Genomic DNA, 114396 nt, shown 5'->3' on the forward strand with positions numbered 1-114396 from the left:
AGTCCGACGTGCTGAAGGTCGATTTCGCCGCGCTGGCCGCGGAGCGAGGCCGCAAGCTGAAGGTCGTCGGCAACCTGCCGTACAACATCTCGTCGCCGATCCTGTTCCACCTGCTGGGCTTCGTGGACCATGTGGTCGACCAGACCTTCATGCTGCAGAAGGAAGTCGTCGACCGGATGGCCGCCAAGCCGGGCAACAAGGACTTCGGCCGGCTGAGCGTCATGCTGCAGTGGCGTTACGACGTCGAGGCGCTGTTCGACGTGCCGCCGGAGGCCTTCGATCCGCCGCCGCGGGTCGATTCGGCGATCGTGCGCATGGTGCCGCTGTCGGCGCCGGCGAAGCTCGACGAGGCGCTGCTGAGCGAGCTGGTCGCGTCGGCGTTCTCGCAGCGTCGCAAGCTGCTGCGGCATTCGCTCGGCAAGTGGCTGGAGGCCCGCGGCTTCCAGGGCGAGTTCGACCTGCAACGCCGCGCCGAGGAAGTCCCGGTGGCCGAGTTCGTCGCACTGGCACTTGCGGTCCAGGGCTGAGCCGTTCCCGCCTCAGGCGTGTCCTCGCGCGATGGGACCGGGCAAACAAAAGGCCTTCCGTCGCCGGAAGGCCTTCTGCGTCGAACCCGGAGGTCAGTCCTGCTTCAGATCCTCATGCGGCGCTGAGCCACATGGACGTATCGAAGGCACTGCACATCATCGGCATGTTCATGCCGAAGTTCGGATTCGGATTCGCCTTGGTGCTCTTGAGCACCGGCTTCACCTCGGGGGCCACTTCGGTCGCCCGCTCCCAGGAACCTTGTTCTTGAGAGCGGGCTACTGAAAAGAATAGAAACACCGGAATGAGACCTTCCGCTCGGCCCAGAAATCGGCCGCCTCGCGGAAGACGTCGAGCAACTGCTCGCGCGCCTCACGGTCGAATTTCGCATGGTCCGGCAACTGGTCCAGCACCACGACGAAACCCGGTTGCGTGCCCGACTTGTGGACCAGGTTGGTCATGCAGTCGTACAGCGCTTCCATGTTCTTGCCGAAGTGCGCCGGGAACAGGAAACTGCTGGCAATCAATTCCAGCACGTCCTGTTTGGTCTCCGCTGGAGACAGGTCGGCGTACAGGAAGTGTTGGCCGGCGTCCTGCGCGGCCTGCATCAAGTCCTCGACCCGGTAGGCTCTGATCGCCTGCACGATGTTGGGACGGACTGTCTGCAAAAGCATTGTCGCGTTCCTCCTAGATGGGGTTCCGAGTTCATGTCCAACCACGGCCCGTGGCCCCGGACAGAACCCGCTGGGGAGCCTGCGATCGTCGGTGGCGTGGGCTGGGTCAGAGAGGGTTAACCCTGAACTCTGAAACCGAGATGGTACAGAAACGGACTCGAATGCTCAAGCCGGGGGTGACCAGAATGCCCTAAAAAGCGGCAATGTCAGCGTGCGCACACATTCTCTATGAATCATGCGGCACATGGTTGCGATGCCGCAAAAACTCATTGGTGAGCCGCTACAAACTTTTTCTATAGGCCGGGTCGCAAGTCGGGTTTAAGGGCCTTCCAGCGCCCCTTTGGAGGGGGCTGGAAGGCCCGGGACCGAATATTCTTCGGTCCGGAAACGACCGGAGTTCAGCGGGCCGCGTTCGCGTCCGCGACGGTCAGGGCCGTCATGTTCACGATGCGGCGCACGGTGGCCGACGGCGTCAGCACGTGGACCGGCTTGGCCGCGCCCAGCAGCACCGGCCCGATCGCGATGCCGCCGCCGGCGGCCGTCTTCAGCAGGTTGTAGCTGATGTTGGCGGCGTCGATGTTGGGCATGACCAGCAGGTTGGCCTCGCCCGTCAGCGTACTGTTGGAGACCAGCTGATCGCGGTAGTGCGGGTCGAGCGCGGCGTCGCCGTGCATCTCGCCGTCGGCTTCCAGCCAGGGCGCCTGTTCCTTGATCAGGGCCAGCGCGTCACGCATCTTGACCGCCGACGGGCAGTTGCTCGAGCCGAAATTGCTGTGCGACAGCAGCGCCGCCTTCGGACGCAGGCCGAAGCGCATCATTTCCTCGGCCGCCATCTGCGTGATCTCGGCGATCTGCTCCGCGGTCGGGTCGTAGTTGACGTGGGTGTCGACCAGCATGACCTGGCGACCCGGCAGGATCAGGCCATTCATGCAGGCGAAGGTCTTCACGCCGGGGCGCTTGCCGATGACCTGGTCGATGTACTGCAGGTGCATCGCGGTGTTGCTCCACGTGCCGCAGAGCATCCCGTCGACTTCCCCTTGTGCAGCATCATGGCGCCGATCAGCGTCAGGCGGCGGCGCATCTCGATCTTGGCGAGCTGCTGGGTCACGCCCTTGCGCTCGGTCATCGCGAGGTAGGTCTGCCAGTAGTCGCGATAACGCTGGTCGAACTCGGTGTTCACCACCTCGTAGTCGCGGCCTTCCTGCAGGCGCAGGCCGAAGCGCTCGCAGCGCTGCGCGATGACTTCCGGACGGCCGATCAGCGTCGGGCGGGCGATGCCCTCGTCGATGACGATCTGCACCGCGCGCAGCACCCGTTCCTCTTCGCCTTCCGCGTAGGCCACGCGCTTGTGCTTGGCCTTCTTCGCGATCTGGAAGATCGGCTTCATCGTCGTGCCGGAGGCGTAGACGAAGCTCTGCAGCTTCTCCAGATACGCCGGCATGTCGGCGATCGGCCGCAGCGCGACGCCCGAGGCTTCCGCCGCCAACGCGACCGCCGGGGCGATCTTCATCATCAGGCGCGGATCGAAAGGCTTCGGGATCAGGTACTCCGGACCGAAGCTCAGGTTCGCGCCGGCATAGGCGGCGGCCACGACCTCGCTCTGCTCGGCCTGGGCGAGCTCGGCGATCGCGTGGACGGCGGCGATCTCCATCTCGTCATTGATCGTCGTGGCGCCGCAGTCCAGGGCGCCGCGGAAGATGTACGGGAAGCACAGGACGTTGTTGACCTGGTTCGGATAGTCCGTCCGGCCCGTGGCCATCAGCGCATCGCCGCGGATCGCGTGGACGTCCTCCGGCTGGATCTCCGGATTCGGGTTGGCCAGCGCGAAGATGATCGGCCGGGCCGCCATCGAGGCGACCATGTCCTGCTTGAGCACGCCGCCCGCCGACAGGCCCAGGAAGATGTCCGCGCCGGCGATCACGTCGCGCAGGCTGCGCTGCTCGGTGGGCTGGGCGTAGACGGCCTTGTCGGGGTCCATCAGCTCGGTGCGGCCTTCGTAGACCACGCCGGCCAGGTCGGTCACCCAGATGTTCTCGCGCGGCAGGCCCAGCTTGACCAGCAGGTTCAGGCAGGCGAGGGCGGCGGCACCGGCGCCCGAGGTCACCAGCTTCACCGACTTGATGTCCTTGCCGGCGACCTTCAGGCCGTTGAGCAGGCCGGCGGCGACCACGATGGCGGTGCCGTGCTGGTCGTCGTGGAAGACGGGGATCTTCATCCGCTTGCGCAGCTCGCGCTCGACGTAGAAGCAGTCCGGCGCCTTGATGTCCTCAAGGTTGATGCCGCCGAAGGTGGGCTCCAGCGCGGCGATCACGTCGACCAGCTTGTCCAGGTCGTGCTTCTCGTCGATCTCGAGGTCGAAGACGTCGATGCCGGCGAATTTCTTGAACAGGACGCCCTTGCCTTCCATCACCGGCTTGGAGGCCAGCGGGCCGATGTCGCCCAGGCCCAGCACGGCGGTGCCATTGGAGATCACCGCGACCAGGTTGCCGCGCGAGGTGTAGCGGAACGCGTTGGCGGGATCGGCAACGATCTCCTCGCACGCGGCGGCCACGCCCGGCGAGTACGCCAGGGCCAGGTCACGCTGGTTGATCAGCTGCTTGGTGGCCGCGATGGCGATCTTCCCGGGGTCGGGAACTCGTGATATTCGAGAGCGGCCTGGCGCAGCTGCGCACGTTTTTCTTCGGACGTCGACATGGGGGACTCTTCTGGTTGAAACCGGTCCGCCGTCGTGGGCCGGGTCGGCGATTGTAGGAGTCCGTCCCGACGGCGGCAGTGCGGACTATGCGTATGCTGCATGTCGGCAGGGCCGCAGGCACATACGCGAAACTGCGCATCGCCAGGGGCGTCCCGCGCGCCATACTGCCTGCCCCGCGCGCGCGGCAGACGCATGACGCGGCATGCCTGGGCGATCCTTTCAAGCGCCTTTCACGCCACCTTTACGTCACGTTCGCGCCCCGCGTCCCGACCCTCGCCCGACCTTCCGTTCGACCACCGCTTGCCTGCTCCCACCATCATGCGGCCCGCCGCCCCCTTTCCTCCGATGGCGCAGGGCGCCCGGCCCCGGCGCTGGCGTCGCGCCCTGCTGTGGGGGACGCTGGTCGGGCTGCTGCTGGTCGCGCAGTCGCTGCTGCTGTCGCTGACCTTGAGTCATGAGGCGGCCCGCGCGCAGGAGGCGTCCGACCTGGCCGCCGCCGAGGTCACCGCGCGCGCCAAGCAGTTGATCGGCCGCGACCTGCAGGGGCTGCAGGGCCTGATGTGGGCCGAGGACGACGACTGGCGCGGCAACGCCGCCGCACAACTGCGCCAGACCCGCGTGCTGCTGCGCATCGAGCTGCGCGATTCCGAGCGCCAGGTGCGCCGCGCCGTCGACACGCCGTACGCGCCGCCGCTGTTCTCTATCCTCGCGCGTGAGCAGCTCCAGATCGAGACCGAGCTCGCCTGCATCGCCGCGCTGCGGCAGGGGACACCGCTGTTCTCGCGCTCGTACTTCGTGCCGGGGCCGGGCGGCGACGGCATGGAGGTCGCCGACCTCTGCCTGCCGCGCGTGCGCGCCGGGGAGCCGCGCTCCTACGTCGTCGCGACGATGGGCCTGCGGCCGCTGCTGGAGGAGTCGGTCTCGCAAGACCAGGCGCGGCGCTTCGAGATGTCCTTCGTCGAAGGCGACGGCACCCGGCTGGCGCGGACCGGCCTGACGCGCGGCACCGGCTTCTACCTGTCGGAACGCCTGCTCGACCTGCCGGGCCTGAGCCTGCAGCTGCGCGTCGACAACGCCACCGGACGGCCGCAGCTGATCCCGAACCTGGCGACGGCGCTGGTGCTCGGCCTGTCGATGGCGCTGTTCGCGCTGGTCATCATCCTGGCGCGCGACACCCGCAAGCGCGCGCAGGCGGAACACGCGCTGGCGGAGTCGCTCGCGTTCCGGCAGGCAATGGAGAACTCGCTGATCACCGGGCTGCGCGCGCGCGACCTGGACGGCAACATCAGCTATGTGAATCCGGCCTTCTGCGCGATGGTCGGCTACCCGGCCGAGGAGGTCGTCGGCACCGGCCGGCCGCCGCATGCGCCGCCCTACTGGCCGCCGGAGTTCACCGACGAATACTGGCGCCGCCATCATGACCGCGAGGCGCGCTGGGAGGCCGGCCTGCCGCCGCGCGAGGGCTTCGAGACCGTCTTCGCGCGCAGTACCGGCGAGCGCTTCCCTGTGATGATCTACGAGGCGCCGCTGCTGAACGCCGAAGGCCAGCAGACCGGCTGGATGAGCGCGGTGCTGGACCTGAGCGCGCAGCGCAAGGTCGAGGAGCTGTCGCGGCAGCAGTCGGACCGGCTGCAGGCGACGGCGCGGCTGGCGACGGTGGGCGAGATGGCCTCGCTGCTGAGCCACGAGCTGAACCAGCCGCTGGCGGCGATCGCGAGTTATGCGACGGCATCGATCAACCTGATGGTGCGCGAGGCCGACGATCCGCAGACGCCGGCCATGGTGCGCCAGGCCGTGACCCGCATCGCCGAGCAGGCGGAGCGCGCCGGCCGCGTGATCAAGAGCGTGCACGACTTCGTCCGGCGTCGCGAGGCGGCGCGGGAGTGGGTCAACGTCGAGCAGTTGCTGGAGGCGGTGCTGCCGCTGATCCGGCTGCAGGCGCGCAAGAGCGGCGCACGCATCGAGATGGACCTGGCCAAGGGCCTGCCGCGCGTGCGCTGCGACCGGACCATGGTCGAGCAGGTGCTGCTGAACCTCACCCGCAATGCCATCCAGGCCATGGACGGCCCGACGCCGCTCGCCGATCGCGCGCTGGTCATCCAGGTGAAGCGGCTGCAGCCGCGCTGGCTGAGCTTCGCGGTGATCGACCACGGGCCGGGCATTCCGCCGGAAGTGGCGCGCCAGCTGTTCACCCCTTCTTCACGACCCGCACCGAGGGCATGGGCCTGGGCCTGAGCCTGTGCCGCACGGTCGTGGAGCAGCACGGCGGCGCCATGGATTTCGAAAGCCGCGTCGCGCCCGCGTCGCCGACCGGGACCGAGTTCCGGTTCAGCCTGCCGTGCGAGGATTCGCCTGGGTCTGCCCACAAGCCGGGCGCCGACCGGTTTCCCATCATTGGATCTGGAGAGTCGTCCGCATGAAGCCGCAGTCCCTGCCGATGGTCTACCTCGTCGACGACGAGGAAGTGGTGCGCGATGCGCTCGCCTGGCTGCTGCGGTCGCGGCGCCTGCTGTCCGAGGGCTTCGGCAGCGCCGAGGCCTTCGAATCGATGCTGGACGGCCTGCCGCGCAGCGGGCGCGACTGGCCGTCGGCGCCGAGCTGCCTGCTGCTCGACGTCCGGATGCCCGGCATGAGCGGGCTGGCGCTGTTCGAGCGGCTGATCGAGCGCGGCCTGCTCGAGACGCTGCCGGTGATCTTCCTGACCGGCCACGGCGACGTGCCGACGGCGGTGGCAGCGGTGAAGCAGGGCGCCTACGACTTCGTTGAGAAGCCGTTCTCGGACAACGCGCTGGTGGACCGCGTCGAGCATGCGCTGGCGCAGAGCGCCGAGGCGATCGCCGCGCGCGATGCGAAGTCGGCGCTGGGGCATCGCGTCGGCGACCTGACCGAGCGCGAGCGCGAGGTGATGCAGCTGGTCGTGCAGGGACTGCCCAACAAGCTGATCGCCGACCAGCTCAACATCAGCGTGCGCACGGTGGAAGTGCACCGTGCGCGTGTCTTCGAGAAGATGGACGTGAAGTCCGCGGTCGAGCTGTCCAACCTGCTGCGCGGCGACAATGCCGCCCATGGGTGATTCTTCTGAAGCATCCGGCGCGTCTGCCGGTGCATCCGCCGGTGCATCTGCCGGCAGTTCCGGCATGGCCGAGCGACGGGACGGACCTCCACTGGGCGAGTTCGACCTGATCGACCGCTTCTTCGGCCGCGCAGGGCGTGCCGGCCGGACCGAGGGCGGCGCGGTGACGCTGGGCATCGGCGACGACTGCGCGGTGCTGACGCCGTCGGCGGGCCACCAGTGGCTGGTGACGGCGGACATGCTGGTCGAAGGCCGGCACTTCCTGTCGACGGTCTCGCCGCGACGGCTCGGCCACAAGGCGCTGGCGGTGAACCTGAGCGACCTCGCGGCCTGCGGCGCGACGCCCCGGGCCTTCTTCCTGTCGCTGGCGCTGCCGCGCGTGGACGAGGCTTTCCTGGCGGGCTTCGCGCAGGGGCTGTTCGAACTCGCCGACGCGCATCACATCGTGCTGGCCGGCGGCGACACGACGGCGGGGCCGCTCAACATCAACATCACCGCCATGGGCGAGGCGCCTTCGGGCCAGGCCCTGTTGCGCTCGGGCGCGAAGCCTGGCGACGACGTCTGGGTCAGCGGCACGCTGGGCGATGCGCGGCTGGCGCTGGAGGTGTTCCGCGGCACGCTGTCGCTGAACGCGTCGCAGTTCGACGAAGCGCGGATGCGGATGGAACTGCCGGAGCCGCGCGTCGCGCTCGGCCGCGCGCTGCGTGGGATCGCCACGAGCGCCGTGGATGTGTCGGACGGCCTGGCCGGCGACATCGGCCATGTGCTGAAGCGTTCCAACGTCGGCGCGACCTTGCGGCTGGCGGATCTCCCCGCTCGGCGGTACTGGGCGCGATGCCGGAGGACCTCCAGCAGCTGTGTCTGCTGAGCGGCGGCGACGACTATGAACTCGCGTTCACCGCGCCCGCTGATGCGCGCGAGCGTGTGCTCGACGCGGGGCGGGCATCCGGCACGCCGGTGTACCGCGTCGGACGCATCGATGAACAACCCGGTCTGCGCGTCGTCGACGGCGCGGGTCGCCCGCTGCAGGGCTTGCTGCAGAGTTTCGATCACTTCAAATCATGAGCGCGGTGCGTCCGACTTTCGGCTTCATGGCGAGGCATCCCGCGCACTGGATCGCGATGGGTTTCGGCAGCGGGCTGGCGCCGAAGGCACCGGGGACGGTAGGCACCTTGTGGGGCTGGGCCGCGTTCGCGATCCTGAACCTGTGGCTGACACCGCTGCTGTGGGGCGTGGTGATCGCCGCGAGCATCCCGATCGGCTGGTGGGCCTCGACGGTCACCGCAAGAAACCTCAAGACCTGCGATCCCGGTTCGGTCGTGTGGGACGAGATCGTCGCGATCTGGATCGTGCTGTGGCTGATCATGCCGGCGGGCTTCTGGTGGCAACTGGCGGCGTTCGGCGTCTTCCGCTTCTTCGACGCGGCGAAGCCGGGCCCGGTGCGCTGGGCCGATGCACTGTTCAAGATCGAGCCCGGGCAACCGGTGACGGTGTGGCAAGGCTTCGGCATCCTGTTCGACGATCTCGTGGCGGCTGCATGTACGCTTGTGGTGTTGGCCGGCGCGAGGGCCTTGCTGCACTGAAGCGCTGAGGCGCTGAGGCGCTGAGGCGCCGGCGCCGATCGCATCCATCCACGGATCAGATCATCCAGATCCATCGACGAGGAGATCCCCATGCTGTTTCCCGACGAATCCGAACTGATCGAACGCATCGCCCTGGCCCTGATCCAGCGCAAGGAGCGCATGGGCACCGCGGAGTCCTGCACCGGCGGTCTGATCGCGGCGGCGTGCACGAGCCTGGCGGGCTCGAGCCAATGGTTTGAACGCGGCGTGGTGAGCTACACCAACCAGGCGAAGACGGAGCTCCTCGGCGTGCCGGCAGCGCTGATCACCCTGCACGGCGCGGTGAGCGGCGAGGTGGCCGAGCAGATGGCGCGCGGCCTGGTGGCGCATGCGCCGATCGACTGGGCGATCGCGGTGACCGGCGTGGCCGGGCCGGGCGGCGGCACTGAGAACAAGCCGGTCGGCACGGTGTGGCTCGCGCTGATGCACGGCCGCCAGCGCGTGCGCGTGTGGAAGGAGCACTTCACCGGCGACCGCCATGCGGTGCGCGCGCAGACGGTGCGCGCAGGCCTCGAGGCGCTGTGCGATGCGCTGGAAGACAGGGATTCCTGATCGTGGGGGACTATGCGCACCTGCGAACCACCGATGCCACCTCCAGGGCGGACCTGGAGTCGGACGATGACTCGGAGGGTTTCGCCTATCTGTTGATGAAGTACCACGTGCCGGTGCTCTGGGTCGCCTTGTTCGAAGAAGCGGACCTGCGCCTGGATGAAGTGATTGACGAGGTGCGGCCACCCGAGCGGCATTGGATCTTGCTGGCCGACAAGGCGCGCGCGCTTCAGACCTTGAGCAGGCGTACGGACCCTCTGCGTCAGATGCTGGGCGCCCGCATTGATCCGGTGTTGGCGCAGTTCACGCAGCATCTGGAACACGCGCGGGGCAGCCGCGTGATGCTGATGACGGACGAGTTTTCCGCCATGCTGGAACACGCCGAGTCGGTGTGGGACCAGGAATTGCGCTTCTGCATCCGCACCGTGAGTGGTGAAAGTCCTGCACCGGCGGCGGTGCAGGTGCCGCTGGCGCAAAGCGAGGACGACATCGCGACTGTCGGTGTGCGCACGTCGCCACATGTCGTGGGTCTGGCGCTCGCTTATGACCGGTGGACCGACTGGGGCAAGGACGATCCGTCGTTTGTGTATTGGATGGCGGGCGGTGGAGCGACGGAGGACGCGCCCTGGGAAGAATAGGCACGGGCGGATCTGGACCTCACAGCCCAGCCAGGATCGTGTTCGCCTGCGCGTCGTCGAGGTCGGGCGGCTGCCAGGCCCGGAGCCAGTCGGCGAACTTCTCCGCCGGCATCGGCCGCGACAGGAAGTAGCCCTGCCCCTGGTCGCAGCCCAGCGTCTGCAGCAGCGTCCATTGCTTGGCCGTCTCCAGCCCTTCCGCGACCACCGTCAGCCCCAGGTTGTGCGCGAGCTCGATCGTCGAGCGCACGATCTTCGCGTCGTCGATGTCGCGCTCCATGTTCATCACGAAGCTGCGGTCGATCTTCAGCTCGTCCACCGACAGCTGCTTCAGGTAGGCCAGCGACGAGTAGCCGGTGCCGAAGTCGTCGATCGACAGCTTGAAGCCCAGGGCGTGCAGCTGCTCCAGCGTCTGCAGCGCGCGTTGCGGGTCGTCCATGATCGCGGACTCGGTGATCTCCAGGCACAGCGCCGGCGGCGGCACGCCCGCGACCAGGTCCGCCACCTTGATCGGCAGGTCCTGGTCCATCAGGTCGCGCGTCGACAGGTTCACGCTGATCGGCAGCGCGAGGCCATCACGCTGCAGTCCCATCCACGCCTGCGCCGACGCATGCAGGACCCACGCGGTGATCTGGCGGATGAACCCCGTCTGCTCCGCGAAGGGGATGAACTCCATCGGCGGCACCAGGCCGCGCGTCGGATGTTGCCAACGCACCAACGCCTCCGCGCCGGAGATCTTCTGGCCGTGCAGGTCCACCTTCGGCTGCAGGAAGAGTCTCAGTTCGCCGGCATCGATCGCATGCCGCAACTCGCTCAGCAGCGACAGCGATTCCTGGCTCGCCGCATCCATGCTCGGTGCGTAGACCTCGCACCCGCTCTGGCCGCGCTTGGCCGCGTGCATCGCCAGCTCCGCGCGCGCCAGCAGCAGCAGCGGATCGCGCCCGTGCTGCGGGTACAGCGCCACGCCCATCCCCGCCGACAGGTCCACCGTCTGGTCGTCGATGCTCAAGGCACGTTCGAAGTCGCGCTGGATGCGCTTGCAGATCGCCTCGGCCCGCGTCGCGCCGGCGCCTTCGATCAGCAGCAGGAACTCGTCCCCGCCCACGCGCGCGATCAGGCTGACCTCGTCCTTCAGCAGGTGCTGCAGCCGATCGGCGACCGCGCGCAGCAGCCGGTCGCCGAACGGACGCCCCAGCACGTCGTTGACATGCTTGAAGCGGTCCAGGTTCAGCATCAGCAGCGAGAAGCGCACGTCGCTTTCCGCCATCCGTCTGGCCAGCGCCTGATGGAACTGCTCACGGTTCGGCAGGTCCGTCAGCGGGTCCCAGAACGCGAGCCGGTTCACCTCTTCCTCGCGGGCCCGGATGCCCTGGCGCATCGCCTCGAACGCCTCCGCCAGATCGCCGATCTCGTCGCGCGAGGGCCGCGTGACGGGCTGGGCATAGTCGCCTTGACCGAGCCGGTGCGCCGCGCTTGCCAAGGCCTTCACCGGCCCGCTGATGCGTCGCGCCGTCAACACCGCGCCGATCGCGAACAGCAGCACGCCGACGCCGCTCAGCCCCAGCAGCATCCATTGCAGCCGCCGGTAGGGCGCCAGCGCTTCATCGACCGAGCGCAACAGCAGCACCGCCACCGACTTGTCGGTGTCGCCGCCATGCGCCAGCGGCTGCAGGCGGGCCTGGAACAGCTCGTCGTCGAGGGGCAGGTGGAAGGTCCTCGCCTCGCGGTCTGCCGCGCCCAGTGCGGGCAGCGACTGGACGGCGCGGGCCGTCGCGGCCGGATCGAGCACCGACGCGAGCACCTGCCACTGCCCCGTCGCCGATTGCGCCAGCAGGATGCCCTGGATGCGCACGATGCGCTTGAGTTCCTGCAGCTGGTCGCTCTTCAGTTCGAAGCCGGTGAAGATCCAGCCGCCCAGCCCCGCCGCGCGCATCCGGGCGACCACGACCTGGTAGGCCCTGCCGTCCAGCAGCAGCAGCTGGCTCTGCGTGCGACCCTGCTGCTCGCGGCTCACGCCGCGCAGCAGCGGGGTCACCTTCGCCGCGATCGCGTCGGTCGCCGTCACCAGCTTGAACGAATCGTCCGCATACCCGATGAACGCGGCGTCGCCGCGCTCGCTCAGGTTGGTGAAGACGTCCTGCAGCATGGCGCGCAGTTCCTCGCCCTGGATGCCGGCCGACACGAGCTGGCGCAGCCCGTAGTCGGACTGCAGCAGGTCGGCCACCAGGCCGCGCTGCTGGTTGTCCTCGTCGATGAGCTGGACCAGGATGCGCTCGCCGGCCTCGAGTTCCTCGGTCACCTGCGCGCGGGCGTTGCGCCCGATGCCCTGGTCGATCAGCGCCAGATTGAGCAGCTGGACCACCAGCAGCAACGCCAAGAACAACGCGACGATGCGCCCTTCCAGCCGCCGCAGGTTGAGGAAGTCCGGCCAGCGCATCGCGCGTCAGTCCTTCAGCTCGACCTTCAGCACGCCGGTCGCGTTCGCCCCCACCGTCAGCGGCTGCGCGGTCGGTGCGGCATTGCCCAGGCGCGATGCCCACAGCCGCAGGCGGTGGTCGCCGGGCGGCAGGTTCAGCCTGACCTCGCCCTTGGCGTCCGTGATGCCGAAAGCCGGCGTGTCGACGACCACGATGTGCGCGCTCATCCGGTCGTGGATGTTGCAACCCAGTTGGGCCACGCCCGGCTTGTCGAAGACCACCGGCTCCGACGGCGTGCCCGAGTACAGCTTGAGCTCGAACTTCTTCGTCGGCGAGAACGAATAGACGTGGTGGCGGACGGTGTCGAAGTTGGGGAAGTTGACCGCGGTGCCGGTCTGCACCACCAGCAGCTGGGGTTGGAACTGGCGGTCGCGCTGGGCCATCTGGGCGACGACGCCCGTGGCCGGCCTGGCGGGCTGGCCCTTCAGCTCGACGGCGACGGCCGCATTGGGCACGGGCGCGCCGTCGGCGTCACGGACCTGGATCGTCCAGTCCGCCGCATGGGCCGCGGTCGCGCTCAGCAATACGCCCGACAGCATCGCGGCGGTCATCGACAAGGGGGCGGAACGGAAGGGGCTCATCGGCGACGCCAGGTGGACGACAAGCGTCAACCATAGCGGGTTTTCTGGGCCGGCGGGCGCAGGGCTTGCTCCAGCAGGAGGGCCAATCGCCCCAGCGCTTCCCAGGGGTCGGTGGGCCATTCCGGGTGGCGCAGGCCCTTGACGATGCCGTCGCAGATCTGCGCGGCGACGACCAGCCGCGTCAGCGCCGCCCCGTGCAGCTGCGGCACGATGCGCTCGAAGAGACGCTCCTTCGGGCCCCAGATGCGGGACTCCCGCAGGGCCATCGGCAGCGGCTTGCCCGCCGCCACCGCGTCGTGGACACGCTTCAGGCCGCGGATGTCCTCGGCCATCGTCCAGTGCACCAGCACGGCGGCCTCGCCCTCGGCCTTCAGGCCGTCGAGCATGCGCAGCACGCGACCCACCTTGCCGCTCAGCAGCGCCTCGCTGAGCTTGAAGACGTCGAAACGCGCCACGTCCAGCACGGCCGCCTCGATCTGCTGCAGGCTGAGCTCGCCGGCCGGGTGCAGCAGCGCGAGCTTCTGCAATTCCTGGTGCGCGGCGAGCAGGTTGCCTTCCACGCGGTCGGCAAAGAACTCCAGCGCGCGCTGGCCGTCCGGTCCGGCCGCCACCGGCTGCCCCTGCTGCTGCAGCCGCCGGGCGATCCAGGCAGGCAGCTCGCGACGCTCGACCGGGTCGACCTTCACCGACACGCCGGCGCTGTCCAGCGCCGTGAACCAGGCGCTGCCGAGCTGGGTCTTGTCCAGGCGGGGCAGGGTCACCAGCGTCAGCACGTCCGGGGGCAGGCCGTCGACGTACCGCTGCAGCGCGTCCGAGCCATCCTTGCCCGGCTTGCCGCCAGGAATGCGGATCTCGATCAGCTGCTTGTCGGCGAACAGGCTCATCGCCTGGGAGGCCGCGATCACGGACGCCCAGTCGAAGTGCGCGCCGCTGACGATGAAGACCTGGCGCTCGCTGTAGCCCTGCCTGCGCGCCTCGGCCCGCAGAACGTCGGCGGCCTCCTGCGCGAGCAGCGGCTCGTCGCCGTGCACGACGTACACCGGCTTGAGCCCCTTCGCCAGGTGGCCGGCGAGTGCTTCGCCCTTGATCTGCATGCGCGCGGTCCGTCCAGCGTCAGGTGGGCAGGTGCACCGCCGCCAGGCGGCGCAGCAGCAGGCCGACGGCCTCGACCTGCATGGCCTTCTGCAGCGAGTTCTCTTCCTGCTCCTTGGCCAGCGCCGCGCTTTCGCTGTAGTTCATGTCGCGCGTCAGGCGCAGCTCGGTGCGGGGCAGCAGGATGTCCCCGCCGGCCGTGCGCAGCGAGTAGTCCAGCGACAGCCGCAACTGCCATTCCGTGATCTGGCCCGCCGCGGTCGTCGCCACCGAGGTCTTGTCGCGGATCTCCCGCTCGGCGTCGATGATCACGTCGGCGCGGTTCGGGTCCTCGACCAGGCGCACGGTGCTGCGCTGCACCTGCCGGCGCAGTTCCTGCGCCAGCGGCGAATGCGGGACGAAGCCGGTCAGCGCCAGCGTCTTGAAGTGGTAGACCGGTTCCTTGCGCAGCTCGAAGCCGCAGCCCGTCAGCAGGCCGGCCGCGCCCACGGTACCCAGCGCGCCCAAGGACGCGAACGACGACAGCAGATCACGGCGCTTCATCATGCTCACACCACCACGTTGACGAGACGACCCGGCACGATGACGACCTTCTTGGGCGCCTTGCCTTCCGCGAACTTCTCGAAGTCGGGGCTGGCCAGCGCGATCGCCTCGATCGCCGCCTTGTCGGCCGAGGCCGCCACCTTGATCGCGCCGCGCAGCTTGCCGTTGACCTGCAGCATCAGTTCGATCTGGTCCTGGACCAGCGCCGATTCGTCGACCTGCGGCCAGGCGGCGTCCAGCAGTTCGCCCAGTTCGGCGGCGAAGCCGAGCTCGTTCCACAGCGCATGCGCGATGTGCGGGCAGGCCGGGTAGATCACGCGCAGCAGCACCGAGAAGCCCTCGCGCACCGCGGCCGACTGGCCCTCGGCCTTGAAGCCTTCCAGCGCGTTCAGCAGCTTCATCGCGCCCGAGACCACGGTGTTGTACTGCATGCGCTCGTAGTCGTACGAGACCTGCTTCAGCACCAGGTGGACCTCGCGGCGCAGCGCCTTGCCGTCGTCGCTCAGCGTGGCGAAATCGGCGCCGCCGGTCTGGATCGCGTCGGCGTGCTTCGTGCCGAAGCCCCACACGCGTTTCAGGAAGCGATGTGCGCCTTCGACGCCGGCGTCGTTCCACTCCAGCGTCTGCTCCGGCGGCGACGCGAACATCACGAACAGGCGGGCCGTGTCGGCGCCGTACTCGTCGATCAGGGCCTGCGGGTCGACGCCGTTGTTCTTCGACTTCGACATCGTCGTCATCTCGTACTCGAGCGGCTTGCCGTCGGCCTTCAACGTGCCGCCGGTCGGCACGCCGTGCTCGTTGCGGATGACGTCGACCTCGTGTTCCCAGTAGTAGTTCTTGCCGGCGTCTTCAGGCTTGCGGGAGAACGCCCCCTTCAGCACCATGCCCTGCGTCAGCAGGTTGGTGAAGGGCTCGCTGAACTTGATCAGCTTCAGGTCGCGCATGACCTTGGTCCAGAAGCGCGCGTACAGCAGGTGCAGGATCGCGTGCTCGATGCCGCCGATGTACTGGTCCATCGGCATCCAGTAGTCGGTGCCGGCGGCGACCATCTGCTCCGGATTGGTCGCGTCGCAATACCGCATGAAGTACCACGAGCTGTCCACGAAGGTGTCCATCGTGTCCGTCTCGCGCTTGGCCGCGGCACCGCACTTCGGGCAGCGGCAGTCCAGGAAGTCCGCGCGCTTGTTCAGCGGGTTGCCGCTGCCGTCCGGGATGCAGTCCTCGGGCAGCACGACGGGCAGGTCCTTCTCGGGGACCGGCACCGCGCCGCAGCTGTCGCAATGGATGATGGGGATCGGCGTGCCCCAGTAGCGCTGGCGGCTGACGCCCCAGTCGCGCAGGCGCCAGGTCGTCTTCTTCTCGCCCAGACCCTTGGTGCCGAGCAGCTCGGCCACCTTGTCCGCCGCCTGCTTGTGCGTCAGGCCGTCCAGCACGCCGGAGTTGATGCACAGGCCGCGCTGCTTGTCGCCATACCACTCGGCCCAGGCGTCGGTCGAGTAGGCCTCGTCGCCCACCGCCACGACCTGCTTGATCGCGATGCCGTACTTCTTCGCGAAGGCGAAGTCGCGTTCGTCATGCGCGGGCACGCCCATCACGGCGCCGTCGCCGTAGCTCATCAGCACATAGTTGCCGACCCAGACCTCGATCTGTTCGCCGGTCAGCGGGTGCGTCACGAAGAGGCCGGTCGACAGACCCTTCTTGTCCTGCGTGGCCAGCTCGGCCTCTGTCGTGCCGCCCTGCTGGCATTCCTCGATGAACGCGGCCAGCGCGGGGTTGGTCTTCGCGGCATGCGCGGCCAGCGGGTGCTCCGGCGCGACGGCGCAGAAGGTCACGCCCATGATGGTGTCGGCGCGCGTCGTGAAGACGTAGAGCAGGCCGCCCTGGATGGGCTGACCGTCCTCGCCGGCGATCGCGTGCGGGAAGGCGAAGCGCACGCCCTCGCTCTTGCCGATCCAGTTCTCCTGCATCAGGCGCACGCGCTCGGGCCAGCCCGACAGGTAGTTCTTGTCCGAAGGATCGGCCACGGCAGCGAGCAGTTCCTCGGCGTAGTCGGTGATCTTCAGGTAGTAGCCGGGGATCTCGCGCTTCTCGATCGTCGCGCCCGAGCGCCAGCCTTTGCCGTCGATGACCTGCTCGTTGGCCAGCACGGTCTGGTCGATCGGGTCCCAGTTCACGACCTGCGTGCGGCGCTCGGCGATGCCGGCTTCCAGCATCTTCAGGAACAGCCACTGGTTCCAGCGGTAGTAGTCCGGCTTGCAGGTGGCGATCTCGCGCGACCAGTCGATCGCCAGGCCCATGGCCTGCATCTGCGACTTCATGTAGGCGATGTTGTCGTAGGTCCACGCGGCCGGCGGCACCTTGTTCTTCATCGCCGCGTTCTCCGCGGGCAGGCCGAAGGCGTCCCAGCCCATCGGCATCAGCACGTTGTAGCCCTTCATGCGCAGCTGACGCGTCAACATGTCGTTGATCGTGTAGTTGCGGACATGGCCCATGTGCAGCTTGCCGCTCGGGTAGGGCAGCATGGAGCAGGCGTAGAACTTCGGCTTGGACGCGTCCTCGACGACGCGGTAGGCGTCGCGGGCGTTCCAGTGATCGCGGGCGGCCTGTTCGACCTCGGAGGGGGCGTATTTCTCGTTCATGGTGGCTCGGGCAACGTAGCCGTCGATTGTAGGAGGCCGCGCGCGGCCGCCCCATCCTCTGTGGGCGGGCCACCCTGCGGGGGAGCGATCAGCGCTTCGGGGGAGTCGCGGCGCCCCGGTCAGGCGCGGCGCCGTCGGCCTTCTCGCCGATTTCGCCGATTTCGCCGTTCTCGGCGACGAACGCGATCCGGTTCAGTCCGGCCTTCTGGGCCCAGCCGATCAACTGCGCGACCTTGCCATAGGGCACCGCGCGATCGGCGCTCAGGCGCAGTTCGGCATCGGGCTGACGCTGCGCCAGCTGGGTGAGCCGGTCGCGCATGACCTTGGCGTCGAGCTTGTCCTCGCCCAGCACGTACTCGCCTTCGGGCGTGATGGCCAGCGCGATGAAGCTGGCGCCGGGCGCGGGCGAGGCGGCGTCGCTCTTCGGGAGGTCCAGCTTGAGCGCGCTGCCCATCAGCGGCGCCGCGATGATGAAGATCACCAGCAGCACCAGCATGACGTCGATCAACGGCGTCATGTTGATCTCGCCCATCGGCTTGGGCGCTTCGCGGCGTTCGAGGCGGCCGAACTTCATCGCGTGCGGGTCCGGGGGCGGTCGGGCAGGGCGCTCAGGCGCCGCCGACGAGCTCGCGCAGGTCGTGCGCGAAGCCTTCGAGTTCAGCCTCGCAGGCGGCGACCCACTTGCCGAAGAGGTTGTAGGCCAGCACCGCCGGGATCGCCACGGCCAGGCCGGCGGCGGTCATGATCAGCGCCTCGCCGACCGGGCCGGCGACCTTGTCCAGGCTGAAGTTGCCGGTCGACGAGATGCTCAGCAGCGCGTGGTAGATGCCCCAGACCGTGCCGAACAGGCCGACGAAGGGGGCGGTGGCCCCGATCGTCGCCAGCACGACCTGGCCCCGGCTCAGGCCGTTCAGCACGGCATGCAGCGCGTCGCGCAGGCGGCGCGTCAGCTGCGAGGTCTTCTGTGCGGAGGCGGCCAGCGTGCCCGGCGCGCTGTCCTGCATCGCCGCGTCGATCAGCGGCAGCATCAAGGCGCCGCGATCGAGGGTCTTCAACTGGTCGCGTCCCTGGCCGACGTCGGGCGCCGCCCAGAACACCGGCAGCGCGCGGCCGAGGTCGGTCCGCGCCCGGGCCAATGTCCAGCTGCGCCAGAAGATCAGCACCCAGCTGCAGACCGACATGGCCAGCAGCAGCAGGGAAACGAAACGGGCGACACCGTCGCCCGCTTGCCAGAGGTGGATCAGTTCGGTCATCGCGTCGCGGGTCGGGCGCCGATCGGGGGCGGTCGCGGGCTCAGGCGATGCCGAGCACGTCGTTCATGTCGAACAGGCCGGTCCTGCGCTCGCCCAGGAAGCGTGCCGCGCGCAGGCTGCCCTGTGCGAAGGTGGCGCGGCTCGAGGCCTTGTGGCTGATCTCGATGCGTTCGCCGACACCCAGGTACATCACGGTGTGGTCGCCGATCACGTCGCCGCCGCGCACGGTCGCGAAGCCGATCGTCGACGGATCGCGTTCGCCGGTGACGCCTTCGCGGCCATAGACGGCGCAGGTCTTCAGGTCGCGGCCGAGCGCTTCGGCGACGACTTCGCCCATCTTCAGCGCGGTGCCGCTGGGCGCGTCGACCTTGTGGCGGTGGTGGGCCTCGACGATCTCGATGTCGTAGCCCTGCGCGAGCGCCTTGGACGCCTGCTGCAGCAGCTTGAGCACGACGTTCACGCCCACGCTCATGTTGGGCGCCATCATGACGGCGGCGCGCTGCGCGAACTCGCCGATCTTCGCCTTCTCGTCCGGGCTGAAGCCGGTGGTGCCGATGACGGTCCGCACGCCCAGCTCGGCGCACAGCGCGAGGTGCGCCATCGTGCCTTCGGGGCGGGTGAAGTCGATCAGCACGTCCGCCTTGGCCAGGCCGGCCTTGACGTCGCTGGAGATCGCCACGCCCGTGGCCTGACCCAGGAAGGCGCCGGCATCCTGGCCCAGCGCGGGGCTGCCGTCGCGATCGAGCGCGGCCGCCAGCTCGAGGTCGTCCGACGCCAGCACCGCCTCGACCAGCATGCGGCCCATGCGGCCGGACGCGCCGGTGATCGCGATCCGCAGACGGCTCATCGACGGGGCTCCAGCGGCGGGTAGTCGCGCGTCGCGCCGATCGGCTCCGGCGCCGAGGCCGCGGCGGTGCGCACCGGCGGCGGCAGCGCCTTGCGCTCCTCTTCCGTCAGATCGAGCTTGGGCTCCTTGCCGCGCAGCTTCAGCGTGTTGATCGACGCGATGAATTCCTTCTCGGTCGGCAGGTCGTCCGGCGCGTCGATCTTGGACAGCTGGTCGCCGTCGAAGGTCAGCAGGATGTGGCGGTTCTGCGGCGCGGCGCCCTGGCGCCGGATCGTGAACACGTAGTCCCAGCGGGCCTCGTGGAAGACGTCGGTCAGCAGCGGCGAGCCGAGCACGTCGCGCACCTGGGCGCGGGTCATGCCGGGCTTGATGGCGGCGATCTGCTCCTTGGTGACGACGTTGCCCTGGACGATCTCGACACGGTATGGCGTGACCAGGCCGAGCACCTTCTCGCCGCTGACGGAGAGCGCGTCGAACTTGGGCATCTGCGAGCAGCCGCCCAACGTCAGGAGACCCAGGGCCAGGCCGGCCACGGCGACGCCCGTGGCGTTCCGGCGTGCAATGCGGGGGATACGGAAATTCAATGACATGGCACGTCTCGGCCGAGGCGCTAGGACTATGATCGGCGGATTCTAGCGGCACGCACCCACGCTCTTCCGCAGGCGCCAACCCAATGAACCGGTCAGACGAAATCAAGAACAGCGGGCTCAAGGCCACCTTGCCCCGCATCAAGATCCTCGAGATCTTCCAGACGACCCAACAGCGGCACATGACCGCCGAGGACGTTTACAAAGCTTTGCTCGATGAGCGCGCGGACATCGGTCTCGCGACGGTCTATCGCGTGCTCACGCAGTTCGAGCAGGCGGGACTGCTGTCGCGCAACCACTTCGAGTCCGGCAAGGCCGTGTTCGAGCTCAACGAGGGGCATCACCACGATCACCTCGTGTGCCTGACCTGCGGCTTTGTCGAAGAGTTCTACGATCCGCAGATCGAGGAGCGGCAGCACGCCATCGCCCTGGATCGCGGCTTCCAGTTGCAGGAGCACTCGCTCGCGCTGTATGCGAACTGCGTGAAGAAGGACTGCCCGAACAAGGTGGCCCGCTGAACGGCGCCTGCCGCGACGGGACCGACGACAAGGGGCTCCGATGGAGCCCCTTCTTCATGGCGAATCGGCCGGTCGGTGGACCGGGGCCGATGCTCAGTTGGTGTCGTTGAGGCCCTGCTCGATCGCGCGTTGATGGCGCTCGACGAACTCGCGGTAGGTGTCGATGCCGCGCAGTTGCAGGATGGTGTTGCGCACCGCGGCCTCGACCAGCACGGCCAGGTTGCGGCCGGCGTCCACCGCGATCACGACCTTGCGCACCGGCATGCCCAGCACGTCTTCGTACAGGGGCTCGTAGGGCAGGCGTTCGAAGTCGCGCTCCATCGTCTCCTTGCGGACCAGGTGAACGATGAGCTTGAGCCGCATCTTCCGGCGCACCGCCGTCTCGCCGAAGATCGCCTTGATGTCCAGCAGCCCGATGCCGCGGACTTCCAGCAGGTTCATCAGGAGTTCCGGGCAACGGCCTTCGATCGCCGTCTGCGCGATGCGGAAGAAGTCGACCGCGTCGTCCGCCACCAGGCCATGGCCGCGGCTGATCAGCTCCAGGCCCAGTTCGCTCTTGCCCAGGCCGGACTCGCCGGTCAGCAGCACGCCCAGGCCGAGGATGTCCATGAACACGCCGTGCCGCGTCGTGCGGTTGGCGCAGACATGCGCCAGGTAGGCGCGCACCAGGTCGATGACGTGGCCGGCGCTCTCGGCGGTGGTGAACAGCGGGATCTCGGCGCGGTCGCACATGGCGACCAGCCGGTCCGGCGGCACCTGATCGTCGGCGACGATGATCACCGGCGGCTCCAGCGTGACGATGCGCGCGATACGGCGGTCCAGCACGTCGCCCGAGGCCTGGCTCAGGTAACCCACCTCGCGCCGGCCCACGATCTGGACGCGGTACGGATGGATGTAGTTCAGGTAGCCGACGAGGTCGGCGGCCGATTGCGCGTCGCGCAGCGCGGCTTCGTCGAAGCGGCGCTCAGGGTGCGCGTGGCCGGCGATCCACTCCCAACGCAAGGCCTCGCGGTGTTCCTCGAACAACCGGTCCGCGCTGATGGAGGTGGCTTTCAAGTTCGACGGGCCGTGGTCGTGGCGGTGAGGGTTCGGAAGGCTGCGTGGGCGCTCAGGCGACCGACTTCAGCGGCTCCCAGTCGGCGATCAGGCGATGCACGGTCGCGGCGTCGGACTCGGTCTTGAGGCGCTCGCGCAGTTCGCGGTCGGACAGCATCTCCGCGATCTCGGACAGGATCTCGAGATGTCTTTGCGTCGCCGCTTCCGGCACCAGCAGGAAGATCAGCAGCGTGACCGGCTCGTCGTCCGGCGCGTCGAAGCCGATCGGCTGCTGCACGCGCAGCACCGCGGCCAGCGGGTTCTTCAGGCCCTTGATCCGGCCATGCGGGATCGCGACACCGTGGCCGAGACCCGTCGAGCCCAGGCGTTCCCGGGCGAACAGGTTGTCCGTGACCGCGGCGCGGGAGATGGTGTGGTTGTTCTCGAAAAGCAGCCCCGCGTGTTCGAAGACCCGCTTTTTGCTGGAAGCGTCCACATCGACCAGCACGTTGCTGGCGGGAAGGATGGCGGCGAGACGGTTCATCGGGCATGTGCCAGTCACGACGACCGGCGGGCTGGGGGAGCAGCACTGCGCACCAGCGGGGCGCAGATTCGAAGGTTGAGGGACAGGATTATAGGAATCCCGCCACCAACAGGGGGTGTGACGGATGCGACGCTCCTGTGAAAACGTCGTCCGTGGTGTTGCATTGCAACAATTCTCGGCAAAAAGGCGGCCCGATGGGCCGCCTTGCGGGCGGAACCCCGGGAAATCCCCGAGGTCCGCGGGAGGTCTCGCCGCCGGCCTGGGCCGTGGCGGGAACCGGTCATCCGGCGTTCAAGTCCATGCGCTTGGCCGATTCGTGATGATGGTTCTGCACGCGGTCCTTGTGGCGGCAGACCTGCCGATCCAGCTTGTCCATCAGCTCGTCGATGGCCGCATAGAGATCCTCGTGCGAGTGCTCGCAGAAGATCTCCCGTCCCTTCACATGCAACGTGACTTCCGCGCGTTGGCGTCGATCCTTCTCCTTCTGCTTCTCCACGGTCAGCAGGACGTTGATGTCCACGACCTGGTCAAAGTGCCGGATCACCCGGCTCAACTTGTTCAGCACGTACTCGCGCAGAGCCTGTGTCACTTCGAGATGGTGGCCGCTGATGGTCAGGTTCATAAAGCCTCCTTTCACAAGGGCTTGGTCGGAAACGGGTCGGAGTCGGCGGCGGATGCCGCGGGAAAAAGAGCGGTTCAGGGTCTTGGGGTGGTCTGGGGGTAGGGGGCCTTGAGGCGGTGGAGAAATCGATGTGGGTGGAAGGCCACGCCGCCGACCGGGAGTCGGAAGCTTTCGGGGGCGGATGGCGGGATCAGGGGATGGCGTCGGAATGAACGGTCCGCGAGGGACCCGGAAGGCCGCGAGGGCCGATGGCATGCGGGTTCTGAGGCGACATCGATGAGGAAGACGAGCCCAGTCTGCACCCGATCCGGGGGCTGGGCAAGTGATCAAAAGCAAGGTTTGGGGGCGAATATTCCCGCCTTGCGGCATGCCGGGGTCCGTGCTCGAATGCTGGGTGTTGTGCGGCGGACGCTCCCGAGCGCTCTTCCTTGCCGCCCCCGAGGACGCGATGTGATAATTCCGCGTCCCGATTACTGGAGTTCCCCTTGGACAGCGACCACCCTCGGTGGCCATCCACTCCAGCGTCAATCCGCCGCAGCTTCTGAGCGTTCCGCGTCACCGCACCAACGCCGCCGCGACGCTTGTCCGGAGTGAGACGGGCCACCTTCGACCTGCATCCCGCGCGTGCCGCTTTCCGGCGCCGCCCGCTCCCTGACAAATCCTGCGCCGCGACGATCCCGAGGGTCCGTCAACGCGCACTCCGGCTTGCGCGTTCGCCAGAGCGCGTCACCGCCGACGAAGGACCTGCATGCTCAATGTTTTCACGCTGGACAACGGCCGCCTCAAGGGAGGCATGGTCCAGGAGGAGATCGCGACCGCCGCCGAACTGCTCGCGCGCACGGACGACGGCCGCGACCCGGTCTGGGTCGACCTGGAGTCGCCCACGCCGCAGGAGAAGGACTGGATCCGCGAGCGCTTCGGCCTGGTGATCCCCGAGGACATCGTCGACGAGGACCTCGAAGAGTCCGCCCGCTTCTACGAGGAAGACAACGGCGAGCTGCACATCCGCTCCGACTTCCTGATCGACGACATGGAAGCGCCGCGCAATGTGCGCGTGGCCTTCATCCTGTTCAACAACGTGCTGTTCTCGGTCCACAACGAGGACCTGCCGGTGTTCCGGCTGCTGCGCCTGCGCGCGCGCCGCATCCCCGCGCTGATCGAGGACGCCAAGGACGTGCTGCTCAAGCTCTACGACGCCGATGCGGAGTACTCCGCCGACGTGCTCGAGGGCATCTACGACAACCTCGAGAAGGTCAGCGCGCGCGTGCTGAAGAAGGACGTCAACGACACCGAGGCCGGTGCCGTGCTCGCGGCGATCGCCCGCGAGGAAGACCTGAACGGCCGCATCCGGCGCAACGTGATGGACACGCGCCGAGCGGTCAGCTTCATGATGCGCAGCCGCATGCTCAATGCGGAGCAGTTCGAGGAATCCCGGCAGATCCTGCGCGACATCGATTCGCTCGACTCGCACACGGCCTTCCTCTTCGACAAGATCAACTTCCTGATGGATGCCACGGTCGGCTTCATCAACATCAACCAGAACAAGATCATCAAGATCTTCTCGGTGGCGAGCGTCGCGCTGCTGCCGCCGACGTTGATCGCCAGCGTCTACGGCATGAACTTCGAGGGCATGCCGGAACTTCACTGGAAGTACGGCTACGTCTTCGCGATCGGGCTGATGATCGCGTCGGTCACCGCGCCGTTCATCTACTTCCGGCGCAAGGGCTGGCTCGCCTGACGTTGCCGCTCTCTCCGGTCTGCCCGGTCTGCTGGATGCACAAATACAAAGGGCCTCCGCGATGCGGAAGCCCTGGGTATAAAAGTAGCCTCAAGACGCCCCTGGCCAACGAGGGAGGGAGGGAGGAGGAGGAGAAAGGCCTCGGGATTGCAGCTTCACGAGGAAGCAGGTCTTGCGGCTGAAAGTGGATGCGTTGACTGTACTCCCATCGCTGCCGGGATCGGTGGAAACCCGGAATGTCCTCCCAGACTGCTGCGCCTTCCGGCCCGTTTAAGCGTCCTCAAAGGGAGCGCTGCTACCGGCTGTCGGCGTTGATGTCTGTCCTCAGCGATGTGTTGAACGAGTCGTCATGGTGCAGCGCATCGCGGTCGATGTCATCCCACCGATGAACGAATAGGTGAGCAACTGTCACCGCTGTCCCGCCTAGCCGGGACAGTTTTCAGGGTGATGACGACCCCTCGCCACAGGCGCACCGATTGCCCAATCCCGCGCCTTTTGATCAGCTTCTTCAAGCGGATTCGACGATCAGGATCAGGTTTTTCGATTCATCCTGGGGACGTGATGTTCACTGCGCTTGTGCGACCAGCTTTTCCACCGCCTGGGTGAACTGGGTGCTGTCCGGGCTCACGCCGGACGCGAAGCTCATGACCTGCTTGCCGTCGCGCGAGATCAGGTACTTGTGGAAGTTCCACTTCGGCGACTGGCCCGTGCGCTTGGCCAGGTCCGCGAACAGCGGGTTCAGGTCGGCCTTTCCGGCGGCGACGTTGCTCTTGCTGAACATCGGGAACTTCACGTTGAACGTGTTCTCGCAGAACTCGGCGATTTCCTTGTTGCTGCCGTACTCCTGGTTGCCGAAGTCACCAGACGGAAAACCGAGCACCACCAGGCCCTTGTCCGCATAGCGCGCCGAGAGCGCTTCCAGTGCCTTGTACTGCGGCGTGTAGCCGCAGAAGCTGGCCGTGTTGACCACCAGCACGACCTTGCCGGCGTACTGGCAGAGCGCCTGAGGCTTTTCATCCTGCAGACGGGGCATTTGACGATTGAGCAGTTCAGGGCAGGATGCGGTGGACGCGGCGGCGGTTTCCGCTGCGGGGGCGGCGTGAGCGGAGGTCGCGGCGAACGGTGCCACGAGCACCGCCAGCAGGAGCGCGGTTCGCCGGAGGAAGGGGCCGAAGGACGGGGTCATGTCGTTGTCTCCTGGGATCGGTAAATCCGGATGGCCGGAGGCCGCGGTGCTGCGGGAGAAGCGAACGCGGCATCAGGTTCATTGGAAGCGCGATTAGGCCAGATCGCCCCACGGGCCGATGGCGTAAGGGAATGTCATGGTGCGACCGGTAGAATCCGCCGCGCTTAACAGGACGCAGACAGATGCTTTATCCCGAACTCTTCAAGCAACTCGAGGCCGTGCGCTGGAACATGGACACGGATATCCCGTGGGACAAGTTCGACGCGTCCAAGCTGACTGACGACCAGGCGCGCACGATCAAGATGAACGCGATCACCGAGTGGTCCGCCCTGCCTGCGACCGAGATGTTCCTGCGCGACAACAAGGACGACAGCGACTTCTCGGCGTTCATGAGCGTCTGGTTCTTCGAGGAGCAGAAGCATTCGCTGGTGCTGATGGAATATCTGCGCCGCTTCCGTCCCGACATGGTGCCGACCGAAGCCGAGTTGCACGAGGTGCGTTTCGAGTTCGACCCGGCGCCGGCGCTGGAAACGTTGATGCTGCACTTCTGCGGCGAGATCCGCCTGAACCACTGGTACCGCCGCGCCGCCGAATGGCACACCGAGCCGGTCATCAAGGCGATCTACGAGACCCTGTCGCGTGACGAGGCCCGCCACGGTGGCGCCTACCTGCGCTACATGAAGCGCGCGATGACCAAGTTCGGCGACGAGGCGAAGGCCGCGTTCGCGAAGGTCGGCGTGCTGATGGCTTCCGCACGCCGCACGGCGCAGGCGCTGCACCCGACCAACCTGCATGTGAATGCCAAGCTGTTCCCGCGCGACACCATCCAGAGCCGCCTGCCCGATCCGGAATGGCTGGAGCGCTGGCTGGACAAGCAGATCCAGTTCGACACCGTGTGGGAGAACAAGGTGGTCGAGCGCATCCTGCACAACATGAGCCTGCTGATGGAGCGCAGCTTCGCCAGCGTCCAGGAGCTGAACCGCTTCCGCAAGGAACTGACGCAGCGCCTGGCCCAGGCGGCGCAGCAGGCGCAGGCCGGCGACGCCGCGCCGCAGGCGACCTGACCCCGCGCTCATCCCGATCGCACGACGATCGCAAGAAGGCCCGCTGATGCGGGCCTTTTCTTTTCCGTCCGCAGGAGGGCGCGGCACTCGCACATGGCCCCGGGACATGCGCGCGGAGCCGGAGACGGCCACAATGCGTCATTCCTCTTTCCTCTTGTTCCAAAGCCATCCGCCGAACGCTCATGAAGTATCTGCACACCATGGTCCGCGTGACCGACATCGAAGCCTCCATGAAGTTCTATCGCGACGCGCTGGGGCTGCTGGAAGTGCGCCGCAGCGAGCACGAGGCGGGTCGCTTCACGCTGGTCTACCTCGCCGCGCCCGGCGACGAGGATGCCCAGATCGAACTCACCTACAACTGGGATCCCGAGGCCTACACGGGCGGTCGCAACTTCGGCCATGTCGCCTATGCGGTCCCGGACATCTACGCGGCCTGCCAGCGCCTGATGGACGCCGGCGTGACGATCAACCGCCCGCCGCGTGATGGCCGCATGGCCTTCGTGCGTTCGCCCGACAACATCTCCGTCGAACTGCTGCAGGACGGCCCGGCGCTGCCGCCGGCCGAGCCGTGGATCTCGATGGCCAACACGGGCGCCTGGTAATGATTCGAGCGCTTGCCCCCCTGTTGCTGGCCGTGCCGCTGGCCTGTGCCGCGCAGGCGCAGGGCAAGCTGCTGCTGACCGGCGGTGTGAGCAGCATCGACGGCGCGGCCGGTGGCGGCCTGACCCCGTGGGCGCTGACCGGCAGCTATGCCACCAGCGGCCAGATCGGCGCCACGGCCTACTTCACGCGCCTGCCGGTGCAGGACTACAGCCTGTCCGGCTACGGCGCCTCCGTGGCCTTCGGCGAGCGTGCCGAGCTGTCTCTCGCGAAGCAGGACTTCAGCGCTGGCGGCACCGGCGCGGCGCTGGGGCTGCCGGGGCTCCGCCTGAAGCAGACGATCCTCGGCGCGAAGGTCCGGCTGGGCGGTGACGCCGTACTGGATGCCGACACCTGGATGCCGCAGATCGCGCTGGGGGTCGAGTACAAGCACCTCGACGCCGGCGGTCTTGCGCCGACGCTGGGCGCGCTCGGCGCCAAGCGCAACGGCGTGGATGTGTACCTGAGCGCCACCAAGCTGTTCCTTGCGCAAAGCACCTTGGTGAACTTGACGCTGCGCGCGACGCGGGCCAATCAGAACGGCCTGCTGGGCTTCGGCGGCACGGCCAGCAGTCGGTATTCGCTGATGCCTGAGATCTCGGTCGCGTACCTGATCAACAAGGAATGGGCGATCGGCGCGGAGTACCGGATGAAGCCCGACAAGCTCAACCCGTCCGTCCTCGGCGACGGGTTGCGTGAGGACGACTGGAAGGACGTGTTCGTCGCCTGGGCGCCGAACAAGCATGTCTCGCTGACGGCGGCGTATGTGGACCTGGGACGCGTGGTGCCCGGCATCCAGCCGCGCCGTCAGCGCGGGGTCTACGGGTCGATCCAGTTCGCGTACTGATCCCCGGCGCGGTGCTGGCGCCGTCACGACGAATCGACGAGGAGGCCTGGACGATGCGATCTGCTCGAAGGATCTGGACGGCCGGCGCGCTGGCGCTGCTGCTTGGCGTGGGTGTCCACCATGCCAACGCGGCGGACGACGCGCTCTACCGCTCGCTCGGCGGCGAGGAGGGCATCGCGCGCATCGTCGACGGCATGATCGATCGCGCCTATGCGGACGACCGGATCAAGAAGAAGTTCGACGGCGTCAATCCGAAAGCGCTGAAGGAATCGATCCGCAAGCAGTTCTGTCAGCTCAGCGGCGGCCCGTGTGCCTACGACGGCGAGACGATGGTGAAGTCCCATGCGCACCTGGCGCTGGACAAGGCCGACTTCAATGCGCTGGTCGAGGATCTGCAGTTCGCCATGGACGACCAGAAGGTGCCGTTCACGGTGCAGAACCGCTTGCTGGCGCTGCTGGCGCCGATGCATCGGGACATCATCACGCGGTGATGGGCGACGACCGTCGACGACGGATCGACAGAAAGCAGAAAGCCCGGCAGAGCCGGGCTTTCTTGAATCTGGTGGCCAAGGGCGGAATCGAACCACCGACACGCGGATTTTCAATCCGCTGCTCTACCAACTGAGCTACTTGGCCGTGAGACTGGGTCTCGCTCCGTTGTTCCAGGTCTTGCGTCCTGTGCCGAACAACGAAGACAGCGACTATAGCACTAAATTCCGCTGCCGCGCTTGTTTCTCGACAAATCGACGCCGAGTTGCTTGAGCTTTCGGTACAGGTGGGTGCGTTCCAGGCCGGTCTTCTCGGCAACGCGGGTCATCGAGCCGTTCTCCTTGGCCAGATGGAATTCGAAGTAGCTCTTCTCGAACGCATCGCGTGCCTCGCGCAGCGGACGGTCGAGTTCGAAGACCTGTTCCGATGCCAGGCCCTGGTGCGGCAGCGGCGTCACCGGGGCGAGGCCCGCCGTCTGGACGGGCAAGGTGCCCGTCGAGAGGGGCGGCAGCGTCTCGGGACGCGGGTAGCTGTTGCCGATCACCGTCCCGATCACCGGCGCCGCCGGTGGCGCCGGCCGCGGCGTGGTCTTCACCAGTGCCTGCTCGACCGCGCGCAGCAGCTTCTGCAAGGTGATCGGCTTCTCCAGGAAGGCCATCGCGCCGAACTTGGTCGCTTCGACCGCCGTGTCGATCGTGCCGTGGCCGCTCATCATGATGACCGGCATCGTCAGCTGCCCGGTGCTGCCCCACTCCTTGAGCAGCGTGATGCCGTCGACGTCCGGCATCCAGATGTCCAGCAGGACCAGGTCCGGGCGCGCCCGCTCGCGGCTCGCCCTCGCCTGCTGGGCGTTCTGTGCGAGTTCGATGGTGTGCCCCTCGTCGGAGAGGATTTCGGACAAGAGGGCCCGGATGCCCAGTTCGTCGTCAACAACAAGAATGGTTGCCATGTATGCCTACTGTTCACGCGGCCGAGGCGCGTCCTGCGCAGGGCTCGGTGCAGTCGCGAGTTTTGAAAATGATAACGAAACTTGTGCGCCACTCGGCGGCTGATCGGCACCGCCGGACGCTGGGAGATTCACCAAGCGGATCCGCGCACCGTGCTCATCGGCGATTTTCTTCACCACCGCGAGCCCCAGCCCCGTGCCCTTCGTCTTGGTCGTGACGTAAGGCTCGAAGGCGCGCTTCAACACGTTCTCGGCAAAACCTGGCCCGTTGTCGACGATCACCAGCCGCAGCGCCCGCAGCTCGCCGGACTCCGTCAACGCCTTCTGGGTCCGCACCGTCACGTGACCGTCCGGACGATGGCTGACCGCGTCCAGCGCGTTCTGCACGAGGTTGTGGATCACCTGTCTCAGTTGTGGTGCGTCGCCCAGCATCAGCGGCGGATCGGTCGCCAGGTCCGCATTCAATTGGCCGGCCTCCTGCGCTTCGGCGTACAGCGTCAGCACTTCGGCGACCAGCCCGTTCAGGTCCAGCGGCGCGAGCTTGGCCGCCGGAAGCCGAGCATAGTCCCGGAATTCATTGACCAGCTGCTTCATCGCCTGCACCTGGTTGACGATGGTGCCCACCGATCGCACCAGCATCGCCTGGTCATTGCCTTCGAGCTTGGATTCGAGCTTGAACTGCAGGCGCTCCGCCGACAGCTGGATTGGCGTCAGCGGGTTCTTGATCTCGTGCGCGAGCCGCCGCGCCACCTCGCTCCACGCCGCGGAGCGCTGCGCCGACACGACCTCGCTGATGTCGTCGAACACCAGCAGCCGCGCGTCCTGCGGCAGCAGCGCGCCGCGCACCAGCAGCGTCAGCGCGGTCTTCTCGTCGAGCTGCAGCTCGAACGAATCCTGCCAGTGCTCGCGCTCGCCGGCTTCCGGGCTGCTCTGCAGCTCGAAACGCTGCCAGATGTCCTTGCCGAAGGCGGCCAGCACCGGCAGATCCTCCAGCGGCCGGCCCACATAGGCCGACAGCGGCAGCTTCAGGATGCGCGTCGCGCCGGGGTTGACGGTCTCGATGCGGCGCTCGGCATCGAACACGATCACGCCGGCCGTGAGGTTGTCGAGGATGGTCTGCACATGCGTGCGCGCACGCTCCAGCTGCGTCACGCTGAGCTCGACCAGCGCGCGCGCATCGGCCAGCTGCTGCGTCATGTCCGCGAACGACCGCGTCAGCCCGCCGAGCTCGTCGCGCGAGCGGAACACCGGCTTGGCCTTCAGGTCGCCGGTCGCGACCTCGCGCATGCCCTCGGCCAGCAGCAGCAGCGGTTGCACCAGCTGGTTGGACAGCGCCACCGCCAGCAGCAGCGCCGCGAACACCGCCAGGATCAGCACCAGCGTCAACGTGTTCAGGTACATGCGCCGCAGGCCGTCGCGCAGCAGCGAGCGCTGCAGGTACTCCTGGTTGGCCGCGGACACGTTCAGCGCATTGCTGATCACCTTGCCGGAAATCTGCTTGACGACCATCAGGTAGCGGTCGCTGTTGGTCAGCTGCAGCGCGCTGCTCGGCAACAGCGCCAGCGAGCGGATGCGTGCGTCGCCCTGCATCGCCGCCTGCTCGTCCTCCAGCCCCTCCAGCCGCGAGGCGATGCCATTGCTGCGTGCCTGCGAAATCAGCGCGGCACTGGGGCGGGCGGGGATCTCGCTCGACTCGCCGCCGGCGGACAACATGACCTGGCCGTTGCCCGCGACCAGCGCGACGCTGCGCGCGCCCATCTGGTCGCGCAGGCGCTCCAGTGCGAGCGGCGCCAGCGCACCGTCCTCCCAGCGTTCGGCGGCGGCGCGGGTTCGCGTGGTCTGTTCCGTGCGCAGGTTCTCGAGCGTGTCCTGGCCCAGTGCCAGGCCCGCCTCCAGCGCACTGGCGAGGCGCTGGTCGAACAGGCTCTCGATGCTCCGGTTCACGAACTGGAAGGACACCGTGTAGATCAGCAGGCCCGGCACCACGCCGACGATCGCGAAGATCCCGGCGAGCTTGAGCAGCAGGCGGCTGCCGAAGCGTCCGCGCTTCACCCGCAGCGCGAGCCGCGTCCCGGCGACGCCGATGACGATGATCAGCGCGGTGGCGACGGCCACGTTGACCCAGAACAGCCAGATGAAGTGGCGCTCCAGGAAGCCGCGCTGCGCGGTCGTGCTGATGGACAGCAGGAACACCAGCATGCCGCAGGCGCCCGCGATCGCGGTCACGGAGATCAACCACGCCAGGCGCGCCGACTTGGTCACGGGTCAGGGTCCTTGCTGAATCAGGGGGATCGGAGGAGCGGCGAAGAGGCGACGAAGACGCGGCGGATGCACAGGGACGTGGGCCAGGCAGGTCAAGGAGGTGGGGTCCGCGCGCTCAAGGCTGCGGTCGGTTCGGCGGCGGCGTGGATGGTGCCTCCAGCGACAGTGTGAGATTGCGGTCCACGCTCAGCGCCCAGCCCTGATTGCCGCCCAGGCCGATCTGCATCGGTCTCGGGAGTTGCGCGGTGTCCAGCTTGTAGCTGAACTCCAGGTAATAGCGGCCGTCGTCCTCGATGTCCTTGGTCTCGGCGACGCGCCATCCGGACACGCCGCGCAGCGACGCGATCGCCTCGCCCAGCGTGTCGAAGCTCTGGTGCAGGCCGCCGGTGCTCACGCGGTACTGGCGTGTCAGCGGCTGCCAGGTCAGGCGCCAGGTCCGGGTGGCCTGGGCGACGCGGGCATCGCGCCAGTACCAGCGGTTGCGCAAGACCTGGACCTCGGCGACGAAATACACCGCCACGCCCTTGAGCAGGGCCTCCTCGGCCTGCCGGGGCAGCTCGAAGCGGGTGCTGAAGCTGACGGCCAGTCCGTCCTCGACGCGCTCCGCGTTCAGCACCTGCAGCGCCACGCCCTGGGCCAGCGCCCAGCCGTGCAGCGCCAGCAGCGCGCCGACCAGGGTCAGGCGCTGCCACCAGGAACGCAGCGGAACGGAACGGGACGGCGGGGACACGCGGGCGGATTCAGGGGGAAGTTCTCGGGTCAGGTCTTCTGCAGCAGCGCGTAATAGAAGCCGTCGGTGACGGCCGGCGCGCCGGAGGCGGAGTCCTGCGGACCATTGTCCGCGAGCGGCAGCAGATGCCCGGCCCCCTGGTCGAACTGACGTGACCGCGCATCGCCATGGCGTTGCAAAAACGCGTCGATCTGGTCCTGGCCTTCCGCCTTGAAGACCGAGCAGGTCGCGTAAAGCAGCCGGCCGCCGGACTTGAGCAAGGGCCACAGCGCCTCGAGCAGCTCGGCCTGGATCCGTGCGAGCGACGGGATGTCGTCGGGCCGGCGCAGCCAGCGCACGTCCGGATGCCGGCGCACGATCCCCGACGCGCTGCACGGCGCGTCCAGCAGGATGGCGTCGAAGGGGCGGCCATCCCACCAGGCGGCGGTGTCGCGGGCATCGGCGGCGCGCACGGCGCCCTCGAGCTTCAGCCGCTGCAGGTTCTGGCTCACCCGGTCCAGCCGTTTGGCATCGGCGTCCAATGCCAGCAGATCGAGGCGGTTGCCGGCGAGTTCCTGCAGGTGGGCGGTCTTCCTCCGGGGGCGGCGCAGGCGTCGAGCACGCGCGCGCCTTCGCCGAGTGCCGGCCATGCCTCGCCCGGGGACAGGTCTTGCGGCTGCCGGTGACCCAATAGGAGCGGGGCGGCCAGTTGCGCCGACGCATCCTGGACCGACGCATGTCCGCTGTCGAACCCGGGCAGGGCCTGGACCGGACGCGGCTCGTCGAGCACGACCGCCTGCGGGAACAGCGCGCCGGCCGGGTGAGCGGCGATACCCGCTTCGCGCAGGCGGGCGAGGTAACCCGGCAGGTCGTCATGCGCCGGATTGACCCGCAACGTCATCGGCGGCTTCTGCTGATTGGCTTGAAGCAGGCCTTGCCACTCGGCAGGCCAGTCGGTGCGCAGGCGGTCCTGCCACCAGCGCGGATGGTTGAAGCGGGCGACGGGATCCGCTTCGGCGGCGGCGACCAGCGCCTCCCGCTCACGCAGGAAACGTCGCAGTACCGCGTTGACGAAGCCTGCGCTGTTGGGCGCGCGCTGACGCACGGCATGCACGGCCTGGTCGACGAGCGTGTGATCCGTGTAGGCGGCTTCGCCCGGCCACAGCAGCGCCAGCGCCGTCACCAGCAGGGCATCCACGCGTGGCGGGGGATTCTTGGGAGCGAGAGCGGCACGCACCACCTGGGCGGCGCCGAGGCGTCGCAGCACGGTGAAGCTGAGTGCCTGCACGCCGGGGCGGATGTCGGCGGGGCAACGTGCGAGCCACTCGGTCAGCGAGTGGCCGTCGCGTACGGCCTGGACCGCATCGGCGGCGCTGGCCAGCAAGCGATGGAGCGGCGGCGCACCGCCGGCGGAGGGATTCTTTGGGGAGGGGGCAGACACCGGTGGAGTTTAGTGGCGATGGCAGCGAGCGCTTGTGGGGCCGGAATGGTGCTGGGGGTTCGCGGACGCGATGCCCCCTGCACCGTGGAGTGCCCGCGCTTGGCAACCCGCAGTGAAGCACCTAGCTTTCGCCATCCCATTCGGAAGCCGCGACAATCCTGCCCATGACGAGCACCCTGATCCTGAGCCCCGAAGAACTGGCCGCGCTGCCGGCCTCGGACCGCATCCGCTACCGGCTGGTGAAGGCTGGCAAGCGCCACCACGCCAACGACAACATCGCGGAATTCATCGAGGCCGGCGAACTGGACCAGCTGCAGGCCGAGGTGCAGGCGCGGATGCACGAGGTGCTGCAGTCGCTGGTGATCGACACCGTCAGCGATCACAACACGCAGGAGACGGCCAAGCGCGTGGCGAAGATGTTCGTGAAGGAGGTCTTCGCCGGCCGCTACGCGCCGCCGCCGCCGGTGACCGAGTTCCCCAACGCCGAGCGCCTGAACGAGCTGATGATCGTCGGCCCGATCACCGTGCGCAGTGCCTGCTCGCACCACCTGTGCCCGATCATCGGCAAGGTGTGGATCGGCCTGCTGCCGAGCGAGCATTCGAACCTGATCGGCCTGTCCAAGTACGTGCGCCTGACCGAGTGGATCATGAGCCGCCCGCAGATCCAGGAAGAGGCGGTCGTGATGCTGGCCAACGAGCTCCAGGACCGCGTCAAGCCGGATGGTCTCGCGATCGTGATGGATGCGGACCACTTCTGCATGCACTGGCGCGGCGTCAAGGACATGGACTCGACGATGACCAACAGCGTCATGCGCGGCTCCTTCCTGAAGGATGCGACGCTGCGCGCGGAGTTCCTGGCGCTGATGAAGAACAAGAAGGGCTGAGCGCTCCCGCGACCGATGGAAAGGGCCCGCCTGACGGGCCCTTGTCGTTTCCGCTCAGAGGCTGCGTGCCTCGCTGAAACCGACGAAGCTCATCAGCACGCGGGTCGGGAACTGCCGGATCGCCGCGTTGTAGGCGTCGACCGCCTGGTTGAAGACCTGCCGCGAGAACGCGCGCTGCCGGTCGATCATCTTGAGTTCGTCGACGGCGCCGCCCAGGTCCGGATCGATGTTCAGTTCCGCGTGGTGCTCGACCAGCGACACCATCCGCGTCAGCGCGGCGCCGTGCACGGCCGCGGCGATCGCCAGTTGCGCCACCGGGTCGGCCGCGTACGGCCGGGTCCGCACCGCCTGCGTCGCGGCCTTCGCTTCCGCCTGCGCGGCGGCCAGCGCATCGAGGCTGGCCTGCTCGCTCGGCAGCCGGTCGCGCAGGCGCTCCAGCAGCAGGTCGCCGTGGGCGAAGCGGCGCGTCAGCGCGTCATCCAGCTGCGCGAAGGCCTTGCCGATCTCGTTGCGCAGCAGCATCACGCGGTTGTAGGCGCCGATGCTCCAGAACGCCAGCACGGCGGCGAGGCCCCACAGCCACCAGTTCAAGTGCCATCCGGTCACGTCGTTCATGGCGTCGTCCGCGTCGCGGTGCTCAGGGCGCCCCGACCGGGCCGGCCGGCTTGCCGAGCTGGAACTCGTTCCAGCCCTTGGCGCGCAGCTCGCAAGCCGGGCAGTGGCCGCAGCCCCAGCCCCAGGCGTGCCGGGTCTTGCGCTCGCCGAGGTAGCAGGTGTGGGTGTGCTCGATGATCAGCTCGTTGAACGCCTCGCCGCCGAGCGACTCCGTCAGCGCCCAGGTCTGCGCCTTCGTCAGGAACATCAGCGGCGTGTCCAGCGTCATCGGTGTGTCCAGCCCCAGGCTCAGCGCGACCTGCAGCGCCTTGAGCGTGTTGTCGCGGCAGTCCGGGTAGCCGGAGAAGTCCGTCTCGCACATGCCGCCGACCAGCACCGACGCGCCGCGCCGGTAGGCCAGCGTCGCGGCGAAGGTCAGGAACAGCAGGTTGCGGCCGGGCACGAAGGTGTTCGGCAGGCCGTTGGCCTGCAGCTCGATCGCGCGTTCCTGCGTCAGCGCGGTGTCGGAGATCTGGCCGAGCAGGCTCAGGTCCAGCAGGTGGTCCTCGCCGAGCTTGGCCGCCCATTGCGGGAACTGCGCGGCGATCTGCGCGCGCACGGTCTGGCGGCAGTCGAGCTCGATGCGGTGCCGCTGGCCGTAGTCGAAACCCAGGGTCTCGACCTCGGCGAAACGGTCCAGCGCCCAGGCCAGGCAGGCGGTGGAGTCCTGGCCGCCGGAGAACAGCACCAGCGCCTTGCGGCGCGAGGCGTGGACGGCGGGGATCGGGGCGGTGGCGGCGTCGGACATGGGGAGATGGCGGGCAGGGGACCCGCGGTTGTCGGGGAAAGCGGCAGGCCGGAAGTGTGCCAGCACCGTGATAGCGTCGTCCGCCTCAAGGAGGAAAAAGCAATGCAACGAGTGTTCATGGGGGCGCCATCGCCGCAGTCACGGCCGCGTTCACCATTCCGTCCGCCGCGGCGACAGGACCATCCGCCGGAGCGTCCTCTCAAACCGCGTCCGCGATCGCCCAGGTGCTGCTGTATCCGGGCGGCGCCCAGGTCGATCGCACGCTGCGCGTGCCGGCGGGTGCGAGCCAGGCGCGCTTCGCCTGCCTGCCCGCCGGATTGGAGCGGGACGCGCTGCAGGTGCAGGCGCCGAGCGGCGTCAACCTGGGCGAGCTCAAGATCGAGCGTGCCGCGCGCGACACGCTGCCCGAATGTCGCCAGCGCGATCCGCGCGTCCGCGAGATCGAACAGCAACGCACCGCCGTCGAGGCGGAGATCGCCGGCGTCGACCTCGCACTCGGCTACCTGAAGGGCCTGTCGGACCGCGAGGCCCGGCCCGGGCCCGCGCTGGCGGCGAGCCTCGACACACTGCGCCGCAGCGCGCAGGACCTCACCGTGAAGAAGCAGGCGCTGAAGGAGCGCCTGGCTGATCTCGGCAACGATCTCACGGCCGCGAAGGCTGAGGCGCCGACCGCTTCGTCCACGGTGTCGGTCGTGACCCTGCGGCTGTCGACGGCGCAGGGCGCCGACATCGGACTGTCCTACCGCGTGCCGACCGCCGGCTGGCAACCGCAGTACCGGGCGCGGCTGGACACGGCGACCAGCGCGCTCTCGATCGAGCGCCTCGCGCAGATCGCGCAGAGCAGCGGCGAGGATTGGATCGACGTGAAGCTGAAGCTGTCGACCGTGCCGCCGCGCCAGACCGTGTCGTCCGCGCCGATCGAGCCCTGGACGCTGGCGATGGCGCGGGAACGGTTCGCCGAGATGGCGGAACGCGACGCCCGGTCGCGAGTCATGCTCGCGCCGAAGCCGGCCATGGTGCCCGCGCCGGTGGTGGATCTGGCGAGGATCCAGGTCACCGGCTCGGCCGTCGCGCCGCAGGTGCAGTTCGATCCGAGCGTCTTCGAAGGCGAATTCGGTGCTGAATACGACCTGCCGCAGCGTGTCACGCTGCGCGCGGACGGCGCGATGTCGACGGTCACGCTGGGCCGCATCGCGGCCGAGCCGCGGCTGCTGGCCCGCGTCCAGCCCCGGACCGCGGAAGCCGCCTACCTGATCGCCGAGCTGCCGCGCCCGCAAGGGTCCTGGCCGTCGGGGCCGGTGCAGCTCTTCCGCGACAACGCGATGATCGGCGAGACCCTGCTGCAGTTCGGCACCGAGACCACCTGGACGTTGCCCTTCGGCACCGACGAGCGTCTGCGCGTGCGCGTCGAGCCGGACAAGCGCGACGGCGCCAACAGCGGCTTCATCGGCGCGCGCCGCGAGGTCGTGGTGACCCGGCAGTGGCAGGTGGAGAACCTGCGCGGCCGCCCGGTGACGCTCCAGGTCCTGGAGGCCGCGCCGGTGCCGGAGCACGAGGACATCCGTGTCCAGTCGCAGTTCACGCCGCCGGTCACGAAGGCCGGCTGGCGCGACCAGCCCGGCATCCAGATGTGGGAGCTGCCGCTGGCGCCGAACCAGACGCAGCGCTTCCAGGCGGTCTACAAGATCAGCGTGCCGAAGGACGCCGCGGTGTCCGGCATGCCTTGAACGATCCCGGGCCCGCCAAAGGCCCGTGCAGCGTGCTGACGCTGGCGTTGGCGCGCAGCGACGTTGAAGGCCCGGGCGGGATCAGCCCCTGATCTCGCCCTGACCGAGCACCACCCACTTCATCGACGTCAGGCCTTCGAGGCCCACCGGGCCGCGGGCGTGGAACTTGTCGGTGGAGATGCCGATCTCGGCGCCCAGGCCGTATTCGAAGCCGTCGGCGAAGCGGGTGCTGGCGTTGACCATCACGCTGGCCGAATCGACCTCGCGCAGGAAGCGCATCGCGCTGACGTGGTTGGTCGTCAGGATCGCGTCGGTGTGGTGCGAGCCATGCCGGTTGACGTGGGCGATGGCCTCGTCGAGCGAGTCCACCACCTTGATGCTGATGATGGGCGCCAGGTACTCGGTGTCCCAGTCCTCGGGCGTCGCGGGCTTGAGGAGGTCGCGCGGCACCGCTTCCAGCAACGCCAGCGTGCGTTCGCAGCCGCGCATCTCCACGCCCTTGGCCGCGAACACCATGCCGATGCGGGGCAGGAAATCCGCCGCCTGCTTCGCATGGACCAGCAGCGATTCGGTCGCGTTGCAGGGGCTGTACTTCTGCGTCTTCGCGTTGTCGACGACGGTCACCGCCAGGTCCAGGTCGACCTCGGCGTCGACGTAGCTGTGGCAGTTGCCGTCCAGGTGCTTGATCACCGGCACGCGCGCCTCGCGGCTGATGCGCTCGATCAGGCCCTTGCCGCCGCGCGGGATGATGACGTCGACGTGGGCGGGCATCGTGATCAGCAGGCCTACCGCGGCGCGGTCGGTCGTGTTGATCAGCTGCACCGCGTCGCGCGGCAGCCCGGCTTCCTCGAGGCTGTCCGCCACCAGCGCGGCGAGCGCCAGGTTGCTGTGCAGCGCCTCGGAGCCGCCGCGCAGGATGCAGGCGTTGCCGCTCTTGATCGCCAGCGAGGCGGCCTCGATGGTCACGTTGGGGCGGCTTTCGTAGATCATGCCGAACACGCCCAGCGGCACGCGCATCTGGCCGACGCTGATGCCGGTCGGTCGGCGCTTCATGCCGGTGATCTCGCCGATGGGGTCGGGCATGGCCGCGATCTGGTCGCAGCCTTCGGCGACGGTGGCCAGCACCTTGGCGGTCAGGCGCAGGCGGTCGACCATCGGTGCTTCCAGGCCGGCGGCGGTCGCCGCGGCGAGGTCGCGTTCGTTCTCGGTCGCGAGCGCCGGGCCGGCCTCGCGCAGGCGGCGCGCGAGGGCCGTCAAGGCGAGGTTGCGGGCGGCGGTCGGGGCGGCGGCCATCAGCGTCGCGGCCGCGCGGGCCGCCTCGCCGACGCCGGTCATGTAGGCGCTGAGGTCGGTCATAGGTCTTGGATTCTGACCGATGCCCCGCTCCCGCCGCCGCGCCGGGGCCATCGAAAGCCGCAAGGAGAGCCTTCGCGGTGTCACCCCTGTCCTGGCACGACTGTCACCCATGTCCCGGCACATCGATGGAGGGGGCGGCGGGGCGAGGGTTTGTCCCAGGAGCCCGGCGCTTGCCGTGGCGTCGTTCGATCTTCTACAGTTGTAGTACGACAGGTGTAGAAATACGGGATCCGACGATGGACGAGTCGATCAACGACGACGGCAAAGGCGACGTGTCGCTCAGCGAGCTGCAGCTGGCGCTGATGCGCGTGCTGTGGGCGCGCGGGCAGGCCAGCACGGCCGAGGTGGCGGAAGCGCTGCGCGACCAGCAGCGCCCGCTCGCACACACGACGGTGGCCACGCTGCTGACGCGCCTGGAGAAACGCGGCCTGATCGCCAGCGAGCGCGACGGTCGCGCGCTGGTCTATCGCGCCGCGGTCAGCGAGCCGGAGGTGCAGCGATCGATGGTGTCGGGGCTGCTGAGCACGCTCTTCGGCGGCAAGCCCGAAGCGCTGCTGAGCCATCTGGTCGCGGAAGGCGGACTCGGCGACGATGACCTCGCCAGGATGCGCGCGTTGCTGAAGAGCAAGGGAGGCCGCCATGATTGAAGCCTTGACCGGCTGGCTGTTGAACTACCTGTTGCACAGCACGGTGCTGCTGGGCGGCGTCTGGGCGCTCGAACGCGCGGGCTGGCTGAAGCATCCGACATGGCGCGAGGCGCTCTGGCGGGCCGCCTTTTTCGGCGCCGTGCTGACGGCGAGCGTGCAGCCGCTGACGCAGGTCACGCGGATCGCGCTGCCCGATGTCTGGGCGTCCGCATCCGGACAGGGCGGCACCGGTCAAGGCGGGCGAATCGAGGTGGCCTCGGGCCCCGTGCCGTCGTCGGGCGTCGAGCGCGAGGCGCCTTCCGCGCAGTCGCCGACCGGGACGCCGCTTCCTTCCGACACGTCATGGCCCTTCGAGCGTCCGGCCGCTCAACGGGTCGTCGTCACCGATCACGCGGTCGACATCGGCGATGAGTCGATGGTCCGGCGTCGCGAATTCCTGCGCGACGGCTTCGCCGCGCTGCTGCTGTCCTGGCCTCTGGTCGCGCTTTCCGGCATCGGGTTGACCTTGTTCCGCTGGCTGGCGTTGCGCCGGCAGGTGCGCGCGCTCCTGATCTGCGACGACGCCGAACTCGGCCGGGCCGCGACGGAACTCGCCGCCATCGCCGGTGTGCGCACGCCGACGCTTCGCCTGAGCCCGCAATGGGCCAGTCCCCTGGTCGCACCCGGCGGGCAGGTCTGCCTGCCTCAACGCCTGATGCGCAGGCTTGACGGCCAGCAGCGCGTGGCGGTCCTCGCGCATGAGATCGCCCACCTGCGTCGGCGGGACCCGGCCTGGCGCCTGGCAGCCCGGCTGGTGTCGCAACTCGGCTGGCTGCAGCCGTTGAACCGCCTGGCGATGCGCCGGCTGGACCTGCTCGCCGAACTGGCTTGCGATGCCTGGGCCGCTGCGGAGGCTGGCGCCATGCCGCTGGCCGAGGGACTCTACGTCTGCGCCCGCGACATGGCCGCCGCGACGGTCGCGGCCGACGACCGACGCGGTGCCCGCCCGATGCCCGCGCTGGCCAGCGCCATGGCGGCCGCCCGGTCGCCGCTGATGGCACGGATGGATGCGCTGCTCGAAGGCTCGCCGACGGCGGGCACCACGCCCGGCCGCCGCCGCCTCGGCCGTGTGCTGATCGCCGGTGGCCTGTGCGCCGTCGCGCTGGCCGTGCCGATGCTGGTCATCGGCAAGGCGCCCCGGCTCAACGTCGACCTGAGCGGCGTCAGCGGCGCGTTCTCGTCGGCGTTCAGCGGCATGAAGGTCACGCGGCAGGTCACGATCGGCGACGGGGTCGAACGCCGTGTGAACTACGCGGGCGATCTCGAGTTCAACGGCGACGAGACCGACGTCGTCTCGCTGGCCGACACGCTGTCGATCATGGAACGGGCCGACGGCGTGACGCGCCGGGTCGAGATCACCGCCGACGGCAAGGGCGGGCAGGTGCGCCGTTTCTGGCTGGACGGCGAGATGACGCCGATCGATGCCCATGCGCAGGCGTGGATCAGCGGCCAGATCGGCCTGATCGCCGAGAGCGCCCAGGGCAGCGGACCGCGCGTGGCGCGCCTGCTGCGCCAGGGTGGCACCGAGGCGGCGCTGGCGGACATCGGCAACGCGCAGGAGGCGAGGGTGTGCCGCAGCCGCATCGAGGCGCTGCTCGACAGCGACCCGCAGAGCGACGACACCGTGTCGCAGTTGATCGCGCTGGCCGGCGGGATGAGGGACGACTTCCAGCGTCGCACGGCATTCGTTGCGCTGATCGAGCATCGGACGCTCGCGTCGGGGGCGCAGCGCGAGTTGCTGGAACTGGTCCCGACGCTCAAGGGCGATGTCGATCGTCGCCTGGTGCTGTCGGCGTTGTCGCCCCAACTGGCCGACGATGCCGCCGTGATGACCGCGTGGCAGCAGGCGGTGGGTGGCTTCGACGGCGACGTCGACAAGCGCCTCGCGATCGTCGCGCTGATCGACGAGGACCACGAGGCCACGCCGGAGCGCCTGCGCACCGCGATCGCCGCGACCGGCATGATCGGGGGCGACTTCGATCGCCGCACCGTGCTCACGGCGGCAGCGCATCGGATGGGTGGGGACGCGGCGACCTACGCCGCGTCGTATGTCGATGCGGTGCGGGCCATCTCGGGCGACTTCGACCGTCGTTCCGCGTTGATCGCGTTGATGGACGAGACCGGGGTCGATCGCGAGGTCGATCGCGAGGTTGCGCTGCAGGTGCTGCGGGCCACGGGCAGCATGAGCGCGGGCTTCGACCGCGCCGAAATGCTGATCGCGCTGGCGGCGCATCTGCCGGCCGAGCCGGAGGTGCTGGCGCAGTACCGGCAGGCCGCGCGCGGGCTGAGCACGCACGACCGCGGCCGCGTGGAGGCGGCGATCGATCATCTGGCGCCGTCCTGACTCCCATCCCGAGGTGCTGCTGTTCTAAGTCGCTTTCCTGCCGCTGACGCGTCTGTCCGCTGGATGGCGGGGCCGCTGGGCGATTCGGCGGCGCAACGGACAACGGGCGCCGAGGCGCCCGTTGTCGTTGGTGCCCGCGCGGTGTCAGCGCGGGAGTTGCCGGCCCATCACGGCTTCGCGGCCGAGGCCGGCGTCGCCGGCGCGGTCACATCGACCGGCGCGCCTTGCAGGTCGCGGATCTCCAGGGGCTTGCGACCGAAGGCCTCCAGCTGCGGCAGCACCTTCGCCTTGTCGCCGACGGCCACGACGATCAGTGCCGCGGGATCGACGTAGGTCTTCGTCGCCTTGTAGGCGCTGCTCGCGTTCACGGCGCCGTACTTGCGCGGCAGCGAGGTGATGCTGTCCGCCGGCGCGCCGACCGCCCACTCGCTGGCATAGCTCGAGGCCACGACGCGGTTGGTGTCGAACAGGCCCGGCAGCGCCAGCAGCTGCGCGTTGCGCACGCGGTTCAGCTCGTCGGCGCCCATCGGCTTGGCGCGCATGCCGTCGATCTCCTTGAACATGTCGGTCAGCGCCGGGCCGGTGACGTCGGTGCGCACGCTGCCGCGGATGCCGAACAGGCCGCTGTCGCGGTTCATCGTGTAGGCCGAGTAGATGCCGTAGGTGTAGCCCTTGACCTCGCGCAGCTGCGTGTTGATGCGCGACGTGAAGAGACCGCCCATCGCGGCGTTCATCACCTTGATGTCCTCGGCGTCCGGCGTGCCCGCCTTCGGGCCGGGGGCGACGACGCTCAGCGCGGTCTGCGGCGCATTCGGCTTGTCGACCAGGATCACGCGGGCGGCGACCGGTTGCGGCGCGGCCGTGTCGACCGCGGCGGCGGTCGTCGCCGGACGCTGCCAGTTGCCGAACAGGCGCTCGGCCAGCGACTTCAGTTCGTCGGCCGAGATGTCGCCGGCGACCACCAGCGCGGCCTGGTCGGGCCGGTAGTGCGTCGACCAGAACTGGCGCAGCGCGGCGGCGTCGGTGGCCTTGATCGAGGCCTCGTCGCCGATGGCGGCCTTGGCCAGCGGATGGCCTTCCCCGTAGATCACGCGGTTGGCGACGACCGAGGCCACCGCCGGCGCCTGCTCGCGCTGCTGCTGCAGCGCGGCCAGGCGCTGGTTCTGCAGGCGCGCGATCTCGCCGGCGTCGAAGGCCGGGTGCAGCGTCACGTCCGCCATCAGTGCCAGCGTCTGCGCGAAGTTGCGCTTCAGGCTGCTCGCCTCGATGCGGGCCTCGTCGCGGCCCGCGCCGGTGCTGATCGCCGCGCCCAGCGCGGCGGCCTCGTCGGCGATCTGCTGCGCGGTGCGGGTCTGCGTGCCCTGCTGCAGGATGCCGGCGGTGAAGCTCGACAGCCCCGGACGGTCCGTCGGATTGGCCGTCTGGCCGGCGCGCACGACCAGCGTCGCGCTCACCAGCGGCAGGCCCGGGTTCGGCACGTGGATCAGCGTCAGCCCGTTGGCCAGCGTCAGCCGCTTGCCTTCCGGCAGCACCGAGGCCTTGGCCTTGCCGCCCTTGGGTTGCGCCTTGCGCCAGGCGACGTCGGGATTCATCGACTCGCGTTCGCCCTTGGCCGCCTTCTCGGGCACCGGCGGGGTCGGCACTTCCGGCGCCAGCTTCTGCTCGCCCGGCGTCGCCAGCACGACGACGCGGGCGTTCTTCTTCAGCTGCTGCGCGACGACGTCGCGGATCTTCTCCGGCGTGATCGCCTGGTAGCGCGCCAGGTCCTTGCCGATGTAGTTCGGGTCACCGGCTTGCTGGTTGTAGTAGTTGATCTGGTCCGCGAGGGCCTGGACCTTCTCCAGCCGCGCCAGCGTGCCGGTCTCGATGGCGGCACGGGCACGCGCCATCTCTTCGGGCGTGGGCGGATTGAGGGACAGCTCCGCGACCGCGTCGTCGACGATCTTCTGGATCTCGTCCAGCGACTTGCCCGGACGCGCGATCACCTCGACCGAGAACACCGAGCCCAGCGACAGCGAGTACTGCTGCACCTGCACCGACTGCGCCAGCTGCTTGTCGTAGACCAGCGTCTTGTAGAGGCGGCTGGACTTGCCGCCGCCCAGCACGTGCGAGGCCAGGTCCAGCTCGGCGTCGCCGGGCTGGAACACGGCCGGGGTGTGCCAGGCGATGTCCAGGCGCGGGAGCTCGATGCGGTCGGTGACCTCGACGCGCTTCTCCTCGGTCAGCTTCGGCTGCGGGACGTTGACCGGCGGCACCGGGTCGCCGGCCTTCAACGGGCCGAAGTACTTCTGGACCAGCTGCTTGGCCTGCGCGGGATCGAAGTCGCCGGCCAGCACCAGGGTCGCGTTGTTCGGGCGGTAGTAGCTGCGGGCGAAGGCCTTGACGTCGTTCAGCTTGATCGACTGGATGTCGGCGTGCGAGCCGATCACCGTGGCGCGGTACGGATGGCCTTCGGGGAACAGCGCCTGGTACAGCGCTTCCTCGACGATGCCGTAGGGACGGTTCTCGACGGACTGGCGGCGCTCGTTGCGCACGACGTCCTGCTGGTTGGCCAGCGACACCGAATCGACCTCGTCGATCATGTAGCCCAGCATGTCCGACTTCAGCCACAGGCCCAGTTCGAGCTGGTTGGACGGCAGCGTGAAGAAGTAGTTCGTGCGGTCGAAGTCGGTCGAGCCGTTGGAATCGGTGCCGCCGGCGGCGTCGATGATCTTGTCGGCCGAGCCGCGCGGGATGTGGCGGGTGCCGGCGAACATCAGGTGCTCGAACAGATGCGCGAAGCCGGTCTGGCCCGGGGCCTCGTTGCGCGGGCCGGCGTGCACCCACAGGTTGAAGGCCACCAGCGGCAGGCGGTGGTCCTCGACCAGGATCACCTCGAAGCCGTTGGCCAGCTTCACCTTCTCCAGCTTCACGTTGAGCGTGCCGCCGACGGTGGAGACGGCGCTGGTGCCGGCCGCGGCCGGCGCGGCCAGGGCCGCGGAGGTGACGGCGGTACCGCCGAGGGCGGTCAGGACGGCCAGGGTGATGGCGGCGGGTGCCGCGGGCATGAATCGCATGGTGGGACGCTTCCCTTCTATGTTGGTGCGGTGCACGCTAACCAAAGCGGGCCACCGTCACAAGTGCCGGAACTCTGAAAGATCAAGGTTCGGCGAGTTGGAACCAGCGGGGTGGCTGGAGCCACGTCAGGGCCTCGTCCAGACGAGGCCCGGTCAGACCGCCGTTGTCAAAGCGGGCGCAGCATCAGCTGCTGGTGGAGCGGCAGCGGTACGGCGCCCAGCGCGCGCAGTGTGGCACCGCCGAGGTCTTCGCGCTGCAACTGCGGCACGCGCAGGCGGCGCTCAGGGTACACGGCGGCGAGGGCCTGGATCAGCGCGCGGGCGTCGACCTCTCGCGGGGCGATGAAGCTGTGGACCATGATGGTCTCGTCGGGGAGGCTGAAGACGATCTGGCTGTCGGCGGTCTGCCAGCCGTGATAGTCGATGCCATGCCGGATCGTGGCCGCGGTGACCTGCAGCGGCAGGTCGGGGATGCGGGACTCGGCGGCTTCCAGCCAGCCCAGCAGATGCGGCATGTCGATCGCGTGGAGCGCGCCGCCCGTCGATGGCGCGATCGTGCCGGGCTCGGCCACGAAGCCGAAAAGGTCGTGCTGCTTCCGGAAACCGCGTCCCTCATACAGGCGTCGCGCGCGCTCGTTCTGCGCGAAGACTTCGAGCTCCACGGCCCGCATGCCGGCAGCGGCTGTGCGGGCGATGACATCGTCGAGCAGCGCGGGTGCCGCGCCGGTACCCCGCGCGGCGGGCAGGGCACCCATGGTCGCGAGGCGCCAGCGGTCGGACGCCGGCCGCGGCGCGACGAACGCGAACGCCAGCGGCGCGCCGCTCGCGTCGAGCGCGACACGCGACAGCGGCAGATCGACGCCCTGGCGCGCGAGGAACATCGGCCACTGAGCGAACGGGATCTGGAACGGGCCGATCAGGTAATCGGCGAACGCGCCGGTGAACGCGGCGTGGAGGATCTCCGGCGCGACTTCGTCGCCACGGACGAAGGCGAACGTGGATGCCGCGCTGGAAGGGGTCGTCGATGCCGTCATGTGGTCCTTGCGGTCGTCCGTGGGTCGGTTCTTGCGTCAGGAAGCGGCGACCGGCAGCGGAGGCTCAGGTCAGCCACGCCGGGATCGCCAGCCAGATCGGCGCCGTGGCCGCGAACAGCAGCGTGCCCAGCACGATCGCGCCGGAGGCTTCGGCCTCCAGCGTCCGGTAGCGTTGCGCGAACATCATCGCGTTCGATCCCGGCGGCAGCGCGGCCATCATCACGATCACGGCGAGCGGCATGCCCGACAGCCCGAAGCCCCAGTGCGCGATGCCCAGCACCAGCGCGGGCAGCACCAGCAGCTTGAGCGCGGCCAGGCCGAGCAGCGTGCGCATCGCCCCGCGCGGCAGGCCGTAGTAGGACAGCGACATCCCGATCAGCACCAGGCACAGCGGCACCACCGCGCTGCCGAGCATCTGCAGCACCTCGTCGAGCACGGCCGGCAGCGGGATCCCGGTGGCGTGCCACGCGAAACCGCAGAGCACCGGCAGCACCACCGGATGGATGACGGTGTTGCGCATCGTCGTGAGGAGGGTGCGCTTCAGGCTCGCGCCGCCGCTGGTGTGGCGGGCCAGGTCCATCTCGACGAGGACGGTGGCGATGGTCAGCAGCGTCAGCGCATGCAGGCTGACCACGGTGATGTGGACCGCGAGGCCGCTCTCGCCGAACACCCCCGCCACCAGCGGCACGCCGACCTGCAGCGTGTTGCCGAAGCTGGCGGTGATGCTGCGCACGGCCGGGGCGGCGGGGCTCTCGGGATGGCGCTTGCGTTCGTACAGGTAGACGGCGGCCAGCATCAGCACCACCGGCGCGAAGAACGCGGCCACGGTGAGCCAGGGCAGTGCCGAGATCTCCACGCGCGCGGTCGTGCGGAACATCAGCGCGGGGACGAACAGGTAGAACGCGATGTTCGAGAGGATGCGGGCCGGGTCGTTCTCGCCGCCGGCCTTGCCCAGCCAGCGCATGTGCCCGACGAACCAGCCCATGCCTGCGGCGATGAAGATCGCCAGCAGCTTGTAGAACAGGACGGCAGTCATGGCGAAGGAGTATGCCGTTCCGCCTTCGCGCCCTGCGCGTCGGGCGCACAGCGCCGGTCAGGACGCCAGCGGCAGTTCCAGCGCGAAACTGAACCGGCTGCCTTCGTCCGGCGAGGTCTCGACCGTGATCTCCCCGCCCATGAGCCGCACCAGCTGCTGGCTGATCGCGAGTCCGAGCCCGGTGCCGCCGGTGCGGCGCGACTGGTCGGCGACCTGCTCGAACGGTTGGAACAGGCGGTCCATCTGCTCCGGCGCCATGCCGATGCCGGTGTCGGAGACGGTGAAGCGCAGCACCAGGCTGCTGGGGCCCTGCGCGACGATGTCGACGGCCAGGCCGACACGGCCATGGTCGGTGAACTTCACCGCGTTGGAGAGCAGGTTGAGCAGCACCTGACGCAGCCGCTGCCCGTCCGCGCGCACGCGCGAGGGCAGTTGCGGGTCCAGCTGCACGGCGAAGGTCAGGCCCTTCTCGGCCGCGCGCGGCCGCATCGATTCGCTGCAGATCTCCAGCAGCGCCCGCAGGTCGAGCGGGGCCAGCTGCAGCGTCAGCTTGCCGGCCTCGATGCTGGCGACGTCCAGCAGGTCGGTGATCAGCACCAGCAGGTGTTCGCCCGATTCGCGCATCAGGCGGATCCGCTGCTGCTGGGCCTGCGTGAGCGAGCTGTCCATCTGCAGCAGCTGCGCGAAGCCGAGGATCGCGTTCAGCGGCGTGCGGAACTCGTGGCTCATCGTGGCCAGGAAGCGGCTCTTGGCCTGGTTCGCGGCCTCCGCGCGCTGCTTGGCCTGGGACAGCTCGACGGTGCGCTCGGTGACCAGCTCCTCGAGATGGTCGCGATGCTGCGTCAGTTCCTGCTCCGCCTGGCGTCGCAGCGTGATGTCGCTGACCAGGCCCTCGATGCGCGGCGCGCCGTCGAGCACCAGGTGGAGGCTGAGTTCCACCCACAGGTCCCGGCCCTCGCGGGTCGTCACCAGCAACGGCACCTGCTGCAGCAGGCGGTGCCGCTCCAGCGCGCGCGCCAGCCGGCGGTATTCGTCGCGCTCGATGCGCACCATGCGCTGCAGGGTCGCGCCTTGTGCGTCCTCGGGACGGCCCAGTCCCAGCATCAGGGCCAGCGCCTTGTTCACGCGCAGCAGCCGCCCGTGGCCGTCGGCCTGGAAGATGCCTTCGGCGGCGTTCTCGAACAGGCTGCGGTAGCGCTGCTCGCTGCTGCGCAGCCCTTCGGCGAAGTCGCGCAGCTTGCCGCTCATCGCGTTGAGCTGCTCGGTCAGGTCGCCGATCTCGTCGGCGTGTTCGGGCTCGATGTGCGCGCCGAGCTCACCGCTCGCGACGCGCTGCGCCAGTCCGCGCAGGCGCGAGACCGGGCGTTCCACCAGCCGCCGCACCAGCACGTAGCTGGTCAGCGCGATCGCCAGCAGCACCGTCGCCAGCAGGCTGGCGACCAGCCGGCGCGTCTCGCCCAGCGTCTGGTCGATGTAGTGGCGCGTGTACACCAGCGTGGCGCGGCCCAGCGCGCCCGCCGGGCCCTGCGTCCCGGCGCGGTGGCTGAGTTCGAATTCCAGCGTCAGGGGACGCACGGCCGGCGTCTGGCGCGTGCGCTGCAGCGTTTCCAGTCCAGGGGCGGCCAGCGAGATCGACTGGACCTCCGGATCCGCCATCACCGCGTCCAGCAGTTCCGACAGCGCGGCGCTGTCCAGGTTCCAGACGGGCTCCGCGAAGCCGCGCGCGACCAGCTGCGCCATGCGCTGCTGGCGCTCGACCAGCGCCGTGTTGAGTTCGTGCTCGTGGCGGTCGACCCAGTACAGGCCGATCAAGCCCACCAGCACCGTCGCGCTGAGGCTCAGCGCGGCGACCAGCCGCGTCTGGATGCTCAGCGTCGATCGACCCATGACCGCATGCCCTCTCCTGAATCGCAAAATTGTTTGCGGTCGAGTGTCGCGCAAATGCGAGGCGCGTCCGGGGCTTGAGGCACGAACCGACCCCCCAGGATTTCACGGGTTGCGATTTGGGGGAGCGCGAAAGGTCCTCCGGCGCCCACCGGTTCCGGACGGGGACTAACGCGGTGTCGGCGGGGCGGCGGTGAACTGCGGCGCGAGCCGCGCCTCGCTCCAGCGCCAGGGGAGGGCGCCGCGGCGGCGCAGGCCCCCGGTGATGCGCAGGGTCAGGCCTTTCACGTCGTCGTTCCAGGTGACGTCGGCCTCGGCGGCCAGGTGCAGCAGCTCGCCGCGGGCGTAGTCCGGGATCAGCAGCCCCGCGCGCGGATGGCGCAGCAGGTTGCCCAGCGTCATGAAGAAGCGGTTACCGGGGAACTCCGGCATCCAGAGCGCGATGCCGCCATCCAGCCGGCGCTGGACCCGGAGGAAGCCCGGCGGCCCCCCGGTGCGAGACGTCCACGCCGTCCGAGCGCCCGTCGCCGGGCACCGGCGCCGAGGCGCTGGCGATGAACAGCGTGTCCGCCGCCTCGATCAGCGCCAGCGCGCCGTCGTCGAGCGCCGTGCCCAGCGGCTGCGCCAGCTCGGGCGGGGTGTCGTCCCAGGCCAGGGGCTCCCGCGCCTGGATGTACTTCGGGCAGTTGCCGAAGCTCTGCACCACGCCGACCGACAGGCCGTCGCCCGACAGCGAGACCAGGCGCCCGTTCATCCGGTTGCGCCGGCGCGAGTGCGGCTCGAGGCCGAGCAGCCCCACCGGCGCGCCCGGCCCCCGCGCCCGCAAGGCGGCGAGCACGGGATCCTGGCTGTCGAGCGCCGGGGCCAGCGCCATCGTCCGGTCATCCGGCGTCGTGACGAAGCCGGGCGGACCCGCCAGCATCGTCGCCCAGGGCTGGCCGGCGGCGTCGATCGCGCCGAGCAGCATCGTGGGCAGCTTGCCGAACAGCTCGCGGTGCTGGTCGGGCATGTGGTCGCGGACGACCTGCGCGCCGATCTCGGCCATGCGCTCGCGGATGCCGACCGCTTCCTGCAGCGCCTGCTCGCCGGGGTGCCAGGTCGTGTCCATGGCCGGGCCTCAGAACCTGTCGGGCAGCGGCTTGAAGCGGGGCAGCGCCTCGATGCGCGCCAGCCAGCCGCGCAGTCGCGGATAGTCGCTCAGCGACACGCCGCCCAGGGGGCCTGGGCCGTGTAGCCGTAGAAGGCCACGTCGGCCAGCGTCGGCCGGTCGGCGACGAGGAAGGCCGTGCGCGAGAGCTGCTCCTCGACCATCGCGAACAGCCGGTGTCCCAGCGTCAGGGAGTCGGGATCGACCTCCAGCCCGGTCAGCGCGCGGAAGCGCGGCGTCGCCGCGCCCGGTCCGAGCAGGCTCACCGACAGGCTGAACCACCGCTGCTGCCAGGCGGCCTCGATCGCGTCGCGCGGCAGCCAGCCGGCCTCGGGGGCGTAGCGCGTGGCGAGGTAGACCAGGATGGCGTTGCTCTCCGGCAGCACGAGGTCGCCGTCCTCCAGCACCGGCACCTGGCTCAGCGGATTCATCGCGACGAAGGCGGGCAGCCGCTGATCGCCATCGCGCAGGCTGATGTCGACCACCGTGTACGGCAGGTCGAGCAGGGAGAGCAGCAGCTCGACGCGATGGCAATGGCCGGATGCCGCCACGCGGTGCAGGCGGAACGGGGCGGGCGGGCGGAGGACGGGGGCGTTCATCGGGGAGGGCTCCGGCGGAGGTCGTTGGAAGCCTCTACCGTATCTCTTGCAGTCGCTGACGAGAATCTTGGTCGGCGATCATTCAGAATTGCAGCTGTCGAAATAATGAGGCGCGGCTCTCTCCACCGGCGCGCCGTGAGCCCATGGACCAGCTCGAGCGCTTGCGCTGCTTCGTCGCCGTGGCCGACACGCAGAGCTTCGCCGCCGCCGCGCGCCGCCTCGGCTGCTCGGCGCCCGCGGCCACGCGCGCCATCGCGTCGCTGGAGCAGCGCCTCGGCGTCCAGCTGTTCCAGCGCAGCACGCGCTCGGTCCGGCTGACGGAGGCAGGCGAGCGTTTCGTCATCGATTGCCGCCGCATCCTGGGCGACCTCGACGAGTCGGAGGCCGCGGCCGCCGGCGCGCAGACCGAGCCGACGGGTCTGCTGTCGCTGACGGCGCCGTCGATGTTCGGACGCCTGCATGTCGCGCCGCTGGCGACGAGCTTCCTCCAGGCGCACGCGCGGATCCGGCTGAAATTGCTGCTCGTCGACCGCGTCGTGTCGCTGCTGGAAGAGGCGCAGGACCTGGCCGTGCGGATCGCCCACCTGCCGGACTCCGGCCTGACCGCCGTGCCTGTGGGCGCGATGCGGCGGGTGATCGTGGCGTCCCCGGACTACCTGGCGCGCGCCGGCGAGCCCCGCACGCCGCGGGAACTCGCCGACCATCGCATCGTGGCCAGCTACTTCGACGGCCAGAACATGACGCCCTGGCGCCTGCGCGACGGCGTGCTGGCGCTGACGCCGACGCTGATGGTCAACGACAACGCCGCGGGCATCGCCGCGGCGGTGGCCGGGGTGGGACTGGTGCGCTGCCAGATCTACCAGGTCGTGGACGAGCTGCGCGACGGCCGGCTGCGCATCGTGCTGGCGGACCACGAACGGCCCGCCGCGCCGGTCCATCTCGTGCATGCCGCGGGACGGCGCGTCCCCGCGCCGCTGCGGCTGCTGATCGACCACATGGCCGCGGGGCTGCGGGCGCAGCCCGCGCTGGGCGGGGACGGCTTCCTGCGCTGACGCCGTCAGGGACGGTCCCTGGTGCGATCACCCGGTGCGATCACCCGGCGCGATCACCCGGTGCGGTCGCCATGAAAAAGGCGCCCCGCAGGGCGCCTCGAGGACAGGCCGGAAAGGCGCTCAGCCCTTGGCCGTCGCCTTCTTCGCGGCGACCTTCTTGGCCGCCGGTTTTGCGGCGGTCTTGGCCGCTGTCTTCGCGGGAGCCTTGGCGGCCGGCTTCCCGGCCGTCTTCGCGCCCGGCTTGGCGGCGCGCGGCTCGAACTCGAACATCACCTTGCCCTCCTTCTTGTCGTAGGCGAGGAAGGCCTTGAACTTGCGGCGCGTCTTGTTGGAGACGAAGTTCTCCAGCAGGTCCGTCTTGCCGGTCGCCAGCAGCTTGGTCATCTGCTCGGCCTCGATGGGCTGCTGCAGGATGATCTTGCCGCTCTTGAAGTCGCAGGTGATCTTGTCGCCGACCGCGTGCTCGCACACGTAGTTGCTGCCGAAGTCGAAGACGCGGCCGTTGCACTTCGGGCAGTGGCCCAGCGCGGTGTGGCCGCTGAAGTCCACCGGCTCGCCGTTCTCCTCGGCCTTCTTGGCGTCCTCGCCGAAGTCGAACTCCAGCTTCCAGTTGTCGATCTCGGCGTCGAAGACCAGCGCCAGCTCGGCCGTGAAGGGCCAGCCGGCCTTGGAGCGGAAGCCCTCCAGCGGGCCGACCTTCTTGTCGCGCAGGAAGGTCTCCACCTCGGCCAGCTCGAAGCTGCGGCCGCCCGGGATCTTGGGGATGGAGAAGCCGCAGCCTTCGGCATTGCCGCTCTTGCCGGTGCAGGTGAAGCGGCGGTAGTTCTCCTTGACCACGCCGCCGCACTTCGGGCACGGCGTCTTCAGCGTCGCGTAGTCGCCGGGGATGGTGTCGCGGTCGTACTCCTTGGCCTTGCGCACGACCTTCTCGGTCATTGCGGCGATCTCGGCCATGAAGTCCTCGCGCTTGAGGCGGCCCTTCTCCATCTCGGACAGCTGGAACTCCCAGTTGCCGGTCAGCTCGGGCTTGGACAGCTCGTCGACGCCCAGGCCGCGCAGCAGCGTCATCAGCTGGAAGGCCTTGGCGGTCGGGATCATCTCCCGGCCTTCGCGCAGCATGTACTTCTCGGCCAGCAGGCCTTCGATGATCGCGGCGCGCGTGGCCGGCGTGCCCAGGCCCTTCTCGGCCATGGCCTCGCGCAGCTCGTCGTCGTCGACCAGCTTGCCCGCGCCTTCCATCGCCGACAGCAGCGTCGCTTCCGTGTAGCGCGCCGGCGGCTTGGTCACCAGCGCCTTCACGTCGGTGCTTTCGGTGCGCACGACCTCGCCGGCCTTCACCGGCACCAGCATCGCGCCGCTGGTGCCCGGCTCGGCGTTCTCGTCGGTGGCTTCCTTGCCGTAGACGGCCTGCCAGCCCGGCTTCACCAGCACCTTGCCGTTGGTCTGGAAGGCATACGACTTCTCCGCGGTCTTCACCGTCGAGATGCGCGTCGTGACCTGGAACTCGGCCGGCGGGAAGAACACCGCCAGGAAGCGCTTGACGACCATGTCGTAGAGCTTGGCTTCGGCCTCGGTCAGGCTGCTGGGCGCCTGCAGCGTCGGGATGATCGCGAAGTGATCCGACACCTTGGCGTTGTCGAAGACCTTCTTCGTCGGCTTGATGTAGCCCTTGTCCAGGGCGGTGCGCGCGTGCTGCGCCAGCGGCTGCAACGGGCCGGGCATGTTCGCGCTGGCGATCATGCGCGCGGTGTCCTGGGCGACGATCAGGTAGTCCTCGGGCAGGTAGCGCGAGTCGGTCCGCGGGTAGGTCAGCACCTTGTGCTTCTCGTACAGCGCCTGCGCCAGGCCCAGCGTCGTCTTGGCCGAGAAGCCGAAGCGCGAGTTGGCCTCGCGCTGCAGCGTCGTCAGGTCGTACAGGCCGGGACTGGCCGTCGTGCTGGGCTTGGATTCCTCGGTCACCGTGGCGGGCTGGCCCAGCGCGGCGGCGGCGATGGCGTCGGCCTCGGCCTGCGTCCACACGCGGTCGGCGCGCTGTTCGGGATCGTCGGCGTTCTTCTTGAACGCGGTGTCGAACCACTTGCCCTCGTACTGGCCGGCCTCGGCGTCGAAGTTGCCGCGGATCTCCCAGTAGTCGCGGTAGACGTGCTTGCGGATCTTCTCCTCGCGCTCGACCACGATGGACAGTGTCGGCGTCTGCACGCGGCCCACGGTGGTCAGGAAGAATCCGCCGTCGCGCGAGTTGAACGCGGTCATCGCCCGCGTGCCGTTGATGCCCACCAGCCAGTCGGCTTCCGAGCGGCAACGCGCCGCGTCGGCCAGCGGCAGCATCTGCTGGTCGGTGCGCAGGCGCTCGAAGCCGTCGCGGATCGCCTGCGGCGTCATCGACTGCAGCCACAGCCGGCTCACCGGCTTGGCCACCTGCGCCTTGGCCGTGCCGGCGTACTGGACGATCAGGCGGAAGATCAGCTCCCCTTCGCGCCCCGCGTCACAGGCGTTGATCAGCGAGGTCACGTCCTTGCGCTTGATCAGCTTGACCAGCGCGTTGAGCCGGCCCTTGCTCTTGTCGATCGGGTTCAGATCGAAATGGGGCGGGATCACCGGCAGGTGGGCGAAGCTCCACTTGCCGCGCTTGACGTCGAACTCCTCCGGCGCCTTGATCTCCACCAGGTGGCCCACGGCGGAGCTGACGACGTAGTCGTCGTTCTCGAAATACTCGTCGTGCTTCTCGAACTTGCCCGACAGCGCGGTCAGCGCCTTGACGATGTCCTGGGCCACCGACGGCTTTTCCGCGATCACCAATGCCTTGCTCATGCGCTTGCTTCTTTCCTCTTCGTTCAGGCGTCCAAGATGTTCATGAACGTCTGCCTACAATCCGGCCTCGCGCGCTCACGCGCCTACGTACGTGTGTACACGCGCGCGCACCCATGAATTCAATGTACCGGACTCGCTCCATGCCGCAACCGCGCCCCGCTCCGAGTGTTCCCGCCCCCACCGACGCCGCCGTCGCACCGCCCGCCACGAAGCGCGGCGCCCGGATCCAGGTCCGGGCGTCCGGCGTGCACGGCCGCGGCGTGTACGCGCTGGTGCCGCTGCAGGCCGGCGAGAGGCTGATCGAATACAAGGGCGAGCGCATCGACTGGGACGAGGCACTGGAACGTCATCCGCACGATCCGTCGCAGCCGGACCATACCTTCTACTTTCACCTTGAGACCGGCGGGGTCATCGACGCCGCGGTGGACGGCAACCAGGCACGCTGGATCAACCACGCCTGCAGCCCCAACTGCGAGGCCCGCGAGGCGGACGGCCGGGTGTTCATCCATGCGCTGACGGACATTTCCCCTGGCGAGGAGCTGTTCTACGACTATGGTCTGGTGATCGATGAGCGCTATACGCCCAAGCTGAAGAAGCGGTTCGAATGCCGGTGCGGCACGCCGGGCTGCCGGGGCACGATGCTGGCGCCCAAGGACAGGAAACGCTGAGCGGCGGGTCCCCGCGCGCCGCAGGGGCATTGGCGGTCGCCGCAGGACCCTGTCAGGTCCTACAGCCACCGATTCACGGTGCGGGCGCCCGGGCGGGGACCATCTCCCTCTAGACTCCGACCATTCACGACCACCGGGCTGCTCGGCCCGGGAAGACCAAGACGGGATCGCAAGATCACATTCGCGGCGATGCAAGAACATCAGAACTGGGGCGCAGAGGCCCTGTGGCAAGACCTGGAGCCGTTGCTGCCGGGGCTCAGCATCGAGGTGCTGGCGCGGGTCGAATCGACCAACGCCACGCTGATCGAGCGCGTGCGCCGCGACGAGGGCACCGTGGCCGCCGGTCGTGCAGGCGATCGTCCGTACGGGCGCCGCCAGCACGACCTGCACCCCTGCCTGCTGATCGCCGAGCACCAGACCCACGGCCGCGGCCGGCAGGGCCGCGCCTGGCACAGCACGGCCGGCGCGTCGCTGACCTTCTCGCTGTCGATGCCGGTGGAGGTCGCGGACTGGTCCGGGCTGTCGCTGGTCGTCGGCGCGGCGATCGCCGAGGCGCTCGACCCCGATGGCAGCCGCCTGGGCCTGAAGTGGCCCAACGACCTGTGGCTCGACGAACGCAAGCTCGGCGGCATCCTGATCGAGACGGTGCCCGCCGGCAGTTCCCGCATGGCTGTGGTCGGCGTGGGCCTCAACGTGTCGGACCGCGCGAAGGTCGCGGAGTCGCAGCTCAACACCGGCTTCGCCTGCCTGCAGGAACTGATCCCCGACGTCACGCCGCCGGAGGCGCTGGCGCGGCTGGCGCCGGTGCTGGTGAAGGCGCTGGCGGCATTCCCGCAGAGCGGCTTCGGTGCCTGGCGCGAGCGCTTCGCGCGCCGCGACCTGCTGCAGGGCAAGGCGATCACCGCCGGGCTGCTGGAAGGGACGGGCGCGGGTGTCAACGACCGCGGCGAACTGCTGATCGACACCCCGCAGGGCCGCCAGACCGTCAGTGGCGGCGAAGTCAGCGTGCGGCTCGGCGGCGCCTCCGCCGGACAGGGGTAAGCCACGATGCTGCGTGCCGCGGTCGTCCTGCTCTTCGTCGTCAACGTGCTGGTGTTCGCGTGGAACAAGGGATGGGTCGCCGGCATGGCACCCGCCGCGCCGCGCCTGGACCAGCAGATCAACCCGGAGCGGCTGTCGCTGCTCAACCAGACGGCCGTCACGCAGCTCACGGCGCGGTCGTGCCTGGAACTGGGCCCGCTGATCGGCGATGAGCTGCTCAAGCGCGCGAACGCGGCGCTGTCAGGGGCCGGGATTCCCGCGTCCTCGATCGAGACCACGGCCATCAACAGCGGCGGCGTGTGGGCGCTGGCCACGATCAAGATGCCCAGCAAGGACTTCCGCGAACGCAAGGAAGAGACCTACCGCGGCGCCAAGATCGCCTTCGAGCCGCTGCAGGGCTTCCCCGACGAACAACCGACGCTGGTGCTCAGCAAGCACGACAGCGAAGCGGCCGCGTTGGCCGCACTCGATGGCATGACCAAGCGCAACTACAAGGGCCTGCGCGTGATGCGGCTGCAGGAGCCCCTGCAGCAGACGACGCTGAGGCTGGCTCGGCTGGACGGCACCCAGGCCGGGAAGCTGAATGCGCTGGCCAATCCGCCATGGGGCGAGAAGCGCAAGGACTGCGCGGTGCAGGCGCCTGCCGCATCGTCCGCAGCAAGCGCCGCGAACGGATCGGGTTCGGGCGCTGGCCGCTGACCGCAAGGCCTGACCCTCTGTCCCGTTGGGAGCGTTGGCCGCCGAGGCATGAGGCCCCAGCGGCAAGCGCTGAAACCTCACGCCTCACCGTCCCTCACGATTTCCGTACTGCCCCGGTTTTGCCACCGGGGACTTCGTCGGGTGCTGGGCTCGATTACTTCGAGCGGATCCTGGCCAGACGTGGCTTCGGCCAGCGCAGCGCCACGATCGCCAGACCCAGCGCGGCCAGCCACAGGCCGCTCATCGCACCACCACCACCGCCGCCGCCCGACGACGTGTCGGTGGGCGTGGTCGGGGTTGTCGGAGTCGTGGGCGTCGTCGTCGTCGGCGTGACCGCAACGACCGCCGCATTCGCATCCAGCATGCCCGCGCCGCAGGTGCTCGTCGTGCAGTTGCATTCGAGCTGCGGCTGCGTGCTGTTGCCGGCCACGCACTGCGCAACCCCTGCGGCGGCCGGCGGGAAGGCCCGGGCCGACGACTGCAACGCGGCCTTGATCTTCGCCGGTGTCAGCGTCGGATCCACCTGCAGCATCAGCGCGATCGTGGCGCTGACCAGCGGCGTGGAGAAACTCGTGCCGAAACCACCGAAGTTGAACGCATTGCTGTTGGCTGCCGGAGTTGTCGCACCACTGTTTGTGGTGGTCAACATCGGATACAGGCAGGGACCGTTCGCGTCATTGACGCAGTTGCCGCCGGGCGCGCTGATCGTCACCTGCGGGCCGAGGTTGGAGAATCCGACCTTGGTGCCGGCATGCCGCAGACCGGCCACCGCGATCACGTTGGCGCAATTCGCCGGCGTACCGACGGCGATGCCGCCCTCCTTGGTCGGATCGTCGTTCTCGACGCCGTTGCCGGCCGCGACGACGACCGAAGTCCCCTTGTTGTACGCTGCGGTGATCGCGTCCTGGTAGGTCGAGGAGCAGGCCCCGTCACCGCCCAGGCTCATGTTGATGACCTTGGCCGGGGTGGCGTTCGTGGGCAGGCCCGGCACGTCGACGCCCGCCGCCCAGCGCATGCCGGCGGCGATGTCCGAAGCCCAGCCGCCGCACTTGCCGAGGACGCGCACCGGCTGGACCTTGGCGCCATAGGCCAAGCCGGCCATGCCCTGGCCATTGTTGGTGACGGCCGCGATCAGGCCCGCCACGCGCGTGCCGTGCCAGGAGCTGGTCCCGATGTCGTCGGCGGTGCAGCTGGAGCCGAGCCGGCCGCTGGTGATGTCGGACTGGTCGACCCAGTCGCCGGGATCGCTCGGGTCGTTGTCGGCGCCGTCGCCGTCATTGGCGCTCGCGATGGCGGTGGTCCCGCTGCTGAAGCCGATCAGGTCGTAACCCTGGACGAACTGTCCGGCCAGGTCGGGATGATCCATGCGCACGCCGGTATCGAGGACCGCGACGACGACCCCCGTGCCGGTGGACTTGTCCCAGGCGGCGGGGGCGTTGATCGACGAGAGCACCGTCGAATCAGGCGCCTTGAGGTACCACTGGCCCGCGGCGACGCCTTTGCTGGCGGCGGTCGCGTAGAACTCGTCATTGGGCACGGCATAGCGCTTCCACCAGCGGTCGACCTCGACCGACTCGACCTCGCTGTCGGCGGCAAGCCGCTTGGCGAGTTCGGCCGAGCTCATGCCGTTGGCGGTGTAGACGTGGGTGCGGTTGTCCAGGCTGCGCCGCGCCTGCAGCGTGGCGGCGTGACGCAGGCCCAAGGTCGTGCCGCGCACCTGCGCGATGTCCTTCGCTTCGGCAGAGGTGGCGCGCATGGCGAGCGGTCTGGCCTTCACCGCATCCGCCTGCGGCTTGAAGCGCACGATCACCCGCGCGAAGTCGGGCTGCTGATCGGGCTTGAGGGCGGTGGCGGTGGCCGCGCCCGCGCTGCCGATTCCGAACAACCCGAGTACGGCGGCGGCAGCGGCCAGACGCTTCGGCAAACACAGCACGGACATGCGGAAACTCCACAAAACTGAGCTGACCAGTTTAGGGGGAGGTCGCTAAGAAATTGCTAATGCCACGACACAGTTGCTGCCAGACGCCACCTCCAAAGGGGGATTCCTCACGCAAGGAGAGGCCGGCACGCTGGAAATTGGTGACCGATCGTATCCGCGCGGATTCCGGGCCGCCAGGCAGCACCTGCGGCGTGCCGCGGCGGAAACGAAAAGCCCCGCCGGGGCGGGGCTTCGGGAAGGCGGCAGAGAGACCGCCCGATCGCCGGGTTCGCCTTACTTGGCGACGACCTTGACCATCTCGAGCACCTTGTTCGAGTAGCCCCACTCGTTGTCGTACCAGGACACCAGCTTGACGAAGGTGCCGTCCAGCGCGATGCCGGCGTCGGCGTCGAAGATGGAGGTGCGCGGGTCGCCGCGGAAGTCGGTGGCGACGACCTTGTCCTCGGTGTAGCCCAGCACGCCCTTTAGGGCGCCTTCGCTCTGGGCCTTCATCTCGGCGCAGATCTCGGCGTAGGTGGCGTTGTTGTTGAGCTCGACGGTCAGGTCGACGACCGAGACGTCGGAGGTCGGCACGCGGAAGGACATGCCGGTCAGCTTCTTGTTCAGCTCGGGGATCACGACGCCCACGGCCTTGGCGGCGCCGGTCGACGACGGGATGATGTTCTCGAGGATGCCGCGGCCGCCGCGCCAGTCCTTGTTGGACGGGCCGTCGACGGTCTTCTGGGTGGCGGTGGTGGCGTGCACGGTGGTCATCAGGCCGCGCTTGATGCCCCACTTGTCGTTCAGCACCTTGGCCAGCGGGGCCAGGCAGTTGGTCGTGCAGCTGGCGTTGGAGATGATGGCCTGGCCGGCGTAGGTCTTGTCGTTGACGCCGTAGACGAACATCGGGGTGTCGTCCTTGGACGGGGCCGACATGATCACCTTCTTGGCGCCGGCGGTCAGATGCTTCTCGCCGGTTTCCTTGGTCAGGAACAGGCCGGTGGCTTCGACGACGATGTCGGCGCCGACCTCGTTCCACTTCAGCTCGGCGGGATCCTTGACCTGGGTCAGGCGGATGCGCTGGCCGTTGACGATCAGCGTGTTGCCGTCGACCGCCACGTCGCCGTCGAAGCGGCCGTGGACGCTGTCGTACTTCAGCATGTAGGCCAGGTAATCGGGCTCGAGCAGGTCGTTGATGGCGACGATCTGGATGTCCTTGAAGTTCGCCACGGCGGCGCGGAACACCATGCGGCCGATGCGACCGAACCCGTTGATACCGATCTTGATGGTCATGAGGAAAGTCTCCTGCGAGTGAAATGAATCGATGACGTCATGGGCGCGTCGCCCAGCCAGTGGACGTCGCGCCGCGGAGGTGTTCGGTCCGGCGCCGAGCGGGGCTGCCACGACAAGCGTGCGATGGCAGCCGGCCGGGTCGCCGGGAACCTTCGATTTGAACAGATAGTCGACGCCCGACGTTTCGAACGGGTTACCGGATTACATCCCTCGGCGACCAGCGGTTACGGCGCCGGCGCCCTGGGGGCTCCAGCGCGCTTCGGGAGGCGCCAGGGCCCGTCAGGGCGCTGCGGTGCTCGCGGTGGCGGCGGGCTGCAGCCGCAAGGTGCCGCAGGCGACGTCGATCTTCACCATGCGGCCGAGGAGGCGCTCGAAGCGTTCGGGCGTGAGGTCCATCTGCAGCCCGGCCAGCCAGCTCAGGAACTCCGCGCGGTTGCGGTCGCGCTCGCCGATCTCGCCGACGCGGTTGGCCACGGCGGGCTTGCCCAGCGTCCAGGCGACGGTGAACGGGCAATGCATGGTGTTGAAGTCGAACTCGACCTGCTGCCGGCGGATGTCCTTGATGTTGGACAGGAACTCGCCGAGCGTGACCTGGTCCTTGAAGACCGAGCGGCCCGCGTCGTTGCGGCGGTAGACCATCTGCTGGAGGAAGCTGACCGGCCGGTCGTCCGGCGCCAGGCAGGGCAGGCGGTACTCGCGGACGCGATCGAGGAAGGCGTCCTGCGTGTTGCCACCGGCGGAGCTGTACAGCACCTCGACCTGCGGCGGCTGGTCCGGCGCGGTGAAGGTCATGCGCGTGAGCACATTGCTGATGGTCCTGCGATCGAACTTCGAGGCGCCGACCTCGAGTCGCTCGGCGGGCGTGCGCAGGCACTCGCGCATGGCGCGCAGGCGGACGGGATCCTCTTCCTCGACCGGATGGGACCAGTGGACCGGCACGGCGTCCTGCGGGCGGAACAGGAAGGTCTGGACCGCGCGGACCGTCGGCTGTCCGGCGGCCTGGCAGGGGAGCCGGTAGGTGGCGACATGGGCCCGCACGGCGTTGAGGAGGCGCTCGTCGCCGAACCGGGCGAGGACCTCGACCTGTGGCGCCTGGTCGGGCGCGGTGAAGGCGAGGGCGACGCGCACGGTGCCGCCGAGGTTCAGCCGGTGCGGCTCCGCGGGGTACGCCAGCGCGGCCGGGGCCTGCAGGCAGCGCAGCGGGCTGGTGGCGGGGTCGGCGGGCGCGACGCTGATGTCGTTCTGCTGGGCGCGGGCGGGCGCGCCCGCCAGCAAGGCGGCCAGCAGGCCGAGCGCGCCCAGGGCGGCGGCGAAGGGATGCCGTGTCATCGTGTTCCTCCTGTTGGTCTTGTCGTCCGCTCCGCACGCCGGCCACTGGCCGTCGGAGGGCGGGCGCAGTCTAGGGGGCTTGCCGTGAAGATGGGGTGAGGGCCGAAGGCGTCGCCACCCCGGCGACCCGAGGGGTCAGGTCTTGGCCCGGAGGTCCAGCCGGCCGCAAGGCACGCGGATCTGGAGGTCCTCGCCGAAGAGGGCGCGGGCCTGCTTCGGCGACGAGAATTTCAGGTGCTGCCGGGCCAGCCAGTCGATGAAGATCGCGCGGTCCGGCTTCTTCTCGCCATCGGTGACCTCGTTGGGCAGGGAGGGGCCATACATCGTGTAGTTCACGTTGAACGGGCAGGCCATCGTGTCGAAGTCGAAGCGGACGTCCTCGGCATGGGGGTTCTCGGTCATGGCGAGGAAGTCGACGAGGTCCAGTTGTTCGACCTTGAGGACCTTGCGCGCCCGCCCGGGCGGATACAGCCTGAACATCTGCTGGAGCACGACGGGCGGCTCGCCCGCCTTGCGGCACGACATGCGGGACAGGCGCGCCCACTCGACGACCGTGTCGACGGCAAACGGCACGGCCTCCGCATGCAGGACCTTGACCTCCGGCGGCTGCTCGCCGTCGCCGGCGAAGGTCATCGTGATGACGATGTTGTTGACCTCGCGACCGGCGTTCATCACGTTGAAGATCATGTCCTGCTTCGGACGCGTGTAGCAGAGGTCCAGTCGTCCGCGCGGCGTGGTGTCGTCGGGCCCCAGCGGCAGCGGTGCCTTCTGGGTGTTGGAAAACTCGAACTCCTGCACCGCGCTGACGGTGCCGTCGGTCGGCTGAAGACAGGGCAGGCGGTAGCGATCGACATGGCGCGTGACGACGTCGAGCATGTCCTCGCGCAGCGAGTTGGTCAGCAGCTGGACCTCGGGCGGCCGGTCCGGCGCGACGAACCTGAGCTTGACGCGGGCGAAGCCGCTGGTGCGATCGTAGTTCCCGCGCTCGGGGAACTTCGGCGGCTCTTCCGGCCGCTGCAGGCAACTGAGCGATCGGGCCGGCGACGGCGGACTGACATCCGTGGCGCCGGCCGCGGCCATCGCGCCGCCGGCGATCGCCCACGAAAGAAGCGCACCGGAGGCGCGCGCGAAGAGATGCCGTGTCATCGTGCTCCCTGGATTCGAGTCTTGTCCCTGACCCGAACGCGGCTGAGCACGCCGGCGGGCGTCGCGCAGTCTATGCGGGGGAGCTCTCGAATCGAGACCCCCTTCGGAGGGGGAACGCAGGCAAGCGCTGCGTTTGTCGTCGACATCGGCGGCATCGAGCGCGGAAGTCCGGACGTGAAAAGAGGTGCGCGAGGCACCTCTTGCTGTCGTGCTGGAAAAGCCCAGCGCGAGACACGTGTGAAACGTCGCTCAGCCCTTCAGACGCGCCTTGCCCAGCACCACCTTGACGGTGTCGACGACGTTCTCCGGCGTGAAGCCGAAGTGCTTGAACAGCACGTTGGCCGGGGCCGATTCGCCGTAGCTGTCCAGGCCGACGACGGCCGAGACGCCGTACTTCCACCACAGGTCGGTGACGCCGGCCTCGATGGCGACGCGCGGCAGGCCTTCCGGCAGCACGCCCTTCTTGTACTTGGCGTCCTGGCGGTCGAACAGGCTCGTGCAGGGCATCGAGACGACGCGCACCGGGATGCCGGCCACGGCCAGCTGCTGCTGGGCCGCGATGGCCAGTTGCACTTCCGAGCCGGTGGCGATCAGCACGGCTTGCGCCTTCTTCTTCAGGCCGACGTCGGCCGGCTCGCTCAGCACGTAGCCGCCGGTGGTGATGGCGTCGACGGCCTCGCCCGACTTCTTCAGGTAGGGCAGGTTCTGGCGGCTCAGCGCGAGCACGCTGGGGCGCTGGCTGTTGGCCAGGGCCAGCGTCCAAGCGACGGCCGTTTCAGCGGTGTCGGCGGGACGCCAGACGTCCAGGCCGGGGATCAGTCTCAGGCTCGAGACGTGCTCGACGGACTGGTGGGTCGGGCCGTCTTCGCCCAGGCCGATGGAGTCGTGCGTGAACACGTGGATCACGCGCTGCTTCATCAGCGCGGCCATGCGGATGGCGTTGCGGCTGTAGTCGCTGAAGGTCAGGAAGGTGCCGCCGTAGGGGATGAAGCCGCCGTGCAGCGCGACGCCGTTCATGATCGCGGCCATGCCGAACTCACGCACGCCGTAGTTGATGTGGCGGCCGCCGTTGGAGCTGCCGTCCTCTTCCAGGCGGAAGGCGGGCGTGCTCTTGGTGTTGGTCAGGTTGGAGCCGGTCAGGTCGGCCGAGCCGCCCAGCAGCTCGGGCATCGCGGCGGTGAAGGCTTCCAGCGCGATCTGGCTGGCCTTGCGGGAGGCGACGGTCTCGGCCTTCTCATGCGCGCCGATGACGGCCTGCGCGGCGACGTCGGCGAAGTTGGGCGGCAGCACGCCGGCGATGCGGCGGGAGAACTCGGCGGCCAGTTCCGGGAACTGCGTGGCGTAGGCGTCGAACTTGTCGTCCCAGGCCTTCTCGAAGCCGGTGCCGGCGTCCTTTGCATCCCAGTCGGCGTAGACCTCGGCGGGCAGCACGAAGGGCTCGTGCGACCAGCCCAGCGCTTCGCGGGTCAGCTTGATTTCCTCGGCGCCGAGCGGTTCGCCGTGGGCCTTGGAGGTGTTGGCGCGGTTCGGGCTGCCCTTGCCGATGTGGGTCTTCGCGATGATCAGCGACGGCTTGTCCTTGCTGGTCTTGGCCAGCGCGATGGCGGCGTCGACGGCGTCGACGTCATGACCGTCGACCGGGCCGACGACGTTCCAGCCGTAGGCGGCGAAGCGCTTGGCGGTGTCGTCGCCGAACCAGGGGCCGACCTGGCCGTCGATGGAGATGCCGTTGTCGTCGTAGATCGCGATCAGCTTGTTCAGCTTCCACGAGCCGGCCAGCGAGCAGGCTTCATGGCTGACGCCTTCCATCAGGCAGCCGTCGCCCAGGAAGACGTAGGTGTGGTGGTCGACGATGGCGTGGCCGTCGCGGTTGAATTCCTTGGCGAGCTGCTTTTCAGCCAGCGCGAAGCCGACGGCGTTGGAGATGCCCTGGCCGAGCGGGCCGGTGGTGGTCTCGACGCCGGGGGTGATGCCGACTTCCGGGTGGCCCGGGGTCTTGGAGTGCATCTGGCGGAAGGCCTTGAGCTCGGAGATCGGCAGGTCGTAGCCGGTCAGGTGCAGCAGGGCGTAGATCAGCATGGAGCCGTGGCCGTTGGACAGCACGAAGCGGTCGCGGTCGGCCCACTGCGGGTTGGCCGGGTTGTGGCGCAGGTGGCGCTTCCACAGCGCGACGCCGATTTCGGCCATGCCCATGGGGGCGCCCGGGTGGCCGGAGTTGGCCTGCTGGACGGCGTCCATCGCCAGGGCACGGATGGCGTTGGCCATCTGGGTGGTGTTCGGGGTGACGACGGCGGCAGCGCTGGTCTCGGCCATGTTGGTCTCGGGCAGTTGGGGCAAACCCGGCATTCTAGTGACCCTCCGCGAACTCGCTTTGGGCGCCCCGCTTTGTTTCAAATCCTCGCCATAGCTGGGCTATGGCTCCGGTTTGCGCCTAGCGGTGCATCCCAAAGCGAGTCCGCGGCGGGTCACTAGATCGAGCAGTCAGGCAGAACACTACACTCGCGCTCGATATTTTGTGGATTGACGATGCGAGCCATGATCCTCGCGGCCGGGCGCGGCGAGCGCATGCGGCCGCTGACCGACCACACGCCCAAGCCCTTGCTGAAGGTGCAGGGCAAGCCGCTGATCGAGTGGCACATCGAGGCCTTCGCGCGCGCCGGGATCCGGGACATCGTGATCAACACGGCGTGGCTGCATGAGCAGTTCGAAGCGACGCTGGGCGACGGCGCGCGATTCGGCGTGACGCTGCATTACAGCCACGAAGGCGAGCGCTACGGCCGTGCGCTGGAGACGGGCGGTGGCATCGCGACGGCGCTGGACCTGCTGTGCGCGGACGGCGACGACGCGTTCTGGGCGGTGTCGGCGGACATCTTCATTCCCGACTTCGCGTTCGACGCGGCGAAGGCCCCGGCCTTCGCGGCGAGTCCGCTGCTGGCGCACCTGTGGTTCGTGCCGAAGCAGCCGCGGCATCCGACGGGCGACTTCGGCATCGACGCGGAAGGCTTCGCCACGATCGATGGCGACCTCGAGGTCTACAGCAACATCGGCCTGTACAAGCGCGCGTTCTTCGACGGCGTGCAGCCGGGTCAGCATCAGCGCATCCGCGCGAGCCTCGATCGCGCCATCAACGCGCGGGCGGTGACGGCAGAGCTCTACACAGGGCCGTGGGCGAATGTGGGAGCGCCGGAGCAACTGGAAGAGCTCAACGCGCAGGGCTGACAACGAGGCTGTCGACGACCTCACAAGACCTGGCCCTTCGCCTGAGATCGTGGGCGGTTTCGTTGACGGCAAGCACATGACTGAGATCAAGGCGTCCGCTTCAAGTTGGTGCGCCAGTAGATGGCAATACCTGACCCTCCTCCCACCTAGGAAGGATGCGCCAGAAGTCTTTGATTTAAATCAGAGAGCGGTCGGGTCGATGCGCAGAGCATGCGTACTCGTGATTCCGATTGCGGCTCGACAGATGAGAGCGGCGGTTGAGATCTCGTTCAGCCTCGTTGAATCGATCTGGAGAAGCAACCCGTGCCCATCTTCCATCGCACCGCGCTGGCCCAAGAGCTGGCGACCCACATCCTGGACGACGACCTTGCACCTGCACGGTCCGGGCTTTTTCTCGGCGCCCGTCGTCGCACCGGCAAGTCGACGTTCTTGCAGCAGGACCTCTGCCCCGAGCTGAAGCGCCGCGGCGCTATCGTCATCTACGCTGACCTCTGGGAGGAGCGCGACCAGGATCCCGGTGACGTCATCATTGAAGCCATCCGCGAAGAACTCGCGCGGCATGACAGCGTCGTCATGCGCTTTGCGCGTTCGGCCGGCATGGAGCGAGTGAACATGGGTGGGGTCGCCTTCACCATGGATCGGGTCGGCCTCGGAAAGCAGGTGTCGTTGGCGAAGGCATTGGCCATGCTCTCAGATGAATGCCAACGGATGATCGTGCTCATCGTCGACGAGGCTCAGCATGCGATCACGACGGACAAGGGAAGCAACGCGCTCTATGCGTTGAAGGCCGCTCGGGACAAGCTGAACATGGGGCCGCACCACGGCCTTCGGATCGTGGCCACCGGATCGAATCGCGACAAGCTGGCCATGCTGGTGGAATGGAAGGATCAGGCATTTTTCTGCGCTCCGATGAAGGAGTTTCCGCCGCTCGGAGTCGACTACCTGAACTGGATTTGCAAGCGTGCACCGGCCTCCGCGGCGTTGAAGGCGGGAGCGTTGTCCACGCTCTTCGAGCGCTCGGGTTACCGGCCTGAATGGATGCAGATCGGCCTGAACGCACTTGCTTCGCGAGACAACTGGATCCCGGAAGAGGCTGCAGCGGTGTTTGCCGAGGCCATCGAGTCACGGGCCGATTCGCGCATTCAGAACCTGCTGGCGTTGATCGGACTGCTCAGCCCGCTTCAGTCGGCGGTACTCCGCGTGCTGGCCGCACAGGGCCGGCGGTTCGTACCGTTCTGGAACCGTACTTTGGAGACCTTCCGGTTGGTGATTGAGCAGGACGACGGCAATGATGTCGACGAACCGATCAACGTCGAGACCGTTCAACAGGCCCTGGATGCGCTCAAGGACAAGGGATTTCTCTGGCGCTCCGTCCACGGCGTCTATGCCCTGGAGGAGCTCGGCATTCGTGAGGCGCTGGAGGAGGGGCGCCTGCTGACGGAGTCGACGCAGCGTGTCACGCTGATGGGGCGCCAAGCTGCCTGAAGCGGCACGCAGGCAGATTGCCGCGCTTCCCTCCCTCGAGTAGCAGCTCCGCGGCGTCCCTCTCAGTGAAGGGCGCCGCCGTTTGGCCAATCACCTCGCCGTCCCCACCGGCCTTCCCGCCCAGCGCTCGCACTGCTGCCGCACCAGCTCATTCAGCAGCTGTTCCTTCTCCACGACCCCGCGCGCCCACGTCGCGTCGTTGCCCTGCCAGCGCATCTCCTCGCGGACATACCGCAGCGCCGGTTCCGCCTTCAGCGCGACCGCGTGCGGCTCCAGCGCGTGCAGCGTGACGTTCAGGTCCTCGCGCAAGCTGCGGTGCTCGCCGCTCTTCGGATCGACGAAGGTCCCGTCCAGCCCGAACCGGCACGCCTGGAAGCGGTTGAACGTGTAGGGCAGGTAGTCGTCCTCGTGCAGCTCGAACGGCTTGTCGTGCGAGATCCACCGCGCCAGGCACTGGATCAGCGCCGCCAGCGCCGACGCCTTCTCGATCGTCAGCGGCGTGTCGAGCACCCGCACCTCGATCGTCCCGAATTCGGGCTTGGGCCGGATGTCCCAGTAGAAGTCCTTCATGCTCTTCACGACGCCCGTGTGGGTCATCTTCTCGAAGAACACCAGGAAGTCGTCCCAGGTCAGCACGAAGGGCGCACGCCCCGACAGCGGGAACGCGAACACCGAGTTCAAGCGCGCCGAATGGAAGCCCGTGTCATTCCCCTGCACGTACGGCGAGGACGCCGACAGCGCGATCAGATGCGGGATGAAGCGCGACAGCCCGTGCAGCAGCCGCAGCGCATGGTCCGGACCTTCGCAGCCGATGTGCACGTGCTGCCCGAACACCGTGAACTGCTTGCTCAGGTAGCCGTACAGCGACGAGATCTCCTGGAAGCGCGGCTTGTCGAAGATCCGCTGCTTGCTCCAATGCTGGTACGGATGCGTGCCGCCGCCGGACAGGCCCAGGTTGAGCCGGTCGGCGCTGCGCACCAGCGCATCGCGCGTGGTGGTCAGCTGCTCCAGCACCTGCTCGTAGTTCGTGCAGACGTTGGTGCAGAGCTCGATCATGCTGTCCGTGATCTCGGGCGTGACATCGCCCGGCACGGTCTCGCCCTTCATCACCCGCAGCAGGTCCTTGGACCCCGGCATCAGGTCGTAATCGTGGCGGTTGACGATCTGGAGCTCCAGCTCCACGCCCATCGTCAAGGGCTTCGAAATGGCAAATGGTTCGAGGCTCATCGCTTCGCAGCCTCCTTCACAGGCGTTTCAGGTTGGTGCTCGCCTGCCAGGCGAAGCCCCCATTGGACGGCGATCGGACCGACCAGTTCCATCAAGGCGATCGTCGAAAGGATGACGGGCGCGAGCAGCGCGGCCGTCTGCGGATGGTGCAGCTGCACCTCGCTGAAGAGCACCAGCATCGTGCCGGACACCGGGCTCAGGCAAACGGCCAGCGCGATGCCCTGGCGGGCGTCGATGCCGCTCAGGCGCGCCATGCCGGTCAGTGCCAGCGCCTTGGCCACCAGGCGCAGCAGCAGCAGCGCCAGGGCCAGTACCGCCCCCGTGGCCAGCGCCTGCAGCGTCCACGCGGAACCGACCGCGACGAACAGCATCAGCACCAGCACCCCGCCCGCCGTGCCGAAGTGGCGCGGCCAGACCCACGGCCGTTCGGTCGTGTTGCGCAGGATCATGCCGGCCAGCAGCGGCACCAGCAGCGTCGACAGGTTCAACACCCGCGCCACGCTCAGCGCCACCAGCACCAGGCCCAGCAGCATCAGCACCGAGTTCTCGTTGCGCAGGTCCAGCCGGCGCATCAGGTTCGCGGTGAGGCGTGCCAGCAGCGCGGCCACGATGATCGAGCCGATGAAGGCATACAGTGGCTGCGCGACGGCCTCCAGCCAGTCGCCCTTCTGGTCCAGCGCGAGCCAGCCCAGCAGCAGCTTGTGGGCGAGCACGCCGTAGATCGTGTTCAGCGAGGTCAACGCGAGCATGCGCTCGCTCACCTGACCGGCCGCGCGCAGCTCCGCGCCGACCCGGCCGACGACCGCGGCGCTCGAGGCCATAGTCAGCACCGCGCAGCTGAACGCCACCAGCGGGCTGACGCCCAGCAGCATCAGGCCGATGCCGACGACGACGAAGGACGCGAGCGCCTCCGCCGCGCTGGCGCCGAGCAGCGCCTTGTTGTTGCGCAGCCAGCGCAGGTTCACGCGCGAGCCCATCTCGAACAGCAGCAGCGCCAGCGCGAGATCGACGACGAGCCGCAGCCGCGCGTCCAGCGCGCCATTGGCGAAGATGCCGTGACCCAGCGCCGCCAGCACCATGCCGACGATGCTGTAGCCGACGACGCGGGGCAGGCCGAGGCGGCGGTTCACGAATTCGCCGAGCACGCCGGCGGCCACCATGGTCAGCGAGGCCCAGAACAGCCAGTCGGGTTTGGGCGGCCAACTGCTGAACTGCAGGAAGTTCGCAAGGTCGTTCATCAAGACGAAGGTTCTCCTCGAGTCGTGGACGGCGGCCAGTGCCGGACTCCGGTGGGCCGTGGGAGCCCCCGATCATCGGGCCAATCCGGTCGCCGTGGCGGCGTTGACGGACAGGCGCTGGCAGCCTTTACTAGTCGGCTTTACCGATTGCCGGTCATCGACAACCGGGCGGGAGTGTCATTTGCCGTCACCGCGCCGTTCTCGTCGCCCTTGTGGCAATCGGCGGACCGGGCGGTGATCCGGACGGGCCATGCCGCGAGGGTCAGGACTTGCCGGCGTCGATCGACCGCGCGCTGGCGGATCCGGGATGGTCCGGCGGCGAAGAGCGGACGACCGTCAGGTCGCCGCTCGCCAGCCAGTCTGCCATCGATTCGCGGGAGCGCTGGCGCAATGCGCCCTCGATGTCAGGACCGTCCGGCGGCGGAACGCCGATCACGCCCTCCCACCCGTTGCGGCCGCCGCGCTTGACCGCATAGAGCGCCTCGTCGGCGAGCGCGATCGTCGCGGCCCAGTCCAGCGCGCGGGGGAAGGCCGGCGCGAGCGGGAAGGCCGCGAAGCCCACCGAGCAGGTCACGTCCACGGAGCGGCCGTCGCCGAGATCGAACGGCGCGCCGCTGACCTGCCGGCGTGCGCGTTCGGCGAGGTCGGCCGCGTGCGCCCGCGAGGTGTCGCGCGCGACGATGAGGAACTCCTCGCCGCCCCAGCGCACGAGGTAGTCCGCCTCGCGGAACACGACCGTCAGCCGCTCCTTCATCTGTTGCAGCACCGCATCCCCGGCCGCGTGGCCGAGGCGGTCGTTCAGCGCCTTGAAGTGGTCCAGATCGAGCAGGAAGAAGATCAGGTCGCCATCGTCCGGCGGCGTGCCGCCGTCGCCGCGCGCCTGCTCATGGCGGCGCACCGCGAGCGCCACGTCCGCGTCGACATGCTGCGTCAGGAAGCGGCGGTTGCGCAGCCCGGTCAGCGGGTCCGACAGGCTGGATTCCTCCAGCGCCACGGTCTTCGCCTGCAGGTCGAGCGAGAGCCGCTCCAGCTCGGCCGTCCGTGCGCGGACCTTGATCTCCAGCGCCACCTGCGACCGTCGCAGGTACGAGGTCCGCAGCGCCACCAGCAGGTAGACCAGCAGGATCAGCGTCGCGCCGCCGAGCGTGCGCGCCCACCAGGTCTGCCACCAGTCGGGCAGCACGCGCACGGGGATGTCGAGCTCCAGCGGACTCCACACGCCGTTGCGGTTGGTGCCGCGCACGCGCAGCCGGTACCTGCCCGGATCGAGGTTGGTGTAGACGGCCACGCGCAGGTCCGCGCCGGTGCTGATCCACTCCGGATCGAAGCCCTCCAGCTGGTAGGCGTAGCGGTTGCGTTCGGGCTCGCTGAAGTCGAGCGCGGCGAACTCGATGCTGAAGCTGCGGTTGTCGGCGCCGATCGTCAGCCCCTCCTCCGGCAGCTTGCCGGCCGCCAGGCGCTGGCCGTCCACGCGCAGCTCGGTCGTGACCAGCGCGGGCTGGTAGGCCCAGGCCTCGAAGCGCTCGGGCGTCACCACCAGCACGCCCTTGCTGCCGCCGAACAGCAGCCGGCCGTCGCGCGTCTTCAGGTAGGCGCGGAACCAGCCGGTGCCGATGTCGACGCCATCGGCGTTGGTCAGTTCGTAGTAGTTGTCCTTGACCGGGTCGTAGACGAAGTTCTGCGACCAGATGCGACCCTGGCTGTCCTCGAGCAGGTTGGCGCCGAAGGAGCGGCCGATCACGCCGTGCTTCTCGCTGATGCGGTCGAACGCCGCGTCGCGACCGTCCCAGCGGGTGAGCAGGTGCAGCCCCGCCGCGGTGTCCACCCACAGGCGCTGCTTCGAGTCGACCAGCAGACCGACGATCGAGTGGTGGCTCATGTCGCGGCCCGGCTGGGCACGCGCGACGATCAGCTCCGTGCCGCCGGGATTGAGGCGGTACAGGCCCTTCTCGGTGCCGACCCAGAGGCCGCCGTCCTCGGTCTCGGACAGCGCGTTCACGTCGCCGGTCAGCGGCTGTCCACCTTCCTGCCGGAGCCGCACCGGCGTCGCCGCGCTGCCGGGCGCGGCACCCGGTGCGGAGCCGGCTGCCGTGCGTGATGCGGGACTTGGTGCGGGACTCGGTGCGTCGCCCGGTACGGAGCCTGGTGCGGCCACGCCGGGCGGCAGCCGGTAGAGGCCGTCCTGCGTGCCGATCCAGAGCGTGCCGTCGCGCCCGGCCAGCAGTCGCCGCGCCCGGCCGGTGCCGGCCTGGATGACGCGCAGCAGCTGTCGGTCGCGGGTGTACTGGTGCAGGCCGCCGTCGCTGCCGAGCCAGACCGTGCCGTCCTTCATCTGGACGAGGCTGGAGATGCGACCGCCCGACAGGCCCCCGCGCTGCCCCGGCGCGGGCCGCAGCGTGGCGGTCGAGCGCAGCTGCTCGTCGAGCACGGTCACGCCGCTCTCGTTGCTGCCCAGCCAGATCTCGCCGGTGTCGAGCTGCACCATCGCGCGCGTGCTGGGATCGATCAGCTGCGCATGCTTGCCGGGATCGCGGCCGCGCACCCAGGTGCTGGTGTTCGACGGGTTGTGGCGCTGCAGGCCGCCGCCGTAGCCGCCGGTCCAGATCCAGCCGGCGCGGTCGCGCATCAGCGCGCGGACCTCGTTGCCGCCGAGGCTGCCGCGGTTCAGCGGATCGTGCTTCATGACGCGCAGCAGCTCGCCGCCGGCGACCGCGCGCAGCTCCAGCCCGCCGTTGCGCCCCAGCCAGAGATGCCGGTCGTCCAGCGCGACGAAGGCGTTGACCGAGCCGTTCACCGCCTCCTCGGCCCGCTCGAGGAGCGTGCCTTCGCCGGTCTTCGGATCGACGAGGGCGAGGTCGCCCTGCTGCGTGCCCGCCCAGACGCGGCCGTCGGGCGCGACGAACAGGCTCAGCACGATCTTGCCGGCCAGGCCCGGCTTGCCCGGTGTCGAGAACACCGGCTCGAAACGGTCGGAACCGGCGCGCTTGCGCGCCAGGCCTTTCCAGGTGCCGACCCACAGCGAGCCCTCGCCGTCGACCGCCAGCGACTGGACGCGGTCGTCGGGCAGGCCGCCTTGCGCGCGGTCGGCCTGGCGGAAGTGCTGGAAGCGGCCCTCGGCCGGGTCGTAGCGGTCCAGCCCGTGGCCGATGGTGCCGATCCAGAGCTGACCCTCACGGTCCTCGGCCAGCGCGCGGATCGTGCCGGCGGAGACCGCGCTGCGCGGCAGCTGCGGGTTGGCGTCGGAGCGGAACAGCGACAGCTTCTCGCTCTGCGGGTCGTAGGCGGCCAGGCCGTCGGCCTCGGTGCCGATCCACAGCCGGCCGTCGCGCGCGACCAGCAGGGCGCGGATGAAGCCCAGGCTGCGGGCCGAGCGCACGCCGTTCTCGATCGGGGCGCCGGGCTGGCGGAAGTGGTAGCCGTCGAAGCGCACCAGCCCGGCGCCCGTGCCGATCCACAGGAAACCGGCGCGGTCCTGGGCGACGGCGGAAATGATGTTCAGCGGGACCGGGGCGTCGATGCCGACGGTCTCAAAGCGCGGCTCGGCGAGCAGGGAGACTTCGGGGGCGGCCGATGCCGATGCCGATGCCGATGCCGATGCCGATGCCGATGCCGATGCCGATGCCGATGCCGATGCCGATGCCGGCGCAGGCGCAGGCGCAGGCGCAGGCGCAGAGGTGGCGGGCTGCTGGGCGCTGCCTTCGTCCGGCAACGCCGCGACGCCGCGCGGCGCGATCGCCATGGCAGCAGCCAGGACCAGCACGACGGCGGCGCACAGGCTCGGCAGCAGGGGAACGGCACGTCGTCGCAGCATCGCGCGGGATGCTAGCCGTCCTCCTGCCGGGAATGCGGCACCGGCGCGACAACCCGGCCCCGTCAATGAGGGGCCTGGCGGGCGGTCTGCGGACAAACCCCGAGGGCTTACTTCGCCAGCGGCAGCGTGATCGCGTCGATGCGGGCCAGGATCTCGGGCGTCAGCTTCGGCGTGACCGCCAGCGCGCCCAGGTTGTCCTGCAGCTGCGAGAGCTTGCTCGCGCCCAGGATCACCGTCGAGACGCGCGGGTTGCGGTTGATCCAGGCGATGGCCAGCTGCGCCAGCGTGCAGCCCAGTTCATCTGCGATCTTGCCCAGCTCGGCGACCGCGGCGTTGCGCTGCGGTTCCTGCAGCTGCTCGCGCAGCCAGGACATGCTCTCCAGCGCGCCGCGGCTGCCCGCGGGGATGCCGTCGCGGTACTTGCCGGTCAGCAGGCCGGAGGCCAGCGGGCTCCACGTCGTCAGCCCCAGGCCGATGTCCTCGTAGAGCCGCGCGTAGTCCTTCTCCACGCGCTGGCGATGGAACAGGTGGTACTGCGGCTGTTCCATCACCGGCTTGTGCAGGTGGTGGCGCTCGGCGATCTCCCAGGCAGCCCGGATCTCGTCGGCGCTCCACTCGCTGGTGCCCCAGTAGTGCGCCTTGCCCTGCGTGATCATGTCGCTCATCGCGCGCACGGTCTCCTCGATCGGCGTGTGCGGGTCGGGACGGTGGCAGTAGACGAGGTCGATCTCGTCCAGCCCGAAGCGCTGGAGCGAGCCGTCGATCGCCTGCATCAGGTACTTGCGGTTCAGCGTGTCCTTGTAGTTGACCGTGGTGCCCGACTTGTCGATGCCCCAGTAGAACTTCGTCGACACGACGTAGGTGTGGCGGCCCCAGCCCAGCTGCCTGAAGACCTGGCCCATGATCTCCTCGCTCTTGCCGAGCGCGTAGGCCTCGGCGTTGTCGAAGAAGTTGATGCCGGCGTCGCGCGCGGCGGCCATCAGCTCGACGGCCGAGCCGGTGTCGACCTGGTTGTGATACGTCACCCACGAGCCCAGGGACAGCTCGGACACCTGCAGGCCGCTGCGGCCCAGTCGACGGTATTGCATGCGTTGCTCCACGGTTGCTTTTGCCGGAGTGCCTTCAGGCGTTCTCTCGGCGGAGCGCAAGCGTAGCGGAAGCCCCGGACGGCTGTCGGACGGAATGCCGAATGCCCCGTGCCGGCTGTCGTCGTGATGTCACCGTGAAGCCGAACACTGTGCCGCGCACAGGCGACGGCCCATGCGACGGCCCGTGCTTCCCCTCATCTCGCAAGCCCACCGCCCGCCCGACCATGACCAAGAAGCCCCTGCTGAACCTGCTCCAGCGCGACGAGTCCATCGCGTCGTCCGAGACCATCGACCACACCCGTCGCCATCTGGTGCGCGGCGCGCTGGCCGCCGGCGCCCTGGCGGGCCTGCCGCTGGCGGGTTGCGGCGGCGACGGCGGCGACGATGCGCCGCAGGTCGCGGTCGTCTTCAGCCACGGCGTGGCCAGTGGCGATCCGCTCAGCGATCGCGTGATCCTCTGGACCCGCGTGCTGGCGCAGGACGCCGCCGACGTGCGCGACGTGCCGGTGAGCTGGGAAGTGGCGAGCGACGCCGCCTTCGCGTCCATCGTGGCCAGGGGCGACGCGACCGCGCGCGCCTCGGGCGACTTCTGCGTGAAGGTCGACGCCACCGGCCTGCAGGCTGGCGTGCGGTACTGGTACCGCTTCAAGGCCTACGCGGTGACCTCGACCGTCGGTCGCGCCAAGACCCTGCCGGCCGCCAATGTGGCGCAGGTGCGCCTGGCGGTGTTCTCGTGCTCGAACTATCCGACCGGCTACTTCAACGTCTACGCCGAGGCGGCCAGACGCGCCGAGACCGACAGCTACGACGTCGCCGTCCACCTGGGCGACTACATCTACGAATACGGCCCCGGCCAGTACGCCAGCGGGAGCGCACAGGCGTTGGGCCGCGTGGTGGAGCCGCAGAAGGAGATCGTCGCGCTGGCCGACTACCGCCGCCGCTACGCGCAGTACCGCGCCGACACCGACCTGCAGAAGCTGCACGCCGCGCTGCCGATGATCGCCGTGTGGGACGACCATGAGGTCGCGAATGACGCCTGGAAGAATGGCGCCGAGAACCATCAGCCGGCCACCGAGGGCGACTTCGCCGCCCGCCGCGCGGCCGCCGTGCAGGCCTGGCACGAATGGCTGCCGGTGCGCGACGGCAGCGATCCGCTGACCACGTACCGCAGCTTCAATTTCGGCGCGCTGATGTCGCTACATATGCTGGATACGCGAGTCCTCGCGCGCGACGAGCAGCTCGACTACGCCGACTACATCACCCCGACAGGCCTGGACGCCGCGAAGTTCCAGGCCGACATGGCCCGCACCGACCGCACCTTGATGGGCGCGACGCAGAGCCAGTGGCTGCAGACGCAGCTGCAGGCGTCGACGGCGACCTGGCAGGTGCTGGGCCAGCAGGTGCTGATGGGGCGCATGAACATCCCGGCGCCCATCCTGTTCGAGGTCACCGCGCCGGGCACCGGCGTGTCGGTGTCGCAGTACGCGGCGATCGTCGCCAAGGCGCAGAGCAATCCGGCGAGCCTGACGCCGCAGGAGCAGGCGGTGCTCGCCGCGCCCAGCATTCCGTACAACCTCGACGCCTGGGACGGTTACCCGGTCGCGCGCGAGACGCTGCTGGGCATGGCGCGACAGCTGGACAAGAACCTGGTCGTGCTGGCCGGCGACACGCACAACGCCTGGGCGAATGACTTGCTGGACCTGTCGAACCGTCAGGTGGGTGTCGAGTTCGCGACCTCGTCGGTGACCTCGCCGGGCTTCGAGGAGTACGTGCCGAACGAGAACCCGCAGCAGTTCGCCGGCGCGCTGACGCAGCTGATCGGACCGCTGGTCTACGCGGACACGTCGCGCCGCGGCTACATGGCGGTGACCGCGACGGCGACGGAATGCCGCTGCGACTGGATCTTCGTCAGCACGATCCTGAACCGCGAATACACGGCGGCGGTCGGGCAGTCGCTGCGCACACTGCCTGGCGCGAGTGGGCGCAAGCTGGTCGCGGTCTGAGCGGCGCGGGGGAGGGCGGCGATATAGTGATCCGCTGCCGGTCGCCTGACGCGACCGGAGCCGTTTCACGGGTCGATGCCATGCCCCAGCCTTCAGACTCCGCCGCTCATGACGGCGCCGCCTCCGCGGACGCCGATGCCTTCGACGCCTCCTTCGACAGCCATGCGCCGCCGCTGCGCCTCGCGGTGATCGGCGCGGGCCCGGCGGGCCTGGCGCTGGCGCTGCTCGCGGCGCGTTATCTGCCGCAGGCGCAGGTGAGCCTCTTCGACGCCCGACCGCTGGAACGCGACGTCTCCGGCGATCCGCGCACGATCGCGTTGTCGCTGGGCAGCGTGCAGCTGCTGCAGCGCCTGCGCGTCTGGCCCGCGGCGCAAGCCCAGGCGATCCGCGAAGTCCACGTGAGCCAGGCGCCGCCGACGCTCTCCAGTCCGTGGTTCGGGGCGTCGGGCGAGCCCGAGGTGAGCCTGTCCGCGGCGGAGCAGTCGGTGCCGCAGCTCGGTGCGGTGCTGCCGTACGGGCAACTCGTGGCCCCGCTGCAGGCGGCCTGGCAGCAGGCGAGTGCGCTGGAGCCCCGACGCCTGATCAGCCGTTTCGGCCAGGCGGTCGACGGCATCAAGCAGGACCGCGCCGACGAGGTCGAGATCGATGCCGGCATCGCCGAGCGCTTCGACCTGGCCGTGGTCGCCGAAGGCGGCGTGTTTTCCGATCAGGCCCGCAAGTCGCTGGCGCGTGACTACAAGCAGAACGCGTGGGTGGGCACGGTGACGCTGTCGCCGGACACCCCGGCGGGCGTCGCCTACGAGCGCTTCACGCGGCGCGGTCCGCTGGCCTTGCTGCCGTTGCCGGACCGCGACGGCCAGCGCCGCGCCGCGCTGGTGTGGTGCCAGCCGCAGGACGAGGACGAGGTCGCCGGCCTGACCGACGCGCAACGCCTGCTGGTGATCCAGCAGCAACTGCCGGACCGTGTCGGCCGCCTGCTGGCCATCAGCCCGCTGAAGTGTTTCCCGCTCGGCCTGAACGCCGAGCGCACGCTGGTCGAGGGCCGCCGGATCCGCATCGGCAACGCCGCGCAGACGCTGCATCCGGTGGCGGGGCAGGGCCTGAACCTCGGCCTGCGCGACGCCTTCGCGCTGGTCGAGTCCTTGCGGCGCGATCCCCATGTCGACACCGCGCTGCGCCGAGTCGAATGGCAGCGCGCGCCCGACCGCTGGGCAACGATCCTCACCACCGATTTCCTGGCCCGCAGCTTCGCCTGGCGCTGGCCGGGTCTGCCGGCGGCGCGCGGCCTGGGCCTCGCGGCGCTGCAGGCGCTGCCACCGCTCAAGCGCGCGCTGGCCGGGCAGATGATGTTCGGCCGACGCTGAGCCGCCTCCGACCGCGACCCTCCCATGAGCAGTCCCCCGGGCGCGGCGAGCAGTGCCGACGCCGCCTCCCTCCACGACTACGCCGAACCCGGCACCACCGCCTACCGGCGCATCGCCTTCGCGCTGTTCCTGGCGGGCTTCACGACGTTCTCGCTGCTCTACAGCGTGCAGCCGCTGCTGCCGCTGTTCGCGGCGGAGTTCCATGTCGGCGCGGCGGCCAGCGCCCTGTCCTTGTCGCTCGCGACCGGCGCGCTCGCGTTCGCGATCCTGTGCGCGGGCGCGCTGTCGGAGAGCATGGATCGCAAGCGGCTGATGTTCGCGTCGATGGCGATGGCCGCGGTGCTGAACCTGATCGCCTCGGTGGTGCCGAGCTGGCACGCGATGCTGGTCGCGCGGGCGATCGAAGGGCTGGTGCTGGGCGGCGTGCCGGCGGTGGCGATGGCCTACCTGGCGGAGGAGATCCACCCGAGGGGCCTGGGTCGCGCGATGGGGCAGTACGTCGGCGGCACGGCCTTCGGCGGCATGATGGGCCGCGTCGGCGTGAGCGTGCTGAGCGACGCCTTCGGCTGGCGGCCGGCGCTGTTCGTCGTCAGCGTGCTGGGCCTCGCGGCGGCGGTCGGCTTCTGGTTCCTGCTGCCGCCGTCCAAGCACTTCGTGCGCCGGACCGGCGTCAAGCTTTCGGAGCACGTGGCCGCGTGGCGCGGGCACCTGACGCATCCGATGCTGCCGCTGCTGTTCGCGATGGGCTTCCTGATGATGGGCATGTTCGTCGCGGTCTACAACTACGCCGGCTTCCGGCTGATGCGCGCGCCGTTCTCGCTCAGCCAGAGCGCGATCGGGCTGATCTTCTGCGCCTATCTCTTCGGCATCGCCGCGTCGGCGGCGGCGGGCGGCCTGTCCGACCGCTTCGGCCGCGCGCCGGCGCTGCTGTCGGGCATCGCGCTGGCGATCACCGGCGTGCTGCTCACGCTGACGACCTGGCTGCCGGCGGTGATCCTGGGCATCGTGCTGCTGACGATCGGCTTCTTCGTCGCGCACTCGGTCAGCAGCGCCTGGGTCGGCGCGCTGGGCGGTCGCAGCAAGGGGCATGCGGCGTCGCTGTACCTGCTCGCGTACTACATCGGCTCCAGCACGCTGGGCGCGATGGGCGGATGGTTCTGGGACCACAGCGGGTGGGGCGCGCTGGTCGGGTATGCGCTGGTCGTGTTGCTCGCTGCCGCGATCGCGGCATGGACACTGCGAATCCGCCAACGCGCGCTTGTCCAATGAGGCAGCTTTAGGTCATTTCCCGCCGCACCTGATTCCGAAGAATCCAGCCTCTCATGATCTCCGAGAGGCGCCATGCAGAACGACGCTGTCCTACGTCGACGTCGACAAGGCCGAATACCTTCGCGGCATGGCGGCGTTCTATGAGCTCGGCAGCGCGCGGGTCATCGAAAGGACCTTCATCCGCGCCTATGTGTGAAGTCGGTCGTGCGCGCGAGCCGGGTGCCCGGCGACATGCGCTCGGAAGGCTTCAACGCTGACCAGGTCAGCGGGCATCTGGCCGAGTACATCACCTCGGGTCGGCGCCCCGCCGACAGGCATGCGGCAGCCTTCCTCGCCTGTGCGGCAAGGGGGTCTCCGATGCACCGTCCTGGCGCGCCGTGTCCACACGTCCACCTAGCTGACACGAGGCTGAACACCCCGATCGGGGTTTCCGAGTAAGTAGTGGCATGCGTGCAATTCGACACGCTTGATGCACCATGTGCCGAGAAGGCTGACGCCCAACGACGGGCCGTTTGTTTTGTCTGACGGCTTCCTCTTTGGCGGGTTGGCATTCCGACCCCTCATGCACAAAGACCATTCGGAGACAAACATGAAGTTCAGCGCGCGTTGGATCACCGCTACCGCACTGGCCGCCGCCAGCTTCGCCGCGACCGCGGCCGACCCGATCAAGATCGGCGTCTCGGGACCCTTCACCGGCGGCTCGTCGTCGATGGGCGTCAGCATGCGCGACGGTGTGCGATTGGCGGCCCAGGAGATCAACAAGAACGGCGGGGTCCTGGGTCGCCAGATCCAGCTCGTCGAACGCGACGACGAAGCGAAGAACGAACGCGGCGTCCAGATCGCCCAGGAGCTGATCAACCGCGAGAAGGTCGCCGCCACCGTCGGCTTCATCAACACCGGCGTGGCCCTGGCCGCGCAGCGCTTCTACCAGGACGCCAAGATCCCGGTGATGAACAACGTGGCCACCGGCTCCGTCATCACCCAGCAGTTCAAGGACGCGCCGGACAACTACGTCTTCCGCAACGCCGCCCACGACAGCATCCAGGCGCCGATGATCGTCGAGGAAGCCGTCACCCGCCGCGGCTTCAAGAAGGTCGCGATCCTGGCCGACTCGACCAACTACGGCCAGCTCGGCCGCGCCGACCTGGAGAAGGCGCTGGAGCTCAAGGGCATCAAGCCGGTCGCCGTCGAGAAGTTCAACATCAAGGACGTCGACATGACGGCCCAGCTGCTCAAGGCCAAGGAAGCCGGCGCCGAGGCCATCCTGACCTACGGCATCGGCCCTGAGCTCGCGCAGATCGCCAACGGCATGACCAAGCTCGGCTGGAAGGTGCCGATGGTCGGCAGCTGGACGCTGTCGATGGCCAACTACATCGACAACGCCGGCCCCGGCGGCGAAGGCGCGCGCATGCCGCAGACCTTCATCCAGGAACCGACGACGCCCAAGCGCCAGTCCTTCATCGTCAACTACCTGAAGACGTTCAACCCGAAGAACAGCCGCATCGATTCGCCGGTGTCGGCCGCGCAGGGCTACGACTCGATCTACCTGCTGGCCGCCGCGATCAAGCAGGCCGGCGGCACCGATGGTCCCAAGGTCAAGGCCGCGCTGGAAGACCTGAAGGCCCCCGTCGAAGGCGTCGTGACGACCTACAACAAGCCGTTCACGAAGACCGACCACGAGGCCATCACCGCCAACATCCCGGTGTTCGGCGAAGTGAAGGGCCAGCGCGTCGTCTACGCCTACGAGGCCGACTTCAAGTCGGCGTCCGAGGTCAAGGTCAAGGACGTCAACGCCAAGGGCGCGATGCCGCAGAAGAAGTGATCCCCGGACGGCCGCGTCGCCGATGGGCGCGCGGCCGTCTCTTCGAGTTCACCCGGCCGCGCGCCCATCGGCGACGCGGCCGCGCCAAGCGGGCGCCGTCCATCCGGCGGCGCCTCCGACTTCCCAGCAGTTCCGGACTCCGTATGCAGATCCTGACCCAACTGGTGTTCAGCGGCATCGCGCTCGGCATGATCTACGCGGTCATCGCCTTCGGCTACCAGCTGACCTTCTCGACCTCCGACACCCTCAACTTCGGCCAGGGCGACGCGCTGATGCTCGGCGCGCTGGTGGGGCTGACCCTCGTCGGCCACGGCGTCAACTACTGGCTCATGATCCCGATCGTGTGCCTGTTCGGCGCGGTGCAGGGCGCCTTCGTCGAGCGCATCGGCGTGCGGCCCGCCATCAAGATCAAGTCGGAGTTCGGCTGGATCATGTCCACCATCGCGCTGGGCATCATCTTCAAGAACGTGGCCGAGAACGTCTGGGGCCGCGACGACCTGAAGTTCCCTCGCCGCTGCCTGAGGCGCCGATCAAGTTCCTCGGCGCCAACGTGCTGCCGATGGAGATCCTGGTCGTCGGCGGCGCGCTGGCGATGATGCTGGCGGTCGAGCTCTTCAACCGCCGCTCGATCTACGGCCGAGCCGTCGTGGCGACCTTCAACGACCGCGACGCCGCCAAGCTGATGGGCATCAACACCGGGCTGGTGATCACCTTCTCGTATGCGCTGTCGTCGCTGACGGCGGCCTTCGCCGGCGTGCTGATCGCGCCGCTGACGCTGACCGGCGCCACGATGGGCGCGGTGCTCGGGCTGAAGGCCTTCGCCGTGGCCATCATCGGCGGGCTGACCTCGGGCATGGGCATCATCGTCGGCGGGATCATCCTGGGCATCGCCGAGACGACCACCGGTTTCTACCTGTCCACCGGCTACAAGGACGTGCCCGGCCTCGTGCTGCTGCTGATCGTGCTGGCGTTCAAGCCGGCCGGCCTGTTCGGCAAGACCGCGATCAAGAAGGTCTGAGTCCATGAGTGCCACTCCCAAGACCCTCCAGGACGCCAAGAGCCCCAGGATCGATCCGAAGAAGCTCGTCGCCGGCGCGATCGCGCTCGTGGCGCTGCTCGCGTTCCCGCTGGTGTCCGGCAACCCGTACTACATCCATCTGGTCGAGACGATCCTGATCTACGCGATCGTCCTGTTCGGGCTGGACATCGTCGTGGGCTACACCGGGCAGGTGTCGCTCGGCCACGCGGGGCTGTTCGGCGTCGGTGCCTACACGGCCGGCGTGCTGGTCATGAAGTTCGGCCTGCCGATCTACCTGACGCTGCCCGCGGCGATCGCGGTGACGGCGGGCTTCGGCGCGCTGCTGGCGCTGCCCGCGCTGCGCGTGACCGGCCCCTACCTGGCGATGGTGACGCTGGCCTTCGGCACCATCATCCAGATCCTCATCAACGAGATGGACTTCCTGACGAACGGGCCGATGGGCATCACGCTCACCAAGCCCCAGCTGATGGGCCACACGATGACGGAGGACGAGTACTACTGGCTCGTCGTGGTGATGCTGATCGCGTCGCTGGTGTTCGTGCACCGCGTGCTGCGCTCGCATCTGGGCCGAGCGTTCGAGGCGCTGCGCGGCAGCCCGGTGGCGTCGGACTGCATGGGCGTCTCGGTCTACCGCTACAAGGTCTACGCGTTCGTGATCAGCGCCGGACTGGCCGGCCTGGCCGGCGCGCTGTACGCCTACTCCGAGCAGTACATCTCGCCCAACACCTACAACTTCGAGCTGACGGTGTTCTTCCTGCTGGCCATCATCATGGGCGGCCGCAAGACCCGCACCGGTGCGCTGCTGGGCGCGGCGATCGTCGTGGTGCTGCCCAAGCTGCTCGACGACCTGGAGCTGTTCCGCTACGTGTCGGTGATCTTCGCGATCCTGGTCACCGCCGTCACCGTGGTGGCGTACCGCCGCGGCAAGGTCGACCTGAAGCAGGCGGCGATCCCGGTGGTCGGCAGCATCGCGCTGGCGGTGCTGTCCTTCGTGCTGCAGTCGATGACCGACTGGCGGCTGTCGATCTTCGGCCTGATCACGCTGTTCGTCGTGTACTACCTGCAGGACGGCATCGTCGGTTTCGTGCGCAACGCGCTGCACCTCAAGGCCAAGCCGGTGGGCGAGGGCGGTCCGGTGGCGGAGAAGCCCTCCGACGCGATCTCCCAGGCCGCGGGTTCAGGCGCCGGCGCGGGAGCCGGCGACGAGATCCTCATCGACGCGCGCGGCGTGCTGATGCAGTTCGGCGGACTGAAGGCGCTGAACAACGTCGACCTGCAGGTGCGGCGCGGCACCGTCCACGGCCTGATCGGGCCGAACGGCTCGGGCAAGAGCACGATGATGAACGTGCTCACCGGCATCTACGTGCCGACGGCGGGCGAGCTGAAGTTCCTCGACCGCTCGCTGGTGGGGCGGACCTCGGCGGACATCGCGCTGTCGGGCATCGCGCGGACCTTCCAGAACGTGCAGCTGTTCGGCGAGATGAGCGCGCTGCACAACGTGATGGTGGCGCTGCATCACAGCTTCGGCAGCAACCTGGTGCAGGTGGCACTGCACTCGGCGCGTTACAACGAGGAGGACGCGAAGGCGCGCGCCCGGGCCCTGAGCCTGCTGGAGTTCGTCGGCCTGTCGGACCTGGCGTTCGAGGAGGCGCGCAACCTGCCTTACGGCAAGCAGCGGCTGCTGGAGATCGCCCGCGCGCTGGCGCTGGATCCGCGGCTGCTGCTGCTGGACGAGCCGGCCGCGGGGCTGACCGCGCCCGACATCAAGGAGCTGATGCGCATCATCGGCAAGATCCGCGACCACGGCATCACGGTGATCCTGATCGAGCACCACATGGACGTGGTGATGGGCATCTGCGACGTGGTGTCGGTGCTGGACTTCGGCCAGAAGATCGCCGAGGGCAAGCCGGCGCAGGTGCAGGCCGATCCGAAGGTGATCGAGGCCTACCTGGGCGGCCAGGCGGCTTGAGCGCGCAATGCAACGGAACGGACTGACATGCTGAAGATCGAGCAACTGCATGCCGGCTACGGCAAGGTCGAGGTGCTGCACGGCATCTCGGTGGAAGTGCCCAAGGGCAAGGTGGTGACGCTGATCGGCTCGAACGGGGCCGGCAAGACGACGACGATGCGCGCGGTGTCGGGGATGATCGCGCCGAGCGCCGGCCAGATCACGCTCAACGGCAAGCGCATCGACGGGCTGGAGTCGTATCACATCGCCCGGCTGGGGCTGGCGCATTCGCCGGAAGGCCGCCGCGTCTTCGCGACGATGAGCGTCACCGACAACCTGCGGCTGGGCGCCTTCCCGCGCTACACCGGCGCGCGGCCCAAGGGCGACGTGGAGGCCGATCTCGAGAAGGCGATGGAGCTGTTCCCGCGCCTGAAGGAGCGGCGCCTGCAGCTGGCGGGCACGCTGTCCGGCGGCGAGCAGCAGATGCTCGCGATGGCGCGGGCGACGATGCTCAATCCGGAGGTCGTGCTGCTGGACGAGCCGTCGATGGGTCTCGCGCCCATCCTGGTGGACGAGGTGTTCCGCATCATCGCGCGTCTGAAGTCGGAGGGCGTGACGATGCTGCTGGTGGAGCAGTTCGCCGCGGCGGCGCTGGCGGTGGCCGACTACGGCTACGTGCTGGAGAACGGCCGCATCTCGCTGCATGGGCCGGCCGAGAAGCTGCGCACCGATCCGGCGGTGAAGGCCGCGTATCTGGGCGGGGGCACTGATCGGCGGTCACTGACGACAGGTCAATGACGGCAGGTCCGCGGCAGGTCAGCGGCAGGCGGACCGCCGTTCGTATCGACATCGACACGAACGGGGTCGAACGTGTCGGCGGTTCAGCAGGCCGGCCAAACCGGCGATACGTCGCACCGCTTCAATGACGGCACCGCGCGGATCTCACCGCGACGGGGACCGTCCTTGCTGGAGCGACCGATGCCGACCCTTTCCCTGCCTGACCGCCCGCGCCGCAATCTCGTGATCGTGCGTGCGGGCGATGGCTCGCTGCATCCGCAGTGGGTGGCCGGACCGCGGCGCAACTTCGATCTGCTGGTGTCGTACTACGGTGCGATCGAGGGTTTGCATGCCGACACCTGCGACCTGTACGAGCGCCGGCGCGGACCGAAGTGGCCGTGCCTGGGCGAGCTGCTGGACCAGCAGCCGCAACTGGCCGACCACTACGACGCGGTCTGGCTCCCGGACGACGACCTGGCGGTGGACACGGCGACGATCTCCCGCATGTTCGACCTTTTCCATGCGCACGGGTTGGCGCTGGCGCAGCCGGCGCTGACGCGCGAGTCGTACTTCACCTTCGACACGCTGCTGCGGCAGGAGGGCTTCCTGCTGCGTCACATGGGCTTCATCGAGGTGATGGCGCCGATCTTCTCGCGCGAGTCGCTGCGGCGCTGCCAGGCCTCCTTCCACCTCAGCCGGATCGGCTGGGGACTGGACTTCGTGTGGCCGGGCCTGATCGACAACGCGGACCGGCGTCGCATCGCGGTGCTGGATGCGACGCCGGTGTGGCACACGCGTCCGGTGCGGGGCGGCGATCTCTACAGGAACCATCCGGATGCGGATCCGAAGGAGGACGAACGCCGTGTGCTGGCGCGGTACGGGCGGGAGGCGTCGCGCTTCTTCGCGAAGTACCAGTTCTTCGGCGGCGTGCGCGAGGTGAGGCCGCCGCTGGGACAACGCCTCACGCTGGCGCTGCGCGGCCTGAATGCGAAGCGGCGCTGGTTGCGCCGTCGGAAGCAGCTGCTCGAGCGCGGCATCGTGCCGACGAGGGGCGGCGAGAAGACGGGGACGGTGTGAATCCCGCAGGTCCCTACTTGAAGCAGTAGGAATCGGGTGCGGGTCGACCGTGAATGCGCAGGTGCCGGCCAAGCCTCGACTGCCTAGAGTGACTGCATCGCCCAGCCGGGCTTCAAGCAGTCGAGGTGAATGCATGACGACCGAATCCAGGAGAGCCTGGACTACCAGGCCAGCCGGCAGGCAGGACTGAAGCATCTGCAGCGCCGCTATCCCGACTGCCTGGGCGAGGTCGTCCAGCGCGCGCAGGAGCCGCAGGCAAGGTATGCGCACGCCGGATGATCCGCGGCGAAGGGGCGTCACGGACGCCGCCTTCGCCTGCCGTCAGGGCTGGTCGGTCAGACGAACATCCCGCCCGACGCCTCCACGCGCTGCGCGTTGATCCAGCCGCTGTCGTCGGACAGCAGCGAGGCGACGACCGGGCCGATGTCGTTCGGCAGGCCGGCGCGGCCGAGCGCCGTGACCGACGCGATGAAACCGTTCACTTCCTTGCTGTCGCGCACCGCGCCGCCGCCGAAGTCGGTCTCGATCGCGCCCGGGGCCAGCGTGTTCACACGGATGCCCCGTGCGCCGAACTCCTTGGCCATGTAGCGAGTCATCACCTCGACGCCGCCCTTCATCGTCGCGTACGCGCCGTAGCCAGGCACCGTGAAGCGCGCCAGGCCGCTCGACACGTTCAGCACGCTGCCGCCGTCGTTGATCAGCGGCAGCAGCGCCTGCGTCAGGAAGAACGGGCCCTTCAGGTGCACGCGCATCAGCTCGTCGAACTGGGCTTCGGTCGTGTCGGCGACCGGCGTGTGGACCCCCATGCCGGCGTTGTTGACCAGATGATCAAAGCGCTCGCGCTGCCAGTGCTGCTTCAGCGTCTGCTTCAGCGCCTCGGCGAAGGCCGGGAAGCTGCCGCTGTCGCCGACGTCCAGCTGCAGCGCCGCCGCCTGGCCGCCGAGCGCGCGGATCTCGTCGACGACCGCCTGCGCTTCGCCCTGCTGGCTGCGGTAGGTCACGATGCTGTCGATGCCGCGGCGCGCCAGGTGCACCGCCGCGTTGCGGCCCAGGCCGCGGCTGCCGCCGGTGATCAGCGCGATCTTGGTGGTGGATGAGGTCGTCATGGGAAGCTCCTGTGGGGCGTGTTGATCGGATGCAGGCACTTTATTGATCGACAGATGGCGTATAAACCGCCTAAGTCTGATTTGACCGTTCGTCCAAGGTGAACAAATGAGCGACGACACCGCCCTGTCCCCGCCCTCTGCCTCGCCCTCGCCCGCACCGATGTCGGCGGCGACCGATGCCGCGAAGACCGCCGCATCGGTCGCCGCCGCAGTGGGCGGGACGGCGTCTCCCCCGCCATCGATCGACACGCTCCAGGTCTTCGTCCGCGTCGCGGAGCTGGCCAGCTTCACGCAGGCGGCACAGAGCCTCGGGTTGCCGAAGGCGAGCGCTTCCACCGCGGTCCAGCGGCTGGAGGCCAGCCTGGGTACCCGTCTGTTCCATCGCACGACGCGGCGCGTGCAGCTGACGCAGGACGGCCAGGCCTGCTACGAGCGCTGCAAGGACCTGCTCGCCGACCTCGACGACATGCAGACGATGTTCCAGCCGGCGGCCAGCGGGCTGCGCGGCCGGCTGCGGGTCGACATGCCGATGCGGGTGGCACACGACATCGTCGTGCCGCGGCTGCCGGAGTTCCTCGCGGCGCATCCCGGGCTGGAGCTGGAGCTCAGCAGCACGGACCGGCGCGTGGACCTCGTGCGCGAAGGCTTCGATTGCGTGCTGCGGGTCGGACCGCTCAGCGACTCCAGCCTGGTCGCGCGGCCGCTCGGCGCGATGGAGATGGCGAACCTGGCGAGCGCCGGGTATCTCGCGGCGTTCGGGACGCCGCAGTCGCTGGAGGATCTCGCGCAGCATCGACTCATCCAGTACGCCACGACGCTCGGTCAGCGCTGCCCCGGCTTCGAGTGGTGCGACGCGTCCGGCGCGACGCGTTTCGAGCCGATGGCGGGCGCGCTGACCGTGAGCGACTCGGGTGCCTACACCGCGGCCTGCCTCGCGGGCCTGGGCATCGTCCAGGTGCCGCGCCACGGGTTCGAGGCGGAAGTGCTCGATGCCCGCCTGATCGAAGTGCTCCCGCAATTCCGGCCCGCGCCGATGCAGGTCCACCTGCTCTATGCGCACCGCCGGCAACTCCCCCGGCGCGTCCAGGCCTTCATGCAGTGGCTGGCGGACCTGATGGCGGCACGCTTGTTGCCGCTATCCTCTGCATCCTCGGCCCCCGCCTCCTGAACCCCTCCGCTCAATTGCGTTCCGACCCCCTCTTGGATCCGCATTCCGCCCTTGCCCGGCAAGCCCGCGCCGCCCTGCAGGCCGGTGATGCCGTCGCCGCGCAGTCGCCCGGCGAGGAGTGGCTGCTGCTGGCGCTGGAGGAGGGGACGACGCGCAGCGTGCGCAGGCGCTGCTGCATCTGGCCCGCTGCGATCGGGTGCTGCATCGGCCCGGCGAGGCGCGGGCGCGCAGCGAGCTCGCGGCGCGTCTGTTCCGGCAGCAGGGCGACACGGTCGGCGAGGCCGGCGCGCTGTCGGTGCTGGCGCACAGCGCATCGACGGCCGGGCATCACGAGGAAGCGATCGAGGCGGCGTTGCTCGGCCTGCGGCTGGCGCAATCGCGCGGCGACGGCGCCGCGTTGGTGGTGGCGCTGCAGGACCTCGGCGCCTGCCATGTGTGGGCGCGCAATTTCGACAAGGCGGCGGAAGTGCTGCGGCAGGCCGCCGACGCAGCCAACGCGAGCAAGCCCCGGCTCAGCCCGTTGATCGCCTGCCTCTGGCTGGCGCTCGGGTCACTGCTGGCCTATGCGGGCGAACGCGAGCAGCGCGGCCAGCTGCCGCCGCTGGGACCGCTCGAAGGACATCTGATCAACGCGCGGCACCTGCTGTCCGAGGGCGACGCCGAGTCGCACTGCTGGTGGACGCTGATGCAGACGATGGCGCAGATCTGGAAGGGCGCCACGGCGTACGCGCAGCCGGAGCTGCAGCAGACGCTCGCGCAGCTGCCGGAGCAGGAACGTCATTGGCTCGTCGCCTTGGCGGGCTGGGTGCAGGCGGAACTCGCCTGGGCGCGTCGCCTGTGGCCGCAGGCGCGGCGCGCGGCGGCGCAGACGGTGACGGCGGCGGACGCGGTCCAGCATGAGCCGCTGGCGCAGCTCGGCGAACTGATCGCCAGCCAGATCGAGGAACAGCAGGGGCAGCCGCAACGCGCGCTGCAACGGATGCGCGCGCTGCGCGAGCGCGAGGCGCGCGTGCGCATCGCCAGCCTCGCGAGCCGCGAGGCGACGGTGCAATGGCAGCTCGACGCGCGCCGCAGCGAGCGCGACCGTGCGCAGCTCGCGGACGAGGCGCTGCGGCTGGAGAAGCTGTCGATGGAGGATCCGCTGACGGAACTCGCGAATCGCCGCAGCTTCGAGGATCACGCGCGGGCGCAGCTCGCGGGCGGTGGCGTGGTGAGCCTGGCGCTGATCGACGTCGACCACTTCAAGCAGGTCAACGACCGGCACTCGCACCTGGTCGGCGACCAGGTGCTGAGCGAGATCGCGCGACTGATGCGGCAGCACGTGCGCGAGCACGACGTCGCCGCGCGCCTGGCCGGCGACGAGTTCGTGCTGCTGCTGCGCGGCGCGACCGAGGACATCGCGCAGCAGGCCTGCCTCCGGCTCGACGAGGCGGTGCGCAAGCATGACTGGTCGACGGTCTCCGAGGGCCTGCAGGTGAGCATCAGCATCGGCGCCGCGCAGCGCCAGGAGGGCGACACGCTGGAGACGCTGATGGCGCGCAGCGACGCCGCGATGTACGCCGCCAAGCGCGAGCGCAAAGGCGCCGCGATGGCGGGCACGTGGCTCACCGATGAGAGCGAAGGCGAGGGCGATTCGCCGGATTGATATGGATCAAGACGTGCGTCTCTATGACGCCATTGTGTGGACTCGGAACCCCGAGTCGATCGGCCAGCGCATTGCCATTTGGGCAGTCGATGGCGACGATGCCCTGCGCCAACTTTTCGGCCAATTCGGCGAGGACATCATCTACACGCTCAAGAACGAGGAAGAGGCGAGTCGCATCCGATAGTGCGCGATCGGGAGGGACCTCAGTGCCCCTGTTCCCTCGCCCGCTTGAGCAGCAGCTCCCGTTCGCGCGCATTGCCGGTCATCGCGGCGGCGCGTTCGAATTCCTCCTTCGCTTCGGCGTTGCGGCCGAGCTTGGACAGCAGGTCCGCGCGTACGCTGGGCAGCCAGTGGTACTGCTTCAGCGCGGGCTCCTCCATCAGGCGGTCGACGATCTCCAGACCGACCGCGGGTCCGAAGGCCATGGCCAGCGCCACGGCGCGATTCAGTTCCACGACCGGCGACGGTTGCCGCACGGCGAGCGCTTCGTAGAGCGCGGCGATGCGCGGCCATTCGGTGTCCTCGGCGCGCCGTGCCCGCGCATGGCAGGCCGCGATCGCCGCCTGCAGCGCATACGGCCCCAGGCCTTGGCCATCGTCCAGCTCGGCGGCGAGGCGATCCGCCGCCTCCAGCGCCGTCAAGCCGCGTTCGATCGCCGCCGCGTCCCAGGTCGTGCGGTCCTGTTCCAGCAGCAGCACCGGCTGCCCTTGCGCATCGACGCGTGCCGCGGCACGTGAGGACTGCAGCTCCATCAGCGCCAGCAGGCCCAGCACCTCGCCTTCGCGCGGCGCGAGCTTCACCAGCATGCGCGCCAGCCGCAACGCCTCGTCGCACAGGTCCTGCCGGATCCAGCGCTCGCCGCTGGTGGCGGCGTAGCCTTCGTTGAAGATCAGGTAGAGCACCTCCAGCACGGCGGCCAGCCGCTCGGTCAGCGCCTCGCCGCGCGGCAGCTCGAACGGCACGTTCGCCTCGCCCAGCGTGCGCTTCGCGCGGACCAGGCGCTGTGCCACCGTCGGCTCCGACTGCAGATACGCCCGGGCGATCTCGCCCGTCGTCAGTCCGGCCACCATCTTCAGCGTCAAGGCCACGCGCGCTTCCAGGCTCAGCACCGGATGGCAGGCGCAGAACATCAGCCGCAGCACGTCGTCGCCGATCTCGCGCGCCGCGCGATCGTCGTCCAGGCTCTCGACGAAGTCCGGCACGATCATCGCCTCGCGCGCGTCGAGCTCATGGCCGAGCTGTTCGAGCTTGTCGCCGCTCAGCTTCACATGACGCAGCCGGTCCAGCGCGCGGTGCTTGGCCGTGGTCATCAGCCAGGCCGCGGGCTTGTCGGGCAGGCCCTGCGTCGGCCAGGTCTCCAGCGCCGCGACGAGCGCGTCCTGTGCCAGTTCTTCCGCCAGCGGCACGTCGCGCGTCAGTCGCGACAGGGCGCCGATGATCTTGGCGGACTCCTGCCGCCAGACGGTCGTGATCGCGCGATGGGTCTCGTCGGTCATGCGCGCGATCGTACGGCCTCACGCCGACCCCTGCCGCACGACATGCCGGGCGGGACGCCGCGCGATCGTGCCCGACCGCGCGCGGCTTCAGGCGCCCGGGAACTGCGTGATGTCCATGTACATCAGCTCCCAGATGTGGCCGTCCGGATCCGCATACGCCTGCGAGTACATGAAGCCCATGTCCTGCGGCTCGCGCGGCACGGTGCCGCCGGCGGCCAGCGCCTTGGCGATCAGCTCGTCCACCTGCGCCTTGCTCTCGCAGGACAGGCAGGTCAGCACTTCGGTCGTCGCATGCGCGTCCGAGATCCTGCGCGGCGTGAAGGTCTGGAAGAACTCCTCGACCAGCAGCATCGCGTAGATGTCGTCCGAGATGACCATCGACAAGGCCTGCTCGTTGGAGAACTGCGGATTGAACGCGTAACCCATCGCGCCGTAGAAGCGCTTGCTGCGCTCGACGTCCTTGACGGGCAGGTTCACGAAGATTTGCTTGTGGCGCATGAGGAAGCTCCAGGGTCGGTGTTGGGGGAATGCGGTGGGTGTCCACATGCCCACGACGGTTCGCTCCCACCGATTTCGACAGGCCGTCGTGCGGCCCTCGAAAAAATTCTCAGGCCTTCGATTCCGCGTAGCACGGCACCATCGAGCGGACCTCCACCGTGCACCACTCCGCCGCCGGGCATTCGCGGGCGATCGCCAGCGCCTCCTCGCGGGTCGTCACGTTCAGCCAGAAGAAGCCGCCGACCATTTCCTTGGCCTCGGCGAACGGGCCGTCGACCGTCGTCAGGCGACCGTCGCGTTTGGCGACGCGGGTCGATCCGTTGACCGACTGCAGCGACTGCGCGGCGTGCAGCAGGCCCTGCGCCTGGAGCTGGTCCGCATACGCGGTCATGCGGTCGTAGGCCTCGCGGCCTTGCTCCGGCGTGCGCGCCTCGCGCTGGCCGACAGGTTCGTTGATCAGCAGGATGTAGCTCATGCGGGTCTCCGTGGAATGCGGGCGGGATGCCGGGGACGTCCGCCGGGCGAGGCGGGTCAGCGGGCTATTGGACACCACCCGTCCCGGGCCCTGTCAAAGGTCAGGGCTGGCCGCCGGGGAACCGCCGTCGCCGTCCACGCCGTCTGCCGGCCATCCACCCGGCGCGCTGTCGATCCGTCGCTCCCCCCGGCCACGTGCCCGCGGCGGCTCCCTACACTGCGCCGCATGACTCCCGCCCCGTCCCGACCCCTCTGGCGCGATACCCGTCGGCTGCGCGCCTCGTGGCACGCCTGGCTCAGCAACGACGTCCAGCCCAGCGGCCCCGGATGGCTGCAGTGGGTGTGGACCGTGCTGTTCTCCTGCGCGCTGGCGGTCGGCTTCACGGTCCTGGGCTTCCTCCTGAACGCCCGCACCGCCCGCTGGACCGATCCCGCGATCTGGGCCTGGTGGTACTGGAAGAACGTCATCGTCTGCCTGACGATCGGCCTGACCATCCAGACGCTGTTCACCCTCCTCGTGCCACTCTTCGGCGGCCGCGCCGGCATCCGTGCGTGGGCGGACTGGCAGCGGACGGTGTTCTTCTCCGGCGTGCCGCTGCTGGGCGTGCTGATCGGCTGGGTGCCGGGCATGTGGATGGCGGGCCTGGCGAACTGGGCCCGGCTGGACTGGTCCCAGGGCGGGAAGATCATCGGCATCACCGCGGCGCTCTCGTTGTGCATCACCTTCGTGCTGCATCACTGGTTCGCGTCGAAGAACCGCCAGCTCAAGGCCGAGCGCCGCGCCACCGAAGCCCAGTTGCGCCTGCTGCAAGGCCAGATCGAGCCGCACTTCCTGTTCAACACGCTGGCCAACGTCCATTCGCTGATCGACTACGACGCGCCCAAGGCCAAGGAGATGCTGGGCGCCTTCACCGCCTACCTGCGGGCCTCGCTCGGCGGCCTGCGACGCGAGACGGGGCCGCTGGACGACGAGCTGTCCCTCGCCACCGCCTACCTCACGGTGCTGCAGACGCGGATGGAAGACCGCCTGCGGTTCGAGATCCACGCCACGCCGGAGGCCCGCCTCGTGCCGCTGCCGCCGATGCTGCTGCAGCCGCTGGTGGAGAACGCGGTCCACCACGGACTCGAACCCAAGATCGAGGGCGGCACCATCCGTGTCGACGCCGCGCTGGACGCCGGCTTCCTGGTGATCGAGGTGCGCGACGACGGCGTCGGCCCCGGCGCCTCGCGCCGCACCGGCAACGGCATCGCACTGTCCAACCTGCGCGAGCGCCTGATGACGCACTACGGCGACCGCGCGTCGCTGACCCTCGAACCCGCCGAGCCTGGCTGCCGCGTCGCGCTGCGCGTGCCGCTGGATGTCTGAGCGCCCGAGGGCCTGATCCCTTCCTTTCCCATCACCGACCATGACCGCACCCACCGCGCTGATCGCCGACGACGAACCTCATCTGGCCCGCGCCCTCGCGGCGCAACTGGCCGCCGTCTGGCCGGAACTCGACATCGTCCACATCGCCCGCAACGGCCAGGAGGCCGCCGAGCAGATCGCGGCGTTGCAGCCGGACCTGGCCTTCCTCGACATCCAGATGCCGGGGCTCACCGGCCTGGAGGTCGCCGAGGGCATCGAGGGCGACACGCGTGTCGTCTTCGTCACCGCCTACGACCAGTACGCGGTCCAGGCCTTCGAACAGGAGGCGATCGACTATGTGCTCAAGCCGGTCGAGGCGGAGCGCCTCACCCGCACCGTCGAGCGGATCCGCCGGGCGCTGGCGACGCGGGCAGCGGGCGCGACCGGCGACGACGGCGACAACGGCGTGGATGCGCGACTGCTCGCCGCCCTGCAGCGCCTGAACGCACCGGCCGGCGCGGCGGCGAAGGCGTCCGGACTGTTGCGCTGGGTCCGCGCGACGCAGGGCGACCTGATGCATCAGGTGCCCGTCGACGAGGTGCTCTTCTTCCGCGCCGACGACAAGTACACCTGCGTCCAGACCGCGACGACCGAATACCTGATCCGCACGCCCATCCACGAGCTCGCCGCCCAGCTCGACGGCGAGCGCTTCTGGCAGGTGCACCGCTCGACCATCGTGAACCTGGACCATGTGAGCGGCACCCGCCGCGACGAGCTGAGCCGGCTGTTCGTGCGCGTGCGCGGTCATGCGAGCGAGCTGCCGGTCAGCCGCGCCTACGTCCACCTGTTCAAGTCGATGTGACGCCGCCGGCCGGCGGCGAGCCCTGCGGCCGTCGGCGCCGTCTCACTTGAAGAACCAGTACCCCACCAGGATCGCGCCCACCAGGCCGACGACGTCGGCCAGCAGCCCGCAGGTCAGCGCGTAGCGGGTCTTCTTGATGTTGACGCTGCCGAAGTAGACGGCCAGCACGTAGAAGGTGGTCTCGGTCGAGCCCTGGATGATTGCGGCGAGCTTGCCCTCGAAGCTGTCGACGCCGTAGGTCTTGAGCACGTCCACCATCAGCCCGCGCGCGCCGCTGCCCGACAGCGTCTTCATCAGCCCGACGGGCAGCGCGGGCACGAAGTCCGTCGGCAGGCCCAGCGCGGCCACGCCGGCGGCGATGCCCCTCACCACGAACTCCATGCAGCCCGTCGTGCGGAACACCGAGATCGCCACCAGGATCGCGATCAGGTAGGGAATGATCTGGATCGCAACGCCGAAGCCCTCCTTGGCCCCTTCGACGAAGGACTCGTAGACGTTGATGCGGCGCCACGCGCCCACCGCGATGAACATCGCGATGATGCTCAGGATCACGCCGCTGCCCAGCAGGCCGATGGTCTGCGACATCACCTCCGGCGGATAGCTGTGCAGCCAGCCGAAGACGGCCGCCATGGTCGCGATGAAGCCGCCGACGAACACCAGCACCGGCGCGCTGAACAGGTTGATGCGCTGCACCCAGGCGACCGCGATCAGCCCCGACATGAACGAGATGAAGGTCGCGACCAGCGTCGGCAGGAAGATGTCCGCCGCGTTGAAGCCGACCAGACCCTGGTCCACCGCCATCGCCTGGCGGATCGCGATCACCGAGGTCGGGATCAGCGTGATGCCGGCGGTGTTCAGCACCAGGAACATGATCATCGCGTTGCTGGCGGTGTCCTTCTGCGGATTCAGCTCCTGGAGCTCCTTCATCGCCTTCAGGCCCAGCGGCGTGGCGGCGTTGTCCAGCCCCAGCATGTTGGCCGAGAAGTTCATGACCATCGAGCCGCCGGCCGGGTGGCCGCGCGGCACCTCCGGGAAGATGCGGCCGAAGAACGGCCCCATCGCCCGAGCGAACAGCTGGATCACCCCCGCGTTTTCGCCGACCTTCATCAGGCCCAGCCACAGGCTCATCACGCCGACCAGGCCGAGCGAGATGTCGAAGCCGGTCTTGGCCGTGTCGAAGATGCCGGTGAGCACCTGCGTGAAGATGGTCAGGTCGCCCTGGACCAGTCGCGCCAGCGCGACCGCGAAGCCGATCAGGAAGAACCCGATCCAGATGAAGTTGAGCACCATGGGCGCGCATTATTCCGGTGCCGCGTGCATCGGGCGGCCGCGACTGGGGATTGCGAGCATCACCTTGTGGGGGCGGGTCATAACCGGCGTCGGATCGCCTCGACGGCCCGGCTCGACGGCGGTTCACCGGCGGTTCAGCGGCGCCGGCTCAACGGGGAGGGCCCGGCGGGCCGCCGCTCAGCCTTCTTCGAGGAAGCGCTCCCGCACTTCCAGCACCTGCGGCAGCACGCCGATGAAGAGCTCCACCAGCGCCGGATCGAAGTGCCGGCCGGCCTGCGCGCGCAGGTGCTCGACGGCCTGCTCGATCGGCCACGCCGGCTTGTAGGGCCGGATGCTGGTCAGCGCGTCGAAGACGTCGGCGATGGCGACAATGCGCGCTTCCTGAGGGATCGCCTCGCCGGCCAGACCCTCCGGATAGCCGCTGCCGTCCCACTTCTCGTGGTGGCCCAGCGCGACCCGGCGCGCCAGCCCGAGCAGACCGGTCGTCTGGTCGCCGAGGATCTCCGCGCCGATGGCCGGATGGCGGCGCATCACCGTCCACTCCGCCTCGGTCAGCGGACCCGGCTTCTGCAGGATCGCGTCGGGGATGCCGAGCTTGCCCACGTCATGCATCGGCGCGGCGTGCAGCAGGTCGTCGGCCTCCTGGTCCGTCCAGCCGGCGGCCAGCGCCAGCAGCTGCGCGTAGTGGCTCATCCGGACGACGTGCCAGCCGGTCTCGTTGTCCTTGTATTCGGCGGCGCGACCGAGCCGCTGCACGATCTGCAGCCGTGTCTCGCGCAGCTCGTCGGCGCGCACCAGCGACAGGTGGGTGCGCACCCGCGCGCGCACGACCGGCGGGCTCACCGGCTTGGCGATGTAGTCCACCGCGCCGGCCTCGAAGCCCTCGGTCTCGTCGCGCGAGTCGGCCAGCGCGGTGACGAAGATCACCGGCGTCCGCTTCGTCGCCGGTTGCGACTTCAGCACCCGGCAGACGTCCAGGCCGGACATGCCCGGCATCATGATGTCGAGGAGGATGAGCTGCGGCGACTCGCTCTTCGCGAGTTCGAGCGCCTTCTGGCCGTCGCGCGCGAACAGCAGCCGGTAGTCGTCCTGCAGGACGTGCCGCAGCACCTGCAGGTTGGCCGGCTCGTCGTCGACGAGCAGCAGCTTGGGGCGATGGTCGGCGGTCACGAGGTCCATCATCGCGCACCTGACGCCGCCGCGGCGGCCGCGCTCAGCTGCGTGCGCAGCGATTGCAGCAGCAGCAGCGCCGCGTCGAAGTCGAAATCGTCCAGGGCCTGCGACAGCGGCGCGATGCGGTCGACCCCGAAGGCGGTCCGGAGCGCGGCCAGCGATTCGTCGTCGAGCTCGCTGCGCTTGAGCGCCGCGGCCAGCCGGTCGATGAGCGTCTTCTTCTCGCGGAGCTCCTGCGCCACGGCGACCGCCGTGGCCGACGGTTCCGCCAGCGGCATCGACGCGCTCGCCGCGAAGCCGGACGGCGTGCCGTCGAGTTCCGCGACCGCATCCAGCGTGTCCTGGAGCGCCAGGGCGAGCGTGTCCACCAGCGCCATCAGGTCGTCCTGCCTGCCGAGCCGCAGCGCCGACTCGACCGGCTGCGCGGCCGCGAGCAGCCCCGGCATCGCCAGGCTGCCGGCCACGCCGCGCCAGCGGTGCACCAGTCCGCGCATCTCGATCCATTGCCGCGCGTGCGTCAGCTGATGCAGCCGGGCGACGCCGTCGCGCTGTTCCTCCGCGAAGCGGCGCAGGCCGCGCTGCCAGGCGGTCACGCTGCCCCAGAGCCGCAGGCCCTGCTGCCAGTCCAGCGGTCCCGCCGAGGCACCGGAGATGCGGGTGTCGGTCGCATGCCGCGTCGACGGCACCGGGCCGGCGGCGGCCGGCGAGCGGCCCGGTGTCAGGCCCAGCACGCGGGCGATCTCGGCGAACAGCCGCGCCGGCTCCACCGGCTTGACCGCGAAGCCGTCCATGCCGGCGGCCAGCGCCGCCTGGCGGTCCTCCTCCAGCACGCTGGCGGTCAGCGCGACCACCGGCGTGTGGCCGCGGCCCTGCGCATGCTCGAAGTTGCGGATCCGGCGCGTCGCGCCCAGGCCGTCCAGCCCGGGCATGTGGACGTCCATCAGCACCGCGTCGAAGCGTCCGTCCGAGAAGGCCTTCAGCGCCTGCAGCCCGTCCGAGGCCAGCGTGACCTGGTGACCCTCGCGGCCCAGGATGATCTGCAGCAGCTCGCCGTTCTGCGCCACGTCGTCGGCGACCAGCAGCCGCAGCGGCGGCAGCGTGACGGTCACTTCGGCGGCCTCCGCCTCGGCGGTCGCGGCGTCGCCCGCTGGGAGCGGCAGCCAGACGTGGAAGGTGCTGCCCCGGTCGACTTCGCTCTCGACCGTGATGCGGCCGCCCATGCGCTCGACCAGCTGGCGCGAGATCGTCGTGCCCAGCCCGGTGCCGCCGAACCGCCGCGTCGTCGAGGCGTCGGCCTGCGCGAAGGCGTCGAAGATGCGGTCCAGCCGGTCGGCGGCGATGCCGATGCCGGTGTCGATGACGGACAGGTGGATCTGTCCGCCTTCCACGCGCATGCGCAGCGTGACCAGGCCGCGCTCGGTGAACTTGATCGCGTTGCCGACCAGGTTCAGCAGCACCTGCTGCACGCGCAGCGGATCGCCCTGGAAGAAGCGCGGCTCCGCGCTCGGATAGTCGAGGTACAGGGCCAGGCTCTTGCGCTGCGCCAGCAGCTTCAGCGAGTTCAGCGCCTGCTCGCAGACGGTGCGCAGCGAGAAATCGACGACCTCCAGCTCCATCGCCCCCTTGTCGAGCTTGGCGGTGTCCAGGATGTCGTTCAGCAGCGAGAGCAGCGAGCGCGCCGAGCCGCGCACCGTCGTCAGGTGGCGGCGTTGCGAGTCGGTCAGCGTCGTGTCCAGCAGCAGCTCGGTGAAGCCCAGGATGGCGTTCATCGGCGTGCGGATCTCGTGGCTCATGTTGGCCAGGAAGGCGCTCTTGGCCGCGGCGGCGGACTCGGCCCGCTCCTTGGCGTCCTCGAGCTGGCGCTGCAGGCGCTTGGGTTCGGTGATGTCGAGGATCACGCCGTCGATCCACTGCGGCGCGCCGCGGGCGTCGCGCACCGCGCGGCCGCGTTCGGAGACCCAGCGCTCGCCTGCCTCGCGGGTGTGGACGCGGTACTCGATCGAATAGGGCGCGTCGGCGGCGACGGCCGTCTCGACGGCCGCGTTCACGCGTTCCTGGTCGTGGCGGTGGATCAGCGCGGCGAAGTGCTGCGTGCCGTCCAGGAAGTCCTGCGCGGCCCAGCCCGTCAGCTCTTCGACGGCATCGTTGATCAGCAGCATCGACCAGTCCGCGTCCATGCGGCAGCGGAAAGTCACGCCGGGGCTGTTGGCGATGACGGTGCGGTACTTGGTCTCGCTGTCGCGCAACGCCTGCTCCATCGTGAGCATGCGGCGACGCTCGTCCATCAGGTCGGTGTTGAGCCGGCGCAGCGCCAGCAGGCCGTTGGCGCCGGCGGTGATCGCGCTGATCGCCAGCGCCATCACGGTCACGGCGAGCGCGAGCCAGCCGGCGTTCTCGATGCTGCTGTTGCAGGGGCCGTCGCCCAGGCCGACGAAACGCGCCGCGCCCATGGCCGTGTAATGCATGCCCGCGATCGCGCAGCCCATCACGATGCCGCCGAGCGCGATCGCCCAATACCGGGGGATCCGGCCGGCCAGGCCGAAGCGGATCCACAACGCCAGCATCGCCAGCAGCACGGCCACGACGATGGAGGCGCCGAACCAGAGCGGGTCATAGCGCAGCGCGATGGACATCTCCATCGCCGCCATCCCCATGTAGTGCATCGCGCCGATGCCCGCGCCCACGAGCACGCCGCCGACGATCAGCCGCCAGGTCTCGAGCTGATGGCGGGCCAGCAGCGCCAGCGCGACCCAGGAGGCGATCAGCGCCGGGATCATCGACAGGGCGGTGATCTTCGCGTCGAACCCGACCTGCGCGCAGAGCTGGAAGGCCAGCATGCCGATGAAGTGCATCGACCAGATGCCGCCGCCCAGGGCCAGCGCGCCGGTGGCGAGGATGGCCTGCCGGCGCCAGCCCTTGGCCGGCTTGGCCACGCCCGCGACCTGCAGCGCCAGCGCCGAGGTCAGCGAGGCGACGACCAGCGACAGCAGCACCAGCGGCCAGTCATACCGGCCGGTGAGCAGCGGCGTCGGGGCGCCGTCGCGGAACAGGAAGAACTGCGGCAGGACCGCGAGGAGGTCGGACACGGCGGGAGCAGGGCTTGAACTCGCGCGAGCGCAAGACCTGGGCATGGGAGGAGGGCGTCATGGTGCCAAGAAGCGCCGTTCGCCATACGGCACAAATGCGCGGCATCCCGCCCGCAAATGAAAGCGCCCCGCGTGTGCGGGGCGCTATGCGGCGGATATCGCCCAAACCCAGCCGACCGTCCGGTCGGCTTCGGTGTCGGGGCTCAGAACGCGGGGACGACCGCGCCCTTGTACTGGGTCTGGATGAAGCGCTTGACGGCGTCGGTCTGCAGTGCGGCGGCCAGCTTCTTCACGGCCGGGGCGTTCTGGTTGTCGTCACGCGTGACCAGCCAGTTGGCGTAGGGCGACTCGGCCCCTTCGATCGCCAGCGCGTCCTTGGAAGGGTTCAGCTTCGCTTCCAGCGCGTAGTTGGTGTTGATCAGCGCCAGGTCGACCTGCGGCAGGATGCGCGGCAGCGTGGCGGCCTCGATCTCGCGGAACTTCAGCTTCTTCGGGTTGTCGGCGATGTCCTTGGTCGTGGACAGGATGTTGGCCTTGTCCTTGAGCTTGATCACGCCGGCCTTGTCCAGCAGCAGCAGCGCGCGGCCGCCGTTGGTCAGGTCGTTGGGGATCGCGACGGTGCCGCCCTCGGGCAGCGCGGCCAGGCTCTTGTGCTTGGTCGAATAGGCGCCGAACGGCTCCACGTGCACGGCCGCGACGGCGACCAGGTGCGTGCCCTTGCCCTTGTTGAACTCGGTCAGGTAGGGCTTGTGCTGGAAGAAGTTGGCATCCAGGCGCTTCTCGGCCACCTGCACGTTGGGCTGCACGTAGTCGGTGAAGACCTTGACCTCGAGTTCCACGCCCTGCTTGGCCAGTTCGGGCTTGATCAGGTTGAGGATCTCGGCGTGCGGCACCGCGGTGGCGGCGACGGTCAGCTTCTCGGCGGCGGCGGTGCCGGCGGCGGCCAGCGACAGGGCCGCGACGGCGGCGGTGAACAGCTTCTTCATGGGTAAAACTCCTCTGAGGGACGGTGCCGGCTGCCTGCTTGGGGCGCCCGGCGATGGAAGGGGAGGCGGGGTTCTTGGCGAGCCTGGCGGTCGATCGGCTCGATGGCCGATGGCGGCTATCGATGAGAAACACGGGTCACGAGCCAGTCGCCGAACATCTGCAGCAGTTGCACGAGCACCAGCAGCAGCACGACGGTCACGACCATGACCTCGGTCTGGAAACGCTGGTAGCCGAAGCGGATGGCCAGGTCGCCCAGGCCGCCACCGCCGATGACGCCGGACATCGCCGTGTAGCCGACCAGCGTGATGGCGGTGACGGTCAGGGCGGAGACGAGGCCGGGCAGCGCCTCGGGCAGCAGGCCCTGCCACACGATCTGGCGGGTGCTGGCGCCCATGGCGAGGCCGGCTTCGACGATGCCGCGGTCGACGCCGCGCAGGGCGGTCTCGACCAGGCGCGCCAGGAACGGCGTCGCGCCGACGACCAGCGGCGGGATCGCGCCGGCGACGCCGAGCGAGGTGCCGGTCACCAGCAGCGTGAACGGGATCAGCACGATCAGCAGGATGACGAAGGGCAGCGAACGCAGCACGTTCACGACCAAGGAGAGCAGCGTGTACACCTTCGGCGAGGACACCAGCCGGCCGCGGTCGAAGAGGTAGAGCGCGATGCCCAGCGGCAGGCCGAGCAGCGCGGTGAACAGCAGCGAGCCGCCGAGCATCAGCAGCGTGTCGCCGCCGGCGGTGGCGATCTCCGGCCAGTCGATGGCGCGGAGGGTGTCGAGCAGGGATGGAGCGGCGGCGAGACTCATGCGCGCAGCTCCTCGACCTGCACGCCGCGCTCGGCCAGCAACTGGCGCGCGGCGGCGTGGTCGCCGCCGCTGACGGCGATCGTCAACTGCCCGTAGGGCTGCTTCTTGATCCGGTCGATGCGGCCGGCCAGGATGCCGAAGTCCAGGTTCGCGTGACGGGCGACCTCGCCCAGCAGGGGCTCGTAGGTGCGTTCACCGAGGAAGGTCAGACGCCAGAGGCTGCCCGCGACATGCGCGTAGTCGTCGCGCTGCTCGCCTTCGTCGACATGTTCGGCGGCGAGGACGAAGCGCTTCGCGGTGCCCGAACGCGGGTGCAGGAACACCTGCGCCACCGGGCCCTGCTCGACGATGCGGCCGGCCTCGAGGACCGCGACGCGGTCGCAGACGCGGCGCACCACATCCATCTCATGCGTGATCAGGACGATGGTCAGCTTCAGTTCGTCGTTGAGCTCGGCCAGCAGGTCCAGGATGGAGCGGGTGGTCTCGGGGTCGAGCGCGCTGGTGGCCTCGTCGCACAGCAGCACCTGCGGGTCCAGCGCGAGCGCGCGGGCGATGCCGACACGCTGCTTCTGCCCACCCGACAACTGCGCGGGGTACTTGTCCGCCTGGTCGGCGAGACCCACCCGGGCCAGCAGCGCCTGGACGCGCGGAGCGATCCTGGCCGCGTCCCAGCCGGCGATGCGCAGCGGCCAGGCGACGTTCTGCGCCACGGTGCGGGAGCTCAACAGATTGAAGTGCTGGAAGATCATCGCGATCTTCTGGCGGGCGGCGCGCAGCCCGGCGGCGTCCAGCGCCTGGAGATCCTGGCTCGCCACGACGACCCGTCCGCTGTCCGGTCGCTCCAGCAGGTTGATCACCCGCAGCAGCGTGCTCTTGCCCGCACCCGACGCGCCGATGATCCCGAACACCTCGCCCGACTCGATCTTCAGATCGACGCCTTGGAGCGCCGGAACACGGCGACCCTCGACGTCATACGATTTGTGCAGGCTTTGGAGTTCGATCACGGACAGATGAAGGACGCTAGCGGCAGGTGACACCCGTTGCCGTCGTGCGCCTCTTTGGGGCGGAAACCGTGATGCTTAGGGATTACCCGGCGTTTGGCAAGCAATCAATGCTTATATGCATATGCCGGGGTGGGGAATCTGCTGAATTCGTATAACGGGAAGGACGCCTTTCCTGCGACTGCCGAGCGTTGGCCGCCGAGGCATGGGGCCCCGGACGCAAGGTCCGAAACCCCACGCCTCACCGTCCCCAACCACCGCCGTACCTCCTCGGTTTTGCTACCGAGGACTTCTTAAGCAGGCAGAGCGAGCGATGCGAGCTCACGGATCAGGTCCGCAATGTTGTTGCGCAGCGCCGATTCCGTGGCAATGCGCAGCTGCTCGCTCGGATTGAGGCTGTCGTCGATGCCGGCCTTCTGCGTCGTGCGCAGCGTCCGCTGATACAGCACCTTGCCGCCGCCCGCGACCCGTTCGGTCAGGGTGTAGCGGATGGAGAGCGCCACCTCGGGCAGCACGGGCACGTTGGGCTGCGCCAGCGCCAGGACTTCGACCTGCAACTGGTAGCGGCCCGTCTCAGGCACGTCCGGCATCAACCCCAGGCGTCGCAGCGACTCCTGGTAGGTCTGGTTCAAGGTCATCGCATTGATCCGGCTGCCCCACCACATCGAGGTCTCCTGGCCGCCGGTGACCGGCAGCAGGTCGATGTTGCGCCGCAGTTGCGGACTGAGCCACGAGCGCAGCTGCAGCGAGTCCATGTCGGTCAGCGAGGACTCCAGCGGCCGGGCCGGCGTGCCGCATCCGGCCAGCAGCGCGCAGGCGCACGCCGCGGCAGCCAGCACGGCCGGCGCGGAACGGAAGGGAGCGGGACGACGGTCGATCATGCCGGGCATCTTGCCTCCGTGAACCGGGCGCCGATCGCCCGAAGTGGACCGCTTTCGAGCCTCAGTGTTCGGGGTGCAGCGCCAGAGGCCGCGTCCCGAAGACTCAGAGCCGCCGATGCTGCAGTGCCGGCAACTGCTCGCGCACCTGCGAGATGCGCGCGGGAGCAATCTTCGCGACGGCCAGTCCTTCGCCCTCGGGCACGCAGGCCAGGACCTCGCCCCACGGGTCGACGATCATGCTGTGGCCCCAGGTGCGGCGACCGTTCTCATGCGTGCCGCCCTGCGCGGCGGCGATGACGTAGGCCTGGTTCTCGACCGCGCGGGCGCGCAGCAGCAACTCCCAATGGGCCTGACCCGTCGTGAAGGTGAAGGCCGCCGGCACGCTGATCAGGTCGAGCGGCCGTTCGCCGCTGAAGCTCATCGCGCGGTACAGCTCCGGGAACCGCAGGTCGTAGCAGATCGAGAGTCCGACGCGCAGCGCGGGGCCGTCGGGGATCGCCGCTTCCACGGTGACCGGCGCCTCGCCGGCCTCCAGCACGCGGGCCTCGTCGTAGCGCTCGCGGCCGTTGTCGTAGCAGAACAGGTGGAGCTTGTCGTAGCGCCCCGTCAGCGAACCGTCCGGCGCGAAGACGCAGGTGGTGTTGCGCACGCGCGCCGCCGGCACGGGCTGGCCGTCGAGGGCCATCGGCAGCGTGCCGCCGAGGATCCACACGCCGTGCTCGCGCGCCGCGCGGCTGAGCGCGCCCTGGATGGGCGCGTCGAGGTCGCCGGGCCGCTCGGCGAAGGGCAGCTTGTCGGTGTCCTTGTGGCCCATCAGGCAGAAGTACTCCGGCAGCGAGACCAGCGCGGCGCCCTGCCGGGCGGCCTCGCCGATCCAGTGGCGGGCGCGTTCGAGGTTCTCCTCGAGCCGGGTGCCGGAGACCATCTGGATGGCGGCGACGGTGACCGGCGTGGCGACGGCCGTGGCGGCGTGGGGGCCGGCGTTCGTGGATGGCGTGCTCATGGGGCGGACTCTCCTTGCGCGGTGGCCGTGCTGTTGTAGCTGCCCTGCGGCTGCGCGCGGCGCGGCAGCTGCTCGATGCGGGGATCGGACCAGGTGCCGGTGACGCGGAACTCCTCGCTGTTGGCCGCGGCCAGCGGCTTGCGCAGCAGCCACTGCGCCAGGAAGGCGCCCAGCCCGATGGCCGGGTTGACCGCCGCATACGCGAGGGCGGCGCCGCCGGCGTTGATCTCGGGCAGCACCAGCACGTGCAGGTCCTGGGTCTCGGCGGCGAGGTCCGCGCTGCCCTCCATCAGCACCGCGGCCTGCAGGCCCTTCATGCGCAGGTTGTCGCTGCGGGCCACGCCCTTGCCGATCTTGATGTCGCCGGTGACGCTGTCGAAGGCGAACCCTTCCGAGAACACGTCGCGGAAGTCCAGCATCAGCCGCCGCGGGATGGACTGCAGGCTCAGCACGCCCAGCAGGCGCCCGACGCCGGGCTCCGCCTTGAGGAACTGGCCCTTCTCCATCTCGACACTCAACTGGCCGCTCATGCTCGCGTAGTCCGGGGAGAGCGGCGACCCCTGCCACGAGACCTTGCCGGTCAGCTCGCCCTTGCCGCCGCGCAACACCTGGCCCTGGCCCAGCCGCTCCATCAGCTTGCCCCCGTCCGCGACGTCGAGTTTCCAGTCGAGTTCGGTGCGACGCAGGGTCTGGCCCGGCTCGGGCGCCCACTTGCCGGAAGCGCTCAAGGTCGCATCCGGGCTCTTGAGCACGAGCCGGCCGAGGCGCCAGTCGCGTGCGTCGTTCTGCTGCTGGGCATCGATCTCGAGCCGGCCCAGGCGCTTGCCGCGCAGCTCGAAGTCCTCGACGACGATGTCCAGCGTGGGCACGGACCGCGGCTGCTTGTCGAGCAGCTGCTCGACGCCGTCGACGTCGCTGCGGGGCACGGACAGCCGGGACAGGCGGGCGTAGACACGGCCCGGCTGGCTGGGCTTCTCGGGCCGCACCTCGATCAGGCCGCTGAGCTGCTGCGCGTCCATCGAGACCCGCCAGCCCGCGCCGGCGTCGTGCGAGATGCCGGCGGTGACGCCGTTCAGGGTCCGGCCCGACACCTGCAGCGTCTGCGCCTTCAAGGTCAGCTGCGACGGGGCATAACCGCCGTCGGCCATGCCGTCGGTCGCGCTGTCGAGTGCCGCGCCTTCCTTCGCGCCGGTCAGCCCCGGCAGCGCGGTCTGCCAGGCGTCGGCGTTGAACTGGTCGAAGCTGGCACGCGCGACGACGCCTTGCGCCGGCAGCTCGGGCAGCTCGGGCAGCTTCTCGCGCACGGCGACCGCGCCGCGCAGGACCTTGGCCTCGTGCGTGACGTCGCGCTGGTAGAGCGCCTGGACCGGGCCCGCCTCGACACGCAACTCGTCGCGCAGCGTGCCGGCCGGCGCCGCGGCCACCCGCGTGGTGATGCGCAGGGGCCAGGTCTCCTCGGCGGGCTTGTGCATCGGCGCCGGCAGGTTCACCGCGATGCCCTGCATCGGGCTGGCGACGGTGATCTCCGTCTGTCCCTTGACCACGCCCAGCTCGAAGCGCACCGCCGCCTGGCCCGTCATCACCGACGCGACCTGCTGCAGGCCGAGCTCCGGCGCGTTGCGCAGCGCGTCGGCCGTCACCGTGCCCTGCGCCGCGAAACGCATCGCGCCGTCGGGCTGGCTGCCGCCGTCGAAACTCGCGTCGCCGCCCAGCACGCGCGCCTGGCCGTTCCGGATCTGCAACCCCTTCTGGTCGAAGCTGACCAGCGCCTTCGCCTGGCCGAGCATCGGGGTGTCGGGACGGAGGCGCACGTCGTTGCCGGTCAGCGTGACCAGGCCCTTCACCGTCGTGTCGTCGATGTGCATCAACGGCAGCCGCAGGTTGAGCTTGAGCGCCAGCGGGCCGGTGGCGGTCGTGTTGTCCAGCACGTGGCTGGTCAGCGCCGCGACGGGAGAGCTCTTCACATAGCGCAGCCCGTCGACCAGCGCGCCGCGCGCCTGGCCATCGATCTCCAGCACCGGCGCGTGGTGGTACAGGTCGGCGATCGCGCCCTGGACGTTGAACACCTCCACGCCCATCAGCTTCGTCTTCGCGTTGCGGATGCTCATCGCCGCGCGGTCGAAGATCAGTTCGGCGTCCAGCTGCTCCATCACAGGCCAGGGGGACTGGAACGCCGGGTGGTCGTCGTCGGCCGGATGGCTGGGCACGTAGGCCAGCGTCAGGTTGCGGACCTGTCCGGCCACGCGGAACTGGCCCTTGCTGCGCGGCGCGTCGAACGGGAACTCGAGCAGGTCACCCTGCAGCCGCACCTGGATCTTGTGGACGCTGCCGTCGCGGATCGCGTCGCGGACATAACGCCGCGCCTCGTGGCCCATCGAGGCGGGGAGATAACGCAGCACGCGCGGCGCGCTGATCTCCTCGATGCGGCCGGTCAGGTCGAGCCTGCCCGCGTCGTGGGGACGCTTGCCCTCGCCGCTCTGCCAGGAACCCTCGACCTCCGCGCGCAGGTCGTCGTTGGCGAAGCGGACGTTGCTGAACTGCACTGACCAGCGCGTGCGGGGCTCGGACGGCGCCGACGCCGCGCTGGCGACCGAGGCCGCCGCGAGCGGCCGGGCGGCTGGCGCCAGCGCCGGGGTGGTGGGCGGCGCGCGCTTGCCGGCGGCCACGGTCAGTGCCGCCGGCCGCTGCGCCTGCCAGCGCAGGGTGGCCTCCGCCTGTTTCAGCGGCAGGGTGGCTTCCTCGAAGACACCCGGCAGCGTCACGTCACCGTCCTTGATCGCCAGCGTCGCCGTGCCGCCCTGCTCGTTCGCGTCGAACTGGAGGTCGGCGCCGGTGACGCCGGGCCGCCCGGTCGGCGGCGCGGAACCGGGGTCGGCCGGCGGTTCCGGCGCGGCGGCGGTCAGGTGCAGGCGCTGCAACTGGCCCTTGGCGCGGTAGGCGCGCGGGGCGTCGAGCGTGCCGTCCCAATGCAGCTGCAGCGCGTTGAGCAGGCCGGCCGGCTTCATGTCGGCGATCAGCTGACGCTGTGCCTCGGCCAGCGGCAGTCGGGCCAGGATCTGGGCGCCCAGCGTCAGGTCCAGCTGCTGGGCCTGGAAGTCGCCGCCGGTCAGCACGCCGGTCTTGGGATCGCGCTTCACGTCCAGCGCCCAGTCCGAGCGGGGCCAGTCGAGGCCGTCGCCGGCCTGGAAACCGAGCTGCTTGGCTTCCAGCGACAGCGATTGCGGCGTCTGCTTGAGCACCAGCCGGCCGCCGATCTGGGCCAGCGCCAGTTCCGGCAGTTCCGGCGCGACGCGCAGCTTCACCGCGCGCAGGCCCATGTCCAGGGTCAGGCTGCGCGGCTCGCCGCGGTCCACGTCCAGCCAGGCGCGCAACGCGCCGTCGCCTTCGTTGAGCTCGAAGGGCAGGTCGACATAACGGCGCAGCTCGCTGACATCCGTGCGCGGCAGGTGACCGAAGAGCTGCCCGCTCCAGCGCTTCAAGTCGCCGGGCCGGTCCAGCAGCGACTGGGTGAATTCGCCGCGCAGCGTGAAGCGCTCGCCCCAGCCGGCGGGCGGCGTGGCGTCCAGCCGCAGCCGGTGGCGGCGCAGGCCGTTGCGCAGCACCAGGTTCAGGTCGAAGAGTTCCAGCGGCGGTGCCGCGCGCAGCTCGTCGACCCAGCGGATGCGGCCGTGCAGGATGACGAATTCATGCTGCTCGAAGAACCAGTCGGCGGCGTTGTCGGACGCCTGCGTGTCGGACGGGCCGTCGACGCTGAGGCCGGCGACGAAGACGCGGCCCTGGGCGTCGCGGCGCAGCAGCAGCTCGGGGCCGTCCAGCAGCAGTTGGGAGAAGCGCAGCTCGAAGGCCAGCAGCGAGCGCGGCGACAGCGCGGCGCTGACGCGCGGCAGGTGCAGCGCCTCGTGTCCGGCGGCGTCGACGACCCGCACGTCGCGCAGGTCCAGCGTGGGGATCCAGCCCGAGGACTTGGCGCTGATGGCGCCGATCTTGACGGGTACCCCCAATGCCTGGGTGGCTTGCTTTTCGAGCTGGGGTCGCCAGTCGTCGATGTGGGGCAGAATCGCCCAGTGCAATGCCAGCCAGGCCGCGATCAGCAGGGAGAAAAACCCTGCCGAAGCCACTCCGAGCCAGAGGGCGCAACGTGCCCACCAGCGTCGCTTCGCGACCGCGGAACCGGAGTCAGGACTGGTGGCGGCGGACGAAGACATGTAAGGGTGGACGGCGGTCGCCGAATCTAGCACAGCCATTCCGGCCATGAGCCAGCGAGAGCATTCTTTACCGATGGATTCAGTTGCCCTGGCAACCCCCGACCCGGCAGGCGCCTCGACGCCCGCCGCGTCCGCGGACCACAGCCGTTTCGTTCAGCGCATCCGCCGCCGTTACGCGGCTGAGTTGTCGTTGCTGCCGCCCGGACTGCCGGACGACGTCACGATGCGCGCCGTCGTGGACCAGCTCCGGCAAGCCGGACGCCCGCTGCCCGCCGCGCTGCGCGTGATGCGGCAGCTGGTGATGGAGCGGCTGGCCGTGCTCGACGTCGAGCAGGGCGCCCCGATGACCGACGTGACCCAGGCGATGACGCACCTGGCGGAGGTGGCGCTGGACATCGGCGTCGCGGCCTGCCGCGCCGAGCTCGACGCGCAGTACGGCGCGCCGCGCGACGCCGTCGGCCAGGACATCGACTTCTGGGTCGTGGGCATGGGCAAGCTCGGCGGGCGCGAGCTCAACGTCTCCTCCGACATCGACCTGATCTATGTCTACGAGGAAGACGGCCAGACCGAAGGCAACGCCGCCGGCGGCCAGAAGATCTCCGCGCACGAATACTTCGCCCAGCTGTCGCGGCGCCTGTCGACGCTGATCGGCGACGTGACCGAGGACGGCCAGGTCTTCCGCGTCGACCTGGCCCTGCGGCCCAACGGCAATTCCGGACCGCCCGCGGTCAGCATGGCGATGCTGGAGGAGTACTTCCTCGTCCAGGGCCGGGAGTGGGAGCGCTTCGCCTGGCTGAAGAGCCGCGTGGTCGCGCCGCGCGCCAGCGTCAAGGAAGGCCGCGTGATGCAGCTGCGCAGCCTGGTGACGCCCTTCGTCTACCGGCGCTACCTGGACTACGGCGTCTTCGAGAGCCTGCGCCAGCTGCACCGCAAGATCCGCGACGAGGCCCAGCGCCGCGCCGCCGGCCGGCCGGAACGGGCCAACGACGTCAAGCTGTCGCGCGGCGGCATCCGGGAGATCGAGTTCATCGTCCAGCTGCTGCAGGTGGTGCGCGGCGGTCAGTTCCCCGAGATCCGCACCCGCTCGACGCTGAAGGCACTGGCGCGGCTGGCCGCGCGCGGGCTGATGAAACCCGAGACCGCCACCGCGCTGGCCAAGGGCTACGACTTCCTGCGCCGGGTCGAGCACCGCATCCAGTACCTGGACGACCAGCAGACGCACTGCCTGCCCGCGGCGGACGAGGACATCGCCTGGATCGCGCGCAGCCTGTGCCTGACCTGCAACAGCCACGCCTGCCCGCTGCTGGACAAGCTGATGGAGGTGCGGGAGCTGGTGGCGACCGAGTTCGATGCGCTGCTGCATGACGGCGTCTCGCCGGGCGGCAAGGGCAACTGCAAGAACGGCATGTGCGGTGGCCCGCCGCTGCCGATCGACAGCGAGGAGTTCCTCGACAAGCTGCAGCCCGAGCTGGCGGAGAACGTCCGCCGCTGGGCGCAGCAGGCGCGGGTGCAGAACCTGCGCGAGGAATCGCGGCTGCGGCTGGCCAAGCTGGTCGGGCGCGCGGCGCTGGCGGTGCGCCAGGGCGAATGCACGATGGACGCGGCGCAACGCTTCGTCGACTGGATCGAGCCGCTGCTGCGCCGCGAGAGCTATCTGGCGCTGCTGGTCGAACGACCCGCCGTGCAAGGCCGGCTGCTGCGGCTGCTGGGCTTGGCGCGCTGGCCGATGCGCTACCTGATGCAGCATCCGGGCGTGATCGACGAGCTGGCCGACGCGCGGCTGCTGCACGAGCGCTTCGACGGCCCGGCCTTCATCCAGGACTTGCAGGCGCGCCACGACGCCTGGGCCGAACACGGCGAGGCGAGCGAGGACGCGCTGCTCGACAGCGTGCGCCGCGCGCATCACGCCGAGGTGTTCCGTACGCTGGTGCGGGACGTGGAGGGGCAGATCAGCGTCGAGCAGGTGGCCGACGAGCTGTCGCTGCTGGCCGACGCGACACTGCAGTGCGTGCTCGACTGGGCCTGGGACCGGCTGAAGCAGAAGCACCGGCCGGCACCGCGCCTGGCGGTGATCGCCTACGGCAAGCTGGGCGGCAAGGAACTGGGCTACGGCAGCGACCTGGACCTGGTCTTCCTCTTCGACGACGAGGACGAGAACGCGTCCGAGATCTACGGCGCCTTCATCCGCAAGCTGATCACCTGGCTGACGATCCGCACCGCGGCCGGCGAGCTCTTCGACATCGACACCGCGCTGCGACCCAACGGGAACTCGGGGCTGCTGGTGACCTCGCTGTCCTCGTTCGAGAACTACCAGGGCGGTCGCGGCAGCAACACGGCCTGGACCTGGGAACACCAGGCGATCACGCGGGCGCGGTTCTGCGCCGGCGATGCGTCGCTGGCCGAGCGCTTCGAGGCCACGCGTCGCGCGGTGCTGACCGCGCCGCGCGATCCGGCGGCACTGCGCGAGGAAGTCGTGGCGATGCGCGAGAAGCTGCGCGCCGCGCGGTCCGTGCGCGCGGGCTTCTTCGACGTCAAGCACAGCCCGGGCGGCATGGTCGACGCCGAGTTCGCGCTGCAGTACCTGATCCTGGCGCACTCCGGCCAGCATCCGGAGCTGCTGGCCAACGCCGGCAACATCGCGCTGCTGCAGCGCGCCGAGGCCTTCGGCCTGCTGCCCGCCGACGTGGGTCGCGAGGCCGCCGACGCGTACCGCGAGCTGCGCCGCGTGCAGCATCGGGCGCGGTTGAACGAGCAGTCGACCTCGCTCGACGGCGAGGCCGCCGAGGCGCTCGCGCCGCAGCGCGACGCGGTGCTCGCACTCTGGCGGGCCGTCTTCGGCTGACGTCGGGGAACAGGACCGGATGCCGGGACGCGCGTGGCTCCTCGTGGCGATGGCGCTGGCCATCGGCTCGCTGGTCGCCTGGATCCAGGCACCGCCGGTGCAGGCCGCGCTGGAATGGCGGCCCGGACTCGCTGGCGCCGAACCCTGGCGCGCCGTCAGCGCCGCGTGGCTGCACTGGAGTCCTCAACACCTGATCGCGAACCTCGCCGGCTGCGCGGTGGTGGGGCTGCTCGGCATCGCCGCGCGGCTGACCGCGCGCGACGCGGTGGCGTGGCTGCTGGCCTGGCCGCTGACGCAGTGGGGCTTGCTGATCGAGCCGTCGCTGGAACGTTTCGGTGGCGCGTCCGGCGTGCTGCACGCGGGCGTCGCGGTGGCGGCGATCGGCATGATGCGGATGCGCGCGTCCCACGGCCGGGAGCGCGTGATCGGCCTGCTCATCGGCATCGGACTGGCCGTGAAGGTCGCGGCGGAGCGGCCCTTGTCGGCACCGGCCCTGCGGCATTGGGACGGCTGGAACATCGCGATCGCGCCGCTGGCGCACCTGACGGGGCTGCTCGCCGGCGTGGCGATGGCGCTGCTGTGTGCGTTGGCCGCGCGGGCCTGGGCACGTCGCCCGGGCCGCCGGGCATGATCCGGCGCCATGGAACGCAAGCAGCATCTCGACAGCACGGCCGTGGTCATCCTCCTGGGATGCTGCGTGCTGTGGGGCCTGAACCAGGTCGCGGCCAAGGCCGCGCTGACCGAGATCGGCCCGCTGTGGCAGGCCGCCTTGCGCTCAGGCCTGGCCGGCGCGCTGGTGTGGGCCTTCGCCGCCGCGCGCGGCATCGCGCTGTTCCGGCGTGACGGCAGCCTGCCGGGCGGGCTGCTCGCCGGCCTGCTGTTCGCCGCCGAATTCGCCTGCATCTTCATCGGCCTGCAATACACGACGGCGTCGCGGATGGTGGTCTTCCTCTATCTGTCGCCGTTCGTCGTCGCGCTGGGCATGCCGTTGATCTCGCCGGCCGAGCGGCTGACGACGCGGCAGGCGGTGGGGTTGCTGGTCGCCTTCGGCGCGGTGGCCTTCGCGTTCGGCGAGGGGCTGCACGGGACCGGTCAGACGATGCAGTGGCTGGGCGACGCATTGGGCGTGCTGGCCGCGCTGCTGTGGGGCGGCACGACGCTCGCGATCCGCGCGACGAGGCTCTCGTCCGCCAGCGCGGAGAAGACGCTGCTGTATCAGCTGGCGGTGTCGGCGGTCGCGCTCGCGGCCGGCGCCCTGGTGACGGGCGAATCGATCCCGTTCGACTGGTCCTGGCGACTGCTCGGGCTGTTCGGTTTCCAGGCGGTGATCGTGTCGTTCGCAAGCTACCTGCTGTGGTTCTGGCTGATCCGCCACTACCCGGCGACCAAGCTGTCGAGCTTCACGCTGAGCACGCCGCTGTTCGGCCTCATCGCGGGCGCGATGCTGCTCGGCGAGCCGATCACCCCGCGGTTGATGCTGGCCCTCGCGGGGCTGGCGGCGGGGATCGTGATGGTGAATCGCTGACGACGCTTCCGCGACCTGGCGTGCGCGATCAGGCGCTGCTTCGCACCGCCATCCGCTGATTCGCCTCCGGAAATCCTGGGCGGGCACCACAGTCCGACAGTGACTGTCTCGCTGCCGGATGAGGTTCGCGTGCCCGAGCGGCGCGTGGGTGTCGCCTCCCGATGTCGCCGGCAGGCCACGTCAGCCAAGGAGGGCGCCATGTCCAACACCATCCAGAACCGCGCCGTCCCGTCGCCCATCGCCACGACGCCCGCTGCCACGACGCCGGCATCCCCGACGACGACCACGCCCACCGGCGGTCAGGGCGGAGCCGCCACGCAGTTTCCCGGCCTGACGGCGCGGCCCTCATCCGCCGCCGGTGTCAATGCCGGTGCGGGTTCCACCTTGCGGCGCACCGCCTCCTTGCCTGCCATGCGCACGCAGACGCCCGAAGAGAAGACCAAGACGCCGCCGTCCTCGGGCAATGCCTCGCCGACATCGCCGACGCTGAGCCTAAATACCCAGCAGCCGCAGACGACCACGTCGGCGACCGCGACGTCCTCGTCGCCGAGTCAGGTGCCGCTCCCCGCGTCGGGCTCGACATCGCCGGCCAGCACCGTCTCTTCGCCACAGATCCCGGTATCGGAGGGCAGGCCGCAGGCACCACAGAAGACCCAGGCGCAGGGTTCCGACGAGAAGGGCAAGACCGCCTTG

88 protein-coding genes, 1 tRNA gene and 8 pseudogenes (2 of these 97 running past the window's edge) are annotated in these 114396 nt (G+C 69.3%); 42 read left to right on the plus strand and 55 right to left on the minus strand.

All coding sequences use genetic code 11. The annotated features are described in order from the left end of the window. Positions 1-527, plus strand: partial view of a 16S rRNA (adenine(1518)-N(6)/adenine(1519)-N(6))-dimethyltransferase RsmA gene (rsmA, locus tag ACQ86G_RS08805; RefSeq protein ID WP_431260233.1) — the 3' portion only. It extends 247 nt beyond the left edge of the window; the window shows 527 of its 774 coding nt (coding positions 248-774); the start codon falls outside the window, past its left edge; the stop codon is at positions 525-527. Between the two features lie 112 nt (positions 528-639). On the opposite strand, the gene ACQ86G_RS08810 is transcribed toward rsmA, so the two are convergent. From ACQ86G_RS08810 to ACQ86G_RS08820, 3 genes and pseudogenes are all read right to left on the minus strand, one after another. Further along, positions 640-762: a hypothetical protein gene (locus ACQ86G_RS08810; protein WP_255362631.1), complete on the minus strand. Its 123-nt coding sequence runs from the start codon at positions 760-762 to the stop codon at positions 640-642. 41 nt (positions 763-803) lie between these two features. Continuing rightward, entirely contained in the window at positions 804-1199 is a 396-nt protein-coding gene (locus ACQ86G_RS08815) for a barstar family protein (protein WP_431260234.1), read from the minus strand. Positions 1200-1597: 398 nt separating this feature from the next. Continuing rightward, positions 1598-3893, minus strand: a pseudogene (locus ACQ86G_RS08820) (NADP-dependent malic enzyme). A 1234-nt stretch (positions 3894-5127) separates the two neighbouring features. Between ACQ86G_RS08820 and ACQ86G_RS08825 the strand changes: the two are divergent. From ACQ86G_RS08825 to ACQ86G_RS08850, 6 genes and pseudogenes are all read left to right on the plus strand, one after another. Beyond that, positions 5128-6314, plus strand: a pseudogene (locus ACQ86G_RS08825) (two-component system sensor histidine kinase NtrB). Next, a complete protein-coding gene (locus ACQ86G_RS08830) occupies positions 6311-6967 on the plus strand; it encodes a response regulator transcription factor (protein WP_421036859.1) in 657 nt (218 codons plus the stop codon). Before ACQ86G_RS08825 ends, ACQ86G_RS08830 begins: the two are co-directional and overlap by 4 nt. Positions 6968-7031: 64 nt before the next feature. Then, a pseudogene (gene thiL, locus ACQ86G_RS08835) lies at positions 7032-8032 on the plus strand (thiamine-phosphate kinase). Next, complete coding sequence (locus ACQ86G_RS08840; RefSeq protein WP_431260235.1) at positions 8029-8550, plus strand: phosphatidylglycerophosphatase A family protein; 522 nt, start codon at positions 8029-8031, stop codon at positions 8548-8550. The pseudogene thiL and the gene ACQ86G_RS08840 overlap by 4 nt, the downstream one beginning before the upstream one ends. 90 nt (positions 8551-8640) lie before the next feature. Next, entirely contained in the window at positions 8641-9141 is a 501-nt protein-coding gene (locus ACQ86G_RS08845; RefSeq protein ID WP_067281115.1) for a CinA family protein, read from the plus strand. A gap of 2 nt (positions 9142-9143) precedes the next feature. Further along, entirely contained in the window at positions 9144-9776 is a 633-nt protein-coding gene (locus ACQ86G_RS08850; protein WP_431260236.1) for a hypothetical protein, read from the plus strand. Between the two features lie 19 nt (positions 9777-9795). Here the strand turns inward: ACQ86G_RS08850 and ACQ86G_RS08855 are convergent, their stop codons facing one another. The 9 genes from ACQ86G_RS08855 to ACQ86G_RS08895 form a co-directional block, all read right to left on the minus strand. Continuing rightward, positions 9796-12210 (minus strand): putative bifunctional diguanylate cyclase/phosphodiesterase, encoded by a 2415-nt coding sequence (locus tag ACQ86G_RS08855; RefSeq protein WP_431260237.1) that lies wholly within the window; start codon positions 12208-12210, stop codon positions 9796-9798. A gap of 6 nt (positions 12211-12216) precedes the next feature. Then, positions 12217-12831, minus strand: coding sequence for a methylamine utilization protein (locus tag ACQ86G_RS08860; protein WP_431260238.1), 615 nt, complete (start codon positions 12829-12831; stop codon positions 12217-12219). A 26-nt stretch (positions 12832-12857) separates the two neighbouring features. After that, positions 12858-13925, minus strand: coding sequence for a DNA polymerase III subunit delta (holA, locus tag ACQ86G_RS08865; protein ID WP_431260239.1), 1068 nt, complete (start codon positions 13923-13925; stop codon positions 12858-12860). A 19-nt stretch (positions 13926-13944) separates the two neighbouring features. Continuing rightward, positions 13945-14469, minus strand: a complete 525-nt coding sequence (gene lptE, locus ACQ86G_RS08870) for an LPS assembly lipoprotein LptE (protein ID WP_431260240.1) — start codon at positions 14467-14469, stop codon at positions 13945-13947. 2 nt (positions 14470-14471) lie between these two features. Then, a complete protein-coding gene (gene leuS, locus ACQ86G_RS08875; protein ID WP_431260241.1) occupies positions 14472-17105 on the minus strand; it encodes a leucine--tRNA ligase in 2634 nt (877 codons plus the stop codon). A gap of 88 nt (positions 17106-17193) precedes the next feature. Continuing rightward, complete coding sequence (locus ACQ86G_RS08880; RefSeq protein ID WP_431260242.1) at positions 17194-17679, minus strand: ExbD/TolR family protein; 486 nt, start codon at positions 17677-17679, stop codon at positions 17194-17196. 34 nt (positions 17680-17713) lie between these two features. Continuing rightward, positions 17714-18358, minus strand: coding sequence for a MotA/TolQ/ExbB proton channel family protein (locus tag ACQ86G_RS08885; protein WP_431260243.1), 645 nt, complete (start codon positions 18356-18358; stop codon positions 17714-17716). A gap of 40 nt (positions 18359-18398) precedes the next feature. Next, entirely contained in the window at positions 18399-19205 is an 807-nt protein-coding gene (gene dapB / locus ACQ86G_RS08890; RefSeq protein WP_431260244.1) for a 4-hydroxy-tetrahydrodipicolinate reductase, read from the minus strand. After that, positions 19202-19795, minus strand: coding sequence for an outer membrane protein assembly factor BamE (locus ACQ86G_RS08895; protein ID WP_431260245.1), 594 nt, complete (start codon positions 19793-19795; stop codon positions 19202-19204). Before ACQ86G_RS08895 ends, dapB begins: the two co-directional genes overlap by 4 nt. Positions 19796-19878: 83 nt before the next feature. On the opposite strand from ACQ86G_RS08895, the gene fur reads away from it, so the two are divergent. Continuing rightward, a complete protein-coding gene (fur, locus tag ACQ86G_RS08900) occupies positions 19879-20310 on the plus strand; it encodes a ferric iron uptake transcriptional regulator (RefSeq protein WP_067281134.1) in 432 nt (143 codons plus the stop codon). Positions 20311-20403: 93 nt separating this feature from the next. Here fur and hprK read toward each other — a convergent pair whose 3' ends face one another. The 3 genes from hprK to hpf form a co-directional block, all read right to left on the minus strand. Next, positions 20404-21366, minus strand: coding sequence for an HPr(Ser) kinase/phosphatase (gene hprK / locus ACQ86G_RS08905; protein ID WP_067281136.1), 963 nt, complete (start codon positions 21364-21366; stop codon positions 20404-20406). Positions 21367-21418: 52 nt separating this feature from the next. Next, complete coding sequence (ptsN, locus tag ACQ86G_RS08910) at positions 21419-21889, minus strand: PTS IIA-like nitrogen regulatory protein PtsN (RefSeq protein WP_431260246.1); 471 nt, start codon at positions 21887-21889, stop codon at positions 21419-21421. A gap of 280 nt (positions 21890-22169) precedes the next feature. Continuing rightward, complete coding sequence (gene hpf / locus ACQ86G_RS08915) at positions 22170-22511, minus strand: ribosome hibernation-promoting factor, HPF/YfiA family (protein WP_297523898.1); 342 nt, start codon at positions 22509-22511, stop codon at positions 22170-22172. 748 nt (positions 22512-23259) lie between these two features. On the opposite strand from hpf, the gene corA reads away from it, so the two are divergent. Next, a complete protein-coding gene (gene corA / locus ACQ86G_RS08920) occupies positions 23260-24249 on the plus strand; it encodes a magnesium/cobalt transporter CorA (RefSeq protein ID WP_431260247.1) in 990 nt (329 codons plus the stop codon). 565 nt (positions 24250-24814) lie between these two features. Here the strand turns inward: corA and ACQ86G_RS08925 are convergent. After that, a complete protein-coding gene (locus ACQ86G_RS08925) occupies positions 24815-25435 on the minus strand; it encodes a glutathione peroxidase (RefSeq protein WP_431260248.1) in 621 nt (206 codons plus the stop codon). Between the two features lie 182 nt (positions 25436-25617). Between ACQ86G_RS08925 and ACQ86G_RS08930 the strand changes: the two genes are divergently transcribed. The 4 genes from ACQ86G_RS08930 to ACQ86G_RS08945 all read left to right on the plus strand — a co-directional run bounded on the left by ACQ86G_RS08930 (position 25618) and on the right by ACQ86G_RS08945 (position 28476). After that, positions 25618-26499, plus strand: a complete 882-nt coding sequence (locus ACQ86G_RS08930; protein ID WP_431260249.1) for a ferritin-like domain-containing protein — start codon at positions 25618-25620, stop codon at positions 26497-26499. Between the two features lie 182 nt (positions 26500-26681). Further along, positions 26682-27101, plus strand: coding sequence for a VOC family protein (locus ACQ86G_RS08935; RefSeq protein ID WP_431260250.1), 420 nt, complete (start codon positions 26682-26684; stop codon positions 27099-27101). Continuing rightward, positions 27101-27985 (plus strand): DUF3034 family protein, encoded by an 885-nt coding sequence (locus ACQ86G_RS08940; protein WP_431260251.1) that lies wholly within the window; start codon positions 27101-27103, stop codon positions 27983-27985. Before ACQ86G_RS08935 ends, ACQ86G_RS08940 begins: the two co-directional genes overlap by 1 nt. 53 nt (positions 27986-28038) lie before the next feature. Continuing rightward, positions 28039-28476 (plus strand): group I truncated hemoglobin, encoded by a 438-nt coding sequence (locus ACQ86G_RS08945; protein ID WP_431260252.1) that lies wholly within the window; start codon positions 28039-28041, stop codon positions 28474-28476. Between the two features lie 69 nt (positions 28477-28545). On the opposite strand, the gene ACQ86G_RS08950 is transcribed toward ACQ86G_RS08945, so the two are convergent. The 6 genes and pseudogenes from ACQ86G_RS08950 to rsmB form a co-directional block, all read right to left on the minus strand. Beyond that, a tRNA-Phe gene (locus tag ACQ86G_RS08950) sits at positions 28546-28621 on the minus strand. Positions 28622-28694: 73 nt separating this feature from the next. Next, positions 28695-28880 (minus strand): annotated as a pseudogene (locus ACQ86G_RS08955) (helix-turn-helix domain-containing protein); the annotation flags it as partial. 261 nt (positions 28881-29141) lie between these two features. Then, positions 29142-29423 (minus strand): annotated as a pseudogene (locus ACQ86G_RS08960) (response regulator); the annotation flags it as partial. A 6-nt stretch (positions 29424-29429) separates the two neighbouring features. After that, positions 29430-31682, minus strand: a complete 2253-nt coding sequence (locus tag ACQ86G_RS08965) for an ATP-binding protein (RefSeq protein WP_431260253.1) — start codon at positions 31680-31682, stop codon at positions 29430-29432. Between the two features lie 115 nt (positions 31683-31797). After that, positions 31798-32412 (minus strand): DUF4390 domain-containing protein, encoded by a 615-nt coding sequence (locus ACQ86G_RS08970; protein ID WP_431260254.1) that lies wholly within the window; start codon positions 32410-32412, stop codon positions 31798-31800. A 29-nt stretch (positions 32413-32441) separates the two neighbouring features. Further along, positions 32442-33832, minus strand: a pseudogene (rsmB, locus tag ACQ86G_RS08975) (16S rRNA (cytosine(967)-C(5))-methyltransferase RsmB). A gap of 164 nt (positions 33833-33996) precedes the next feature. Here rsmB and folE point away from each other — a divergent pair. Continuing rightward, positions 33997-34716, plus strand: a complete 720-nt coding sequence (gene folE, locus ACQ86G_RS08980; RefSeq protein ID WP_431260255.1) for a GTP cyclohydrolase I — start codon at positions 33997-33999, stop codon at positions 34714-34716. A 54-nt stretch (positions 34717-34770) separates the two neighbouring features. Here the strand turns inward: folE and ACQ86G_RS08985 are convergent, their stop codons facing one another. Then, on the minus strand, positions 34771-35331 hold the full coding sequence (locus tag ACQ86G_RS08985) for a LemA family protein (protein WP_431260256.1): 561 nt from the start codon (positions 35329-35331) through the stop codon (positions 34771-34773). A 22-nt stretch (positions 35332-35353) separates the two neighbouring features. After that, on the minus strand, positions 35354-36118 hold the full coding sequence (queC, locus tag ACQ86G_RS08990; RefSeq protein WP_431260257.1) for a 7-cyano-7-deazaguanine synthase QueC: 765 nt from the start codon (positions 36116-36118) through the stop codon (positions 35354-35356). 224 nt (positions 36119-36342) lie between these two features. Between queC and ACQ86G_RS08995 the strand changes: the two genes are divergently transcribed. Next, a complete protein-coding gene (locus tag ACQ86G_RS08995; RefSeq protein ID WP_431260258.1) occupies positions 36343-37845 on the plus strand; it encodes a DUF4139 domain-containing protein in 1503 nt (500 codons plus the stop codon). A gap of 81 nt (positions 37846-37926) precedes the next feature. Here ACQ86G_RS08995 and ACQ86G_RS09000 read toward each other — a convergent pair whose 3' ends face one another. Next, positions 37927-39201, minus strand: a complete 1275-nt coding sequence (locus ACQ86G_RS09000; protein ID WP_431260259.1) for a glutamate-5-semialdehyde dehydrogenase — start codon at positions 39199-39201, stop codon at positions 37927-37929. Between the two features lie 236 nt (positions 39202-39437). Between ACQ86G_RS09000 and ACQ86G_RS09005 the strand changes: the two genes are divergently transcribed. Both ACQ86G_RS09005 and ACQ86G_RS09010 read left to right on the plus strand, forming a co-directional pair. Next, entirely contained in the window at positions 39438-39848 is a 411-nt protein-coding gene (locus tag ACQ86G_RS09005; RefSeq protein WP_431260260.1) for a BlaI/MecI/CopY family transcriptional regulator, read from the plus strand. Further along, entirely contained in the window at positions 39841-42231 is a 2391-nt protein-coding gene (locus ACQ86G_RS09010; RefSeq protein WP_431260261.1) for a M56 family metallopeptidase, read from the plus strand. The genes ACQ86G_RS09005 and ACQ86G_RS09010 overlap by 8 nt, the downstream gene beginning before the upstream one ends. Before the next feature lie 167 nt (positions 42232-42398). Here the strand turns inward: ACQ86G_RS09010 and ACQ86G_RS09015 are convergent, their stop codons facing one another. From ACQ86G_RS09015 to ACQ86G_RS09045, 7 genes and pseudogenes are all read right to left on the minus strand, one after another. Then, positions 42399-45287 (minus strand): M16 family metallopeptidase, encoded by a 2889-nt coding sequence (locus ACQ86G_RS09015; RefSeq protein ID WP_431260262.1) that lies wholly within the window; start codon positions 45285-45287, stop codon positions 42399-42401. Positions 45288-45454: 167 nt separating this feature from the next. Then, positions 45455-46321, minus strand: coding sequence for a GNAT family N-acetyltransferase (locus tag ACQ86G_RS09020; protein ID WP_431260263.1), 867 nt, complete (start codon positions 46319-46321; stop codon positions 45455-45457). 64 nt (positions 46322-46385) lie between these two features. Beyond that, positions 46386-47357, minus strand: coding sequence for an AEC family transporter (locus ACQ86G_RS09025; protein WP_431260264.1), 972 nt, complete (start codon positions 47355-47357; stop codon positions 46386-46388). A gap of 57 nt (positions 47358-47414) precedes the next feature. Continuing rightward, a complete protein-coding gene (locus ACQ86G_RS09030) occupies positions 47415-49244 on the minus strand; it encodes an ATP-binding protein (RefSeq protein ID WP_431260265.1) in 1830 nt (609 codons plus the stop codon). 165 nt (positions 49245-49409) lie between these two features. Then, the gene (locus ACQ86G_RS09035) at positions 49410-49673 is read right to left on the minus strand and encodes a hypothetical protein (protein ID WP_431260266.1); all 264 of its coding nucleotides are present in this window, start codon (positions 49671-49673) and stop codon (positions 49410-49412) included. Further along, positions 49654-50349: a pyridoxamine 5'-phosphate oxidase family protein gene (locus ACQ86G_RS09040; RefSeq protein WP_431260267.1), complete on the minus strand. Its 696-nt coding sequence runs from the start codon at positions 50347-50349 to the stop codon at positions 49654-49656. The genes ACQ86G_RS09035 and ACQ86G_RS09040 overlap by 20 nt, the downstream gene beginning before the upstream one ends. Before the next feature lie 9 nt (positions 50350-50358). Beyond that, positions 50359-50987, minus strand: a pseudogene (locus ACQ86G_RS09045) (glutathione S-transferase family protein). Positions 50988-51130: 143 nt separating this feature from the next. Between ACQ86G_RS09045 and ACQ86G_RS09050 the strand changes: the two are divergent. Continuing rightward, complete coding sequence (locus tag ACQ86G_RS09050) at positions 51131-52039, plus strand: LysR family transcriptional regulator (RefSeq protein WP_431260268.1); 909 nt, start codon at positions 51131-51133, stop codon at positions 52037-52039. Positions 52040-52159: 120 nt separating this feature from the next. Here ACQ86G_RS09050 and ACQ86G_RS09055 read toward each other — a convergent pair whose 3' ends face one another. Next, positions 52160-54850: a DNA topoisomerase III gene (locus ACQ86G_RS09055; RefSeq protein WP_431260269.1), complete on the minus strand. Its 2691-nt coding sequence runs from the start codon at positions 54848-54850 to the stop codon at positions 52160-52162. Positions 54851-54990: 140 nt separating this feature from the next. On the opposite strand from ACQ86G_RS09055, the gene ACQ86G_RS09060 reads away from it, so the two are divergent. The 3 genes from ACQ86G_RS09060 (at position 54991) to ACQ86G_RS09070 (ending at position 57258) form a co-directional block, all read left to right on the plus strand. Then, positions 54991-55518, plus strand: coding sequence for an SET domain-containing protein (locus tag ACQ86G_RS09060; RefSeq protein ID WP_431260270.1), 528 nt, complete (start codon positions 54991-54993; stop codon positions 55516-55518). Between the two features lie 189 nt (positions 55519-55707). Then, a complete protein-coding gene (locus tag ACQ86G_RS09065) occupies positions 55708-56559 on the plus strand; it encodes a biotin--[acetyl-CoA-carboxylase] ligase (RefSeq protein ID WP_431260271.1) in 852 nt (283 codons plus the stop codon). 6 nt (positions 56560-56565) lie between these two features. Continuing rightward, entirely contained in the window at positions 56566-57258 is a 693-nt protein-coding gene (locus ACQ86G_RS09070; protein WP_431260272.1) for a hypothetical protein, read from the plus strand. Between the two features lie 154 nt (positions 57259-57412). On the opposite strand, the gene ACQ86G_RS09075 is transcribed toward ACQ86G_RS09070, so the two are convergent. The 5 genes from ACQ86G_RS09075 to tkt form a co-directional block, all read right to left on the minus strand. Beyond that, positions 57413-59197: a S8 family peptidase gene (locus tag ACQ86G_RS09075; protein ID WP_431260273.1), complete on the minus strand. Its 1785-nt coding sequence runs from the start codon at positions 59195-59197 to the stop codon at positions 57413-57415. Between the two features lie 273 nt (positions 59198-59470). Then, positions 59471-60469, minus strand: a complete 999-nt coding sequence (gap, locus tag ACQ86G_RS09080) for a type I glyceraldehyde-3-phosphate dehydrogenase (RefSeq protein ID WP_067281231.1) — start codon at positions 60467-60469, stop codon at positions 59471-59473. A gap of 279 nt (positions 60470-60748) precedes the next feature. Continuing rightward, a complete protein-coding gene (locus ACQ86G_RS09085; RefSeq protein ID WP_431260274.1) occupies positions 60749-61798 on the minus strand; it encodes a hypothetical protein in 1050 nt (349 codons plus the stop codon). 135 nt (positions 61799-61933) lie between these two features. Continuing rightward, positions 61934-62944, minus strand: coding sequence for a hypothetical protein (locus ACQ86G_RS09090; RefSeq protein WP_431260275.1), 1011 nt, complete (start codon positions 62942-62944; stop codon positions 61934-61936). Between the two features lie 249 nt (positions 62945-63193). Beyond that, positions 63194-65257 (minus strand): transketolase, encoded by a 2064-nt coding sequence (gene tkt / locus ACQ86G_RS09095; RefSeq protein ID WP_431260276.1) that lies wholly within the window; start codon positions 65255-65257, stop codon positions 63194-63196. A 213-nt stretch (positions 65258-65470) separates the two neighbouring features. Here tkt and murU point away from each other — a divergent pair, with 213 nt between their 5' ends. Beyond that, positions 65471-66163 carry an N-acetylmuramate alpha-1-phosphate uridylyltransferase MurU gene (gene murU / locus ACQ86G_RS09100; RefSeq protein WP_431260277.1) on the plus strand — a complete coding sequence of 231 codons (693 nt, stop codon included), beginning with the start codon at positions 65471-65473 and terminating at the stop codon, positions 66161-66163. A 303-nt stretch (positions 66164-66466) separates the two neighbouring features. Beyond that, entirely contained in the window at positions 66467-67648 is a 1182-nt protein-coding gene (locus tag ACQ86G_RS09105) for an ATP-binding protein (protein WP_431260278.1), read from the plus strand. Positions 67649-67738: 90 nt separating this feature from the next. Here the strand turns inward: ACQ86G_RS09105 and ACQ86G_RS09110 are convergent, their stop codons facing one another. From ACQ86G_RS09110 to ACQ86G_RS09125, 4 genes are all read right to left on the minus strand, one after another. Continuing rightward, positions 67739-68875, minus strand: a complete 1137-nt coding sequence (locus tag ACQ86G_RS09110) for a YbdK family carboxylate-amine ligase (RefSeq protein ID WP_431260279.1) — start codon at positions 68873-68875, stop codon at positions 67739-67741. Then, positions 68872-70113 carry a cation:proton antiporter gene (locus tag ACQ86G_RS09115; protein WP_431260280.1) on the minus strand — a complete coding sequence of 414 codons (1242 nt, stop codon included), beginning with the start codon at positions 70111-70113 and terminating at the stop codon, positions 68872-68874. Before ACQ86G_RS09115 ends, ACQ86G_RS09110 begins: the two co-directional genes overlap by 4 nt. A 262-nt stretch (positions 70114-70375) precedes the next feature. Then, the gene (locus tag ACQ86G_RS09120) at positions 70376-73924 is read right to left on the minus strand and encodes a two-component regulator propeller domain-containing protein (RefSeq protein ID WP_431260281.1); all 3549 of its coding nucleotides are present in this window, start codon (positions 73922-73924) and stop codon (positions 70376-70378) included. Between the two features lie 107 nt (positions 73925-74031). Then, positions 74032-75012 (minus strand): potassium channel beta subunit family protein, encoded by a 981-nt coding sequence (locus ACQ86G_RS09125; protein WP_431260282.1) that lies wholly within the window; start codon positions 75010-75012, stop codon positions 74032-74034. Positions 75013-75236: 224 nt separating this feature from the next. On the opposite strand from ACQ86G_RS09125, the gene ACQ86G_RS09130 reads away from it, so the two are divergent. From ACQ86G_RS09130 to ACQ86G_RS09175, 10 genes and pseudogenes are all read left to right on the plus strand, one after another. Next, a complete protein-coding gene (locus ACQ86G_RS09130; RefSeq protein ID WP_431260283.1) occupies positions 75237-77015 on the plus strand; it encodes an alkaline phosphatase D family protein in 1779 nt (592 codons plus the stop codon). Between the two features lie 80 nt (positions 77016-77095). Beyond that, positions 77096-78379, plus strand: coding sequence for an FAD-dependent monooxygenase (locus tag ACQ86G_RS09135; protein ID WP_431260284.1), 1284 nt, complete (start codon positions 77096-77098; stop codon positions 78377-78379). Between the two features lie 24 nt (positions 78380-78403). Further along, entirely contained in the window at positions 78404-79648 is a 1245-nt protein-coding gene (locus ACQ86G_RS09140; RefSeq protein ID WP_431260285.1) for an MFS transporter, read from the plus strand. Further along, complete coding sequence (locus tag ACQ86G_RS09145; protein WP_431260286.1) at positions 79638-79844, plus strand: hypothetical protein; 207 nt, start codon at positions 79638-79640, stop codon at positions 79842-79844. The genes ACQ86G_RS09140 and ACQ86G_RS09145 overlap by 11 nt, the downstream gene beginning before the upstream one ends. A 393-nt stretch (positions 79845-80237) precedes the next feature. Further along, on the plus strand, positions 80238-81470 hold the full coding sequence (locus ACQ86G_RS09150; RefSeq protein ID WP_431260287.1) for an ABC transporter substrate-binding protein: 1233 nt from the start codon (positions 80238-80240) through the stop codon (positions 81468-81470). Between the two features lie 143 nt (positions 81471-81613). Next, positions 81614-82488: pseudogene (locus tag ACQ86G_RS09155) on the plus strand (branched-chain amino acid ABC transporter permease). A 4-nt stretch (positions 82489-82492) separates the two neighbouring features. Continuing rightward, positions 82493-84478 (plus strand): ABC transporter permease subunit, encoded by a 1986-nt coding sequence (locus ACQ86G_RS09160; RefSeq protein ID WP_431260288.1) that lies wholly within the window; start codon positions 82493-82495, stop codon positions 84476-84478. Between the two features lie 27 nt (positions 84479-84505). Next, complete coding sequence (locus ACQ86G_RS09165; protein ID WP_431260289.1) at positions 84506-85255, plus strand: ABC transporter ATP-binding protein; 750 nt, start codon at positions 84506-84508, stop codon at positions 85253-85255. A 180-nt stretch (positions 85256-85435) separates the two neighbouring features. Continuing rightward, positions 85436-86311, plus strand: a complete 876-nt coding sequence (locus tag ACQ86G_RS09170; protein WP_431260290.1) for a DUF707 domain-containing protein — start codon at positions 85436-85438, stop codon at positions 86309-86311. Positions 86312-86440: 129 nt separating this feature from the next. Continuing rightward, entirely contained in the window at positions 86441-86590 is a 150-nt protein-coding gene (locus tag ACQ86G_RS09175) for a hypothetical protein (protein WP_431260291.1), read from the plus strand. A gap of 56 nt (positions 86591-86646) precedes the next feature. On the opposite strand, the gene ACQ86G_RS09180 is transcribed toward ACQ86G_RS09175, so the two are convergent. Beyond that, positions 86647-87417 (minus strand): SDR family NAD(P)-dependent oxidoreductase, encoded by a 771-nt coding sequence (locus ACQ86G_RS09180; protein ID WP_431260292.1) that lies wholly within the window; start codon positions 87415-87417, stop codon positions 86647-86649. A 106-nt stretch (positions 87418-87523) separates the two neighbouring features. Here ACQ86G_RS09180 and ACQ86G_RS09185 point away from each other — a divergent pair, with 106 nt between their 5' ends. The 3 genes from ACQ86G_RS09185 (at position 87524) to ACQ86G_RS09195 (ending at position 90414) form a co-directional block, all read left to right on the plus strand. After that, positions 87524-88585, plus strand: coding sequence for a LysR family transcriptional regulator (locus ACQ86G_RS09185; RefSeq protein ID WP_431260293.1), 1062 nt, complete (start codon positions 87524-87526; stop codon positions 88583-88585). 118 nt (positions 88586-88703) lie between these two features. Further along, on the plus strand, positions 88704-90230 hold the full coding sequence (locus ACQ86G_RS09190; protein ID WP_431260294.1) for a diguanylate cyclase: 1527 nt from the start codon (positions 88704-88706) through the stop codon (positions 90228-90230). Between the two features lies 1 nt (position 90231). After that, entirely contained in the window at positions 90232-90414 is a 183-nt protein-coding gene (locus ACQ86G_RS09195; protein WP_431260295.1) for a hypothetical protein, read from the plus strand. Positions 90415-90433: 19 nt separating this feature from the next. On the opposite strand, the gene ACQ86G_RS09200 is transcribed toward ACQ86G_RS09195, so the two are convergent. From ACQ86G_RS09200 to ACQ86G_RS09210, 3 genes are all read right to left on the minus strand, one after another. Continuing rightward, complete coding sequence (locus ACQ86G_RS09200) at positions 90434-91726, minus strand: RNA polymerase sigma factor (protein ID WP_431260296.1); 1293 nt, start codon at positions 91724-91726, stop codon at positions 90434-90436. An 87-nt stretch (positions 91727-91813) separates the two neighbouring features. Next, positions 91814-92224 carry a VOC family protein gene (locus ACQ86G_RS09205; protein ID WP_431260297.1) on the minus strand — a complete coding sequence of 137 codons (411 nt, stop codon included), beginning with the start codon at positions 92222-92224 and terminating at the stop codon, positions 91814-91816. A gap of 109 nt (positions 92225-92333) precedes the next feature. After that, positions 92334-92699, minus strand: coding sequence for a YciI family protein (locus tag ACQ86G_RS09210; protein WP_431260298.1), 366 nt, complete (start codon positions 92697-92699; stop codon positions 92334-92336). A gap of 225 nt (positions 92700-92924) precedes the next feature. Here ACQ86G_RS09210 and ACQ86G_RS09215 point away from each other — a divergent pair, with 225 nt between their 5' ends. Beyond that, on the plus strand, positions 92925-94064 hold the full coding sequence (locus ACQ86G_RS09215) for a sensor histidine kinase (RefSeq protein WP_431260299.1): 1140 nt from the start codon (positions 92925-92927) through the stop codon (positions 94062-94064). Between the two features lie 40 nt (positions 94065-94104). Then, entirely contained in the window at positions 94105-94905 is an 801-nt protein-coding gene (locus tag ACQ86G_RS09220) for a LytR/AlgR family response regulator transcription factor (protein ID WP_431260300.1), read from the plus strand. A gap of 42 nt (positions 94906-94947) precedes the next feature. Here ACQ86G_RS09220 and ACQ86G_RS09225 read toward each other — a convergent pair whose 3' ends face one another. From ACQ86G_RS09225 to ACQ86G_RS09265, 9 genes are all read right to left on the minus strand, one after another. Beyond that, positions 94948-96195 carry a nucleoside recognition domain-containing protein gene (locus tag ACQ86G_RS09225; RefSeq protein WP_431260301.1) on the minus strand — a complete coding sequence of 416 codons (1248 nt, stop codon included), beginning with the start codon at positions 96193-96195 and terminating at the stop codon, positions 94948-94950. Between the two features lie 177 nt (positions 96196-96372). Next, positions 96373-97374, minus strand: a complete 1002-nt coding sequence (locus tag ACQ86G_RS09230; RefSeq protein WP_431260302.1) for an HD domain-containing phosphohydrolase — start codon at positions 97372-97374, stop codon at positions 96373-96375. Then, on the minus strand, positions 97374-100454 hold the full coding sequence (locus ACQ86G_RS09235; RefSeq protein ID WP_431260303.1) for an MHYT domain-containing protein: 3081 nt from the start codon (positions 100452-100454) through the stop codon (positions 97374-97376). The genes ACQ86G_RS09230 and ACQ86G_RS09235 overlap by 1 nt, the downstream gene beginning before the upstream one ends. A 203-nt stretch (positions 100455-100657) precedes the next feature. Continuing rightward, on the minus strand, positions 100658-101440 hold the full coding sequence (locus ACQ86G_RS09240) for a MetQ/NlpA family ABC transporter substrate-binding protein (protein ID WP_431260304.1): 783 nt from the start codon (positions 101438-101440) through the stop codon (positions 100658-100660). Positions 101441-101556: 116 nt separating this feature from the next. Then, positions 101557-102246: a methionine ABC transporter permease gene (locus ACQ86G_RS09245; protein ID WP_431260305.1), complete on the minus strand. Its 690-nt coding sequence runs from the start codon at positions 102244-102246 to the stop codon at positions 101557-101559. Further along, complete coding sequence (locus ACQ86G_RS09250; RefSeq protein WP_431260306.1) at positions 102243-103250, minus strand: methionine ABC transporter ATP-binding protein; 1008 nt, start codon at positions 103248-103250, stop codon at positions 102243-102245. The genes ACQ86G_RS09245 and ACQ86G_RS09250 overlap by 4 nt, the downstream gene beginning before the upstream one ends. A 290-nt stretch (positions 103251-103540) precedes the next feature. Further along, the gene (locus ACQ86G_RS09255) at positions 103541-104128 is read right to left on the minus strand and encodes a hypothetical protein (protein WP_431260307.1); all 588 of its coding nucleotides are present in this window, start codon (positions 104126-104128) and stop codon (positions 103541-103543) included. Between the two features lie 103 nt (positions 104129-104231). After that, on the minus strand, positions 104232-105131 hold the full coding sequence (locus tag ACQ86G_RS09260; RefSeq protein ID WP_431260308.1) for a carbon-nitrogen hydrolase family protein: 900 nt from the start codon (positions 105129-105131) through the stop codon (positions 104232-104234). Next, on the minus strand, positions 105128-109384 hold the full coding sequence (locus tag ACQ86G_RS09265) for a YhdP family protein (RefSeq protein ID WP_431260309.1): 4257 nt from the start codon (positions 109382-109384) through the stop codon (positions 105128-105130). Before ACQ86G_RS09265 ends, ACQ86G_RS09260 begins: the two co-directional genes overlap by 4 nt. Before the next feature lie 25 nt (positions 109385-109409). On the opposite strand from ACQ86G_RS09265, the gene glnE reads away from it, so the two are divergent. From glnE to ACQ86G_RS09285, 4 genes are all read left to right on the plus strand, one after another. Then, complete coding sequence (gene glnE / locus ACQ86G_RS09270) at positions 109410-112178, plus strand: bifunctional [glutamate--ammonia ligase]-adenylyl-L-tyrosine phosphorylase/[glutamate--ammonia-ligase] adenylyltransferase (RefSeq protein ID WP_431260310.1); 2769 nt, start codon at positions 109410-109412, stop codon at positions 112176-112178. Between the two features lie 19 nt (positions 112179-112197). Next, the gene (locus ACQ86G_RS09275) at positions 112198-112809 is read left to right on the plus strand and encodes a rhomboid family intramembrane serine protease (protein ID WP_431260311.1); all 612 of its coding nucleotides are present in this window, start codon (positions 112198-112200) and stop codon (positions 112807-112809) included. A gap of 9 nt (positions 112810-112818) precedes the next feature. Next, on the plus strand, positions 112819-113703 hold the full coding sequence (locus ACQ86G_RS09280; protein WP_431260312.1) for a DMT family transporter: 885 nt from the start codon (positions 112819-112821) through the stop codon (positions 113701-113703). A gap of 198 nt (positions 113704-113901) precedes the next feature. Further along, positions 113902-114396, plus strand: the 5' end (the start) of a protein-coding gene (locus tag ACQ86G_RS09285) for a hypothetical protein (RefSeq protein ID WP_431260313.1). Its footprint extends 1893 nt past the window's final position; only the first 495 of its 2388 coding nucleotides appear in the window; its start codon is at positions 113902-113904; its stop codon lies beyond the right edge, outside the window.

This window comes from Roseateles chitinivorans, assembly GCF_050632145.1.
Classification (GTDB): domain Bacteria; phylum Pseudomonadota; class Gammaproteobacteria; order Burkholderiales; family Burkholderiaceae_C; genus Roseateles; species Roseateles chitinivorans_B.

Excerpts from the sequence above, each read along its gene's own strand:
- ACQ86G_RS08815 (WP_431260234.1), bottom strand. The coding sequence starts at position 1,199 with ATGCTTTTGCAGACAGTCCGTCCCAACATCGTGCAGGCGATCAGAGCC.
- ACQ86G_RS08830 (WP_421036859.1), top strand. The coding sequence starts at position 6,311 with ATGAAGCCGCAGTCCCTGCCGATGGTCTACCTCGTCGACGACGAGGAA.
- ACQ86G_RS08840 (WP_431260235.1), top strand. The coding sequence starts at position 8,029 with ATGAGCGCGGTGCGTCCGACTTTCGGCTTCATGGCGAGGCATCCCGCG.
- ACQ86G_RS08845 (WP_067281115.1), top strand. The coding sequence starts at position 8,641 with ATGCTGTTTCCCGACGAATCCGAACTGATCGAACGCATCGCCCTGGCC.
- ACQ86G_RS08855 (WP_431260237.1), bottom strand. The coding sequence starts at position 12,210 with ATGCGCTGGCCGGACTTCCTCAACCTGCGGCGGCTGGAAGGGCGCATC.
- ACQ86G_RS08860 (WP_431260238.1), bottom strand. The coding sequence starts at position 12,831 with ATGAGCCCCTTCCGTTCCGCCCCCTTGTCGATGACCGCCGCGATGCTG.
- holA (WP_431260239.1), bottom strand. The coding sequence starts at position 13,925 with ATGCAGATCAAGGGCGAAGCACTCGCCGGCCACCTGGCGAAGGGGCTC.
- lptE (WP_431260240.1), bottom strand. The coding sequence starts at position 14,469 with ATGATGAAGCGCCGTGATCTGCTGTCGTCGTTCGCGTCCTTGGGCGCG.
- leuS (WP_431260241.1), bottom strand. The coding sequence starts at position 17,105 with ATGAACGAGAAATACGCCCCCTCCGAGGTCGAACAGGCCGCCCGCGAT.
- ACQ86G_RS08880 (WP_431260242.1), bottom strand. The coding sequence starts at position 17,679 with ATGAAGTTCGGCCGCCTCGAACGCCGCGAAGCGCCCAAGCCGATGGGC.
- ACQ86G_RS08885 (WP_431260243.1), bottom strand. The coding sequence starts at position 18,358 with ATGACCGAACTGATCCACCTCTGGCAAGCGGGCGACGGTGTCGCCCGT.
- dapB (WP_431260244.1), bottom strand. The coding sequence starts at position 19,205 with ATGAGCCGTCTGCGGATCGCGATCACCGGCGCGTCCGGCCGCATGGGC.
- ACQ86G_RS08895 (WP_431260245.1), bottom strand. The coding sequence starts at position 19,795 with ATGTCATTGAATTTCCGTATCCCCCGCATTGCACGCCGGAACGCCACG.
- fur (WP_067281134.1), top strand. The coding sequence starts at position 19,879 with ATGAACCGGTCAGACGAAATCAAGAACAGCGGGCTCAAGGCCACCTTG.
- ptsN (WP_431260246.1), bottom strand. The coding sequence starts at position 21,889 with ATGAACCGTCTCGCCGCCATCCTTCCCGCCAGCAACGTGCTGGTCGAT.
- hpf (WP_297523898.1), bottom strand. The coding sequence starts at position 22,511 with ATGAACCTGACCATCAGCGGCCACCATCTCGAAGTGACACAGGCTCTG.
- corA (WP_431260247.1), top strand. The coding sequence starts at position 23,260 with ATGCTCAATGTTTTCACGCTGGACAACGGCCGCCTCAAGGGAGGCATG.
- ACQ86G_RS08925 (WP_431260248.1), bottom strand. The coding sequence starts at position 25,435 with ATGACCCCGTCCTTCGGCCCCTTCCTCCGGCGAACCGCGCTCCTGCTG.
- ACQ86G_RS08930 (WP_431260249.1), top strand. The coding sequence starts at position 25,618 with ATGCTTTATCCCGAACTCTTCAAGCAACTCGAGGCCGTGCGCTGGAAC.
- ACQ86G_RS08935 (WP_431260250.1), top strand. The coding sequence starts at position 26,682 with ATGAAGTATCTGCACACCATGGTCCGCGTGACCGACATCGAAGCCTCC.
- ACQ86G_RS08940 (WP_431260251.1), top strand. The coding sequence starts at position 27,101 with ATGATTCGAGCGCTTGCCCCCCTGTTGCTGGCCGTGCCGCTGGCCTGT.
- ACQ86G_RS08945 (WP_431260252.1), top strand. The coding sequence starts at position 28,039 with ATGCGATCTGCTCGAAGGATCTGGACGGCCGGCGCGCTGGCGCTGCTG.
- folE (WP_431260255.1), top strand. The coding sequence starts at position 33,997 with ATGACGAGCACCCTGATCCTGAGCCCCGAAGAACTGGCCGCGCTGCCG.
- ACQ86G_RS08985 (WP_431260256.1), bottom strand. The coding sequence starts at position 35,331 with ATGAACGACGTGACCGGATGGCACTTGAACTGGTGGCTGTGGGGCCTC.
- queC (WP_431260257.1), bottom strand. The coding sequence starts at position 36,118 with ATGTCCGACGCCGCCACCGCCCCGATCCCCGCCGTCCACGCCTCGCGC.
- ACQ86G_RS09000 (WP_431260259.1), bottom strand. The coding sequence starts at position 39,201 with ATGACCGACCTCAGCGCCTACATGACCGGCGTCGGCGAGGCGGCCCGC.
- ACQ86G_RS09005 (WP_431260260.1), top strand. The coding sequence starts at position 39,438 with ATGGACGAGTCGATCAACGACGACGGCAAAGGCGACGTGTCGCTCAGC.
- ACQ86G_RS09010 (WP_431260261.1), top strand. The coding sequence starts at position 39,841 with ATGATTGAAGCCTTGACCGGCTGGCTGTTGAACTACCTGTTGCACAGC.
- ACQ86G_RS09015 (WP_431260262.1), bottom strand. The coding sequence starts at position 45,287 with ATGCGATTCATGCCCGCGGCACCCGCCGCCATCACCCTGGCCGTCCTG.
- ACQ86G_RS09020 (WP_431260263.1), bottom strand. The coding sequence starts at position 46,321 with ATGACGGCATCGACGACCCCTTCCAGCGCGGCATCCACGTTCGCCTTC.
- ACQ86G_RS09025 (WP_431260264.1), bottom strand. The coding sequence starts at position 47,357 with ATGACTGCCGTCCTGTTCTACAAGCTGCTGGCGATCTTCATCGCCGCA.
- ACQ86G_RS09030 (WP_431260265.1), bottom strand. The coding sequence starts at position 49,244 with ATGGGTCGATCGACGCTGAGCATCCAGACGCGGCTGGTCGCCGCGCTG.
- ACQ86G_RS09035 (WP_431260266.1), bottom strand. The coding sequence starts at position 49,673 with ATGCCGGAGTTCCCCGGTAACCGCTTCTTCATGACGCTGGGCAACCTG.
- ACQ86G_RS09040 (WP_431260267.1), bottom strand. The coding sequence starts at position 50,349 with ATGGACACGACCTGGCACCCCGGCGAGCAGGCGCTGCAGGAAGCGGTC.
- ACQ86G_RS09050 (WP_431260268.1), top strand. The coding sequence starts at position 51,131 with ATGGACCAGCTCGAGCGCTTGCGCTGCTTCGTCGCCGTGGCCGACACG.
- ACQ86G_RS09055 (WP_431260269.1), bottom strand. The coding sequence starts at position 54,850 with ATGAGCAAGGCATTGGTGATCGCGGAAAAGCCGTCGGTGGCCCAGGAC.
- ACQ86G_RS09060 (WP_431260270.1), top strand. The coding sequence starts at position 54,991 with ATGCCGCAACCGCGCCCCGCTCCGAGTGTTCCCGCCCCCACCGACGCC.
- ACQ86G_RS09065 (WP_431260271.1), top strand. The coding sequence starts at position 55,708 with ATGCAAGAACATCAGAACTGGGGCGCAGAGGCCCTGTGGCAAGACCTG.
- ACQ86G_RS09070 (WP_431260272.1), top strand. The coding sequence starts at position 56,566 with ATGCTGCGTGCCGCGGTCGTCCTGCTCTTCGTCGTCAACGTGCTGGTG.
- ACQ86G_RS09075 (WP_431260273.1), bottom strand. The coding sequence starts at position 59,197 with ATGTCCGTGCTGTGTTTGCCGAAGCGTCTGGCCGCTGCCGCCGCCGTA.
- gap (WP_067281231.1), bottom strand. The coding sequence starts at position 60,469 with ATGACCATCAAGATCGGTATCAACGGGTTCGGTCGCATCGGCCGCATG.
- ACQ86G_RS09085 (WP_431260274.1), bottom strand. The coding sequence starts at position 61,798 with ATGACACGGCATCCCTTCGCCGCCGCCCTGGGCGCGCTCGGCCTGCTG.
- ACQ86G_RS09090 (WP_431260275.1), bottom strand. The coding sequence starts at position 62,944 with ATGACACGGCATCTCTTCGCGCGCGCCTCCGGTGCGCTTCTTTCGTGG.
- tkt (WP_431260276.1), bottom strand. The coding sequence starts at position 65,257 with ATGGCCGAGACCAGCGCTGCCGCCGTCGTCACCCCGAACACCACCCAG.
- murU (WP_431260277.1), top strand. The coding sequence starts at position 65,471 with ATGCGAGCCATGATCCTCGCGGCCGGGCGCGGCGAGCGCATGCGGCCG.
- ACQ86G_RS09110 (WP_431260279.1), bottom strand. The coding sequence starts at position 68,875 with ATGAGCCTCGAACCATTTGCCATTTCGAAGCCCTTGACGATGGGCGTG.
- ACQ86G_RS09115 (WP_431260280.1), bottom strand. The coding sequence starts at position 70,113 with ATGAACGACCTTGCGAACTTCCTGCAGTTCAGCAGTTGGCCGCCCAAA.
- ACQ86G_RS09120 (WP_431260281.1), bottom strand. The coding sequence starts at position 73,924 with ATGCTGCGACGACGTGCCGTTCCCCTGCTGCCGAGCCTGTGCGCCGCC.
- ACQ86G_RS09125 (WP_431260282.1), bottom strand. The coding sequence starts at position 75,012 with ATGCAATACCGTCGACTGGGCCGCAGCGGCCTGCAGGTGTCCGAGCTG.
- ACQ86G_RS09130 (WP_431260283.1), top strand. The coding sequence starts at position 75,237 with ATGACCAAGAAGCCCCTGCTGAACCTGCTCCAGCGCGACGAGTCCATC.
- ACQ86G_RS09135 (WP_431260284.1), top strand. The coding sequence starts at position 77,096 with ATGCCCCAGCCTTCAGACTCCGCCGCTCATGACGGCGCCGCCTCCGCG.
- ACQ86G_RS09140 (WP_431260285.1), top strand. The coding sequence starts at position 78,404 with ATGAGCAGTCCCCCGGGCGCGGCGAGCAGTGCCGACGCCGCCTCCCTC.
- ACQ86G_RS09150 (WP_431260287.1), top strand. The coding sequence starts at position 80,238 with ATGAAGTTCAGCGCGCGTTGGATCACCGCTACCGCACTGGCCGCCGCC.
- ACQ86G_RS09160 (WP_431260288.1), top strand. The coding sequence starts at position 82,493 with ATGAGTGCCACTCCCAAGACCCTCCAGGACGCCAAGAGCCCCAGGATC.
- ACQ86G_RS09165 (WP_431260289.1), top strand. The coding sequence starts at position 84,506 with ATGCTGAAGATCGAGCAACTGCATGCCGGCTACGGCAAGGTCGAGGTG.
- ACQ86G_RS09170 (WP_431260290.1), top strand. The coding sequence starts at position 85,436 with ATGCCGACCCTTTCCCTGCCTGACCGCCCGCGCCGCAATCTCGTGATC.
- ACQ86G_RS09175 (WP_431260291.1), top strand. The coding sequence starts at position 86,441 with ATGCATGACGACCGAATCCAGGAGAGCCTGGACTACCAGGCCAGCCGG.
- ACQ86G_RS09180 (WP_431260292.1), bottom strand. The coding sequence starts at position 87,417 with ATGACGACCTCATCCACCACCAAGATCGCGCTGATCACCGGCGGCAGC.
- ACQ86G_RS09185 (WP_431260293.1), top strand. The coding sequence starts at position 87,524 with ATGAGCGACGACACCGCCCTGTCCCCGCCCTCTGCCTCGCCCTCGCCC.
- ACQ86G_RS09195 (WP_431260295.1), top strand. The coding sequence starts at position 90,232 with ATGGATCAAGACGTGCGTCTCTATGACGCCATTGTGTGGACTCGGAAC.
- ACQ86G_RS09200 (WP_431260296.1), bottom strand. The coding sequence starts at position 91,726 with ATGACCGACGAGACCCATCGCGCGATCACGACCGTCTGGCGGCAGGAG.
- ACQ86G_RS09205 (WP_431260297.1), bottom strand. The coding sequence starts at position 92,224 with ATGCGCCACAAGCAAATCTTCGTGAACCTGCCCGTCAAGGACGTCGAG.
- ACQ86G_RS09210 (WP_431260298.1), bottom strand. The coding sequence starts at position 92,699 with ATGAGCTACATCCTGCTGATCAACGAACCTGTCGGCCAGCGCGAGGCG.
- ACQ86G_RS09215 (WP_431260299.1), top strand. The coding sequence starts at position 92,925 with ATGACTCCCGCCCCGTCCCGACCCCTCTGGCGCGATACCCGTCGGCTG.
- ACQ86G_RS09220 (WP_431260300.1), top strand. The coding sequence starts at position 94,105 with ATGACCGCACCCACCGCGCTGATCGCCGACGACGAACCTCATCTGGCC.
- ACQ86G_RS09225 (WP_431260301.1), bottom strand. The coding sequence starts at position 96,195 with ATGGTGCTCAACTTCATCTGGATCGGGTTCTTCCTGATCGGCTTCGCG.
- ACQ86G_RS09230 (WP_431260302.1), bottom strand. The coding sequence starts at position 97,374 with ATGGACCTCGTGACCGCCGACCATCGCCCCAAGCTGCTGCTCGTCGAC.
- ACQ86G_RS09240 (WP_431260304.1), bottom strand. The coding sequence starts at position 101,440 with ATGAAGAAGCTGTTCACCGCCGCCGTCGCGGCCCTGTCGCTGGCCGCC.
- ACQ86G_RS09245 (WP_431260305.1), bottom strand. The coding sequence starts at position 102,246 with ATGAGTCTCGCCGCCGCTCCATCCCTGCTCGACACCCTCCGCGCCATC.
- ACQ86G_RS09255 (WP_431260307.1), bottom strand. The coding sequence starts at position 104,128 with ATGATCGACCGTCGTCCCGCTCCCTTCCGTTCCGCGCCGGCCGTGCTG.
- ACQ86G_RS09260 (WP_431260308.1), bottom strand. The coding sequence starts at position 105,131 with ATGAGCACGCCATCCACGAACGCCGGCCCCCACGCCGCCACGGCCGTC.
- ACQ86G_RS09265 (WP_431260309.1), bottom strand. The coding sequence starts at position 109,384 with ATGGCCGGAATGGCTGTGCTAGATTCGGCGACCGCCGTCCACCCTTAC.
- glnE (WP_431260310.1), top strand. The coding sequence starts at position 109,410 with ATGGATTCAGTTGCCCTGGCAACCCCCGACCCGGCAGGCGCCTCGACG.
- ACQ86G_RS09275 (WP_431260311.1), top strand. The coding sequence starts at position 112,198 with ATGCCGGGACGCGCGTGGCTCCTCGTGGCGATGGCGCTGGCCATCGGC.
- ACQ86G_RS09280 (WP_431260312.1), top strand. The coding sequence starts at position 112,819 with ATGGAACGCAAGCAGCATCTCGACAGCACGGCCGTGGTCATCCTCCTG.